The organism is Dokdonia sp. R78006 (assembly GCF_042466145.1).
Lineage (GTDB): Bacteria > Bacteroidota > Bacteroidia > Flavobacteriales > Flavobacteriaceae > Dokdonia.
Window position 1 is genome coordinate 175,515 of the sequence record NZ_JAXHBU010000001.1, and the last position, 115,343, is coordinate 290,857.

Here is a 115,343-nt window from a genome sequence, read left to right on the forward strand (position 1 = left end):
GACCAAAACCACAACCCTAGACTTCTTAGGATATGAAGGAAATATGCAACCTAGTGAAGTGACCGGGAAGGAACGTCTTAAATATGACGTTAACAAACCCTTTACCAAGAAAGTTACTTACTACGATTATTTTAAGCCTACAAAGGAGGTAACGATACCAAAAGCTTATCTAATCCCCAGAGGTTACAGAGATGTTGCGCTTATCTTAAAGGCAAATAACATTAAGTTTGATCAGCTTAAAAAGGACACGACATTTGTAGCTCAAGTATATCATATAGACACCTATGAAACTCGAAATAGCCCTTATGAAGGTCACTATTTACATTACAACACCAGTTTAAAAACTTCTGAAGAAGAAGTTACCATACCAAGAGGTGGTTACATAGTGCCTACAGACCAAAAAGGAATACGCTACATTCTAGAAACGCTAGAGCCAGAGGCGACAGATAGTTTCTTTAACTGGAACTTTTTTGATACTATATTACAACAGAAGGAAGGCTTCTCGCCATACGTATGGGAAGATAAGGCTCAACAATTTCTTGAGACCCACCCTAAAATTAGAATAGAGTTTAATCTCAAGAAGTCGTTAAATCCTGATTTTGCAAATAACTGGTACGCTCAGCTAGACTGGATTCATAAAAAATCTTCTAGTTATGAGAAGGCACACCTACGCTACCCTATCGTTAGGATGCTTAATTAAATATTCTTTAGGAAAGATAAGCTTGATATTTTCGTAAGATTTATCAAGCGCTTTCTGTGATTTTTCAAAGTTGAGCCACTTGGCTTTCTTAATACCTTCCTTTGCTTGCGGCACTAGCTCGTCTGTGCAGCTTGTGTGCATTTCAAACCAGAAGGTCTCCTTAAGACGGAACTCTCCATTACGTTTAAAAACGTGGTAAGTAATTTCCAGTGGCTTTTTAATAGTAAGACCAGTCACACCAGTCTCCTCCTCTACTTCTCTAATAGCACAGTCCTCTATATCTTCTTTTTTCTCGATTTTACCTTTAGGTAAGTCCCAGCGACCGTTACGATGTATAAAAAGAATTTCTTTTTTATCGTTATATACGAGTCCGCCGCCCGCTATTACAAGTTTGAGTTTCTTGCGCAGGTGCTTGAGTAACTTCTCTTCCTTAGGGTGGTAGAGGTTAATATATAACTGTTCTCCATCATATAACTTCTTGATCAGTTTCTTGATCTTGACCTTCTTTATGGAGATGGTTTTATAGTTCTTCCCTATTACCTTTTCTGTAGATAGAATAATAGGAATATCATTCACAAAAACTTTATACATTTGCAGTATGATTTTAGACAAAGAAACGGCAAAAAAAACTGCCGAATTGCTTTTGCAAATTAATGCAATAAAATTACAACCGCAAGAACCTTTTACATGGGCTTCTGGTTGGAAATCCCCAATTTATTGTGATAACCGCATCACACTATCGTATCCTCCTATTAGAAACTACATTCATCAAGAAATGGCAAAGCAAGTAGAAAACATCTACGGCAAGCCAGATGCTATTGTGGGTGTTGCTACAGGAGCCATAGGTATTGGTATGCTTGTTGCAGATTATCTCAACGTACCATTTGCTTATGTACGTCCAGAGCCTAAGAAGCACGGGCGTAAAAACCAGATAGAAGGTCATCTAGAACCTAACAGCACTGTTGTGGTGATAGAAGATCTTATAAGTACAGGTAAGAGTAGCCTTATGGCAGTAGAAGCTCTTAAAAATTCTAACATGACGGTAAAAGGAATGCTTGCAATCTTTACCTACGGTTTTGATACCGCTACTCAGAATTTTGAAGAAGCTGGAGTTACACTCAACACACTTAGTGATTACTCTCATTTACTACTACAAGCTAGGGACACAAATTTTATAACCGAAGCACAACAAGAAACGCTAGAAAACTGGCGTAAGAGCCCGTCAACCTGGGAAAAATAATATTAAAAAAACCTAAATGAATTTAGAAAGCCCTGTAAAGACGCTCAACAAGTCACAAGAAGAAGTTTATAATTTCTTAATGAACATTGAGAACTTTGAAAAATTGATGCCAGAGAATACTAAGTTTGAAAAGATAAGCGATACACGTTTCCTTTTTGGACTTAAAGGTATGCCAGAAATAGTATTAGACCTTAAGGAAGGAATCCCTCATAGTAAAGTAGTACTAGGAGCAGCAAGTGATAAAATACCTTTCCAACTTACTGCAGATATTAAAGAACTAGCAGCAGATAAAACTGAGGTACAACTTCACTTTGAAGGAGAATTTAACGCCATGATGGCGATGATGGTTAAAGGACCTATCACAAAATTTATAGGCACACTTTCTGATAATATGGATGTAATTGCATAACGCAGTTTAAATTCAATATTTCGCAAAAATCAAAGAAGTCCTACAATCTTGAGCAATCTCGATGGTAGGACTTTTTTATATGCTTATTTTTACATAATAAATTCAACAATATGGCAGACATAGAGAAGCTAGAAGCATTTGTAACCCAAGTGCGTAGAGATATCGTACGACAAGTACACAAAGTAAGTTCTGGACACCCAGGCGGATCATTAGGATGTGCCGAATTTATTTCGGTTCTCTATCAAGAGCTTATGGAACGTAAAGAAGGATTTGATATGGACGGCATAGGAGAAGACCTCTTCTTCCTTTCAAACGGGCATATCTCTCCAGTTTTTTATAGTGTATTAGCTCGTTCTGGATATTTTCCGGTCGAAGAGCTTAATACTTTTAGATTACTTAACTCTAGACTACAAGGACACCCTACTACACATGAAGGGCTTCCTGGAGTGCGTATCGCCTCTGGATCACTAGGTCAAGGATTAAGTGTTGCGGTAGGTGCAGCTCAAGCAAAAAAACTTAACAAAGACAACCACACTATCTATACCTTAATGGGAGACGGTGAATTGCAAGAAGGTCAAAACTGGGAAGCAATTATGTATGCTTCGGCAAAAAAGGTTGATAATATTATCGCTACCGTAGATCTTAACGGACAGCAGATAGATGGTAGCACAGACCACGTTTTAAACATGGGAAGTGTGCGTGCAAAATTTGAAGCTTTCGGGTGGATTGTTCTTGATATCGAGCAAGGAAATGATGTAGAAGCTATTGTAAAAGGAATGAATCAAGCCAAAGATCTTTCTGGAAACGGAAAACCAGTTTGTGTATTATTACACACAATCATGGGTAATGGTGTAGACTTTATGATGGGCACACACGCGTGGCATGGTAAAGCTCCTAATGATGAGCAACTCGCGAGTGCTCTAGCACAGAATCCAGAAACTTTAGGCGACTACTAAACCTTTTTCTTATTACGCTTTCGCGAAAGCGTACCAAAAATCATTACAATGAAAACATACGAAAATACAGGCAGTAAGGATACAAGATCAGGTTTTGGAGCTGGAATGACAGAATTAGGAAGGACAAATCCTAATGTTGTTTCTCTTTGTGCAGATCTTATAGGTTCTCTAAAAATACAAACGTTTATAGATGAAAATCCTGAACGTTTTTTCCAAATAGGAATTGCCGAAGCTAATATGATGGGTATCGCAGCAGGACTAACAATAGGTGGCAAAATTCCTTTTACAGGAACTTTTGCAAACTTCTCTACAGGTCGTGTTTATGACCAGATTAGACAGTCTATCGCATATTCTGATAAGAATGTAAAAATCTGTGCATCTCACGCAGGTCTTACCTTAGGTGAAGATGGCGCTACGCACCAAATTCTTGAAGACATCGGACTCATGAAGATGTTACCAGGGATGACAGTAATAAATACGTGTGATTATAACCAGACCAAAGCGGCTACTATAGCTCTTGCAGATCACGTAGGGCCAGTTTATTTACGTTTTGGACGTCCAGTAGTAGCTAACTTCACTCCAGAAGATCAAAAATTTGAAATAGGGAAAGCAGTACAATTACAAGAAGGTAATGATGTAACTATTGTTGCGACTGGCCACCTAGTATGGGAAGCGCTTGAGGCTTGCAAAGTACTTAACGAAAAAGGCATCTCAGCAGATGTAATCAATATACACACTATCAAACCTCTAGACGCAGAGGCAATCATCAAGTCTGTAAAAAAGACGGGAGGCGTGGTAACTGCAGAGGAGCATAACTTTTTAGGAGGTCTAGGAGAAAGTGTGGCAAGAGAGCTATCTCTTACTCACCCTGCGCCGCAAGAGTATGTTGCGACAGCAGATACCTTTGGAGAAAGTGGAACGCCAGCACAACTTATGGAAAAGTACGGGCTTAATGCTGATGCTATTGTAAAGGCTGTAGAAAAAGTAGTTGCTAGAAAATAATCAAACAACACAACCGTTTATATAAAAAGACATAGGCAGTATGATTGTAACATACTGCCTTTTTATTTGTCTCTTTATTAATCAATAAAACTTCAATTATGAAAAAAATCATTGTAGCAGTATTACTCTTATCAGGTATGACTGCATTTAGCCAAAGCGCTGGCTTCGGAATCAAGGGCGGACTAAATTATGGATCTGTAGGCGATCTAGAGTTTACCTCAGAATTTGCCGAAAGTACTTTTGACAAAGAAAATAAGTCTGGCTTTCATGCTGGTATTTATTACAAGGCAGTGTTTGCTGGTATTTTTATACAACCAGAACTGCTTTACACTAAAATTAATACAGAATATCAGAGCAATATTTCAGGCTCAAATAGTATTGATTATGAATTGTCAAAAATTGACATTCCAGTACTCGTAGGTTTCAATGTTATAGGTCCTTTAAATGTGAAGGCTGGACCTTCTTTTCAGTACATTATAGATGATGAATTTGACGGGATAGACATTGATTTTGAAGATCCGGAAAATTCATTTACTGTAGGCTACCAGCTAGGTGCAGGGCTTTCATTTGGTAAGCTAGGAATTGATGTGAGATATGAAGGAGCATTTACAGACAATACCATTGTAACAGAAGCTCAGGCTGAAGATAATAGTGTAGGGTTTAAAGTAGATGCAAGACCATCGCAATGGATTTTAAGTTTATCGTACTCTCTTGATGGAGGGAACTAGCTTTAAAAAAATATAGATTTTAAAATCGGGTATTCTTAATAAGAGTACCCGATTTTCTTTTTGGTATACCTCGCACCTATTTCTAAGAGGAACGACATAAAACAAGCAATTATGCTCAATCTCTAGCCTCGATGTAGAAGTTTATAATCTACATATCGAACCACTTAACATATTTAATAACCTTCTCAAATCACTTGATTGAGCATCAAAAATTAGTTCAAATAAAAAAGGCACATTGTTCAAACAATGTGCCTTTTAAGTATGTTAATTACGCTTTCGCGAAAGCGTAATTAAATTCTAACTATCTGCATCTAGATAATCAGGTATACCGTCTCCGTCTGTATCTGTATATGTAACGACTCCAGTTGTGCTATTGATTACAATTTCATCTAGGGTATCTCTACCATCACCATCATCATCGCTATCTAGGTGATTACTTATTCCGTCTCCATCTGTATCTATAAAAGAAACTAAATTTCCATCTTCATCACGTATAATCTCTAATTTAGTAAGAACACCATCATTATCATCATCTTGATCAATGTATGCAAATGACAAATCATTATCCGGGTCATCTGCATCGTCAAAAAGAAACCCATTACCATCAAGATCTTCATCTATTGAGATTATACCATCGCCATCATGATCTGTAATGACTACATTAAAAACAGAAAAAGTAAATACAAGTGGACTATATATTTCAACACTTCCTGGAGGAAGATTGAAATACGCAAGACCACTAGGTATAAAAACGGCCCCTACTCCATAATCCTCATATGCAGTCGTTCCATCTCCATTTGTAACAGGTCCAGATCCAGCTCCTTTAAAACCAGCTACACCATTTTGAAAACCATCAATAGTCCTAGCAAGATCAAACCATACAGGATTAGGAGAGGAATCAAAAACTGAACTATTTAAATTTCTACCTGTATAATTTAACAGTGTAGAATCTGCATAAGTGGCTGCAGGTTTTTCGCTAGAGCCTTGTCTTGCTGTTAAGATGTAAATAGTTTGATCTGTATCCTCACGATTATACGTAAGACTTGATAATTCTGGTCTATCTATAAGAGGAGTCTTATCACTATTTGCAAGTGCTATTGTGTCAAAACGTATTTGATAATCAAAGTCTACTGTAGGATTCTCAAACTCTTCATAATTATAAAAGTGCGTTTCTAAATACTCACGTATCTCTGCATCATCTTCAATTGCTTGCTCTCCCCTATCTCTAGGAGGAACAATCGTAATGTCTGCATCATCGTCTTCAGGACAACCAACACATAGTAGTAAAACTATCGCTAGACCTAGGTAATTTCTTAATTTCATCAATTTTAATTTAAGGACTGCAAGATACAATTTTGATGTATTTTTGCACATTACTTTACCTTTATTAACGCGGTTTTATCCCTTTTTATATGAGAGTAGACAAATATTTATGGTGCGTGCGCTACTTTAAGACTAGATCTATAGCTACAGCAGCTTGCAAGAAAGGTCAAGTCAAAATTAACAACACCTCTATTAAACCTTCTCGAGACATATATCCTTCTGACACCATTTCTGTGCGTAAAAACCAAGTCACTTACGTACTAGAGGTCCTTGACCTACCTGAAAGCAGGCTAGGTGCAAAACTAGTAGGCATGTATGTGCGCGACAAAACTCCTAAGGAAAATCTTGAGAAACTAGAATTACTTAAATACTCAAAAGATTATTATCGTAAAAAAGGAGTGGGTCGCCCTACTAAAAAAGACAGAAGAAGCATTGATGAGATTTACAACAATGACGATTTTTTTAAAAGCGATGAAGAAGAATAGTAGGTTAATTGAATATCTTTAACCCATAAGCTAGCACAGATATGAAAGTTAAACTGGAGAAAATATTAGATCATCAAGCAATAGCTCATAAAACAAAGCGCATTGCCTTTCAAATCTACGAAAGCAATGCAAATGAAGAAGAAGTGATTCTAGCAGGCATTGCAGATAACGGTTACAAATTTGCCGAACGTCTCGCTATGGTTCTTGCAGAGATATCTCCTCTCAAGACAATTCTTTGTAAAGTGACTATGGATAAGAAAAATCCGCTAGGTACTGTACAGACAAGTCTTCCAGCAAGTGAATACCAAAACAAATCTGTAATTCTTATAGACGATGTTCTCAATTCTGGAACGACGCTCGTATATGGCGTAAAACATTTTCTTGATGTGCCATTAAAGAGATTTAAGACAGCTGTACTAGTAAATAGAAATCACAAAAAATACCCCGTAAAAGCAGATTTTAAAGGCATCTCTTTGAGTACATCACTTAATGAATCTGTAAAAGTCACTTTTAGAAAAGGCAATGATACTGCTGTTTTAGAATAGTTTCTTTAAAATTTCGACAGTTAATTCTTTTGGTGATTGGGTTTCTACTTTAATCACAACATCCGCCTGGTTATAATAAAACCCTCTCTCAAATAAATGCTTCCTTATATAATCTTCTAGATCTTCTAGCGATTGCATGCTAGCAATCAGTGGGCGCTCCTCTTTTGCCTCCCATAACCTATTTGCAAGTACTTTAAAATTCCAATTAAGGTACATTGTCTTTGCATTTGCTTCTTTAATAAGCTCCAAGTTGTTTCCATAACAAGGTGTTCCACCTCCTAAAGCGACTACTATATCACCATCATTCTCATCAATTAACGCTTTTAGATGTCTTGTTTCGGCTTTTCTAAAATAAATTTCACCTTTATTTTTAAATATTTCTGAGATACTATCGCCCTCTGCCTCTTCTATATAGGTGTCAAAATCTAAAAATTTGTAAGAAAGTGCTTCAGCGAGTAGTGGTCCAATGGTTGATTTTCCTGACCCCATGTACCCCATTAAAAAATATTTCATATGCGAACTTATTGAAAAACAAAGGTATATATTAAACTAAAAAAAAGAATGAAAATTTTATTTAAAAGGTTTGGAAATAAGAATTAATTAGATGTATATTTGCACCCGCAATGAGGCAATGACCTGGTAGCTCAGTTGGTAGAGCATCTCCCTTTTAAGGAGAGGGTCCCGGGTTCGAGCCCCGGCCAGGTCACTTGATAAGTGCAAACCTCCATCTTTTGATGGAGGTTTTTTTATGCAAAAAAAATCAAAAAATAATTTCAGATTATGCTTTGAGTTTCGAAAGAAGACTTTATATTTGCACCCTCGTTAAAATGACGACCTGGTAGCTCAGTTGGTAGAGCATCTCCCTTTTAAGGAGAGGGTCCCGGGTTCGAGCCCCGGCCAGGTCACTTTATGAGTATAAACCTTCATCACTAGATGAAGGTTTTTTTATGCTTTAAATTCAACAACCCTTAAAAATAGTTTTAGATTCACTCTAGAGTCTCATAAGAACATTTTATATTTGCACCCGCATTGATAAAATGCCGCTTATCTACCCGGGTGCTGAAATTGGTAGACAGGCACGGTTGAGGGCCGTGTGCACTAGTTGCGTGTGGGTTCAAGTCCCATTCCGGGTACAAAGAGAGTTAATCACATGATTAACTCTCTTTTTTATTACAATTCTTCCATAGATATTCCACAACCCATTAAGCGATAAGGCTTCAGAAGGTTCACTAAACTAATTCTTACCTTAAATTATCACGCTTTCGCGAAAGCGTAACTACATTTTCATAAACTTTGTTTAAATTTTAATACTCATAGGTTAAACAAAATAATTTAATTCCATACTTTTACATATAAATAAGGAGTTTTATGAAAAATGCTGTAAAGACAAAATTTAGTATAAAGGACCTTGAAGGCCTAAGTGGCATTAAGGCACATACTATACGTATATGGGAAAAAAGATATGGACTCCTTGAACCACAACGTACGGATACCAATATTAGAACATATGCACTAAGCGATTTACAGAAATTACTTAATGTTGTGTTTCTTACGGAGCATAAATACAAAATCTCAAAAATTGCCCGTCACTCTACAAAGGAAATAGCAGCACTTGTTGCAAGCTTAATTTCTGAATCTAACGAGTCTAGTGAAAATCATGCTATCAATTCATTTAAAATAGCAATGATGAATTTTGATCAAAATTTATTTCATAAAACATATAATGCACTTAATGAGACGAAGCCCTTTGTAGATATATTTTATGAAGTCTTTATACCATTACTACACGAAATAGGATTGTTATGGCAAACGGATACCATAAATCCATCGCACGAGCATTTTATATTCAATCTCATCAAGCATAAAATTCTTATTAATATTGAAAAAACGCAAATCAGTGTCCCACCGTTAAAAGAGAAGACATTTGCGCTTTTCCTGCCTGAGAATGAAATACACGAGTTAGGATTATTATTTCTTAATTACGAGTTGGTTTCTCACGGATATAAAGTTATTTACTTAGGGCAAAGTATCATGCTTTCAAATTTAAAGTATCTTTCAGTTAACCATCCTAATCTATCATTTGCCTCTTACTTCACTGTTAATCCTTTAGAAAGTGAGATTCCTCAATACTTTGAAGATTTTAATGCTGTTTTTGAAAATCAGAAATTAGATTTATACGTATTAGGCGCTATGACTAGTAAAATAGATGAAACAAAAATCCCTTCAAACATTCATATTATGCTTAGCATAAGAGAGTTTGTAAATGTTATAAAACAGTCTACCCCATCATATGCATAAAAAAATTATAATCATAGGTTCTGGATTTTCCTCTCTATCTGCAGCAAGTTATCTTGCCAAAGCAGGAAATGAGGTTCACCTTTATGAAAAAAACAGTACGCTAGGAGGACGAGCAAGACAGCTCAAACGTGATGGATTTACCTTTGACATGGGACCTAGCTGGTACTGGATGCCAGACATTTTTGAAAAATTCTTTGGTGATTTTGGAAAGAAAGTATCAGATTATTACAGCTTAGAAAAACTGGATCCTGCATATCATGTTTGGTTTGCAGATGAGATTGTGACCATAGGTGACACCCTTGATAAAATTGCTATAGAATTTGAACGCATAGAACCGGGCAGCTCACCAGCATTAAAAAAATTCATCAAAGAAGCAGGGGTTAATTATGACATTGCTATTAATGATGTAGTAAATAAACCTGGCCTTTCTCCATTTGAGCTAGTAACACCGGAGACTGCTGTACGAGTTGCACAATTTTTCAAAACGATAAGTGATGATGTGCGTAAAGCATTTAAAAATGAGAAACTTGTTTCTATCTTAGAATTTCCAGTGCTTTTTCTTGGTGCAAAACCAGACAAGACGCCTGCTTTTTATCGCTTTATGAACTATGCAGATTTTGGCTTGGGCACTTGGCACCCTAAAGGTGGTATGCATTCTGTTATTCAAGGAATGATCTCACTAGCCGAAAGTCTAGGTGTAACCATGCATACAGATGCAGGCGCATCAAAAATCATTGTAGAAAACGGAGTAACTAAAGGAATTGTTGTCAATGGTGAAACAATCAATGCAGACATCGTAGTAAGTGGTGCAGACTATCACCATACTGAGACTTTATTAGAGCCTGCTCATCGCCAGTATTCAGAGAAATATTGGGATAGCCGAGTTTTTGCACCATCCTCCCTACTATTTTATGTAGGATTTGATAAGAAATTTGATAAAGTCGCTCATCATAATTTATTTTTTGACACCGATTTTAATGAACACGCAAGAACTATTTATGATGATCTTGCTTGGCCTAAAGAACCATTATTCTACGCAAATTTCCCATCTTTAAGTGATGAGACTATGGCTCCAGCTGGTAAAGAAAATGGATTTTTCTTGATACCAATAGCACCAGGAGTAGAAGATACACAAGCACTTAGAGATAAATATTTTGATATTATAATGGAACGGCTAGAGCGACTTTCTGGTCAAGATTTTAGAAGTCACATACTATTTAATGAATCTTTTTGCGTCAAGGATTTTATAAGCGAGTACAACAGTTTTAAAGGAAATGCATACGGAATGGCAAACACTTTAAAACAAACTGCATTTCTTAGACCGAATTTAAGAAGTAAAAAAGTGAAAAATTTGTACTTTACTGGGCAGTTAACGGTTCCTGGTCCTGGAGTTCCTCCAGCACTTATATCTGGTAAGCTAACTTCTCAACTTATAGCAAAAATTAAAAGTTAATATGAAATCATTATTTGACACCGTTTCCAGAAGTTGTGCAAAGGTTGTAACCCAATCTTATAGTACTTCCTTTGCCAGCGCTACAAAGATGCTTGCGCCGTCAATAAGACAGGACATTTACAATATTTATGGTTTCGTACGCTTTGCAGATGAGATTGTAGACTCTTTTCATGATTATGACAAAGCGCTTCTTTTCGAACGTTTTGATCAAGATCTTAAAAATGCGCTAGAAGACAAGATAAGCTTAAACCCTATTCTCAATGCTTTTCAAGAGACGGTACACAAGTTTGCTATAGAACAAGAGCACATAGATGCTTTTATGAAAAGTATGCGTCTCGACCTTACTAAGTCAGATTACTTAACAGATGCAGAGTACAGAGAGTACATCTATGGAAGCGCAGATGTAGTAGGCCTTATGTGTCTTACGGTTTTTGTACAAGGAGATAAGGAGCAGTATGAATCTCTTAAGGAAAGCGCCATGAGTCTAGGCTCTGCTTTTCAAAAGGTAAACTTCTTACGTGATCTCAAGGCAGATTTTGAAGGACTAAGTAGAACCTACTTTCCAGATACAAATCTACACGAACTTGACGAAGCTTCAAAGCAAAGCATCATTGCAGATATAGAAGAAGACTTTGCAAAAGGTCTTGCGGGAATCAACAGACTACCTATAGAAGCTAAGTTTGGAGTGTACACTGCCTTTAGATATTACAAAAAGCTGCTTACTAAACTCAAGAAAGTACCTTCTGCCGAAATTAAAAATACACGTGTACGAGTTCCAGACTATGTAAAAGCTAGTCTATTGGCTCGTAGCTATGTAAAATATCGTTTAAACCTCATTTAAATTTTACCCTATACTAATGCAAACATTTCTTTGGATACTCGTTTTTGTAATGACATTCGTCGTAATGGAATTTCTAGCTTGGGCAACACATAAATATGTGATGCATGGCTTTTTATGGTCACTTCATCAAGATCACCACCACAAAAAACACAATTCTTGGTGGGAAAAAAATGACCTCTTCTTTATTTTTTATGCCCTAGTTTCAATAGGCTGTTTCCTATTGTGGCAGTACGAAGGCGTATGGATAGGTCTACCTATAGGCTTAGGTATTTTTGCCTATGGTCTTGCATACTTTGGCGTACACGACATATTTATTCATCAGCGATTTAAGTTATTTCGCAATGCAAATGGATGGTACGGTAAAGCATTAAGAAGAGCACATAAAATGCACCATAAACATTTAGGTAAAGGAGATGGAGAATCTTTTGGGATGCTCTTTCCTCCAGTAAAATACTTCAAGCAAGCGAGAGCAAGCAAGAGATAAAATATAAAAGACCACTGTAAAAGGTGGTTTTTTTTATGCTTTCGCGAAAGCAAAACAACACTCCTCTCAATTCATTTTTCTAAGTTTGCAGCATGCAAATAACCTCATTAGTTACTGGTGGAGCTGGCTTTATAGGAAGTCATGTTGCTCGTCATTTACTAGATTTAAATCATCAAGTCGTTATACTTGATGATCTCTCTGGTGGTTTTGAAGACAACATTCCAGAAGGCGCAACATTTATCAATGGCTCTATCATAGATGTCTCACTTATTGACGCTATTTTTAATCAATATAATTTTGACTACGTATACCATCTAGCTGCATATGCCGCCGAAGGGTTGAGCCATTTTATCCGTAAGTTCAACTACGAGAATAACCTCATTGGGAGCATCAATCTCATTAATGCAGCGGTTAATCACAACATAAAGAAGTTCATCTTTACAAGCTCTATTGCTGTGTATGGAACTCAAGAATTACCACTTAAAGAATCGCAAAAACCACAACCCGAAGATCCCTATGGTATTGCAAAATATGCGGTAGAGATGGATCTCGATAATGCACATAAAATGTTTGGGCTTGACTATATTATCTTTCGCCCGCACAATGTGTATGGGCCTGGGCAAAACATCGGAGATAAGTATCGCAATGTAGTGGGCATTTTTATGAATCAGATATTAAAGGATGAACCGCTTACCATCTTTGGCGACGGAAATCAGACCCGTGCTTTTACCTACATAGATGATGTGGCACCTTATATTGCGGCTAGTTACGCTTTCGCGAAAGCGAACAACCAAATCTTTAACATAGGCGCAGACACCGAAAACACGGTAAATGATCTAGCTAAAGAAGTAGGAGTTGCTATGAAAAAAGAGGTAACCATCAACCATCTAGAAGAGCGCGAGGAAGTAGTACACGCCTATGCAGACCACTCAAAATTTACAGAAATCTTTAGCCCAAAACCAGCTACAACACTTGCTCAAGGATTACAAGAAACCGCAAAATGGGTGACCGAACACGGCGCGAGAGAAAGTAGTACTTTTGACCCTATAGAAATCACAAAAAACCTTCCAAAATCGTGGCAGTAAATCAACCCCTCGTATCTATCATAATGGCCGTAAAAGACACGGCTCCATATCTACACGATTGCATAAACTCGATTATAAACCAGACGTATCAAAACTGGGAACTTATTGCTGTAAATGATCACAGTACAGATGAGACTCCAGAGATTCTTACGGCATTTGCAAAGCAAGATACACGCGTTCGTGTTTTTGACAGTGACGGTTATAAACTCATCCCAACATTACAATGTGGATACAGAGAAGTGCGCGGAACCCTGCTCAACAGAATGGACTCTGATGATAAAATGCCAGATTATAAAATTCAGCTTCTCGTAGATGAGTGGCATAAGTATGGAAAAGGGCACGTGATTGCTGGAGGTACAGAGCACTTTGTAGATGAGGGCGAGGTAGGTGATGGTTTTTTACGCTATGAACGCTGGCTTAATGAGGTGGCGAGAACAAGCACACACTACCAGCAGATTTATAAAGAGTGCGTTATCCCGTCACATTGCTGGATGATTCATAAAGATGATTTTGATGCCGTAGGTGCTTTTGATCCTGTTATCTATCCAGAAGATTACGATTTATGTTTCCGTATGTACAAACACGGGCTCAAAGTTATAGGCATAGATGCCATACTTCACCACTGGCGTGATCGCTCTAACCGCATCTCACGTACTTGGGACGAGTATAAAGACAATCGCTACTTTGATATGAAAATGCGTTTCTTTTATGAGATAGATCGTGATAACACACGACCACTCGTACTCTGGGGTGCCGGCCGTAACGGTAAGGATATGGCTAAGATTTTACAATCGTATAATGACACTTTTCACTGGGTTTCAAATAATGAGAAACAGATAGGCAAAGACATTTACGATGTACGCATGCAATCCTTCACCGATGTCCCGTCTATAGAGAATGCGCAGATTATGATTGTAGTTTCTTCTCCCGATGGAAAGAAGGAAATACAAGCACTACTCGATTCTTGGGACAAAGTAGCGGTTAAAGATTACTGGTTTTTTGCTTAGTTTATTGGCACATTATTCATGAATTGGAGTGCTTTTATTTAGAAAAGAAGGGATTATTTTTTAAACAAAGTAATCTTAAGGTGTTGATTCATTAATTAACAACATGCTCTATAACCGCTAACTCTTGAAAATCGAAATTCCCTCCAGTGTTTGAACCGAAACCATATGAAAAATATTGAAGCGGTCGGTAAGTACCAACAACATCAATTTTTTGATTTCCATTTCCTTCACTTAGTAATATATGAATAGGATAGGTTATAGTCGGTATTCTTTCTAGTAATGTATAATCCTGACTATCAAAAACGTGTATCTCTTTCTTTGCTTGTACTGCCGCATAAATCTTATTGTCTGAACCTATCGAGAAATTAAAATACTTATCGTTTGTTAACAATTCAAAGTTTGATAATTGTTCAAAAGAATTTAAACTAAAAACTGACCCTGATCTCCCAGAAATAAAGATTTCCAACTCTTCATTAATAACAAATAAATTTGGATCTATATTACTTCCGTCTATTCCGAAACCTTGAAGATTGATATCACCTGTTTGATTAACGAATTCTACATTACATTCAACTTCAGAAGGACAATTATCTACTAGTCGCATTAATCCAGCTTGAGCAGCATCAAAACGGCTTATAATATAAAACACGCTTTCTTGGTTATCATAGCTCAGTAATATATCTCCCGCTCCCACTGGCGCTCTAAAATTTTCTCCCGTATTTAGGTTATAGGAATAGTAGAAGCTATCTCGACCTTTATAATAAAATTTTTCACCTACAAATGCAAATGTTTTAATAATCTCATTATCAGGAACTTCAAACTCACTAATCAGTCCGTAATCACCTGTATTTAAGATTTTAACTTCTCCTTCGGTATTTGTTACTACCAATAAATTGTTAAAACGAAACTGAAATTTATTAAAACGAGATAGTCCAGAACCAAGATTAAATATCTCAGACACTTTACCTGCGGAGGTATTGTATCTTACTAATTTAGAAGTAGAATTACGGTCATAAATATGGTATATATTTTGCTCTAACCTATCTCTTTCTACCTGAAATGGGACATTATTAAAGGTTACTAAATCTCTGTCTAGAACTCCCCTATTGCTTGTAACTTCAAGACTCTCAGTCTGTCCATCGCTCTCGAAACTAAAACGAACTTGTACAGTGTAGGAAACAGAGGTTGTGTAGGGTACATCAAAATCAATATAAGATGTAGCATTTGATGGAGTATTTGATATAAATTGATCTACGACTAACGTTGAAGCGGTAAATGTATCATTCCTATAGATGCTAATATTATTAATTATAGAATTGATAGGCTTGCTTATCTCCCAATTAATCTCTATTTCATTCTCTAGTATAGTTAAACTTTCAATTGATACTTCAAAGTCATCAGTTGTAGTAGTCGTTTCATCCTCTTTAGAACAAGACAATACTAGGACTACAAAAAGTAACTGGTATACTTTCTTAAAATAATGCATTGAATATTCCGGGTTTAAATCTAGCAGTTAGATACTCATTAGAAAAATAATTGAATTCATTAATAGAAATATAATAGAATTCACCTCCTACATATTTAATACTTTCAGGTACAGTACCATTAAAATCAATTTGATTTCCTGTCTGTAAATTCCGTAAAATATTCCCAGACTTGACTATAACATAGTTATCTATTATAAATGAAACTTGTTGATTTAATGTTTCTACAGAAAAATCCGCATTCACAATGATCGTTGGATTGAAGCTGTCAAATTGTGATAAAAACAATTTACCATCAGCATGTCTTGGATTAAATACATTGCCTCCATTTTGGGCTTCTGGCAAAGGAAACCCTTCCAACGCATTAGAAGGAAGCTCCTCCCACTCTAAAGTATTCCTATTTAATTTCAACTTAAAATTTTGAATATCAATAGTATCATCAGGTGTTAAGATAAAACCTCCTAAGACGAATAATCCGTCTTGAAAAGCAAAAACATTTGAATTATATAAAGTACTACTTACAGGTGTTTCAATAAGCGTTTCTTCAAAAGAATTAAGATCTATAAAGCTCCACTCGTAAACTGGATCACTACCTAAAGGCGTTTTTTGTAAGTAGATCCTATCAATATTATCAAATACAGTAAATTCTATAATACCTTCAAACTCCCAATCTCCTATCCTTTCCCACTTTTCTGTATCTGTTTCAAATTTAAAAAGCGCGTAAATTGGATCCAGATGATCATCAAAATCGTTTAGGTTTCCTAAACCGTAAATATCTTGATCAAAAACGTAAGAATGTTCAGTTACATTTGGATTTTGGTCTACTAGAATAGCATTTTCAACAATAGAAAGTTCTGCATCTAAAACTGTCACAAAACCCGCATACTCATATCGTAGTTCCTGAATTGTAAAATCATCGTAAATCCCCGGCGGAATATCTACTACAAGGAAATCATTTGCTACATAAAAACGTGCTTCAACATCATCTACAAAAACACTACCTAAACTTTCGGGATTCAACCCTATACCTTGAACTGCAAATTCACCATAAAAAACATTTGTTCCATCGGGGATAGTCAAAATTGGTTCTAATAAATCTAATTGATCATCAACTACAATCTGTCTTTGAGCCGTCACCTCAATATTAAGATGAGATTCAACAATAAACGATGGCAAGAGTACGGTTATAGAATTGTATGAAGATTCTAAAATTTGAGCAGATTCATTATTTATTTCAACAATAATATCATCTATATCAATATCAAAATTTTCACCAAAAATTTCAAATGGCTCTCCAAATATAGCTTGGTCAGTTGAATAACCTGAGATGGAAGGACTTAATAATGAAAAATTAGATACAGCAATAGTTTCATTTGTATTCAAATCAATTACCTCTATATTTTTTTGCGCTGTATCAAGTGATCTTGGAATCAAAATGTTTATTACACCTGATTCTTGAATAAAAAATGATGTCTGTTCATTACCAAAAAAAACTTGGATGTTACTATCAAAATTCACTTCGGCTATATCTAATGAAATTCTTTGACCTAAAAGACCTGATGTATTCGGTAAATTAGTCATTGTAATAGTTTGGCCATCGTCTGTTCCACAAGATAGAAGTAAGAGACTTAGATATAAAAAAACGTATTTCATTTAAAAAGTTTGAGTAGTAAAAATATAAATCAAAAGTCCTACTTAGGTTATGTTTCAAAGAAAAGTAGTAATTATTTTTGGGCTTAGCCTACAAATATGAATATTCCACTACTGTAATATTCGCATATGTTAGTTAAGTATTCTTCTTAAGTACAAACAATCCTATAATGACACCTTTCACTGGGTTTCTAATAATGAGAAACAGATAGGTAAAGACATTTATGATGTACGTATGCAATCTTTTACAGATGTCCCGTCTATAGAAAATGCGCAGATTATGATTGTAGTTTCTTCTCCCGATGGAAAGAAGGAAATACAAGCACTACTCGATGCTTGGGGCAAAGTAGCGGTTAAAGATTACTGGTTTTTTGCTTAAATTATTCATTTGAGATAAGAACAAGTTCTTCTTGAGGAGCAATAAGATACTCCGCTCCATTTTCTGTTACTACAGCCATCTCCTCTACAGACATTGTTTTTACACCGCCGTCTGCTAGTTTCCAAGAGTGAAAACCGTCAAAGGCAAACGTCATCCCTTCCTTGATCACTTTTTCTGAGGCTGGTCTTACGTGTGATGCTTGAGAACCTCCTAGATTAGGTCCTACATCGTGAGCGACATAGCCTACGGGGTGACCCGTGCTCCACATCACATAGTCAGACCCTGCTTTTTCCATAAGTACGCGCTGGGCTCTATCTACATCTACTCCTTTAACGCCAGGTTTCATCGCAGCGAGTGCCTCCCTATTTCCAGCTTTAGAACTTTCCCAGTAGTGCATAATCTCATCTGGAGCCTCGCTCTCGCCTTCTTTTAAAACATATGCAAATCGCTGTATATCTGTCACCCACCTGTCATATACTTTGATGCCAAAATCTATTTGTATCACATCACCAGGCATAATTACTTTATCTGTAGCGTGCGAGTGCCCGCGGTCTGGCCCAGAATTTACATTAGGATTTTGAGCAGGTGCCCATCCATCTGTCACGCCATACTCGGTCATTCTTTGTTTTAAATATTTTGCAATGTCTGCATCTGTAGATGTGCCAGGCACTACTTGCTCGTAGGCTTCAATCTGCCACTGGGCAGTGAGCTTTGCTGCTTTCTTTAAGATGGCAACTTCTTCTGGTAGCTTTATAGATAACCACTCATAGACCACCTCTTCAGAGGATACTAGTTTTGAGGTTTCGTCACCTAAGGCAGTAGCGATTTCTTCATACTGTGTATGCGTAAGTCCGTCTGCCATCACATTATTTGAAGATGTGTTTACGGCAATACTTTTAAAATCTTTTGTTTTGACAAAATCTGAGGCTTGCTCAATAGCAGAGGTTCCTCGAGCTACACTCACGACCTCCCCGTGTATATCTAGGTCATCTAGCGCAGTTGCTTCTCCAGAAGGTGAGAATACCTTAGAATGAAACCCAGTTGCATCGTTGTAAAATAAAAACACGGCGGTACCACCAGCATTTTCTCCTCCTATGTGATCTGCAATGGGGTCATTATTATTTTCTCTACAAATAGTCATCCAGCAATCTACCTCTGCAGTTTTCAGTGCTTGCGGTAATAGCTGACTAATACGCTTCTTTCTAATGTCTGGCCAAGGGTTTTCTCCCCAGTACGTTTCCGGGTTTATGGCAACTTCTGGTTCTTGTTGTTGAGCACAACTACAAACTAAAAAAATGGAAAGAAAAAAGAGTAAAGGTTTAAGCATCGTATCAGGATTATTTTCAGAGTAATATAGAAATTTTGTTCCTATCTCTAAAAATAAAATGATGCAAATTAAACTAGCTGCTCGCTATTAAAATGCCTCTGCAATCCCTAAGTAAAACTCACTAGAACCTCTACCAAAACCTACATCAAAACGAAGATTGAGACGCTCTTCCTTATCTATCATAAAACGAAGACCACCTCCATAGGTAGGTTTTAAATTCTTAAACTGAAAATCGCTTACATCATTATAGATATCACCTCCACCGGCAAATAATACAGCGCCAAAACGAGAGTTCTTAAACGTCTTTCTATATTCTACCTGGCTTGCAAGTAAATCTCTACCTATATAACGGCCTTCTCTATAACCACGCATAATCTCACTACCTCCAAGAAAAGAAAACTCAGAAAACGGTAAGTCACCGCGAGTAAATCTTCCCACCATCTGGAATGCAAGAATATCATCTTTATCTGCAAATGGCTTTGTATAATGTCTTAAATCAAAACGTGTCAAATCAAAATTATGTGTACCTCCTAGCGCCTCGAAGTATTGACCTCTCGTCGTCTCTAGGTACCATCCATTTTGAGCATTTAGTACATTATTTCTGTTATCATACAGTGCAGCAACCTCAACACCTAGCGACGTAGAGCCATCATAACCCGTAGGTCTGGTTTGATCTATAAGTCCGCCCTCTTCTATATCAACAGAGTAAATGTGATTAAATCGCACACCTGCACCTACAAAAAGGTAACGTGTAAAAGCCTGCTTTAAAAAGATAGGCTCCACTAGTAACTGGTAATAATTATACTCCTCCTCTTCACTTTCTGGTGAGTTTGTGCCAAAACCATAAAACAGTCTTGGGTAATTTTGAAAAAGGATATTACCCTCTATCACCCACTTCTCTTGGTTTGTAAAAATCTCAAATCCAGAATAAACAAAAAACTGACTATTAAGTGTGTACTGCAGCGTGATAGGCATATTAGACACACGCGTCTCCTCCCCACTACCGTTAAATTTAAATAAGTATTTTGCACCCGTCCCAAAGGCAAAATTTGTTTCCGGACTGTAACTCATTACTGGTGCCGCTATAAACTTAGATGCATATAAAGTACTATCTTTTGCAACAGCCTTGTGGTTAGGATGAAACGTAAAAAACTCTTTAATTTTTTCAAAATCCTGCGCTTGTGCATTCTGCGTATTTCCTAAAGAAATAAGAAGAATTACAACGGTATATATAATTTTCTGGGGGAAGTAGTTTACTCTCAAAATGCTATTTTTGAGTAAAGATACTGTAGACGGGAGTTATAGCCCGTGACAAGCTTTAGTTTTTGTGATAACATTAGTATCTCACACACCATTTATACACCATACATTCCATCAAGCAAGCCATTATGCTCAATATTGTACTCATCAATCCAGAAATCCCAAACAACACAGGTAACATAGGTAGGCTTGCCCTCGGTTCTGGCTGCAAGTTGCACCTTGTAAAACCCTTTGGTTTTGAGATAGACGACACCCGCCTTAAACGCGCAGGTCTTGACTACTGGCAGCATCTAGACGTACAGTATTATGATAATACAGAAGACTTTTTTAATAAGAACGCTTTCGCGAAAATGGCCTTTCTCTCAAGTCACGGCACAAAATCACATTATGACATTCCTTTTGAAGAAGACCTATTTCTCGTCTTTGGAAAAGAATCTAAAGGACTCCCAAAAGAAATCACCGAAAAACACCCAGACCAACTTTATAAAATCCCACTATTTAGCGAACACATCAGAAGCCTAAATCTCGCAAATGCCGTGGGAATTGTAGCTTATGAAGGGATAAGGCAGTTGGGTTTATGAATATTGAGAAAAAAAATCTGAATTGGTTTATTAATAATTACTTGAATACCCAATAAAACTAGAAAATAACAAAATGAAGAGAACTCAAACGACAACTGAAAGATTATTCACGGAGTTAAACGAAAAAGGGGGGATTTCACAGATAACATTAAACCACTTAAGAATCCCTAATTTCTCAATGAAAGAAAGTGCTTTAATTTTATTAAAATTTGGCTGGTACATTCCTAGAGAATTTAAACTAAAAAAAATAGCTGAATTAACAGAATTAGGAAGGTCTAAAAACTTTAATGAGATTGATGAAATTTTGACTGAGTTTTTTAATGAAAAGATTGATAATATTGAAGAAAATTTAGTCGGCACATACTCAGAAAGAAGTGAGATTATAAAGGAAGCTTTTAATTCCCACAAAATGAAATTGTACTATTCTTCAACAATTCTATTTTTATCTCAAGCAGACGGAATTACAGAATCAAAGATGTTCATCGGAAGAAAGAATTTTGAAAAAAATATAGACTCTAGAAAAAATCCTGATATTGTAAATATTTTGGGAGAAGAGAGTCCTTTAAATGTTGACACACGAAAAGATAACAATCCTAATTATTTCAGCGACTTGAATCGACACGGAGTTATGCACGGTTTATCTAATAATTATGGTTCCGAAAAAAATAGTTTGAAAGCATTATCATTATTATGCTTCGTAAGTGATTTTTACAATAGATACGAATAAATAAAAGGACAGTAGCGAACAAGAACTGAATTAAAAAAGAAGCTTCTTTTTGATATAGTTTTGGAATTGCTATTGTAATTAAAAGAAAGTATGACAATAATCCAATATTCAATTTAGACACGGTCAAGCTCTAAATTAATACTCCCTACAAAGTAACCACCGTAAACTCGCCGCCTAGCGGCTCAAGAGCATTTACAAGTTCAGGGATGAGTTGCTCGCCAAATTCTAGATAAAACTGTGAGAAGTTAGTATTTCTTTCTTGCAGGCTTTGCATTGGGAAAACTTCGTTTTGTAAATCTACTAGGCGTTGTACGTGATCACTTAACTTTCGCTTTTGTGCACGCAGCAATCTACTCTCTAAGTTTTCTAAACCTTTGAGTTGTTTTACTTCTTGAGCTTTTACGGCTCCTATAAAACTAGCGTCTGTCTCTTCGGCTAGTAAATGCATTGCTTTAAACTGCTCTTTTAAAAAGCTGCGTTGTGCAGAGAAGTCTATCTCTACATTTGAGATGGCACGCACCTTTCGGTTAATGAGTTCGTTTTGTTTTAGAAATAAATTTGGTAACGACACGCCTAGATTTTCGGCTTTTGTACGTTGCTTTTCGGTACGTATTAATGCCGAGTTACGAAGTAATAATGCTGGAAATGGAACTTCTACTTCTTCAAAATATGTTTTAAGTTGGAACCAGTATGCCAGCTCTCCGCCTCCACCTATGTAACAAAGATTTGGTAAAATCACTTCTTGAAAAAGTGGTCTCAGCAGGGCGTTAGGCGAGAACCGTTCTGGATGGTTAGCAAGCTCGTTGAGTATCTCATTTTCGCGAAAGCGGATATCTGTATCATTTACCACATACATATCATCCACCTTAATAATGCGCTCACGGATGCCTTTTGTAATGTAAAACAAGTTAATCTCACGAGGGTGCACTTGCTCTGGGTAGCCTAGCGCAGTGAGCTGCTCTGTTTGCTGTGTCACCTTTGCGTGCGACACGCCCTCTAGCAATTCTCGTTGTACATAAGGAGCAAATAATTCTTTAAGTCCCGCGTCGTTACCATCTACAATGACAAGGCCGTACTCACCAAAAAGCTCGTTGCCTAGATAGCGCGTTGCATCTGCCAGGTTATCGTGATTGAGGTAGGCATCACTAAAAAGTTTTGAGAGGTACTCCGCATTTCTTGAAGTCCCCAGCTGTGTTTTAAACAATGCTAGTACCTCAGCCAGTCCATCGGTAGAGAGTTCGCCCACGGCGCCACCGTCTTCACGATTCCACTGCACTTTTTTACCTTGAAAATTGAAATAGTTAATCTCGTCAAAATCGTGATCTTCTGTCGCCATCCAGTAAATAGGCACATAATTGCGGTCTGGATCTTTCTCTTTAAGCTCCTTGCAGAGATTAATCACAGAGATAATTTTATATAAAAAATAGAGCGGCCCCGTAAATAAATTGAGCTGGTGCCCTGTGGTGATGGTAAACGTATTTTCGCTAGCAAGATGCTCGAGGTTGAGCTGCGTCTCGGCAGAGGTGTTTGTATTTTTATATTGCGCGATGAGGGAATCATATAAACGCTTTCGCGAAAGCGGACTAAAAAATTGTCCTTTCTCTTCTGCCTGTTTGATAAGATTATCTGCTGTAGGAAATCTGTGATAAAAGGGCTTAAGTGCTTCTTCTTGATCTAGATAGTTTGTGATAAGATTAGAAAAATACCCCGTTTCTCGGTACGGCAGACAGTCGGTTGGCATAAATTATGGTTTAGATAGTAAAGATAATTCTGATAAATTGCGACTTTTCCCAAAAAAACGTTAAAACGCTGATTTGCGGCGAGCTCTTTTTATAGCTTTAGCTTTTGCTAAAACCAACCAAATGCTCAGAATCTACAGCTTTTTTGTCGCCTTATTTCTCACAACATTACTTACCGCTCAAGTACAATCTCCATCAGAATTTCTGGGTTATGAGATAGGAACACAGTTCTCACGACACTCAGACGTGGTGCGCTACTTTGAACACGTAGCCGAAAATAGTGACCTAGTCACCTATCAAGAATATGGTAAAACTAACGAGCGTAGACCCCTTACATATGCCGTTATTACCACAAGCGCAAACCATAGCAATCTAGAAAATATACGCAAGGCAAACCTGGAGCAAACAGGTATTGCAACCGGCAACTCTGGTACGGCAGACAAGGCAATAGTCTGGCTTTCTTATAACGTGCACGGTAATGAAGCTTCATCTACAGAGGCTTCTATGGTGACACTATATGAGTTAATTACGTCAAAAAAAGAATGGTTAAGAGATGCCGTGATTATTATGGATCCTTGTGTAAATCCAGACGGGCGTGATCGCTATGCAAACTGGTTTAACCAAGTAGCGTCTACACCTTACGACCCAGCACAAGTAGCTGCAGAGCACGATGAGCCGTGGCCAGGAGGAAGACCTAATCACTACCTTTTTGACCTCAACCGCGACTGGGCGTGGGCATCACAAGTAGAATCACAGCAACGATTAAAAGTGTACAATAAATGGATGCCGCACGTGCATGTAGACTTTCACGAGCAAGGCATTAATAGTCCTTATTACTTTGCTCCAGCAGCAGAGCCTTTTAATGAGATCATCACAGACTGGCAACAAGAATTTCAAGTAGAAATAGGAAAAAACCACGCTCGTTATTTTGATAAAGAAGGTTGGCTATTTTTTACCGGAGAGAGTTTTGACTTACTCTATCCATCATACGGAGATACATACCCTATGTTTATGGGTGCAATTGGGATGACCTACGAGCAAGCCGGTCACGGTCGTGCAGGATTAGGAATAGATACAGATCAAGGTTTTGAACTTACACTTGTTGACCGTGTGGCACATCACAAAACCACAGGACTTTCTACTATAGAAATATCCTCTGCAAATGCTGGTAAGCTTAACACCCAATTTAAAGACTATTTCAACACAAGCGGCCTTAAATATAAAAGCTACGTACTTTCTGGAAATCTAGACAATCTTAAAGAACTTGCGACACTGCTAGACAGGCACGAGATCAAATATGGCTTCTCATCAAACGGGAAAGCCTCAGGATTTTCTTATACCTCAAACGGTCAAGGAAGCATGAGTTATGATATGGCTATGGTCGTGAGCACTAATCAGCCAAAAGGTAAAATGGTAAAAGCGCTTCTTGAGCCAGATGCAAAACTGAGCACACCACTTACCTATGACATTACTGCCTGGAGTTTACCGCATGCTTATGGCCTCAAAGCTGTAGCAAGCACGTCACTCGTTACTGCAAATGCGGTAAATCCGTTTACCATAAACAACTCAAACCTGAATGCAAACGCAGCAGGTTATATCGCAAAGTGGAATAGCCTTGAAGATGCAAAGCTACTTGCAGCATTATTAAAGGAAGGAATTAAAGTACGTTTTACAGAAAAGCCTTTTGCAAATAATGGTATCTCTTATGAACGAGGATCGCTAGTAATTACAAAAAGTGATAACAAAGGACGTATAGATTTTAATGAGGTTGTAAATACGCTTTCGCGAAAGCATAACAGAATCCTTAACGCAACGAATACTTCATTTTCGACCTCTGGTCCTGACTTTGGATCATCATCTATGAAGCTTATCAATCCGCCGAAAATTGCATTATTAAAAGGAGAAGGAACCTCATCATTAAGTTATGGAGCCACTTGGTATTTCTTTGAGCAAACACTAGGATATCCTGCTACCTCGATTGACACTGGTAATTTAGGACGTGTTGACCTTGAAGAATTTGATGTACTTGTAATGCCTAGCGGCTGGTACGGAAGTGTGCTTAATGATAGTACACTAGATAAAGTAAAAGATTTTGTGCGCGGTGGCGGAAAAGTAATCGCGATAGCGAATGCCGTAGGAAGTTTTGCTGGAAAATCTGGATTTAACTTAAAACGCAACAGCAATTCAAGTGACGACGACGATACTTCGAGCGATGATAATCTCACTCCATATGCTGAGCGCGAGAACGCAAGCACGACAAACTTTATAACAGGTTCTATCTTTAAAACCAAAGTAGACCCTACACATCCTATGGCTTTTGGGTATAACGACACCTATTACTCTTTAAAACTAGGAAGCAACTCTTATTCATATCTGGACAAAGGTTTTAACGTGTCTTACATTCCAGAAGAAGTAACCAACGTTGCAGGATTTGCGGGTGATAATGCCAAAGCAAAACTTAGCAAGTCTCTTATTTTTGGAGAAGAACGCATGGGGCGTGGAAGTGTAATCTACATGGTAGATGATCCACTTTTTAGAGCTTTCTGGCACAATGGAAAGTTATTTTTTGCCAATGCTATTTTCTTGACCAATAACGGGAAGTACCGATTGTAAATACAACGCTTGCTAAAACAAAAAAAATGCCCTGTTTCAGGGTATTTTTTTTGTTACTCTTGCGGACATCTCCCTGACTCCCTCTTGGAAGAGGGACACTGTTGTGGGTAGGTTATATGCTTTGAAAGTTTAAATTCTAAGAAAAGTTCACCCTTTAGGGACGGGGAAAACTTTTCGGCTGGCAATTCCTTGCTCCGACCCTAAATCAGTCAGCCAATTCCGTTCCCCAGCCCTGAAGGGTGGGAATTGGAATGGTATCAAAATTTAGAAAAGTCACCCTTTAGGGACGGGGTAAAACTTTTCAACTGGCGATTTCCTTTCCCCAGCCCTTAAGGGTGGGAATTGGAAATAAAAAATTAATCTTGATTTTAATCTCTGCATTGGAAAATAGAAAATTCACTTCAAAGACTTAATAATGAGTTATATTGCTGACTAATTATGAGTAATTCAAAAGAAAATATGCACGCTGGGGCAGCTGCTTCTAAATTTGAGTTTGCAGCTGCTTTGAGAAAGCGAGAAACTATAGCTGAGAAGAAGGTTTGGGAGTATTTGAAAACAAAACCATTTGGTGTAAAATTCAGACGTCAACATCCTTTTGCTGATTATGTACTCGATTTCTATTGTCATAAACTTAAACTCTGCATAGAACTAGATGGAGAAATACATCATAACCAAAAGGAATACGACTCCGACAGAACCGATGTCATAAACTCTTATGGAATAAAAGAAGTTCGTTTCACAAATAATTTCATCCTGCTCCAATTTGAAGAATTCAAAATATTTATTGAAGAGGAAATTAAGACATATCCTTAACTCAGAAAAGTCACCCTTTAAGGACGGGGAAAACTTTTCGACTGTCAATTCTTTTCATAGCCGTGACTCAGTTCGCCAATTCCTTCCCCAGCCCTGAAGGGTGGGAATTGGAGTTAGAAATTTTTAGTTTACTCACTCTTGCGGACATCTCCCTGACTCCCTCTTGGAAGAGGGACACTGTTGTGCGTAGATTACGTTATTATGATGTTTAATTTTCTAAGAAAAGTCACCCTTTAGGGACGGGGGAAAACTTTTCGGCTGGCAATTCTTTTTCATAGCCCTGACTCAGTCGACCAATTCCTTTCCCTATTCCTGAAGGGTGGAAATTGGAAATGAAATTCTAGTTTACTCACTCTTGCGGACATCTCCCTGACTCCCTCTTGGAAGAGGGACACTGTTGTGGGTAGGTTACGTTATTGGAAAAACTAGGCTATTTCATCTCAAACCTCACCATCTTGACCTCACTCTTTTCACCATCAAGATCTGTCCACGCTACAAAAACCTTATCGCCTACAACCTCTAGTTGTGGGAAGCCGCTTTGTCGTTCGGCAGAGGTGTTGGTTACTGTCACTGGTGCGTCGTGTGTGTCATCTACATATACTCGTGCTACTTGTAGTACAACGTTTTCACCCATTGGCTCTAACCACGAGATGAGAGCGCTGCCATCACTCATAAAATCTGTATCTACTCTACCTATTGCGTTTCCGTTATCTATACGGATTGCACCTCCAAAAGAGGCTCCATTATCGTTTGAAAAAGCGGTGAGCACTCTAGGAGTTTCACCCTCTGCAGTAAACCAACTCACCACCACATTTTCTTCTTGAGTCGCGATTGCAGGTCCGTTTACGGGGCAACCATTTAGCTCCCAATTGTCATTTCCTATAACCATAGGTTTTGTCCATGATCCATCTACCCAACGTACGATTGCCATATCTCGTACCTCAGGTTTAGTTTCTGTGCGATCTCTATAAACGGTAATAGGACCATTATTTGTAATTGCGATAGCTGTATTACAGCAGTCACAAACTCGGTTATCTATCTCCGTATCTTGAGTTATATTTCCCGCCAAATCTATGTAGGCGTTGCGCAGGGTCATTTGATTCTTAGCCTTGTCTTCGTTTTTAGTATTTCTTCCGTCTAGCCAGCTAGCATAAAAACCTCCATCATACGCTTGGATTGATACAAAGCCGTGCTCCGCATCTACGCCATCTGTATTGAGCAGGAAATCATCTTTTATTATTTGATCACCTTTAGACAATTGCAATTTGATATTATAATCATACGTACCCTCTGCAGATTTTTCTAAGATATTAGTGAGCACGTAATCACCATTTACGCCCAGTGCCGGAAAATCTGCCCAGTTTACAAACCAGTTATCTCCAGATGTAATGGTTCTAGGTTGACTCCATTTGGCACTATCGTAACTAGCATATTTTAAAATTGCCATCTTGTCTTCCTGCTCCACCCAAGTCATATGTAATTTACCGCCACTCGACTTGAGTCTAGGTAAATGAGACTTTCCTGTATAAGGAAGTTCTATAGTAGTGAGTGAGGCATTGACAGTAGCCATTTCTACAGCTGACTGTTCTAAGACTGGTGCAACCTCCGTTTGATTAGACTTTTTACAAGAAGTGAAGAAGATTAAAACAAAAAATACTAAACCAGTAATACGCATAGGGAATGTGTTTATAAATGCTACAAATGTAAGCGTTGCGCAGAAACTCTTACACACAAAAAAGCCTTTCAAAACATTTGTTCTGAAAGGCTTTATATAAATCATGTTACTACTTCTTACTTTTTAGTAGCGCGCTTTGCGTGTAAAGCTTGTGGTCGCTCTAAAGCTACAAGTGGTTCTGCATAAAGGTCAAAATCTTCGGCCTCTGTGATAGTTACCATCGCGTAATCTCCTGTTTTTAAGTAGAATTTTGTTGCGTCTACAAGTACTTCATTATCCACATCTGGAGAATCAAATTCTGTACGACCTATAAAGTAGTTTCCTTCTTTACGATCTACAACAATCTTGAACTCCTTCCCTATCTTTTGCTGATTAAGCTCCCAAGAGATTTGTGATTGGATCTCCATAATCTGATTGGCACGATCCATTTTTACATCTTCAGGCACATCGTCTTCTAGGTTAAATGCGTGTGTATTTTCCTCATGAGAATATGTAAAACAACCCAAACGCTCAAAACGCTGATCTTTCACCCATTGCTTCATAAGTTGGAAATCTTCTTCTGTTTCTCCAGGGTAGCCTACAATAAGCGTAGTTCTTATGGTCATTCCTGGTACGCTTTCGCGAAAGCGTTCTAACAACGCATTTGTCTTCTCCATCGTAGTACCACGACGCATAGACTTCAAAATATGATCTGCAATATGCTGCAGTGGTATATCGATATAATTACACACCTTAGGCTCGCGGTTCATCACATCAAGTACATCTACCGGGAATCCAGAAGGGAATGCATAGTGCAAACGAATCCACTCGATTCCTTCTACTTGAACAAGGTTTTCAAGAAGCTCTGCAAGGTTACGTTTTTTGTATAAATCAAGACCGTAATATGTAAGATCTTGCGCAATAAGAATCAACTCCGTCACTCCGTTTGCAGCAAGCTTTTTTGCTTCAATCACTAAGTGCTCTATTGATTTTGATTTATGCTTTCCTCTCATTAAAGGAATCGCACAAAAAGAACAAGGACGGTCACAGCCTTCGGCTATTTTTAAATATGCATAGTTTTTAGGTGTTGTAGTAATACGCTCCCCAATAAGTTCATGCTTATAATCTGCCCCAAGTGCTTTAAGTAATCCTGGTAATTCTGTTGTTCCAAAATACTGATCTACATTTGGAATTTCCTTTTGAAGATCCGGCTTATAACGCTCAGATAAGCATCCTGTTACAAAAACTTTATCTACTTCTCCTTCTTCCTTTTGCTTTACATACTCAAGAATAGTGTTTACAGACTCCTCTTTTGCATTGTCTATAAAACCGCAAGTATTAATCACGACGATATTACCTTCTTCCTCGTGAGCAACATCCATCTCATTTGCTTTAAGCTGGCCCATTAAGACCTCACTATCATAAACGTTTTTTGAGCAACCTAGAGTTACTACGTTTATCTTATTCTTTTTTAATGATTTTGTACGCATAGCATTCCTTTTAAGGGAGTGCAAAGATAAGCCAAATAACATAGTAATAAGAAAGCTATCTAAAACGAGAAAAGTCAGCATCTTACTGCTGACTTTTTTCTCATTACAATATGTGCTTTTCTTTCTAAAAGCAGCTAGCTTCTAGTCATCTAGATTATTTTTACTCCTGATATCCTTCTGGCAGTGTTCTAGCATTAAGTGCGCTCTCTACTCCCACTGCGATATTGTAAATTACTTCTTCCTGCTTAGATGGAGTGATGATGGTAACTCCCTTAGGCTCGCCTTGTGCGGTGAAGCCCATAGGTATTGTGAGTGCTGGATAGTGTGCTGCTGCGGCATAGCCAGCATCATAATTATTTATAGAGAGTATAGCATCTAGTTGACCACCAGCTTCAGGGTGCTTGCTCAATGCGTCTTGAAAATATGCTTGAGTAACCTTCATAAGGTTTTCTTTAATTGCTTTAAGCTCTACAGCGGTTGTGCTATCTGCAACGATACCTTTAAAAAGCTGTTGCCCGTAGGGAATACGTGTTAAGCTATCTTGATTGTTAAATGTGATAAGCTCCTCTATATTTCTATTTTTTACAGATGAGGCTACCTCAGCATCATAGTAAGCAGGCAGATCATTTTTCATATCTATATTTAAGATAGACAGAAAACTTGGCATATTAACTCGCTCCATATCCACCTCAACGAGTGTAGCTTTGGTTTGCTTTAATTTATCAATGGCAGCCGCATAAGTACTGTCTTGCAAGTATCCTTTTATCACACCAAGATATTTTCCTTCAAGGCTTCCATTTTTTACAGCTTGTACATAATTACCAGAAGATGCGTAGCTATAAGAATCTGTATTATCCTTACCTGTAAGCGCTTGTAACACAATCGCATTATCCACTACATTCTTCGTCATAGGTCCTGGAGTATCTAAGTGACTAGAAATTGGCACAATCCCACTGCGGCTTAAAAGACCGATGGTAGGTTTAAGCCCAACCAGATTATTTTGGCTAGAAGGTGATAATATAGATCCACTCGTTTCTGATCCTATGGCGGCTACTGCATAATTTGCTGCTACACTCACCCCAGATCCAGAACTTGAACCTCCCGACTCAAATTGCAAACGACCGTATGGATTAATTGTTTGACCACCCACGGCACTATAACCTACAGGACAACCTGTACATAAAAAGTATGCCCACTCACTCAAGTTGGCCTTACCTAATATTATAGCACTTTCTTCCTTTAGTCTTTTTGTAATAAATGCATCTCCTGCATTATTATCTGCAAGCGCTACAGATCCTGCAGTCGTAATCATACCAGCTGCTCCTATATTATCTTTTAAAAGTATAGGCATTCCGTACACAGAATATTCATCTATGGTAGATTTATCTTTATTATCCAGTGCTCTTGCTTCTTGTACCGCTTCTTTATTGAGAGAAATGACTCCGTTAAGCGCTAAATTATTATCACTTTCAAAACGGGCAATACGGTTTAAATAAAATAGCGTCAGTTCTTCATATGAGTAATCTCCATTTTTGATGTGCTTCTGGATGGTTGGAATATCCTGCTCTAAGATAAGCGGAGAAATTTCTGAGATGCGCTTTCGCGAAAGCGTATTTATCTCCCCATTAAGATCTTTCCAAATATCATTTTTATCGATTCCCTTAGCATTTACAAGCTTGAGATGCATTCTGCTATTTTCAAGGGCTTGAGTTTTTGCAATATCTAGAGAGTCATTATAAGCTTCCCACACATATCTAGGAGTTGTATCTACGGTGGTTGTAGGAGCTTCGTTTTTACAAGAAAAAAGCGCCGTTGCGAGCGCGAGAGTATAAAGGTATTTCATAGTGAATTTTTATAGTCCACTAAAAATACAAAAAGGTTTATCCAAAAGGATTAACCCACATCAAGAAACCGTAGATAAAAAACTTAGTAGATTCAAATGTAATCACTGCAATTACTAGCACCCACCAATTTTCTGAAGCTAGTGCTCCCTTAAGGATTCTCCATATATAGAATATGATGAGACTATAAAAAACAATAAAAATATAATGAGGAAAAGCAGAGTACTGAGCTAGATACTTAGGTACAAGTTCGCTTCTTACTGTAGCATGTGCCGTATACACGCTCCACACATTAAGTAGCATAAAACCAATGACAACAACTCGTAAAGTGCGCAACATAAGTTCTGGGAGCCACCTAGGAACGAGTTTCATAAAAAGTAATGGCTTATTTAAAGAAACTATCTACAAACTCAACTTTGTTGAACACTTGCAAATCTTCGATACCTTCTCCTACTCCAATGTATTTTACAGGGATTTGAAACTGATCAGAAATGCCTATAACCACACCACCTTTGGCAGTACCATCTAGTTTTGTCACAGCAAGCGAAGTAACTTCCGTAGCTGCCGTAAATTGTTTTGCTTGTTCAAAAGCGTTTTGACCAGTAGATCCGTCAAGTACAAGAAGTACATCGTGAGGAGCATCTCCTACTACTTTTTGCATCACGCGCTTCACCTTAGTAAGCTCGTTCATTAAATTCACCTTATTATGTAATCTTCCTGCAGTATCAATAATGATCACATCTGCGTTTTGATTTACACCACTCTCTAGCGCGTCAAACGCTACTGAGGCTGGATCACTACCCATTTGTTGTTTTACAATAGGAACATCTACTCTATCTGCCCACACTTGTAATTGATCTATAGCAGCTGCTCTAAACGTATCTGCAGCTCCTAAAACTACTTTGAGTCCTTGCTTTTTAAATTGATATGCAAGTTTACCTATCGTTGTAGTTTTTCCTACTCCGTTTACACCTACCACCATAATTACGTGTGGCTTGGCACCTTTAGGGATTTCAAATTCTGTTGCGTTTCCTACGTTAGTCTCGCTTAGTAAGCCAGCGATTTCCTCACGTAATATTTGGTTAAGCTCATCTGTACCTACATACTTATCACGTGACACACGCTCCTCGATACGAGTAATTACTTTAAGCGTAGTTTTTACACCCACATCACTCGTTACAAGTACTTCCTCAAGATTATCTAGAACATCATCATCTACTTTAGATTTTCCAGCAACTGCCTTACTCATCTTATCAAAGAAGCTCGTCTTTGTTTTCTCTAAACCTTTATCTAAGGTTTCTTTTTTCTCTTTACTAAATATTTTTTTAAAGAAGCTCATAATTACTTTGGCGGTTTTCTGGTATGGTGTCGGTAAGACAAAAATAGTGCCTTTTAGGGAGAATGCCGTTATGTCACCTCGCAGACTACACTACTGATTGTCAATTTTTTAAATAATTATAGAGACTTGCTATTAAAAAAAGCGCCTTAATTACAGTCGTGGCAATGGTTATGAAGCGTTGAAGTACGCTTTCGCGAAAGCGTAAAAACCTCAAAACACCCATGACTAATTACCTGACTTCTCTTATGGTAGTTTGAGAGTATAATCTTATTTTTACTTCAAAGAATAAGATTATATGAATATCCATTTTATCGCTATAGGTGGTGCAGCAATGCACAATCTAGCACTCGCATTACATCATAAAGGAGAAACGGTTACAGGTAGTGATGACACTATCTTTGACCCGTCAAAATCCCGACTTGAAAAGTATGGATTGCTACCTGAAGCATTTGGATGGTTTCCAGAAAAAATCACAGTAGATCTTGACGCCGTCATATTAGGCATGCACGCAAAGGAAGATAACCCTGAACTTTTAAAAGCACAAGAGCTAGGACTAAGCATATATTCATATCCTGAGTACTTATATGAACGCGCCAAAAACAAAACCCGTGTTGTTATAGGCGGTTCTCACGGTAAGACCACTATTACTTCTATGATCTTGCATGTCATGCATTATTGGGATAAAGAAGTAGATTATATGGTAGGAGCGCAACTAGAAGGTTTTGACACCATGGTGCGCATGACAGATGATGCAGATTTTATGGTACTAGAAGGTGATGAATACTTAAGTAGCCCAATAGACCGCAGACCTAAATTTCATTTATACAAACCCAACATTGCCCTACTAAGCGGTATTGCATGGGATCATATTAACGTATTCCCTACGTTTGATAACTATGTTGAGCAGTTTCAGATTTTTGTAAATTCTATGACCAATGGTGGTGCAATGATTTACAACACAGAAGATGAAAATGTCGTGAAAGTGGTAGAAAATGCCACTGCACACATTAAAAAATATCCATACGAAACTCCAGCATACAGCATTGAAGATGGAGAGACTTTACTAGAAACTCCAGATGGACCGATGCCTATTGAAGTTTTTGGGAAACACAATCTTAACAACTTAGCCGGTGCTAAGTGGATTTGCCAGCACATGGGCGTGGTAGAAGAGGACTTTTATGAAGCCATCGCTACGTTCTCAGGAGCTAGCAAGCGCCTAGAAAAAATTGCAGAAACTAATGACACTGTCATCTACAAAGATTTTGCACATAGCCCATCAAAAGTAAGTGCTACAACTACGGCTGTAAAAGAGCAGTATCCAGACCGCACACTTATAGCTTGTCTAGAATTACACACCTACAGCAGTCTTAATCCAGAATTTCTAAGCGAATATAAAGGCGCGCTAGACAGCGCAGATGTTGCTGTGGTATTCTACTCTCCACACGCTGTCGAAATCAAAAAACTAGAACCTGTCACAGCGCAACAAATAGCAACTGCCTTTGAACGCGATGATCTTATTATTTACACAGATCCAGCCGACTTTAAAAAGTTTCTCTTTGACGAAGAGCTAAAAAACAAAGCGGTATTACTTATGAGTAGCGGTAATTATGGAGGTTTGGATTTTGAGGAGGTTAAGGGGTTGGTGTAACAATAACAAGTTTATCACTACCAACTTAGAACACAATCTAGCAACACACATTTGGGTTCAAAAAAATTTCTCTACAAAATAACATTACAAGAATTCTCAAAAAGGAAATTCTTGTTAAGTATCGTATTAGGACTTTTATCTGCTATAGTTTTTTATTACTTCTTACAGTACATTTTTGCACTCATTAGAAGTGTACACTTAGCATTTGCATATAACGCAGATAACACTCTAGATACAGACAAAAGGAATTATATTGCGCTATTCTTTTCTTCAATTTCTGTTACCCTAGGAAATACAATTAGCATAGCTTTTCTTTTTTCTGGAACTGATACAAGTAGTCTAAAAAGAAAAGCCAGGAGGAGAATTATAAATGACCAAAGTGCTCTTACCCCTACTGCAATATTCTGGGTTTTAAAAATCCTAGCCATCACAATAGGTAGTATCATAATATCCCATAGCTCGATACTATTTAAAGAGTTTGCCTACGCAATAGCATTATTACCTATAGTTCTATTCTTTGACCAAGCTAAAAGTCTGAGAAGGTTTTTAAAAGGATATACAGTTATAAAGATGGGCTTTCACTTTACGATTCTCAGCATATTGATGATAATTATAGCTTTCAGCAACATAGATGTTTACAACAAACAAGGTAACCTTCAAGTTGAGAATGAGTCATTTGCAAATCTTCCAGAATTTGAACTTGAAGGGCCTAATGATGAAGAGATCTTTCTTGGTTCGCATCAAAATCAAATTCGTTTCAAAGTCACTGAGAAAAATGATAGTATTAAAATTTACGGATGGGATCATTTTTTATCATATCATGATGTTCAAATGTCTGTGCTAGAATCTAATCAATCTCATTATAGATTTGATGCCATCTTCTATATTGATAAATCCATCAAGTGGAACAAATTATATACACTATTTGAAAAACTTCAATTAATCAATACAAATAATGTCTTAATTACAATTACAGACTCTGAGACACTATTAGAAACATATTACAAGCATCATATTATCACGTCTAAAGAACTTTATAACAAATGGTCGAACTCAATAGAGTATCCTCCCCCTCCAACACCACCCCGATTTTTTGAAGAGTTTGTTGTAAATAAAAATGTAGACACTTTAAATATTGCTTCATTTAAAAACACTAAGACATCCATCGAAGATTCGATATTCTCATATATCTATGAAGGCGCTCAAAGTAATACTGCGTTTGTATTTTACATTAACCAAGATATTTCAGTAGAAGAATATTTGGAATTTATGATAGGTTACAAAAAAGCTATCTATAAGTTGAGAACTGATTACAATAATCATCCTCAACTAAGAGATGATGCTTCTGCAAAATCCAAATATCCTATGATTTATAAAGATGTACTGATTAATCATTGATTTTTCAAACATATCATTTTGTAACAAAACCTCTATCTTGCTACTAATAAAGCCAGTAAGAACTCAAACAAGTCAATCCAATGAAATTTATTCCAACTCTTATCATATTACTCTGCTGCTCATTTATTGCAAAAGCTCAGCAATCTCAAGTATCAAACAGCTGGACAGCCTTTTCTCAATCTATAGATATGAGTATGGACAAGGAGCGCAAATTTATTCTTAAAGCAGCTGTAAAGGCAGAAATTGCAGACTCCACAGCTTGGGCAGGACTATGGGCCCGAGTAGATATGAAGAATAATGAGAACGGCTTTTTTGATAATATGGGTGATAGACCAATCAGAGATCCAGAGTGGAAAGAATATATCATTGAAGGAACCATAGGTAAAAATGCAGAACGATTACTTATAGGTGGTTTGATGCTATCTGATGGAACATTCTATTTTGATAACTTCTCTTTACAAATAGAAGACAGTAACGGCATAATGACAGATTTTCCACTAGGAAATGCCGACTTTGAAAAAACAGCAAAAGGAGAGAAAATAGACTCTTGGTTAGAAGGTATAGGCGGCACAAACAGCAGTTCTGTACTAGAGTACACACTAGAATCATCTAGCGATGCTTTTTCCGGAGCACACTCCCTGATGATAACAGGAGAAGGTACCGAAACTATGGACTTTGGCCCAGCCGAAATTAAGTCTGAAGATGGTTATGCTCCCCAGCTAGGTGTTTTAATCTCAATGCTAGATGATTTAAAAGAGCGAGTTGAGTATAGAGTAAAAGGAATGTCTCAGCACGAGATAGATCATCTACACGATGAGAATGCAAATCGCATAGGTGCACTCGTAATGCACCTAGCTGCAGCAGAGGTATTTTACCAAGTAAGAACATTTGAAAACAGAGGCTTTAATGAAGAGGAAGCCAAAAAGTGGGGACTAGCCTTAGACCTAGGTAAAAAGGCTCAAGAGGAGTTTAAAGGCAAGCCCGTGAGCTATTATCTAGAGGAGTTTACAAAAGTTAGAGAGCGCACTAAAGCCCTTTTTAAGTCTGCAAGTGACGAGTGGCTTCTCAAAGAAGTACCTAGTTATGGGATGAATAATTACTACGCCTGGTTTCACGTAATGGAACACCAGTCAAGTCACTTAGGTCAGGTTTTATTTCTTGCAAAACGCATTCCGCCAGAGGCAGAGATCAATGCGCCAACTGAGATGAAAAATTAAAGCTTTATAGATATTTAAAGATCATAATTCCGCTTTCGCGAAAGCGTAAAAATGCACCTCACAAATTGCGCTAAAAAGAGGCTTGTATTTTTCCACAAAATGTTAATAACTTCAAGGGTTTTCGAGGGTTTTTAAGACCTTTCTGGAGACCCTTTCTTTATATTTGTTTTTAGACAATTTAACTATTAAAATATGAGCGACGACGCTAAGAAGAAAGAGTACTCGGCAGACAGTATTCAGGCCCTTGAGGGAATGGAGCACGTACGTATGCGTCCATCGATGTACATCGGTGATGTGGGTGTAAGAGGATTACACCACTTAGTATATGAGGTTGTAGATAACTCTATTGATGAGGCTATGGGTGGCTATTGTGACGCCATAGATGTAACTATAAATGAAAATAACTCTATCACGACTAGAGATAACGGTCGTGGAATCCCAGTAGGGCTTCATAAAAAAGAAGGTGTCTCTGCCCTTCAGGTTGTAATGACCAAAATAGGTGCCGGAGGAAAATTTGACAAAGATTCATATAAAGTTTCTGGAGGTCTTCACGGTGTTGGGGTATCTTGTGTAAACGCATTATCTAACCACTTAAGAGCTACCGTTTACAAGGAAGGTAAAATCTGGGAGCAAGAATATGAGCGTGGTAAAGCTATGTACCCTGTAAAAGTTATAGGTGATACAGACTTTACTGGTACAGAAGTTACATTCTTACCAGATGACAGTATTTTCCAGCAAACTACAGAATATAGTTATGACACGCTAGCATCTCGTTTACGTGAGTTAGCATACCTTAATAAAGGAATTACGATTACGCTTACTGATAAGCGAGTTAAGAATGAGAAAGGAGAGCATGAAACAGAGACTTTCCATAGTAAAGAAGGACTTTCTGAATTTGTACGCTTTCTAGACGGTAACCGTACTCCTATTATAGGTGAGGTTATCTCAATGGAAGGTGAGAAAAATGGTATCCCTGTTGAAGTAGCCATGATTTATAATGACAGCTACGCAGAGAACTTACACTCTTATGTAAATAACATTAATACACACGAAGGAGGAACACACCTTGCTGGTTTCCGTCGTGGTCTTACAGGATCGCTTAAAAAGTTTGCTGATGCATCTGGTATGCTAGACAAACTTAAGTTTGATATTGCTGGTGATGATTTCCGTGAGGGACTTACTGCTATTATTTCTGTAAAAGTAAGTGAGCCACAATTTGAGGGGCAAACTAAAACAAAATTAGGTAACCGCGAGGTTACCTCTGCAGTATCTCAGGCCGTTGCCGAAATGATTGAGATCTACATGGAAGAAAATCCGAATGATGCCAAAATCATCGTTCAGAAAGTAATTCTAGCTGCACAAGCACGTCACGCTGCAAAGAAAGCACGTGAGATGGTACAACGTAAAACGGTAATGAGTATAGGTGGTCTCCCTGGGAAATTATCTGACTGCTCTGAAACAGATCCTACGCTTTGCGAAGTATTCCTTGTCGAGGGAGACTCTGCAGGTGGTACTGCAAAACAAGGACGTGATCGTGAGTTTCAAGCTATCTTACCATTACGTGGTAAAATCTTGAACGTAGAGAAAGCTATGGTTCACAAAGTTTTTGAAAACGAAGAAATCAAAAACATTTTTACTGCATTAGGTGTAACCATAGGTACTGAAGAAGATAGCAAAGCGCTTAACTTATCTAAACTACGTTATCACAAAGTAGTCATCATGTGTGATGCCGATGTAGATGGTAGTCACATTTCTACCCTGATACTTACTTTCTTCTTCCGCTATATGAAGGAGCTTGTAGAAAATGGTTATGTATACATTGCCACTCCTCCACTATACTTAGTAAAGAAAGGTCAGAAAAAGCAATACGCTTGGAATGATAAAGAGCGTGACGCCATTGCAGATTCTATGGGAACTCAAGGAGTATCTATACAACGTTACAAAGGTCTTGGAGAGATGAATGCAGAACAATTATGGGATACAACAATGAATCCTGAGTTCCGCACATTACGTCAAGTTGCCATAGATAATGGTACAGAAGCAGATAGAATATTCTCTATGCTTATGGGTGACGAGGTACCACCTCGCCGTGAGTTTATAGAAAAGAACGCTATTTATGCAAACATAGACGTTTAATAAAACTCTTATATTTTATTACAATGGTCCTGAGATAATTTCTCAGGACCATTTTTTTTTGAAGTAACTAACACCTCTCTAAATCTAAAGACCTGTGCATCGTATTACTCTCGATTTTACAACCAACTATCCTAGTACTCAACAATACTCAAGATTTTCAAACTCAGCAATTAAATAGACAAAAAACACTTAATTATCGACAAAGTACACATATTACTATTCGCATTATATTCGTTTTTGAGTTTCCTAGTGAATTAAAAGCTATGTCTATATTTACTCTCGAAAGGGATATTTTTAGATTATTTATAACATATTTCTGCTAATTTCTTAAGATTAGATGTAGGGGTTTAATTGGATAGAGATTAGCAACCTATAAATCCTTGCTATTTTATAGCAAGGATTTTTTTTGTCTTATCATAAACGAACTCTACCTAACAGCATAGTCCTCAAATCTATTACTTGGATAACATAAAATCCTATTTAAAAGCCGTTAACAAGCACTTATCTTCGATGAATTGCTTAAAACTTAAAATTATCAGGCAATGCTAGTGATCATTTATTCAATACAATCCAGCTCCTTATTTTTGTAATGCAGCATAACAACTGTCACACTTACACTATTATAAGTTGGGTATTTAAAATAGTTTAAGAGTGAAAAACGAGCGATTATTATTTGATTCATTTGGATTGTGAATTTCCCCGCTTGTTCATCCCCGTTTCTCAATGAGAAGCGGGGATTTTTTTTGTTGGTTAACATACATTTAGCGTCAGAGCGTACGATAAACGAGAGAGTTATTGTATTTTCGCAAAAGCGTAAAAAGCTATTAAAATCATACTATAAATCCTTAAAATTACATCCATATGAAAGTTACTGTAGTCGGTGCTGGAGCCGTAGGAGCCAGTTGTGCAGAATACATTGCAATCAAAGATTTTGCAAGTGAAGTTGTCTTAGTAGATATTAAAGAAGGTTTTGCCGAAGGTAAAGCAATGGACTTAATGCAAACTGCTTCGTTAAACGGGTTTGATACAAAAATCACAGGTACTACTGGTGATTATTCAAAAACTGCTGGTAGTGATATCGCAGTAATTACTTCTGGAATTCCTCGTAAGCCAGGAATGACTCGTGAAGAACTTATCGGGATCAATGCAGGTATTGTAAAAACAGTTGCCGCTAGCCTTGTAAAAGAATCACCTAATGTTATTCTTATCGTTGTTTCTAACCCTATGGATACAATGACTTACCTAGCACATAAAGTAACTGGACTTCCTAAAAACCGTATTATTGGTATGGGTGGAGCACTAGACAGCGCTCGTTTTAAGTACCGTCTTGCCGAAGCTCTTGAAGCTCCTATCTCAGATGTAGATGGAATGGTAATAGGTGGACACTCAGATAAAGGAATGGTACCTCTTACACGTCTTGCAACTCGCAACAGTGTACCTGTATCAGAATTTATTTCTGAAGACAGACTTACACAAGTAAAAGAAGATACTAAAGTAGGTGGAGCAACGCTTACTAAACTTCTAGGAACTTCTGCTTGGTATGCACCAGGAGCTGCAGTATCTGGACTTGTACAAGCAATTGCTTGTGACCAAAAGAAAATTTTCCCTTGTTCTGTACTTCTTGATGGAGAATACGGTCTTTCTGATCTTTGTATCGGAGTACCTGTAGTATTAGGAAGAAACGGAATTGAAAAAATAGTTGAAATCAACCTTAGTGATGCAGAAAAAGAGCATCTAGCAGAAAGTGCTGAAGGTGTTAAAGCAACAAACAGTTTACTTGACGCTTAAGAAGTCAGTAAATTGATCATATCAAAGGCTACCTATTTTTAGGTGGCCTTTTTTGTTATATATAATAAGGAGTCATTTTCTTTTTTAGTTACGCTTTCGCGAAAGCGTAAATACACACATCAAACCTTCCTCCTTATACGTTTATCATGCAGCTTAACATATCATTATAATGACACAAAAATTATTGGGTACTACCTCTGAGAATCCTATATTTGCGTGTTTGATGAAAACAGAAATCTATATGCAAAACTGCAATAGATGATGTTTTATAATTAAGTGTGTGAGAAATAAGTGGTTCATAAGTGCTTTTATAATTGCCCTTGCTATCGTAAGTATAAGCATGGAGCAACGCACTGCGCCTAATCAGGAAATAATTATTACATTTTCTGATACTGAGGCAAATCTTTCTCAATCTGAACATGCCATCGCATTAGTAAAAAACAAGCTGAGCTCGCTTGAAGTTGATAATATTAAAGTAGAGCAACTTGATAATGGATCTTTAAAAGTATCATACTACAGTACTATTGATGTTACGGATATAAAGAACAAATTATCACCTACCTCATCACATACTGTTTATAACCTTGAGAATGATAACTCAGATATACCAGGAGAAAACGAGCTCGGTCATTATGAGCTTGACGTTTATAAAATACAGGACAGCACAGACATGGAAGGTGCTGCTGGGGTTATTGTTGAGTCAAAATCTGAGTCTACACGTTCTTCTACCGTAAAAGTATATGCTAGCCTTCACAAACTAAGTGAGCACGTAGCTACAAATCAAACACAAACTGCTTACAACAATCACAAGAGAAGTGATGTTGCTTTCATTAACTCTTTCTACAACATACCTGAGACAAGGGCCGGCCCCTTAAGGCATAACAACATTAGCTAAGGCAAGACTTGCTCTAGCTAATTGCTTTTATCACAAAAGCAATCCCACAGATTATAATACCAATCACTTTACATTAATTTCAACGTAATAATCACACACTGATGTGCTATTTATTATGTTGATACAAACACACTAAAATGCAAAACAAAGGACTCATTAGATTTTTTGCGATAATTTTTGGTTTGGTATGTTTATACCAACTATCATTTACGTATTTCACAAACAAAACAGAAGACGAAGCTAAGGCTTACGCGATCTCTCAAGCACCAGAAGATGCAGACATGCAGGATGTGGTAGAGCGCGCATACTTAGATAGTATAGGAGCAAATCCTATTTTTGCTGGTATCACTTATAATGATGCTAAGGAAAAAGAACTTAACAAAGGACTGGATCTTAAAGGAGGTATTAACGTAATCCTTCAGATCTCTATCCGTGATATCTTAGGTGGTCTTTCTAATAATAGTACAGATCCAGCTTTTATAGCTGCATTAGATGCTACAGATGAGGCACAAAAAGATAGTCAGAACACATACTTCGAAGATTTCGTATCTGCATTTGAAGCTCAAGGAGGACAACTAGCTTCTCCAGATATCTTTGCAAACGTAATTCTTAACGAAAAAGTAGATACAGGAATGAGCAACGCAGAAGTTGCTAGTGTTCTTGAAACAGAAATCAAAGAAACAATAGGTTCTGCTTTTGAAACGTTACGTAATCGTATTGACAAATTTGGAGTAACACAACCTAACATCCAGTCTCTAGGAGATAATGGGCGTATTCTTGTTGAGCTTCCAGGAGCAAAAGATATTGATCGTGTAAGAGGTCTTCTTGAAAAGACAGCACAATTGGAGTTTTACCAAACTCACTATGCTGGAGATGCACTTAACTACTTAATAGGAGCAAATGAGACACTTCGTGGACTTGTTGCTAGTAGTGAAGAGAAGCAAGAAGCTGCAGTAGCTCAAGACAGTACTCTTGATGATAATGTATCTGATCTACTTAAAGATGCAGATGAGGAAGAGGCAGAACAAGATTTTGGACCACTTTTCAAAATATTTAGCCCTAACCAACTAGCGGTTCAAAATAGCGCAACTCCAACTATAGGATTTGCTGCTGTAAAAGATACAGCAACTATCAACTCTTACTTAAGAAACCCATCGGTTATCAAGCAGCGTCCAGCGACTTTACGTTATGCAAAGTTTGCTTGGGGTGTACCAGAAGAAGGAGCAGATATCGTAGCACTTTATGCACTTGAGTCTAACAGACAAGGTGCTCCATACATGGACGGTGATGTTGTAAACGATTCACGCCAGCAATTTACACAAACTCAACAACCTGCTGTAGGTCTTGATTTTGAAGGACAAGGTGTAAACCAGTGGGCAAAAATGACTCGCGAAGTTGCACAAAAAGGAAACGCTATTGCAATTGCACTAGATGGAAATGTATACTCTGCAGCAAATGCTCGTCAAGAGATTAAAGGTGGTGCGACAGAAATCTCTGGAAACTTTACAGTAGCAGGAGCACAGGATCTTGCAACAGTATTAAACGCAGGTAGACTTCCTGCATCTGCAAAGATTATTCAAGCAGAAGAAATTGGACCATCATTAGGTAAAGAAGCTATTGATTCTGGAATCTTATCATTCCTTATCGCACTAGCACTAGTATTAGTATGGATGGTATTTTACTACGGTAAAGCTGGTGGATTTGCAGATATTGCTCTTGTAGTAAACATCCTTTTCATCTTTGGAGTGCTTGCAGGTCTTGGAGCTGTACTTACACTTCCTGGTATTGCAGGTATCGTACTTACTATAGGTATGTCTGTGGATGCAAACGTACTTATCTTTGAGCGTATTAAAGAAGAGCTACGTAAAGGAAAATCTCAAAAAGATGCGATTAAAGATGGTTTCAACAACGCACTTTCATCTATTCTTGATGCAAACATCACTACATTCTTAACGGCACTTATCCTTTTCTTATTTGGAACAGGACCAGTACAAGGATTTGCAACTACACTTATGATAGGTATTGCAACTTCATTATTCTGTGCAATTTTCATTACTCGTTTATTCATTGATGGATATGGTAAGAATGGAAAATCACTTGAGTTTGCTACTTCTATGACTAAAGGTCTTTTTGTAAATAACAATATCGACTTCTTAGGAAAACGTAAAATTGCTTATGCTATCTCTGGTGTACTTATCGTAGGTGGCCTTGCTGCTTTACTTACTGGCGGCCTTGATACTGGTATTGACTTTGTAGGAGGTCGTACATATACTGTACGTTTTGATCAACCTATGAATGCACAAGAAGTAGAAGATGCACTAGTTGCAGATTTTGGAAGTGCAGATGTAAAAACTTTTGGAGCAGATAATCAATTAAAGATTACTACAAAGTACCGTATCGATGAGACAGGTACAGATATTGACGCTCAGGTTGAGCAACAATTATTTACTTCACTTACTCCTTACTTACCTACTGGAATGACGTATGCTGCATTTGCAAAGTCTACAGATGATAAGCAGGTAGGAAAAATGGAGTATTACATGGTAGGACCTACGATTGCAGATGATATTAAGAAAGGTGCACTATTTGCAGTTATCGGATCATTAATCGTAGTATTCTTATACATCTTATTACGTTTCCGTAGATGGCAATTCTCTCTTGGAGCTGTAGCTGCAGTTTTCCATGATGTATTATTAGTGTTAGGAGTATTTGCAGTCTTGAAAAACATCATGCCATTTGACATGGAGGTAGATCAGAACTTTATTGCGGCAATTCTTACCGTAATTGGTTACTCTCTGAATGATACCGTGGTAGTTTTTGACCGTATACGTGAGTATATTAAAGAACACGGATCTACTAGAGGATTTGGTAAATTAATTAACCAAGCACTTAACAGTACATTAAGCCGTACGCTTAATACCTCTGTAACTACGTTAATCGTACTTCTAGCGATCTTCTTCTTAGGAGCTCCATCTATTAGAGGATTAATGTTTGCACTTATTGTAGGTGTAATCGTAGGTACATATTCTTCACTATTTATCGCAACTCCTGTAATGTTTGACACAGTACAGAAGAAAGGATTAAAGGAAGAAAAAGAAGAGGAAGAGCTTGAAGCTTAAACCTAATATTTTTACAAAAAAACCCGTTACTTTTAAGTAGCGGGTTTTTTTTATATCTAATATGTCCGAGGTTCTTAGAAAATTTTATAATTACGCTTTCGCGAAAACGGACATAGCTATTTACAATTCATTTATCATAATAATAAAAACCTAAGAAGCTTATAATGGAGAATTAAAAAAAACAAGTCAAACCTTAATGTAATAAATTAAAATTTTTATCGTCATTATAATGTAATCAGATCTATAATTATGAAAAACACGCTTCTACTCCTTATTATAATATTTACTTCAGTAGCTTATTCTCAACAATTACCCGAGAAGCCTATTCATATACCATTTACACAAACAGCTGGCGGTCATATTATCATCACTGCAACAATAAACGGAATTAATGGGAATTTTATTTTTGATACTGGAGCAGGAATGAATTTACTCACAAAAAAATTTGCAGATAAAATCACTGATCTTAAAAAAAACTCAACACTTCCATACTGGTCATCGTGCAACAGGCGAAGAAATAGTTTCTGATATTCACATAGGAGAATCTCTTAATCTGGGTGGTTTAGTACTTGATAATGAAAAGTTTGCAATTTATGATTTTGAGTTTCCTCTAGATGGACTTATATCCCTCACTCCCTTTTTACTTAATCAGATCACTATAGACTTTAAAAACAAAAGATTAACTATAGAATCTTCAACATCATTACAGGTACGAGTAGATAATCAAGATTTTGAAATGCCTTTACTCATTCATAATGATAAAGATATTACTATAGGTATCGCAACACATGTCTTAATAAATGATAAACTTTCATTACTAGTAAATATTGACAGTGGTGCTGGTTTTAATGTATATCGATTTAACTCTAGATATATAGATACACTCGGGCTAGTAGCGGACAATTTAAAAAGTGAGTACAAAAATAGCTCATTTAAACCCGAAAGCGGAAATACTTTTTACTATGCCACATTAGATTCATTGAGCAACATTGCCAAAAATACTTCTGTAAACGATATTAAGGTATCATTTGTAGAAGGTCTTATTTATGAGGGTATTATGGGAGTTAATTGGCTAGGTGAGATCATCACTATAGATATGAAAAATAAGAAGTTTATCGTCCAGAAATAAGGCATTAAAACAAGTAACTAAGTACTTCTTACTAAAAATCAGCGATCTCGTGTAGTTTCTTAAGGAATATTTAAATACTTATGTGTTTGTAAGCTCACCTTCCACTTCGGGTTTTTCATCACGTAATCTACAATGAGCGGCACTATTTTATCACGCACAGACCATTCTGGTTGCAAGTATAGAATACAGTCCTCCCCTACTTGCTCTGCGTGTTTCTCTGCAAAGTCAAAGTCAGATTTATTAAAGATAATCACCTTTAGCTCATTTGCTTTTTCTAAAACAGATGTTTTAGGTAGCATTAGCTTTTTAGGAGAAAGACAGATCCAATCCCAATCACCAGAAAGCTCGTAAGCACCAGAAGTCTCAATATGAGTCGTAAGACCTAGTGACTTTAACTTTTGAGTAAGCGGGTTCATATCCCACATAAGCGGCTCACCACCTGTTACAACTATAGTATCAGAATACTTTGCTGCATTTTCGGCAATGGTATTTGCGTTTGTAGGAGGATGAATCGCAGCATCCCAGCTTTCCTTAACATCACACCAGTGGCAACCCACGTCACATCCACCCACTCGTATAAAGTAGGCAGCCGTTCCTTTATGGAATCCTTCTCCTTGTATAGTGTAAAATTCTTCCATAAGCGGGAGCATCTCACCAAGGTCTATTTGTGCTTGTAATGAATCTAAGGCCTGTTTTGTCATAGCGTGCAAAGATAAAGAATACAACTAGATTTAAAACCATCCATTACGAGAGTCTGTTTAAGGTTAACATATGTTACGCATAGGTTGGATTAATTACGCTTTCGCGAAAGCGTAATCCCAATAATCATCGCTAGTAATGCTCCACCACCTAGCACAGTAAAGCTCAGTTTTGAGACTTTAAAAATCTACCAAAAACCCCACCAGTTCAGGGCTCGAAAGAAATAGCACGAAACAAAAAAGCCGAACAATCATATGATTGTTCAGCTTTAAAAAATAAATTTAATCCTTTAATAATCAGTAAAGGTTATTATGAGACTAGACAGAATGATATTTATTCTTGGACTGTTACATTTTTCCACTTTCCACCACCAAAATAAAACCCTAAAGAGATACCAAAGTATCCATTCTTTACAGCACCAAATTCATTATTATTAAGATCACGTAATTGACCCTCTGGGGCAAAGTTATACTCCGCAGCAAGTCTAAACTTAAAGTAGTCAAAACCTACTCGCAACATCCCACCTAGGCCATTATCAGTCTCGATATTATTTGCATCATCATATTCATCAAAATCTGCAATAACGTTTGCACTAGAAACATATCCTATCCCAGCACCACCAAAGACTGCAAAAGGTGACCCATCTTTATGGTAAAAGTAATAATCTATTGTACCTAAGTATGAACCGTACACAGTGACAATATCCGTTTCAAAAGCATCAATGCCATCAGTAGGATTCGTTAACTCTGCAAGCGCCGCACCACCTATTCTAAAACCTACATTTATCTTTTCATCTATTGACCATTTAGGTTCCAGATTAAATAAAACGCCATCGCCATATTCATTACCGGCAGCATAACCTAGGCGTATATCAAATCTAAATTTTTCTTTTTCTTGTGCAGTAACCTGTGTGTAGCAACCTGCAATTAGTAAAAGTAGTACAACTAGTTTTTTCATAAAATTTATTATTTAAATGGTCCACAAATATAAATAACCTTCTCTCTCTACGTAAGAAAAACTCAGTTACATATTACAATTTAAATGTGCTGAACATTTACGCTGCTTCATAAGCCTGTAAAGACATTTTCTCCCTTAAAATCATTATTTTTAGACAAGCAACAGTTCTTCAAGAAAACAGCATATATGGTGTATGAAAATAATCTCGCTTTCGCGAAAGCGCAAGACGAAAAAGATCCCCTTAAAGAGTACCGAAATCACTTCTACATACCAGTAGACAAAGAGGATAACGAACTTATTTACCTCTGCGGAAACAGCCTAGGCTGCCAGCCAAAATCTGTCGCACAATACATCGAGCAAGAACTCAATGACTGGGCAGATCTGGGTGTCGAAGGGCATTTTAAAGAAGAAACTCCGTGGATGTCTTATCACGAGGAACTCGCAAAACCTATGGCACACATCGTAGGTGCAAAACCTAGTGAGGTAGTGATAATGAACACCCTCACGACAAACCTTCACTTGATGATGGTCTCGTTTTACAATCCTACGACATCACGTCATAAAATCATTATAGAAAGTGACGCTTTCCCATCAGATAAGTATGCGGTAGAAAGTCAGATACGCCAGCGTGGATACAATCCAGAGACGAGCCTTATATTATGGCAACCTCGAGAAGGAGAAGAATTATGCCGTTATGAAGACCTAGAAGCACTTGTAAAAGAACACGGCGACAACGTTGCGCTATTACTCATAGGTAATACTAACTATTATTCTGGACAATTCTATCCCATAAAGAAAATTACTGACTTAGGTCATAGCAACGGCAGCAAAGTAGGCTTTGACCTTGCACACGGAGTGGGTAATATTATGCCAGACTTACACGAGAGCGGTGCAGATTTTGCCGTGTGGTGTACCTATAAATACCTCAACAGTGGCCCAGGAAGTCTAGGGGGATGCTTTGTACACGAGCGCCACCATACAGATAAAAACATACAGCGATTTACGGGCTGGTGGGGACAAAACAAAGACACACGCTTTAATATGCGCAAAGGCTTTGACCCAATCCCAACTGCCGAAGGCTGGCAATTATCAAATCCTCCTATCCTCAGTATGGCAGCTGTAAAAGCGAGCTTAGATATTTTTGAGGAAGCTGGTATGAGCAACATACGTGCAAAATCTGAAAAACTCACTGGTTACCTAGAGTTCTTAGTAAACGAACTCAACAATGAGCACATTGCTATCATTACACCAAGCGATCCAGTGCAACGCGGGTGTCAATTAAGTATTCAAGTAAAAAATACCGATAAGAGTTTACACAAAAAACTCACCGAAGCAGGAGTCATCTCAGACTGGCGTGAGCCAGACGTAATACGCGTCGCTCCAGCACCGCTTTACAATAGTTATCAAGACGTATTTGAAATGGTAGAACGACTCAAAAAGATACTGTAATGTATATCCCTGAGATTTATAAAAATGAAAACCCTGAGGAGATACGCAGTTTCTTAAAAGAGAATGCTTTTGGGATTCTTGTCACAAATCTTGACGGAAAATCGTGTGCGACACACATCCCTTTAGAATTATCAAAACGCCCAGACGGCACCGAAATCATACACGCACACATCTCAAAAATGAATGAGCAAGTTGCTCATCTCCACAATGGCGCAGAGGCGCTCTGTATTTTTAATGGACCTCACAGTTATATTTCGGCTAGTTGGTACGATTTTGAAGAAGTCTCCACCTGGAACTATACAGCCGTACAAGTGAGAGGTAATGTGCGTTTACTTGATAAGGAAGGCACTTATAGATCCATCAAAGCGTTGATGGATAAGTATGAAGCTCCGCAAAAAAATCCAATAGATATGGATGCGCTTTCTGAAAAAACATTGCGGCAAATAAACGGCGTCGTGGCATTTGAGATTGAAATTACGAGCATTGAAGCTGTAAAAAAGATGTCACAAAACAGAAACGATAAAAATCACGCTGCTGTAGTTTCCAGCTTACGCGAAAATGGAACTCCAAACGACAAAGCCGTCGCAGATGAAATGGAGTGCTTGAGAAATAAATAAAATTCAAAAAGTACTAACTGAGAGATCACACTAGTACTCACAATATAATATGGCAAAACAAGAACACATACTCATTATAGGCGCAGGCCTTTGCGGTTCGCTTCTAGCATTACGTATGGCGCAACGTGGTTATAAAATCACCTTGATGGAAAAGCGTCCAGACCTAAGAGCCGTACATCAAGATGCTGGTAGAAGTATCAACCTCGCTTTATCAGATAGAGGTTTAAAGGGTATACGCCTTGTAGGCCTTGAAGATCGAGTAAAAGATTTGTGCATCCCTATGAATGGAAGGATGTTGCACGACAAAGAAAGTAACACCCTTTTTAGTCCGTACTCTGGACGTACAGATGAATACATAAATTCTATCTCACGTACAGACCTCAACATTATGCTACTCAATGCGGCAGATGAGTATGATACCTTACAGGTTCACTTTAACCAAGCTTGCACAAACGTAGATCTTAAAAATGCTACGGCAACCTTTACAGATTATCACACAAAAGAAGAGCAAACCATCACTGCAGATATTATTCTAGGTGCAGATGGTGCAGGATCTGCAGTGCGTAAGAGTATGTATATGAGTCGCGACTTTTTATTCAGCTTCTCGCAAGATTACTTAGGTCACGGTTATAAGGAACTCACCTTCCCTCCTGCCGAAAATGGCGGATACCGCACTGAAAAAAATGCCTTACACATCTGGCCACGTGGTCGTGATATGATCATTGCTTTACCTAACCTAGATAGGAGTTTTACTGTAACGCTATTTATAGATTATGAAGATGCTCCAGATAGTTTTGCATCACTAGATAGTCCAGCTGCAATTACAGAATACTTTACAAGACAGTTCCCAGACGCTATCCCTATGATGCCAGAACTGGTAAAAGAGTATGAAGAAAATCCTGTAGGGCCGCTAGGTACTATAAAATGCCACCCGTGGAGCGCCTTTGGAAAAACGTGTATACTAGGAGATGCGGCACACGCCATTGTTCCATTTTATGGACAAGGGATGAATGCTAGTTTTGAAGATGTGGTAGTTTTTGACGAGACGCTAGATGCATTTGGCGATCAAGGATGGGAGAAGGTATTTAAAGAATTTGAAAAAACTAGAAAACCAGATACAGATGCCATTGCAGACCTTGCGGTAGATAACTTTCACGAGATGAAAGAACACACGGCGCACCCTATGTTTCAAGAAAAGAGAAAGCTAGAGACACAATTTGAGAAAGAATTTCCTACGGAGTATCACTCAAAATATAGTTTAGTAACTTTCAACGAAGCGATAGGATACAAAGAGGCAATGACGCGCGGTAGAGCACAAAACAAGGCTATTTTAAACCTACTGGATGACGGATTGCTACCTGATTCTCTTTCGCTTAAAGCGAAATTAAAAAAAGTACAACAGGCTACAGAAGACATCTTGCACGACGATGCCATAGCCGGAAACATATAACAAAATCATATACTTATGAGTGATAAAGATTTAGACCTACGTTTACAAGGCGATCCTTTTAATGAAAAGAAAGTGACACCTAGAGGAGCTTATCCTCATATTAAAAGAGCTGGAGACTTTCTATTTGTATCAGGTACTAGCAGCCGAAAAGCAGATAATACTTTTGCTGGCGTGCACGTAATAGACGAGATGGACACAATGCACCTTGATATCAAAGAGCAAACCAGAGCCGTACTAGAAAACATAAAGAAAACACTCGCAACCGCAAATGCCACGATGGAAGATGTGGTCGATGTCACTTCGTTTCTTGTAAATATGAATGATTTTGGCGGTTACAACGAAGCCTACGGAGAGTTTTTTAATAAAGAAACTGGCCCTGCAAGAACCACCGTAGCCGTACACCAGCTTCCACATCCACATCTGGTGGTTGAGATTAAGGTGATGGCTTATAAGCCGATAGAAAAATAGAAGCAATGTCTCTTCGAGCGCAGTCGAGAAGATGTCCATTGGCTAGAAATTCTGAAAGTGTCTCTTAGAGCGCAGTCGAGAAGATATCTTTTTAAATAAAGTAGAAATGATGTAATTTCAAAAGCAGTCGAGTTTCCCTGTCAGTTCGAGCGCAGTCGAGAACTCAATGAACCTAACCTAATGAAAACCTATTACGTCTATATGCTCAAATGCAATGACAACCTGATTTATACAGGTGTTACAAATGATATAGCAAGACGTTATGAAGAACATCAACAAGGACGAAATAAGAGTAGCTTCACATACAAGCGTCGCCCAGTTGCATTGATTTGGCACGAAGTGTTTAATGATATAGAGCAAGCTATTACCTTCGAAAAGAAACTCAAGAAATGGAGTTCAAAAAAGAAATTGGCTCTCGCATCTGAAGATTATGATATGATTCAGGCGTTAGCGGAATGTAGGAATGCGAGTCATTTTAAATATAACCCTGACAGTTAGTTCTCGACTGCGCTCGAACTGACAAAAAAATGTAGAGCTGGACTTGCAATTAGTTCTCGACTGCGCTCGAACTGACAAAGAAAACTCGACTGTGCTCGAACTGACATGAGAAAAATGTAGAGATCGAACTGATAAAAGAAGACAATGAATATCAAAAACTACATAAACGGCGACTATAAAAACCCAGCATCAAATGATTGGTTAGAGAATTATGAGCCAGCTTCTGGTGAGGTATATGGGCAGATTCCTAATAGTAGTGCGGAAGATATTGAGGAGGCAACCGCTTTCGCGAAAGCGGCATTCCCGCAGTGGTCCAGCACCACACTTGATGAGCGCAGTCGCATCTTGATGAACATTGCAAGTGGTATTGAAGCTAGACTTGAAGAACTCGCTCAAGCCGAAAGTCGGGATAATGGGAAACCGGTTTCACTAGCAATGGCTGTAGATATCCCGAGGGCGGCGAGTAACTTTCGGTTTTTTGCAAATGCAATCACCCAGTTTTCGGCAGAGAGTCACGAGAGTGTGGGAATGAACGCAATGAATTTTACCCTGCGTAAACCCATAGGCGTGGTGGGATGCATAAGCCCGTGGAATTTACCGCTGTATCTTTTTACCTGGAAAATCGCTCCCGCAATAGCCGCTGGTAATTGTGTGATTGCAAAACCTAGTGAAGTCACTCCTATGACGGCTTATCTGCTAGGTGAGATTTGTACAGAGGCTGGACTTCCTCCCGGTGTTCTCAATATTGTGCACGGGCTGGGACACACAACGGGACAAGCTATTTTAGAACATAAAGACATCAAGGCGATAAGTTTTACGGGAGGTACAAAAACGGGAGCTCATCTTGCAAAAACGTGTGCACCTATGTTTAAAAAATTATCACTAGAACTAGGTGGTAAAAACCCAAACCTCATTTTTGCCGATTGTAATTATGAGGATATGCTTGCCACAACCGTGAGAAGCTCCTTTGCAAATCAAGGGCAAATCTGTCTCTGTGGGAGTCGCATTTTTGTAGAGCGATCTATTTATGACCGATTTAAAAATGATTTTATTTCAAAGGTAAAGGAGTTAGTCGTGGGACATCCATCACAAGAGAAAACAAACCTTGGAGCGCTCGTTTCAAAATCACACCTTGAGAAAGTAGAAGACTACATTCACAATGCACAAGCATACGGAGGTACTGTTCTTTGTGGTGGTAAGAGAGTTACTGTTGCAGGGTATGAGAATGGCTATTACTTAGAACCTACGGTTATTGAAGTAAACAGTAATGACTGCAAACTGAATCAAGAAGAGATTTTTGGACCTGTGGTGACTATAATGCCTTTTGACACCGAAGACGAAGCCCTTGCACTAGCAAACGGAACAAAATACGGACTCTCTGCAACAGTTTGGACTCAGCAACTTGACAGAACAATGCGTTTAAGCAACGCACTTGAAGTTGGTATTGTCTGGGTGAATACGTGGATGAATCGAGATTTGCGCACACCCTTTGGCGGAGTGAAAGCTAGCGGCGTGGGGCGTGAAGGCGGCTTTGAAGCGCTCCGATTTTTTACTGAGGCAAAGAATGTTTGTATAAAATATAATTAGAAAATAAAATCAGAGTTCGCTCGGACAGATTAGTTCGCTACGCTCGCAATCACATACTATGAAACTAAACCTAACTAATAAAAACGCCCTCGTCTGCGGCTCTACAGCAGGGATCGGACTAGCAACCGCAATGGGTCTAGCAGAAGAAGGTGCAAACGTAACCCTTGCTGCTCGTACAGAAGAAAAGCTCAAAAACGTTATCGCACAGTTACCTAATAACGGTTCGCAAAAGCACAGCTACGTGGTGGCAGATTTTACAAATCCGCAGGAGGTGGCAGCTGCTGTTTCGGCAATGGGTAATGTATATCACATATTAATCAATAACACAGGTGGCCCTCCAGGTGGACCAATAGTGGATGCAGATGTTACTGCTTTCGCGAAAGCGTTTACACAACACCTACAAACCAATCACCTATTAACACAAACAGTACTCCCAGGAATGAAAGCCGAAGGATATGGACGCATTATTAACGTGATCTCTACCTCGGTAAAGCAACCGCTAGATGGGCTAGGTGTGAGTAACACGATACGTGGTGCCGTGGCAAACTGGAGTAAGACGATGGCGAATGAGCTAGGGCTATACGGCATTACCGTAAACAACGTACTTCCTGGCGCAACCGCTACGGGCAGACTCTCTGAGATTATAGAAAACAAGGCAAAAAAGACTGGAAAATCTATAGAAGAGGTATCACAAACTATGGCAAACGCTTCACCAGCAAAACGTTTTGCAAAGCCAGAAGAGGTTGCAAATGCGATTGTTTTTCTAGCTAGTGAAGCCGCTTCATTTATTAATGGAATAAATGTCCCAGTAGATGGAGGACGCACAAAAAGCTTGTAGATGGATATTAAAAAGATTTTCTGGATACTAAGTTGGCTCGTGGCGGGAGTTACCTTTGCGATGATTCTGATACATTATGGGGATATTCCAGACGAGGTACCTATGCACTTTGATGCGACTGGGGTGGTAGATAGATATGGGTCAAAAAATGAACTTTTTATCTTACCCGCACTTAGCGTCTTACTTATCTTACTATTCCAGTTTATGACAGGCAAGTCTATAAAGATTAACAAGCATAAACAAGGGGTTAAAAATGAGGCACAGGTTACCGTTACAAAAACCTTTATGTCACAAATGGCGCTATATTGCACCCTACTTTTTGGGTGGCTGGTATATCAATCTATGGCAGTTGCCGTGGGTAAACAGACTGGATTAAGCAGTTATTTTTTGGTTGCAACCTTTGGCGGTTTTATTATACTACTCGTCTTATATTATATACAACTCAAGAAGGTAAAAGAGTAAGGCGGTACTCATATAATAATTGTATTTTTAAAAACACAACAGCGATTGCGCAGTACGCTTTCGCGAAAGCATACTCAATATGTCACATAAAAAACTTCGCATAAACGGTCACTCTCACCTACTTCCATACCCTGAGGAAATTCCTCAGTTTATGAAAGACAAAGGGATTTTTTGGGTAGACAAAGACCGAAAGTTTATGCTCCAAAAAGACTGGAGCAGACCTGTGACAGATTCTAGTTTTTTCTTGCACGAAAAACTGGAGTGGATGGAACGCAACAAGGTAGACCACGCGGTGGTACTTAACCTCTCGCAACTTTATGGAAACGGACTGCGTCTAGAGGAAATGAAGCAAGCACTTAAGTTTCAAAACGACTTTAATGCGCGAGTACAACAAGATCATCCAGATAAGTTTACAACTGGTTTTGTGGTACACCCTGGGTTTGTGCGTGGAGCATTATGGGAGATAGAGCGATGTGTAGAGGTGCTAGGTATGGATTTACTATGCTTGCCTACACACTATATGGATACTATTGGGACGTGGCGATGTATTTTTGATGAAGAAAATGAACCTATTTTTGAACTTGCAAGCAAGTATAATCTCGCAGTAGAGATTCACCCGTATGATGGTGAGAAATTTATAAAACTGCAGAATACAAACTGGCGTTTTCACCTCATCTGGATGCTTGCACAATGTGCAGATGCCTACCACTTTCTTACGCTTAATGGCTATGCAGATAAGTATCCAGGTATGCGTGTGTGCTTTGCACACGGTGGCCAACTAGCACAAATAAATCTAGGGAGACGTATACAAGGTTTTGACGGAAGGCCAGATCTTTTTGAAGGAAAAACACACCCACGTAAATCTGTGGGGCATCCTAATATCTTTTTTGACACCCTAGTACACGATACAAATTCGCTTAAAATGGTTATAGAAAACCAAGGAAGCAAGCAGGTAGTAATGGGACTTGATGATCCATACCCGCTAGGTGAGATGGAAAGCGACAACCAGAGTAGTTATCCTGGTAAGATATTAGATCTTGCTTTAGAACGCGAGATTATTAATGCTACCGAGTATGACCAGATATGGGATGATAATGTTGTGCGCTGGCTATATGGAGATGATGAGAAGCGCAAGGAAGCTTTCAGGAAAAGAATATTAGGCGAAAAATAAATTGTTGTATTACCTAGACCTATCTCAACAGCGATAGGTAATTTTGCCCTTTCAAACTTATTTATAATGCATTTTTTACCAGAGGAACTTGATGATTATGTGGTTGCCCACTCGGCGCAAGAACCAGCTCATCTCAAAGCGCTTACAAAGGAAACTTACCAAAAGATACTACAACCACGTATGCTTTCTGGTGCCTACCAAGGTAGAGTACTTAGTATGATAAGCAAGCTAGTAAACCCAAAAAGCATTCTTGAGATAGGGACTTTTACCGGCTACTCCGGCTTATGCCTCGCCGAAGGTTTACAACAAGAAGGGTCTCTACACACCATAGATATTAAGGAAGAACTTGTAGACTTCCAGCGCAAGCATTTTGACGCTTCGCCTTACAGATCACAAATTACACAGCACCTCGGTCAAGCGTTAGATATCATTCCAACCATTGACACTACTTTTGACCTCGTTTTTATAGATGCAGATAAACGCAACTACATTAATTACTATAATGTGATTATTGATAAGATGAGTAAGGGTGGTATTATCCTTTCTGATAATGTGCTCTGGAGCGGCAAAGTGGTTGAGCCACTTAATGAGAAAGATATAGACACTAAAGTGTTACTGGAATATAACAAGCTACTCAATGAAGATAAACGTCTTGAGACCGTTCTATTACCTATAAGAGATGGGCTTACGGTGAGTCGTGTTTTATAAATTTTGCTTCTTAAGCTATTAAGGAATATACATTAAGATCTCAATACTGAGATTGGTCTAGCATTATAGAGATCTCTTGATAGGACCAGTAATATCATTAATATCCTCCTTAGCCTTATCAATCTCCTTTTTAATATCCTTAGTAAGGTCTAAGTCGATATCATTTCTTTCGGCAGTTTTTGTGATTTCTGACTTGATATCATTTGTAGCGTCTTTAAGTTGGCGCATGCCCTTCCCTAAACCGCGAGCGATTTCTGGAACTTTGTCTGCACCAAAAACCATAATCACTATAAAAATAATGAAGGCAATTTCGGCACCAGAAATAAATAGAGGTAAGCTTATCATAGATAACAAAGGTATTTAATAGCGCAGTAGTTTAAAAACTTTCAAATGGAATAATAACAAACTATATGCGATTGTTTTAAGGGTATTAAATACGCTTTCGCGAAAGCGTAACTATTCACATATAACGCTTAATAACAACACATTCTCATAAAATAATAGCTAGCACCTCATAAATCACGCTATGTAAGGATTACTAAAAAATCGCAAATGATTAATTCATAGATAATTATGCCAATTTAACAAGTTGCATAAGCTATAACTTAAAAATCATTTAAAAAAAACTTTAAGTTTTTTGTAACATTTTGCAACTTTGCTGCGTATAACAGTTATAATAGACAAACCCTAGTTCATTACAACCCTATGAGACAGCTTAAAATTACTAAGCAGGTCACCAATCGTGAGACCGCATCCTTAGACAAGTACTTACAAGAAATCGGTAAAGTTGACCTTATCACGGCAGATGAAGAGGTGGAACTAGCACAGCGTATAAAAGCTGGTGATCATCGTGCTCTAGAGAAGCTTACTAAAGCAAATTTACGTTTTGTAGTTTCTGTGTCAAAACAATACCAAAACCAAGGACTTACCCTTCCAGATCTTATTAATGAAGGTAACTTAGGGCTTATAAAAGCTGCACAGCGCTTTGATGAAACTCGTGGTTTTAAATTTATATCATATGCAGTATGGTGGATACGCCAGTCTATCTTACAAGCACTAGCAGAGCAATCTCGTATTGTACGTTTACCTCTCAATAAGATTGGGTCTATTAATAAAATTAATAAAACCTTTGCTTTTCTAGAACAGGCAAACGAACGCCCACCTAGCCCTGAGGAAATTGCCAAAGAGCTAGACATGTCTATTAATGATGTAAAGGAATCTCTAAAGAACTCTGGACGTCACATAAGTATGGATGCGCCTCTAGTAGAAGGAGAAGACTCAAACTTGTATGATGTCTTAAACTCTGGTGAATCACCAAACCCTGATCGCGAACTACTACATGAATCCCTTAAGACAGAAATAGAACGCGCTCTTGAAACACTTACTCCACGTGAGGCAGATGTGGTTAGACTTTATTTTGGCTTAGGAGATCAACAGCCTATGACGCTTGAGGAAATAGGAGAAACTTTTGATCTTACTCGTGAGCGAGTGAGACAGATTAAGGAAAAAGCGATCCGTAGATTAAAACATACTTCACGTAGCAAGATTCTTAAGACTTATTTAGGATAAGCTTATCATTTTCACCGATAATGTGTTAAAACCAATAGCCAATGCTCTTGGTTTTTTTTACAGTGAAAAGATTTGGTATCTTTGTAATACAAAAATGTAATTAACGCCACTGGCGACTTAATAATGACAACAACAGTTTATCATAACTGTTCGTTTTTTGATTGATGAATGAATCCCCGGCTGATTACCGGGGATTTTTCATTTTATATATTCTGGGTTACAAAACTTAATACACCACTCTTCATACTTTAGAGGAGAATCATATCTTTACATAAAACATCTATTATATGTCAACTACGCTCATTGCCCCTTCCATACTTGCTGCAGATTTTGCAAACCTTCAACGTGATATTGAGATGATAAATGCTAGTGAAGCAGACTGGTTTCATATTGATATTATGGATGGTGTTTTTGTACCTAACATTTCTTTTGGAATGCCAGTGCTACGTGATATTGCAAAACATGCTAAAAAAACAATCGATGTACACTTGATGATTGTAGATCCAGATCGTTACGTACAAACGTTTGCAGATCTAGGAGCAAACATACTCACCGTGCACTACGAAGCATGTGCTCACCTGCACAGAACGCTACAAGTAATTAAAGCTGCTGGGATGAAAGCTGGTGTAGCTCTTAACCCACATACACCTGTAAGCCATCTTGAAGATGTTATACAAGACATAGACTTAGTTTGTATGATGAGTGTAAATCCAGGATTTGGAGGACAACAGTTTATAGAAAACACTTATGATAAGGTTGCTGCTCTTAAGGCTCTAATCACAAAGAAAAATGCTCCTACGCTCATAGAAATTGACGGCGGTGTAAGTGATAAAAATGCTGCGCAGTTGGTTCAAGCTGGAGCAGATGTACTTGTAGCTGGAAGCTTTATTTTTAAATCATCCAATCCTACGGAAACAATCAAAGAACTTAAAGATATTGCAGCTCGCTAATTAACAATAGGATCAACTACTTGAACCTTTGCTGTATCTTGAATGACAGGAAGCACCTCATCAATAATAAGCGTATCTTTTCTTCTAAGATTATATAAGTACGTCGTATCTAATTGTGCAAATGTTTTTGCTTCTGTCGCATCCATTTCTAAAAACGAAGGACATGGAAAATAGTCAAAATCGTATTCAAAATTTGTGAGCATGGGTGATTTCCAAGAGCTCAGTCCTTTAAATACAGATGCTACCATAGGCATTGCCGTATTCGCACCAGAGCCGTGATAGGTTTTTCCAAAGTGCACTCTCTTATCTCTTGTTCCTACCCACGCTCCTACTACAATTTCTGGTGAAGCACCTATAAACCAGCCGTCCCCATTATTTTGGGTAGTACCGGTTTTACCTATGAGATTATAACCTATTTCATAATTTTTCATTCCTGAGGCGCTTCCTTCTGTAATTACCTCTTCCATCATTTTCTGTAATTCCTTTACATGCTGAACAGTGGCTACACGCTTTCCGCCAGTAGGAGTATGTTTGTATATTTCATTACCATCCTCATCTTCTATGCGCTGTATTGCATAAGGTTGTATACGTGTCCCGCCGTTTGCTATACTTCCATAAGCAGTAACCATTTCAAATAAGGTGAGCTCTGCAGTACCAAGCACGATACTTGGTACTTCTGGAAGAGTGGTAGTGATACCCATCTTCTTTGCCTGTTCTATCACTTTCTCTACACCTACATTAAGCTGTAATTGTACAGATACCGTATTTACAGAATTTGCAAGCGCTCCGTGCATACTATAACTTCCCCCATAACGACCACTAGCATTTTTAGGCCTCCAGTCTTCATATTGCTTATAAGTCATTAAGGTGTTATTGTAATAATTACATGGATATTGTCCTCTCTCTAAAGCAGCTAGATACGTGATAGGTTTAAAAGTCGAACCCACTTGTTTTTTAGTCACCACGTTATCTGTCTGACTAAAACCATAATCTATCCCTCCCACATATCCTAAAATAGCACCAGATCTACTATTTACAGTAAACACTGCTGCGTGTAATCTATTAAGACTTGTAGCTATAGAATCTCGTAAAGACTGAAGCCTTGGTTCATATCCTTTTCCAATATTCCAGAAGTCACGCTCCTTAACTTTCATAGAAAACTCAGTGATAGAGCCTGCTGTAGCATTCTTTGCTTTCATTCTTTTTACAGCTGTTTGCTCCTGGACTATTTTATCTAAAAGAGCTTCCTTCCCTCCTTCTGTAGTGGTAGCTGCCCAGTATTTATCCATTAATACTTGTAATCGTTCTACTTGTTTTTGTAGCGCCTTTTCTGAGCTTTTCTGTATCGAACTATTGAGCGTCGTAGTAATCTTTAATCCATCCGTGTGTAGATTATAAATATGACCATCTGGAGCTGGGTGCTGTTGCGCCCACGTATTAAACTCGGCTTCTACAAAGTTTTTATAATAGGTGGAAAATGAGGACTGCTTTTTACTTGCTTGATAATTAATAACAAGAGGTACTTGAGCTTCTATTTTCTCCTCATCGCTAAGGAAACCATACTTTACCATTTGATTTAAAACCGTATTGCGCCTGCGTTCTGCACGTTCTGGATGATTGCGCGGACTATAATAACTAGGTGCTTTGAGTAATCCTACGAGTGTAGCACTCTCTGTAATGGATAATTGTTCTGGAGGTTTATTAAAAAAACGTAAAGATGCTTTTTCTATCCCGTATACATTTTCCCCAAAAGACACTGTATTAAAATACAGCAATAAAATTTCATCTTTACTATACACAGACTCTAGCCTTCTAGCAATAAAGAGTTCTCTTAACTTATTTATAGGAGTACTGAGAAAAAACTGCTTTTTGCGACCAAAGATATTTTTTGCAACTTGCTGTGTTACCGTACTACCACCGCCTGCATTCTGACCTAAAATAATAGATTTTATAAATACACGCCCATAGCTTTTATAATCTATACCTCCATGCTCATAAAAACGAGCATCTTCGGTTGCTACGAGGGCATTTTTAAGCGCTTCTGGAAGTTGTTCTAAATCTACATTTGACCTGTTTTGTAAAAAGTAAAGGCCTATAGACTCACCTCTAGCATCGTATAATGTAGAAGTAACTGGGTTTTTAAGCTTCTTGAGATAGTCGGCTGTTGGTATTTTTCCAAATACACCTATGTAAATACTCAATAAGAATACTGCAAACAATCCGATCATGCCGACCAGTACATATCTTATTGCTCTAAAAGGTTTGGCTTTAACTTTTAACCAAATTGCCTTAACCTTACTTTTATAACTATACAAATGACCTCAGTTTATTAGATTGAATTGTAAATTCCCACATGACTGCATAAAAAAATGCGCACCTCCTATTATCTAGGAAAGTACGCATTAATATTTAGTAATTGAGAGACCTTAATCTCTTGACATAAAAATTCTCAAAATATACCAGAATAATAACATCAGAGATGCAAATAAACCTAAAGCCGCAGCAACATATTGCTCCTCATCATATTTATGCACCATATTTGAAGTAGTATATAATATAGATCCAGCCGCAAGTGCCACCATAGCAACACTAAACCATAAGCCGAGGTCAAATCCAAAGAGAAGTCCCGCAACCATAAGGCCTATTGCTAGAAAAAATCCTATAGCAAGTATAGATCGTAAAAAAGAAAAGTCTTTTTTAGTAAGGATCACAACTGCAGATAATCCAGCAAATAAAGCAATAGTCATCACGGCAGCTTTTTGTAAAATCTCTACTCCATCTATCATAGAGAATGCCTTAAGAAGTAATGGGATAAAAATAAAAGCCTCTGCTACTACGTAAATTCCCAAAGCCAAATAGTGCTGGTTTTTATCTCTGGACTTAAGTGCTAGTCCTTCTGCATGGTTTGTAATAAACATAAATGCCCCAAGTAGCAATAACCAGCTCCAGCCACCTGTAAGTGAATATGCAAAGTTTACAATAACTGGCGATTGAAAAAACAGATATTCGGTGATGATGAATAATAATACTGCAAGTGCTACATAGGTGTATGTCTTGCGATAAAATGCCACTCGGCGCTCATCAGATAATGCACTTACTGGTACTATTTGTGGTTGATATGATTCCATTGATGTTATTATTTTAGTTTTGAAAGTGATGTATAAATGTAAACAAACTAGAAATACGCTGTTCCTAAAAATTAAATATTGCAAAAATCTTAGAGACGTATATTATATAATTATCGGGATGTATTTATTTTTTGCTTTCGCGAAAGCGTACTCATATTATAAATAGTCTGCTGTATCAAATTACCTCAGCAGTTACTTCTTAGAAGACGCACCCTTAAAGTTTTGAGATGAATTCTTGAACAATACATTAAAGGTAGTAAGGCTACCATAAATACGAGTAATGTACTGCTGGAGATCAACCTTATCTTGATCATCAAGTGTTTTACTAGCATTAATCTTTTGCTCCATCACGCGCACACGGTCGCGCACCATCACAATCTTATGGAAAAAGCTTTCTATCGAAATATCCTTTGATGACAAGTTACTATCCTCTGGAGATAATGTCATTGTTCCTCCTCTCCACTTATCTGCTATAGGCACCACCTCAGATATGTCGCTATATCTCTTGAGTAAATCTCTAAAGGTTTTTTCTACCTCGTACATACTCACACTATCTACCTCACCTTCTATTGCTTCTATAACTTCAAAATTATCATCTAATGTTATAGTCTCGAGTCCTCCGTCAATAAAAGTCACCCAATACAGCTCTGAGGTGACATTTGTAATTACTCCTTTACCTAGCTTGTTATGGTCTATCCTACTTCCTATTCCTAATATGGTATTCATAATCTTATATATAGTTTCTTTTATATTATTACTTATTTACGGACGCTAATATATGTAATAACAACCTTGTGTTTTGGTTTTAGATATTTTTCTCTTAACAAGAATTTAACGTCTTAATAGAAACCTTGCGATTCTTAACTGCGTAAGTGTTCGCAAATAAACAATATACAACAATGAAAAAATTACCAAAAATTCTAATCGCAGGTGCTGTCTTACTTGGAGTAGGTGCACTTATCGCAGCCGATCACTTAGATGCTCCTGCTGTAGGCGGAACAACCGCAGACATTACTGATTACTTCGCATTTGAAAGTGCTGAGAATTCAAGCAACACCGTATTTGCAGCAAACGTACAAAGTTCACTAGCTGGAGAGGCTGAGTTTGACGAGAACGTTCTTGTTGAGTTCAACATAGACAACGACGGTGATCTAGTAGAGGATAGAGTAATACAAGCAATTCCAAGAGACGGAAAAATGTATTTCTTTGGACCTTATGAAATTTCTTCAACTGGACTTAACAGTACAATTGACGAAAGTGCTCTTATTGGATCTGTAGATATCTCTACTGGAGCTGATGCAATCACAATGACTACAACTGATGGAATTAAAATATTTGCTGGATTAAGAGCAGATCCTTTTTTCTTTGATTTTACAACTTTTAATGCTGTTGTAGGAAATCCTGCAGGAGACTTTACAGGAACAACAGGACCAAACGGTGGTTTTCAAACTGCTGAAAATGCTTCTGATCCTTTTGAAGGTACAAATGTACTTTCTGTAGTAATTGAAGTTCCAAACACTTTATTAGGTGGTACTTCTGCGCATCCAGCTGGAACAGGCGTTCAAGTTTGGAATACTTGGGTTGAAGCAAAAACAAAACAATAATAGTTAAAAGACATATATCATGAAATTACAAAATATAAAATATCTATTTGCAGCAGTTCTTCTAGCAGGAGTTGTATCATGTAGCGACGACGACGATAACACACCTATCACAATTGATCCAGTACCAACGCCTACAGAAGTTGACTTTTCTGGAACATTTGCTCAACAAGATCAAATGGGACGTGCAGCAATTAATACTGTATTAGGAGGAGATAGTGCTGCTAAAAATAGTTTCAACACAACAATCCCTTCTGAGATGGTTGCAGGATTTCAACAAGCCTTCCTTGACAAAGCTGTAGCATTACACGGTGCATTCGGAGTTGAATATGAAACAAACATTTTAGGTCTAGACGCTCCAACGCTTACAACGATATTAGCTCAAGATGTATTACAAGTAGCACCAGACGCACCTACTACGTATTTTGACGGAACAAATGTTCTTACAGGTCGTACGCTTAGTGATGATGTTGTAGATGTATCTTTAATTTTACTTTTCGGAGGAAATAATGGAGATAAATACAATGGACAAGACCTTGACAATGATGGAACACCTGATTTACCAATTTTAGTTACAGATAACGTAAGCGCTGGAACAGGTGCGACAGGATCTACTTCATTCCCTTACTTAGTAGGGCCACAATAAAAATTTGATTATTTTTAATTAGCTTAAAAAAGGGTCTGAATTTTTCAGACCCTTTTTACATAAAACCAATTGATCTTATGAAATATATAACCTTATTATTACTCACAACCGCCCTTTTTATCTCTTGCTCAAATGAGGATAAGAACATTCTCAATAAAGCAGATTATGAGAACTACCTACAAACCAACAACTCCCAAGAGATTGCAAAAGCAGAAAAAGAATTAAGCTTCTGGAATGAACGAATAAAAAAAGATAGCATCCAACTCATTGAACTATCTAAAAGTGCAGGAATGCAGACGAAAATCTTTCAACTCAATGCATCTATAGAGCAACTCAAAGATGCAGAAAAAAACCTCACAAGATCTGCGCTAGTAACAAACATAGGCAAGGACGGTAAACTGCTAGCATTAGCACAAAACTACATCACTCAGCACCGTTTTAAAGAGGCAAAAGCACTCGTTGATAGTGCTCGCGTTATTGCTGGTGGAGAAATTAAAGCAATTAATCTAGTTGCCTTTGATGTAGCTATGGAACTAGGTAATTATGAAAATGCCGAAAAAATCTTAACAAAAGAAACAGACTTCTCAGACTACAACTATTTGATTAGACTTGGGAAACTAGAAGATTACAAAGGAAATCTTGACAAAACAATCCAACAAATGGAAGCTGCAAAAGCTATTGCAGAGAGTAGCAAGCAAAAAGGATTACAAGTGTGGGTTTACACAAATCTCGCAGACTATTATGGTCATGCTGGAAGAATTAATGATGCTTACAATCATTATCTCAAAGCACTAGCAATTGATCCTAGTAATGCTTACGCAAAAAAAGGAATTGCCTGGATTGCATACTCCTATGAAAACAATCCTACAGAAGCTTTGCGCATAATTGAAGCTATAGAAAAAGATAGTAAAAGCCCAGATTATGAATTATTTAAGTCAGAGATTTATGAAAGCACTGGCGATGAAGATAGCGCCAGAGAAGCGTTAAACAATTTTTTATACCGAGTTTCAAATCCAAGTTATGGAGATATGTATGGAGCATACCTAGTTGAAATATATGCAAGCAAGCCTGAGACATCACAGCAGGCTATAACCCTAGCTCAAAAGGAAGTAAACAATAGACCCACTCCTATGTCTTATGACCTACTAGCACATGCTTATTATGGAAATGGAGATTATGAAAAAGCCTTAAGCATAACTCAAGAACATGTAATTGGTAAAACGCATGAGCCTATGGCACAGTTTCACACAGCACAAATATATAAAGCTCTTGATATGAAAAATGAGCTAGCGCCTATCAAAGAAGAATTACTAGAAACAAGCTTCGAACTAGGACCTGTTACCTATAAAGAAATACAAAATTTATAATTTTATAAATCTATGAAACCGCTTCACAATGTTTTACGTAGATATAGTAAGGTTATTAGAAAACTATTAATGGTTGGATAGTTTTTGATTTTGTTTGTATGAGCGTCTTACTCTTTTGAGTAAGACGCTTTTTTATGACCTATAAGTCAAGTTACCTTTATCACCTCTCCTTAAGCGCAAGTCACACATAATAGTATATGACTTACACACAAAAGCAGTCGTCATCCTGCTTGTTTAAAGCATGCTCATTTAGTACCTTTTTGACGTTAATTAAGAAGCAACATACCCCACTAGATAATTGATGTAATCTGCATAGAATGTAAGCAGATTATATAAATAGATATTTATTAGTGAGCTTATGTATTTGCAAATGAATTGGTGGATCATAAAAAACTCCTTGCTATAGAACTAGCAAGGAGTTTTTAAATTGATATTATACTTATGTATATTAAATATAATTAGAAGTCTCTTAAGCATCTTAAGATGATGCAACCACTCCTAATGTATATAGTTGCTCTAGTGTAGGTGAGGCACTTCCTCCTTCTGGTTCTAATGTAATACCAAAGGCTTCAGACTCATTAGGGTTACTTAGCTCAAAGATTTGATTTCCACTAGCGTCATATTGATCAAGAACTCCAATACTCGTAGGCGTAAGAGGTTCTAAGGTAAGAGACCACACTTGGTAAACCTTCCCTTTAGGAGGTTCTGGTAATCCTTTTACATCTATATATGCTTTACCACTTTTCTTATCCCAATACACAGATGCATAAGCTTCTGGTGCAATAGCTTGCGCTCCTAGTGGCACTGCTATTAAATCTTGTTTACGTATTACATTAAGTAATCCTCTGGTTTGATCGAGATTTGTTTCTGCAACTTGTGTTTTACCTTCTTGAAGTAACAATTCTCTCTCCGTATCAACGATACGATCTTCAAGCTTGTTATTTTCAGTATATAAGTAACCTATACCCGCAAGCAGTAATATTGCAGCGGCCCATCCCATAAATGCAACGATAGGAGTTTGCTTTCGCGAAAGCGGGATTACTTTCGTTTCATTATCGTCTATATACTTTCTTAGAACACTTACATCCTTAGGCTCACCAGGAGCGGCTGCCTTAGCAAGATGCATTAAATGGTTTTCGATCTCTTCTACTTCTTGAAGTAATGACGCATCTTGAGATACCTCACGAGCAATCTCCACCATTTCCTCTTCAGGAAGTGTTCCATATACAAAGAGCTCGAGAACCCCTGAATCTATATATGTTTGTGAATTTTTCATACTACGCCTACTATATCTCTTAGTTTTTTAATACAAATTCTATTTCGCGTTTTTACGGTACCCAAAGGAATGTCTAGCTCTTCGGCTGTTTCCTTTTGAGTGTATCCTTGAAAAAACAAGAAGTGAATTATTTTTTTACAAAGCGGTTCTAGAACGTCTACATACTTCTTGATACCTATAGCGTCTACCGAAGTATTAAAGCTTCCTTTCGCCTCGAGAATATCTACGAAATATTCGGCAGTATGGTTTTTCTTTTGATTTTTGAAATCTTTAGAACGTGTTTTGTCTATAGCCCCATTACGAGCTATATTTAGCATCCACGTAAAAAATCTTCCTTTAGAAGGGTTGTACTTATCTGAATTATTCCAGATTTTAACAAAGGTGTCTTGTAATAACTCTTCTGCCACCTCTTGGTTATGTACAACACTATTTATGACTCCAAATAAGCTCTCGCTATAGAGTTCATAAATTTTCTCAAAAGATGCAGGATCTTTCTGGAGAAACTTATTAATTAATGCGTCTGGTTGTGTCATCATAGATTAGACTACCAATGTAGGATTATGATTTACCATATGCAACTATTGAACTGTTAAAGCCTATAATAATTTACTTGTGGTTGTAATTAATCTCAGACTCCTACTAGTTTATGGAATATACATCTGTAATGAAACTTTCACAAAAGGATTACCTCTGCTTTGAAAATAGAAAAGCCCAATTGCAAATTCAAGCACACTTAATTTGCTATGGGAATTTTGTACTCCTTAGTGAGCTGGAAGGGACAGAGATCAAACTTTTTAAAGGAAGATGTATTTGTAATTGAAACTTTCACGAGAGGATTACCTCCGCTGCGCTTCGGTGATCCCACAAAGCTCCGCTTTGAAAATAGAAAAGCCCCAATTGCAAATTCAAGCGCACTTAATTTGCTATGAGAACTTTGTACTCATTCGTGAGCTGGAAAGGACAGAGATCAAACTTTTTAAAGAAAGATATATTTGTAATGGAAACTTTCACGAAAGGATTACCTCCGCTTCGGTGATCCTACAAAGCTCCGCTTTGAAAATAGAAAAGGAGAAAAATAATTTCTGAGCAAGCTCAAATTATCTCCTCCTTTTCTATTTATTCGTGACCGCGAGAGGATTCGAACCTCCAACCCTCAGAGCCGAAATCTGATATTCTATCCAGTTGAACTACGCAGCCTTTTTACGCTTTCGCGAAAGCGCAAATGTAAATCTTTACTGAGTAATCACAATAAATTCTGAACGACGATTTAATTGATGTTGCTCCTCTGTACAGTCTGAGTTGTTATCACAGTTATTTACGAGCTCTGTCTCACCATAACCTTGACCAGAAATTCTACTAGCATCGATACCTCTAGAGATAATATATGCTACTGTAGACTTTGCTCTTCTATCTGAAAGTGACAGGTTATAGTCATCCTTACCTCTACTATCTGTATGTGATCTTACGCTTATTACCATATCTGGCACTTGCTTCATTGCCGATATCACTTTTGTAAGCTCTAATGCCGCATCTGGTCTTATGTCAGATTTATTATAATCAAAATAAATAGGATTAAGATTAAGAAGCTTTGCAAGGTCATCACCCACTCCTACTTCTGTAAGTCTCAACTCAAGCTCTATATCCTTCTGCAATGTTTCTGGCTCTGCTGGTGTGATCACAATCACCTCCTTTGCATAATATAATTTTGAAGTCGCACGGATCACATAATTCTCTGAGCATACGAGACTAAATCTATACAGGCCGCGTGCATTTACGTCTACCTCTTTTACCACTTCATTATCAGCATTCATGAGCTGTACTTTTGCATCCGTTATAGGTTGCTTTGTAACTGCATCCGTGATAAATCCTAAGACATCTACGTCACAACGTGGCTCTGGCTTTTCCTTTTGCTTGAATCTATAAATGTCATCACTTCCCATTCCTTGGTTACGACTTGAAGAGAAGAAACCAGTTTTTAAAGTATCATTCACTATGTACGCAAAATCATCTGCAGAGCTATTAATAGGCTCACCCAAACTTGCAACCGTAATCTCTTCTGAAGATGGGTTAGTCACAAAAATATCAAGTCCTCCCAGCCCTGGGTATCCATCTGAGGCATAGTAAAGATTTCCTGTACTACTCATAAATGGAAAGGCATCTCTTCCTTCTGTATTTATAGGCTTGCCAAGATTTTCAGGCTCACCAAAGCTTCCATCGCCGTTAATAGCTACTTTCCAAATATCTGACAACCCCACACTTCCAGGCCTATCTGATGAGAAGTATAAAGTTTTTCCATCTGCACTTAACGCAGGATGTGCAGTAGCATATTCCTCCTCATTAAATGAAACTTCAACCGCTTCAGACCAACTTCCCTTTTCCTTATCCACTAGCGTAGATTTATAGATCTTCAATTTATTAATCCCATCTGACGATTTTGCAAAATCTCCATCTGTAAAATTATTTCTTGTAAAATACATTGTCTTTCCATCCTTTGTAAATGTGGGAGTACTCTCATGGAAGATGGTATTTACCTTGCGGTGAAAACGTGAAGGCGGAGACATGCTCCCGTCTTCTTTCATAGTAGATTTATATAAATCTAGAAATGGCTGATTGTTCCACTTATGTATACGTCTTGTAATGGAACCCGTATCTCTTGCCGAAGCAAAAATCACTTGGTTCTTATAATATGACGGGCCAAAATCTGAGTATCGAGAGTTCATCTCTCGTATCATATTAACCGTATAATAGCTTTCTCGATAGCCTTCTACCTTTGTGTAATCTGGATTTTCTTTGAATAATTTTGCTCTAAAGTCATTACCGCTTCGATCTGCAAAGATTTGCATCATCTCATCAGACTTATCATATTCTTTAATAGCACGTAGTGTTTGTGCATATCTAAAGTAGTGCTCATCACTTACAGAGTCTGCATAGCTTTCTGTGAGTTTTCCATACCATTCCTGAGCTTGAGAATACTTACCATTATAATAGTAAGCCTCTGCTATCTTATTAAAAACTTGATATGATTTAAAACCCTCTGCTACGAGGTCTTTATAAATCTCGATAGCATCTATATATGCTAACTGATTAAACTTTTTATTTGCTCTCGCAAGCTTCCCTTGCTGAGCATTAGCACTATGGATTGTACTAAAAATAATCACTAAAACAAAGGCGCACCTCATAAATCCCTTCATAACCTGTTGGTATAAAAGTTAAACGTTAAAAACTATTTAGGGGGTTTATTTAAAGACTGCTTGAGTCTCGCTGGGGAACACAATATTAGTAAACCTTTTTTTTAAATGACACAACTACGTTGTCAATTCGACAAAAAGACTGCTTTCACGTATTAAAGGCTATTATATGAGAATTTTAAAGAAAATTAACTGACTACAAGACTATTATGAAAGACGAGCCTTCACAATTGTACTGATGGTTTTACCATCTGCTTTTCCAGTAAGTCTAGCATTTACCTGCCCCATTACCTTACCCATATCTTTCATTCCTTGGGCTCCAGTTGAGGCAATTATCTCATCTACTACTTTAGTAACATCTGCCTCACTCATTTGTTCTGGTAAGAATTGAGAGATTACTTCTGCCTGTGCTATTTCTGGATCTGCAAGATCATTACGTCCCTGCTCTGCAAAGATAGCTGCACTATCCTTACGCTGCTTTACAAGTTTCTGTAATAACTTAAGCTCTTGCTCTTCGGTAATCTCTTCTTTTGCTCCTGTCTCTGTCTGCGCAAGTAAGATTGCAGATTTTATGGCACGTAGCGATGTTAATGCATTTTGATCTTTAGCTTTCATAGCTTCTTTCATTGCAGTCATCACTTGTGTAGATAGGCTCATAATAGTATATATTTTGTACTCAACACTCCTAATAACGTTATGGAGTTTAAGAGATAATTTTATTGATTGTAAATATTTTATTGAAGTCACGAAGATACGAGAAATGGTGAAATTAAATACACACCTATGTAGCTTATAAAAAAGAAACCCGTCTATCTTGGGGAAGATAACCGGGTCGCTAAAAACTCTAAACAGTACCTGCTTAATCTACATTATCATGTAAAAATGAGTTATTACTTCTCAATTGAATTTCATCATTATCATCTGTAGAAAGTGATGTCCTAGATAAACTTCCATCCTTTGCTGGTGTTTCTTCTAGATCAATCCCCATACGCTTGTACGCAGGTTGCTTTTCTATCTCCTCAATACGAGACTGGTTTGTGCGAAATTTATAATTGAATTCTTTCATCTTGCGCTTACGCTCAGAAGCTCTATCTATAAGAATCTGTGAGATAGGACTATTCATAGGGTCTATCTCTGCATTTTCATCTTCACGCTTTTGTTGAGGAGCAACAGTTTTTGTTTCAAAAACAATTGTTTCTTCTTCAATGTCGCTTTCATCATCATCATCACTAGATGCATTAGAAAGTGTCTCTTCAAGCTCCATGTAATCCTCAAGACTATATCTAGTCTCTCCGTCATTAGTATGCTCAGTTACAGGTACAATTTCTATAGGTTCCTTCACCTCTATAGATGCTGTAGTGTCATCAAGATCAAACATGATAGGCTTCTCATCTTCCTCCACAGGAGCTTCTGTCGTTAATGGCATATCAAAAAACAACATTCCATTATTTTCTGGCTCTTTATGCTCTACTCTAGTCGCTTCATGACGCACTGTAGTATCTATGATTTCAAAATCTGCTTCATTCTCTAGAAGTATCTCATCATACACAACAGTAATATTCTTAATTACATCTGTAGTAGGAACTATATCCATACTATATTGCTGCGCAGGAGGCTGTACTGGCTCAGCTTTAGGAGCCTGCTCTGGAACAGCTTGTTGCCTTGTAATTTCTTTTGCGGGCGCTTTCGCGAAAGCGGTAGGCTTCTTTTCCTCTATTTCATCAAGATCAAGTGTATGCACTATTTTCTTAGGAGCAACCGGTGCTTGTGGAGCTACTGGTGCCGAAGGTGGAATCTCTACAGTAGCATCTGGCATTAAATCTTGCTGTGCTCTCTGCTCCTCTTCTAGTGTATGAATGATCTTCTTAGTCTCTACGTTTACAATCTCATTCTGCTGCTCTGCATTAAATCCCGTTGCTATAATAGTTACAGAAATAGCATCACCTAGAGAGTCATCTTCACCTACACCCATAATGATGTTTGCGCTGTGACCTGCCTCTGCTTGAATGTGATCGTTAATCTCTCCTATCTCGTCTATCGTGATTTCATCACCACCAGAAACTATAAGTAACAATACATTCTTAGCTCCAGTAATTTTATTATCATTAAGTAATGGAGAGTCAAGTGCTTTTGATATCGCCTCGTTTGCACGACTTGTACCACTAGCTGTAGCACTACCCATGATAGCTGTACCAGATTTACTTAACACTGTCTTTGCATCACGTAAATCAATGTTTTGTGTATAGTGATGTGTAATTACCTCTGCGATACCACGTGAAGCGGTTGCAAGAACCTCATCTGCCTTACTAAATCCTGCTTTAAAACCAAGATTACCGTAAACCTCACGGAGCTTGTTATTATTAATAACAATAAGTGAATCTACCTGGGCACGAAGTCTATCTACTCCTTTTTGAGCTTGCTCGTTACGCATTTTACCTTCAAACTGGAATGGTATCGTGACAATCCCTACGACTAGGATATCAAGCTCACGAGCCATTTTGGCAATAACTGGTGCAGCACCAGTTCCTGTACCTCCACCCATTCCGGCAGTAATAAATATCATCTTTGTATTGGTACCAAGCATTTGCTTAATATCCATCTCACTCTCTATAGCTGCCTGCTCACCCACATCTGGATTTGCTCCAGCCCCAAGACCTTCTGTAAGACCTACTCCGAGTTGTATTTTATTAGGTACTGTGCTATTCTCAAGTGCTTGCGCATCTGTATTGCAGATTATAAAATCTACTCCATTTATTCCCTGCTGGAACATATGGTTAATAGCGTTACTACCTCCACCACCTACACCTATCACTTTAATTACGTGACTTTGGTTTTTAGGTAGATCAAATGTGATATTATCAAATTGTGTCGTACTCATATGATTTGTTTTTGCCCCTTATTCTTATACAATCAATTACTACTTGCGTAGCTATCTTATTATTTCCTACTTACTCTTTACTGATTTAATAGACTACTCTGCGTTGTCTAGAAAATCCTTAAACTTATCTGCCCATCTATCAAATATGCTTCTTTTAGGCGCTTGTGGTTTTTTAGGCCTTGCCTCGATATCTGTTTCTGGTATTTCATTAATGGTGTCTGTAAAGACCTCTTCTTCCTTTGCAATGATTTCCTCTTCTGGTTCTAACTGACTGTTATATAAACCGTGCTCAAGGCTATTCATTACTAATCCCACAGCAGTAGCATACAACGGACTCGTAGTCTCTGCATCACTATCTCCTGCAAGATGCTCGTTAGGATATCCTATACGAGTATCCATACCTGTAATATATTCTACTAGCTGTTTTAAGTGCTTGAGTTGGCTACCCCCTCCAGTTAGTACAATACCTGCGATGAGCTTTTTCTTTTGCTCCTCGTGTCCGTAATTTTTAATTTCTAGATACACTTGCTCAACAATCTCCACAACTCTCGCGTGAATGATTTTAGATAAATTCTTTAGCGTTATCTCCTTAGGCTCACGACCACGCAATCCAGGGATAGAAACAATCTCATTGTCTTTATTTTCTCCTGGCCATGCAGAACCAAATTTAATTTTAAGAAGCTCTGCCTGCTTCTCAATAATTGAACAACCTTCTTTTATATCTTCTGTAATAATATTACCTCCAAAAGGGATTACAGCTGTATGTCTAATAATACCATCTTTAAAAATGGCAAGATCTGTTGTACCACCCCCTATATCGATAAGTGCTACTCCAGCTTCTTTCTCTTCTTGGCTCAACACAGCGTTTGCAGATGCTAGTGGCTCTAGTGTGATGCGATCTAGGTTTAACCCTGCACTTTTCACACAACGACCTATATTTCTTATGGATGCAACTTGACCTACGACCACGTGAAAATTTGCTTCTACGCGACCACCATACATCCCAATAGGTTCTTTAATCTCGCTTTGCCCGTCTACTTTATACTCTTGTGGTAATACATGAATAATTTCTTCACCTGGAAGCATTACCAGTTTATGTACTTGATTACATAATGCATCAATATCTGCTGCATCAATTACCTCTTCAGAGTTGTTACGAGTTATATAATCACTATGCTGTAAAGAGCGTATGTGTTGTCCAGCAATACCTACGACTACATCTTGAATTTTAATTCCTGATACATCTTCTGCTTCCTGCACAGCTTGCTGCACAGATTGTATGGTCTGGGTGATATTATTTACCACACCACGGTGTACACCAAGACTTTTAGACTTCCCTATACCGAGAATCTCCACCTTATTGTACTCATTGTACCGCCCTATCATCGCCACGATCTTCGTGGTCCCTATGTCCAGCCCTACTGCGATATTTTGATTTTCCATACCTTTAATTTTGAGAGTTTACTCCCTCCCGATAGCTATCGGAATAAGCGAAAGCTTACTCAATCCCCGTTTTATTTTTTCTCACAAACTACTTGCCCGTCATACTTGAGCTCTATAGTTTTATACTTATCTAAACTTTTATCTTTAAGCGCTTTTTGATAAAAAGCCTTATAGTTACTAAATCTCTCTTCTAACGCTTCTACCTTGCCTAGTGATATAGTGAACCCTAGTTTTCTGGCCTTTAACGTATACTCTGCATTCTTACTTCGAGATATACCTATGATGTGCTTTGCAAGAAACTCATCCTTCCTTATAAAATTTACAAGCTTGTATACTTCGTTTAATTCTTTCTCGGTTGCTCCGGTCACAAGGGGTACGTGCGCGGAGTGATTTTGTGACAATGGCATCACCTCACCACTCTCATCTATATAAAAAGAAATAGCACCGCTAAGTCGTGCTATAGGCTTACGTTGCTCTATTGCAACACCTATATCACCACCCATCGTTACGTAAACATCTGCATTCTTGATAATTGGATGCGCCTTCACGCGCTTTTCCATCTCACTCAAAGCTATATTTTCTTTTACCTTTCCTGCAAGCTTTTCGTTACTTACTATCAACAATTTATTAACGGTCTCACGCGTCACAAAAGGAGCACTTTCATCCTTAAATGAAACACTAACTTCAGCAACTGTGCGCGCCTCATTTCTTTGAATGGCAAACGCAAACAAAAACACCGTCAACAGCAGTAAAATCGACATCTTTATGTAAAACCAGTTAACTTTCACCACACAGTTCTTTCGTTACTTTTAAAATCTCTACACCTATATCTCCAGCCCCCATCATCACAACAATTTTGTGATTTGTATCTTTCACTAAATCAGTAAGCTCATTTTTCTGTATGATTTGCTTTCGCGAAAGCGTCATTTCACTAAGCAATACCTCGCTAGTAATACCAGCAATAGGCTCTTCTCTTGCTGGGTAAATATCCAGCAGTGCTACTTCATCAAAATGAGAAAGCGCTACTGCAAAATCGTTCATAAAATCTTTTGTTCTACTAAATAAGTGTGGCTGAAAAATAGCTAGCACACTCTCCTCTGGATACATCTCTCTTACACTTTGATGTACCGCAGCAATTTCTGTAGGGTGATGCGCATAATCATCTATCAACACCATATCTTCTTTTTGAATACGGTATGTAAATCGGCGATTAACACCTGAATAACTCGCTAGTGCTTCTACCAATTTTTCTTTAGGACTGCCATACGATAACGCCATCCCTAATGCAGCTACAGCGTTAAAAAGATTATGTCTTCCTGGCAGGCTAAATTGTAAATTCTCTAAAACGCCACCTGGGTAATGCAAGTCAAAGACATAAGCGCCATTCTCTACGCGTACTCGCTGCGCAGTATAATCTGCATCCTCCTCAATACCAACCGTATTTCCAGCAAGTGGAAGTCCGTTTTTTACAAAACGCTTATCCTCTGGAGCTAGTGCCCCAAATTCTTGAAACGTAGCGATAAGGTCTGCCTCATCTTCATAAATATCAAGATGATCTGCATCCATAGAAGTCACACAGAGAATATCTGGTCTAAGCTGTAGGAACGAGCGATCAAACTCATCTGCCTCCACTACCACAACGTCACTTCCTTTTTGGATTAAATTACCATTATAATTATTTGTGATACCACCTATAAATGCAGTTACCGGAGCTCCGGATGCCGCAAGTAGATGACCCAAAATACTAGAAGTAGTCGTTTTACCATGCGTTCCTGCAACAGCAAGCGAGAACGTTTGATTTGCAATCATACCAAGCACTTCTGCACGTTTTTTAAGCATAAATCCGCTTTCGCGAAAATATACTAGCTCTCCCATCATTTTAGGAATGGCAGGAGTAAACACTACTAGGGTATCTTCCTTACTACTAAAAGAATTATCAATCCCCTCATTTTTATCTTCAAAATGAACCTTAATACCAGAGTCTTGCAAAGCTGCAGTAACATCTGAAGGTGTTTTATCATAACCCGCCACATTCTTGCCCTCCCTATGGAAGTACAAAGCTAGTGCGCTCATACCTATCCCACCGATGCCGATGAAGTAAATGTTCTGTATGTCTTTTAAAGGTTTCATTTATCTATGCTACACACCATAGTTTAAAACTACGGTTGTTATGTTTTCAAATTATTATTTCAATAATTGCTCTACCTCATCCACAATGTCTGCTGTGGCATTTGGTAATGCAAGTGTTTTAATTTTTCTTCCTAGCTCAAAGCAAACTTTCTCATCGTTGAGTAGCCCCTTAAAAACAAGCTTAAATTTTTTATCGAGGTCTTTTTCTGCTATTAAAATTGCAGCACCCGTCTTCTCGATAGCTTGCGCATTTTTAGTCTGGTGATCCTCGGCAACGTTTGGAGAAGGGATAAAAATGGTCGCCTTTCCTACAATACATAATTCTGATACAGATCCTGCTCCTGCTCTAGAGATAATAATATCTGCTGCTGCATAAGCCATATCCATCTGGTCGATGTACGCCATTACTTGAACACCATCTGCTTGATAATGTTTGTACTTGTCATAATACAGTTTACCCGTTTGCCATAAAACCTGCACTCCTTTGCGTTTAAAAAATGGAAGTTGCTTCTCTATCAATTCATTTATAGCTCTTGCACCTAGACTTCCTCCTATGATTAATACCACCTTTGAACTGTGAGACAAATCATATTTCGCGAAAGCAGTACTACGTTTACTTTCTATATCTAATAAATCTGCACGAACAGGATTTCCTGTCTTCACAATATGCTCTGATGGGAAAAAGCGCTGCATATCATCATATGCCACACATACTTTCTTCACAGACTTACCTAACAGTTTATTTGTAATACCTGCATAGCTGTTTTGCTCTTGAATTACTGCCGGTATCCCTGCAATGGTAGCCATCTTAAGCAATGGCCCACTTGCAAAGCCGCCAGTACCTATTACGACGTCTGGCTTAAATTTCTTTATAATCTTGCGAGATTTCATCAAGCTACTAATGAGCTTAAACGGAAACATAAGATTATCTACTGTTAGCTTACGCTGTATTCCAGCTATCCACAGCCCTTCTATTTCAAAACCTGCTTGTGGCACTTTTTCCATTTCCATGCGATCACTCGCTCCTACAAATAGAAATTGCGCGTCAGGATGACGGCGCTGGATTTCCTTTGCAATAGCAATAGCAGGATAGATATGACCTCCTGTACCTCCTCCAGATAATATGACTCTATATGGCTTCACTAAGTATGTCTAATGGGTTTAACTCACTCTCATCTTTTGACACAACTGGCGCTCGTTTTGCACTTACACTAAGTACAATACCTACAGCCAAACAGGTCATCCATATAGAAGTACCACCACTACTCACCAGCGGTAATGTTTGACCAGTAACAGGAAATAACTCTACAGCAACTGCCATATTAATTAAAGCCTGAAAAACAATAGGTAATCCTACACCTACCACAACTAGCTTTGCAAAGACAGTCTCTGCTTTATGAGCAACTACAGTAATTCTAAATAAAAGCAACATGTATAAAAACAGTAAGAATCCTGCTCCCGCAAGACCAAACTCCTCTACGATTATTGCATATATAAAATCTGAGGATGATTGTGGCAAGAAGTTTTTCTGAACACTTTTACCTGGACCTAGACCAATTACTCCGCCTGAGGCTATGGCAATTTTTGCTTTTTCGATTTGGTAATCTGCATCTGCATCTACTTCGTTATTTGCAAAATTCTCTACACGGCTTATCCACGTATCTACACGATTAGGGAATACACCTGGAAAAGCTTTAGCTAATAGCACAAAGAACAAAAGCGCAACGACACCAGTTGCAATAATAATACCCAAATATTTTAATGGATAGCCTCCCAGAAATACTAGAGCAACCACCATTGCTGCAATAATCGCAGTAGTAGAAAAGTTTGCTGGTAGTATTAGTGCAAGAACAGCAGCCACTGGCAACCATAACGGCACAATAGTTTCTTTAAAAGTAACCACCGTATCTTTAATTTTTGCTAGGTACCTCGCTACATAAACCATCAACACAACACCTGCAAATGTGGAAGTCTGAAAACCAACACCCAGAATAGGAATTTTAATCCATCTACTTGCATTTGCTCCACCCATGGTAGTTCCTTGAGCCAGCGTCACGATAAGTAAAATAATTACTACAGGAAGCGCTATAAAGGAAAGCCCCTTAAAGTAATGATGCGGTATTTTATGAACCCCATATAACATTGCAAATCCTAATACTAAGTGCATGCCATGCTTGATAAGAAACCTCACCGTATTTCCGTCACCTTTAATATATGCTAGGTTACTTGCAGCGCTGTACACAGGTAAAAATGAAAACAACGCAAGAAGGGCAACAATAGCCCATATAGTCTTGTCACCTTGTAATCCTGCAAATATGTTTTTAAATGTGGTACTCAACGCTTAGTAATTATTTATTATTCGGTTTCTTTAACTAATAAATTCTGATAAACTGATTGCCTTACACGGGGGAACGAAGTACAATCAGCTTTCAAATCAGAATTAAAGGTTACGTACAGCCTCCTTAAACTGGCGGCCACGATCTTCATAATTTTCAAACAAGTCAAAACTTGCACAAGCAGGAGAAAGCAATACGTTATCTCCGCGCTCAGATACTTTGTAAGCTATTTTCACAGCCTCTGTCATGGATGGTGTCTCTACAATAATATCAACCATATTACCAAAGTGACTCATCAATTTTGCATTATCAACACCTAAACAGATAATGGCTTTTACCTTCTCGTTCACAAGTGGATATAAATCACGGTAATCATTACCCTTATCTACGCCACCTACAATCCAAACAGTAGGCTCGCTCATACTATCCAAAGCATAAAATGTTGCGTTTACATTAGTAGCTTTACTGTCATTAATGTATTGTACATTATTAATCTTAAGCACCTGCTCTAATCTATGCTCAACTCCTTGAAAACCTTCTAGACTCTCACGTATAGTAGCCTTACGGATATTTAATAGATTTGCTACAGTTGAGGCAGCCATTGCATTTTTCTTATTGTGTTGCCCTTTTAAAGCGAGGTTATTTGTAGCCATGGTAAAGGTGTTATTATCGAGTTGTACTGTTAGGTTATTATCTTTTATAAATGCGCCATTTTCAAATTCTTTATCAAGTGAAAAAGGCAATAATTTTGATTTGACTGGATGTTTTTTGAGCCAGTCTACACTCACAGGGTCATCTGCATCGTAGATGAGATAATCTGTTTCTTTTTGGTTCATTGCTATTCTAAATTTTGAAGCAATGTAATTTTCAAACTTATAATCGTATCGGTCTAGATGATCTGGCGTCACATTTAATACCACTGCAATATGTGGTGCAAAATCTGCGATTCCATCTAGCTGAAAACTGCTTATTTCTAGCACATACGTATCAATCTCCTTCTGCGCCACCATTTTTGCATAGCTGTCACCTATATTACCGGCAACACCTAGATTGATTCCCGCTTGTTCTAGAATAAACCCAGTGAGCATCGTTGTCGTGGTTTTTCCGTTACTTCCAGTAATACCCACAATTGTAGCGTCTGTATATTGAGAAGCAAATTCTATTTCAGAGATGACAGAAACGCCTTTATCTAGTAGCCTTTGCACGATAGGTGCTTTATCTGGTATTCCAGGACTCTTCATCACTACATCTGCATTGAGAATAAGTGCTTCTGTATGCTCTTCTTCTTCCCAAGCAAAATCTTCGGCAATGAGTATCTCTTTATAGTTATCCTTAATTTTTCCAAAATCAGATAAGAATACATCATACCCTTTGGCCTTGCCTAAAATGGCAGTTCCTACGCCAGACTCACCGGCTCCTAATATGACTAATCGTTTCTTCATTTTTTTATGCTTTCGCGAAAGCGTATTATCTAATTTTTAATGTTATAATAGAAAGCACTGCCAATAAAATCCCTACAATCCAAAAGCGGGAAACTATCTTACTCTCATGTATGCCTTTCTTTTGATAATGGTGATGTAATGGAGACATCAAAAAGATGCGTCTACCTTCACCAAATTTCTTCTTTGTGTATTTAAAATATCCCACTTGCAACACCACCGAAAGATTCTCCATTAAGAAAATTCCGCATAGTATTGGGATGAGCCATTCTTTTCTAGTTGCAATAGCAAGCACAGCAATAATTCCTCCTATAGTAAGACTACCTGTGTCTCCCATAAAAACTTGCGCTGGATAAGCATTGTACCATAAGAATCCAATAAGCGCTCCTACAAATGCAGCAATAAATATGAGCATCTCACCAGTACCTGGGATGTACATCACATTGAGGTAATCACTAAAAATGATGTTACCAGATATAAATGCAAAAATTCCGAGAGTGAGTACAATAATCGCACTTGTTCCTGCTGCCAGGCCGTCAATACCATCAGTGAGGTTTGCACCATTAGAAACCGCCGTTATTATAAAAATCACAATAGGTATAAATATGATCCACGCATATCCTTTCCAATCTTCGTTTATACTTGTGAGGATTGTTTCGTAATTGAGCTCGTTATCCTTGACAAATGGTATGGTAGTTTTTAAACTTTTATGCGCTTCATCAAATTTCGCATCTCCTCTTACAGTAGTAATTTCTACTTTTTCTGTACCAGCAGTTTGCTTGATTTCTTCACGGATAGTGATATCACTATGAAAAAACATTGTTGCTCCCACGATAATTCCTAACCCTACTTGACCTATTACCTTATACTTCCCAGCAAGTCCGTCCTTATTTTTTTGCATTTTCTTCTTATAATCATCTAAGAAGCCTATGATGCCCATCCATACTGTTGTAACGATAAGAAGGAGGATATATATGTTTTGCAAGTCACCCAATAGCAATACAGGGATCAACGTAGCACCTATAATAATAAGACCTCCCATAGTAGGAGTACCTGCTTTCTCTGCCTGACCTTCCAAACCTAAATCGCGTATTTGCTCTCCCATTTGCTTGCGCTGCAAGAGCTTAATAATGCGCTCTCCATAAATAGTAGAAAGTCCTAACGATATTAATACAGCAAGCGCAGCACGAAACGTACTGAACTGAAACAACCCTGCTCCAGGCAAGTTATAAGCGTCGTCTAACCATTGAAAAAGATGATACAGCATTACTTGTTAAGTTGTTTAAGGGTTTCTTGTACTATTTTATAATCGTCAAAATCAAATCGCTCTCCCATTATCTCTTGGTAAGTCTCATGACCTTTACCCGCGATTAGAATTATATCTCCAGGATTTGCAAGTTGGCAAGCTGTTTTTATAGCTTGCTTTCTATCTGTGATAGATAAAATCTTTTTGTAATTGATAGGCTCAACACCTGCTTCTACTTGCTCAATAATTGTTTCTGGCTTTTCTGAGCGCGGATTATCACTTGTGATAATCGTCTTTGTACTCAGCGCACTTGCAATATGCCCCATTTTAGGACGCTTTGTAGTATCTCTATCTCCACCAGCTCCTACCACCGTAATGAGCTGCTCATTTTTAGTACGGATATCATTTATAGTCTCTAGCACATTTTTAAGTGCATCTGGGGTGTGTGCATAATCTACAATTGCCGTCACATTACCTTCAGAAATAAAATACTGAAATCGACCTGACACGCTTTCTAACTCACTTAGGAGCTTAAGCGCCTCTATTTGATCAAGCCCCAAAAGCTCTGCAGTTGCAAAAATTGCTAGTAAATTATAAGCATTAAATGACCCTATAAGCTTTACCCAAACTTCTTGATCTTGAATTTTAAGTAATAATCCAGACAATTGGTTTTCTAAAATCTGCGCTTTATAATCCGCATATGACTTTAAGGCGTAGGTTACTTTCTTTGCCTTAGTATTTTGCACCATCACAGCTCCGTTCTTGTCATCTGTGTTTACAAGTGCAAAAGCAGCTTTAGGTAACTCGTCAAAAAATTTCTTTTTTACGTCCCTATATTCTGCAAAGGTGTCATGGTAATCAAGGTGATCGTGAGATAGGTTTGTAAAAATTCCTCCCTCAAAACGCAAGCCTTCTGTACGCTTTTGATGAATCCCATGTGAACTCACCTCCATAAAACAATACTCCACACCTGCCTCAGACATCTCTGCCAGATATTTGTTTATTGTTAAACTATCTGGAGTAGTATGCGTCGCTTTATACTCAGTCTTATCTACTAAAATCTTCACCGTAGAAAGCAATCCTGTTTTATAACCTGCTTTTTGAAACAGTTGGTATAACAAACTAGCGATAGTCGTCTTACCATTAGTTCCCGTAATACCTATAAGCTTTAAGTTAGCCGAAGGATTTCCATAGAAATTAGAAGCTATTGTAGCCAGCGCACTAGAAGTATCTGCAACCTTAACGTATGTTATTCCGTTTACGATTTGCTCTGGAAGTTCCTCACAAATAATCGCTAGTGCACCTTGATTTACAGCTTTTGCTATGTAATCATGACCATCACTTTGCGTACCACGCACTGCAACAAACACGTCATTAAGTGACACTTTGCGCGAGTCAAAATGAACATTAGTAATTGCCACGGCAGTGTTACCCACCACAGTTTCTAGCGTTACTTTATATAATATGTCTTTAAGTAGTATCAAGATAATTGTAGCGTGATCGTTTTATTCTTCTCTAATTTATCACCAGCTTTTATAGACTGACTTTTTACTTTTCCGCTTCCGCGAAAATTTACTTTTAACCCCAGGTTTTCTAACAATGCAATTGCATCCATCCCTGGCATTCCTTTTACATTAGGCATCTTGCTATGTGCTTTATTCACATTTGCATAGTACTTCTGATAATCTCCCTCAATAACCTTTGAATTACCTGTAGGCAACTTCACCTCATCAATTACTGGAGTGTCTGTATAAATCTTTTGGGCAATCTCTTTAAATACAGGTGCTGCAACAATATTCCCATAAAATCCGAGAGACTTTTTAGGTTTGTTTACCACTACAATACAAGAATACTTAGGCTCATCTGCTGGAAAATAACCTGCAAATGAAGAGATATATCTCCCTGCTTCTATCCAATATTCTGTCTGGCAAGTACCCGTCTTTCCAGCCATTGAAAACTCTTCGCTATAAATATTTCTCGCTGTCCCACGCTCTACAGTTTTTTTCATCATCTCCTTTACTACGTTAATAGTAGCCTGAGAAGCGATACGAGAATTGATTACTTCTTTATCAAAAGTCTCAATGGTTTGATCCCATTCCTTTACCTCTTTAATAAAGCGAGGTTTTACCATCTCCCCATTATTTGCTATCGCATTATAAAAGGTAAGCGTCTGTAATGGCGTTAACTCTATTCCGTAACCAAAAGCCATCCATGGAAGTGTGGTTCCGTACCAGTTTTTATCGCCTGGATAAGGAAAGTTCGGCTTTCCTTCTCCTTTAATTTCAAGTCCTAATTGATCGTTAAGCCCCATATTAAAAAGTCGTTTTACAAACTTTTCTGGTTCTGACGCGTAGTTATCGTTTATCATTTTGGCGAAAGCCGTATTACTACTCAGCTCAAAAGCCTTTGCTGCTGTTATCTTACCATAACCTCCACGCTTAGAATCTATCGCGGTGCGATCATAAAATTTTACACGTCCATTTTCTGTGTCAAAAACTGTACTTGAGTCTATTACTTTATCCTCAAGTGCCGCTACCATAGACATCAACTTAAATGTAGAACCTGGCTCGTGCGCCTCGCCTACTGCATAGTTAAGACGCTCATAATATTTACCTTCAGGAGTTCTACCTAGATTTGAGATTGCTTTAATCTCTCCAGTTTTTGTCTCCATAACGACCACGCATCCGTGGTCTGCTTGATATTTTTGCAAACTCGCTAGTAATGCATTGTGCGCTACATCTTGAATGTTTACATCTATGGTTGAGATTACATCATAACCATCTCGTGGCTCAATCACATTACCTACACCAAGAGGCTTCCATTCTCCTTTTGCAATCTTTTGCTTAAGACGACGTCCTTCCTTACCGCGTAAGTAATATCCATATGCTCCCTCAAGACCTACGCGTGTGTAGTAGCCACTATCATCTTGACGTTCATACCCTACGGTACGCTCTGCCATTTTCTCTAGTGGATGCTCACGCTCTGTATGCTCCTCGATAATTATTCCACCTCTGAATTGGCCTTTATTAAATAATGGTAGAGACTTAATCTTCACATACTCTGCGTAGCCCAGTTTTCTAGCAATAAACAGGTAGCGATTTTTTGTATTACGCGCTTTACGCAGTCTATTCTCATAATAAGATTGAGGCTTACCTAAAACACCAGAAAGACCCTTAGAAAGACCAACTATATTCTCGTTGAAATTTTCCTTAGATGGCGCTACTGCGTCCCATCGTATATCGTACTTGATTTGTGAAGTAGCAAGAAGACTCCCATCTTCTGCATAAAGATTACCACGAGTAGCTGGGATGGTCACCATCTTCTCTGTGCTAGTAGTTGCAAGCTCACGATACTTAGCACCCTGAAACACCTGAATCGCGATAAGCTTGTATGCAATTATGATCGCTAGGAGGAACATACATCCAGCGACGAAATAAAGGCGGTTTAATATGTGCTTCTCTGTGGTTGCCACGTTATTAATCTGTTTCTTTTGTTGTTACTTTTATCTTTTTTGGCGGCACATTAGAAGGTTTAATTCCTCTTGCTTCTAGCGCTCTTGCCACACTACTATTTGTTTTTAACTTCCAGAGATTTACTCGGCTGTCTACCGCTTCACTTCTCAGCTCGGCTACTTCTTCTTTTAACCTTGCAATCTCATAGACCTTCTCATCTGCTCTGTGCGAACTAGCAATCATGATTAATGCTAGTACAGAAATAAAGATGATCATCCTCCAGTTTTTAAAGGCATCCTCGTCTACTAGAAATTTACCCTTGAGTATATTATTAAACTTGCTCACTGTGTCCCTTAAAGTTTTTCAGCGATTCTCAACTTTGCACTACGTGCTCTGTTGTTTAATTTTATCTCTTTATTGTCTGGAATAATGAGCTTCCCTACTTTCTTAAAAGGAACTTCAAAATTTCCATACATATCTTTCTCCGGCTCACCTTCAAACATCCCACTTCTTATGTACCTCTTCACGAGACGATCTTCAAGCGAGTGATAGCTTATCAAGCTTATTCTCCCACCTGTATCAAGTAATTGCTCTGTTTGCATTAAAAACTCCTTAAGCACTTCAATCTCTTGATTTACTTCAATGCGAATCGCTTGATAAATCTGAGCGAGTATTTTATGCTCTCTATGCTTAGGCAAAAATGGAGCTAACACTTTTTTAAGATGCTCGCTTGTTTTTATAAACTGACTATTGCGCTCTTGCACAATAGTGCTAGCAAGCTTAGGCGCATTACGAAGTTCTCCGTACTGCCAGAACACCTGCCTTAAATCTTCCTCCTCATAATCATTGATCACGTTATAAGCAGATAAAGTATCTTTTTGATTCATTCTCATATCGAGATCACTCTCAAAACGAGTAGAAAAACCACGCTCTGCAACGTCAAATTGATGCGAACTCACCCCAAAATCACCAAGAATTCCATCTACTTTTTTCACACCATGAAAGCGCATAAATCGCTTGATGTATCTAAAGTTTTCTGGAATAAGCGTGAATCGCTCATCCTCAATAATATTCTCTTGAGCATCTACATCTTGATCAAAACCATAAAGTTTCCCCTCAGGACCTAGTCTACTCAAAATCTCACGAGAATGACCACCACCACCAAAGGTGACATCTACATAGACGCCATCTGGCTTGATATTGAGACCATCTACGGTCTCTTTTAATAATACTGGGTTATGATAATCCATCTGGTATATCGCTATCTCCCATCACTTCCTCAGCAAGATCTGCAAAATCTACTGCTGCCTCATCAATGGCTTTTTCGTATAAATCCTTATCCCAAATCTCCAGAATATTGAAAGCAGCATTTACCACAATCGACTTCTCAAGTTTTGCAAAATTTCCTAAATCTTTCGACACTAAAACTCTTCCCGTCCCATCAACTTCTACTGGCTTAACACCTGCATTGAAACGACGTATAAACTCATCATTTTTCTTATTAAAACGATTAAGCTTATTCACCTTTGCACTTAGCGTGTTCCACTCTGCAATAGGATATAACTCAAGACATTTTTGAAACACAGCGCGCTTAAGCACAAAACCATCCTGAAGGATAGGAGCCAGCTGCTTTTTAAACGCTTGAGGCAACATGAGTCGGCCCTTAGCGTCTATTTTACATTCGTATGTTCCAATGAGGTTAATCACTCGAGATAGGTTAGTTTTTATGTATTAACTCAAATATAGCGCAAATATTACCACTTTTTACCACATTCTACCACTTTGTTGATAAGTTATACCACCTTCCTCCACTTGTTAACAATATGTTGATGAGTAGAATTTTTTATTTTTTTCTATTTTGAGCTTAATTTTCTTTTTTTTGCTTTCGCGAAAGCGCACCAAAACAACTTGTTATAACCTTAAAAATGCTCAGTATCATGCATTAAGACCATTGTAAAAAAAGAGCAACTAATCAAAACCGAAATAACTATATTTGCTTGTACCGATTACTAACCACTTTTATGAAACACGACTTAATTACCGAAGGGAAATTTACTTATCTAGAAAAAGGCGAAGGGACACCAATTATCATTCTACATGGTTTAATGGGAGGCTTGAGTAATTTTGATGCAGTGACTTCTCATTTCTCGGAAAATGGGTATAAAGTGGTAATTCCTGAACTTCCAGTATACACGATGCCTCTTATCAAAACAGGGGTGAAATCGTTTGCAAAATATCTTGACGAATTCATTGAAATGAAAGGCTATGAAGAAGTAATTCTTCTAGGTAATTCTATGGGTGGTCATGTGGGACTGTATCACACAAAAATGTCTCCAGAAAAAGTAAAGGCTCTTGTAATTACAGGCAGCTCTGGACTTTATGAAAGCGCAATGGGAGAAAGCTACCCTAAGCGTGGAGATTATGAGTACATCAAAAAGAAGGCACAAGGAGTATTTTATAATCCAGAGTGTGCTACTAAGGAAATAGTAGACGAAGTATATGATACAGTAAACGATCGCAACAAATTACTTAAGACGCTTGCTATAGCAAAAAGCGCAATACGTCATAATATGGCACAAGACCTTCCAGACATGAATACTCCTACTTGTATTATCTGGGGACGTCAAGATGGTGTTACACCACCGGAGGTTGCAGAAGATTTTAATAAACTACTTCCAGACTCAGATCTGTTTTGGATAGAGGAATGTGGTCATGCAGCTATGATGGAAAAACCAACAGAGTTTAACGATATTCTATTAAAGTGGCTTAAGGAGAGAGCATTTTAATAACCCTCAGCGACGACAAGCACACATAAGAACTCACACTCATTCTTGAGTCTTTGAGCATATAATGTGCTCCATATTCTTTATTAAACGATTACATTACTATTTTTGCGATATGAAAATCAAGTCTGCCTCTTTTGTAGTAAGTAACTCCGAAGTCACAAAGTGTCCAAATACTCGCATCCCAGAATACGCCTTTATAGGTCGCTCTAATGTAGGAAAGTCTTCGCTTATTAATATGCTTACTAACCGTAAGAGTCTGGCAAAAACATCTGGGAGACCTGGTAAGACACAGCTTATTAATCACTTCTTGATTAACGAAAACTGGCACCTCGTAGATTTACCTGGTTACGGATATGCTCGTGTATCTAAGAAAGATAAAAAATACTTCCAAAAATTCATCACAGATTACTTTGAGCAACGCGAGCAAATGATCTCTGCCTTTGTGCTTGTAGATTGTCGTCACGAGCCTCAAAAAATAGACATGGAGTTTATGGAATATTTAGGCGAAAAAGAGATTCCATTTTCTATCATTTTTACCAAAGCAGATAAGCTACGTCCACAAGCACTAGAACGTAATATAGAAGTCTACAAAAAGATTATGCTTGATGGCGTATGGTGGGAATTTCCTAAATACTTTGTGAGCAGCGCATCTCATGGTGATGGTCAAGATGAAATTTTAGGCTACATAGAAGACCTCAATGAAAACCTAAAGCCGGGCTACTAATAACTAGGTCAACTAATAGGATTCTATAATTTTTTTGACTTGCTCAATAAGTTCTTGAGAAGATGCAATACCAGCAAATGTATCTGCACTTATTACAACCTCCAGACCAGCTTCTGTAACCGCTAGCACCAAGGGAAATTCATACTTAGGCAACCACTTAGATTTATAAGCTTTTAAAAACTCATCCTTGTGAAGAAATTCTAATGGAGTATGTACGCTTTCGCGAAAGCGTAACCATTCCTCCTTTTCCTTAAACACTCCATGAGTAATCTCACAGAGTGCACATTGATAGGTTTGCGGACGCACCACTTTATGAGCTGCGTCTAAAAGGGCGTTTATTGCGCCAGAGTTTGCGTTGTACACAAACAATAGTTTGTGAAGCTTACTTTTTATCTTCAAGGTCAAGGTGTTCTGCAAAATAATCTGCAAAATCTTTCATAGTATCTGCCATTTTCTCATCATTTGTAGCACGACGAAAAGACTCTGTCATACCCACAAGTACTTGATGGAAAAATTGCTGCATCTCATCTACAGGCATATCTTTTGTCCATAAATCAATACGCACAGTCTCCTTTTGATTAGGATCCCACAAAGAAAGAAGCATTGCTTTTGCTTCCTCGTTTGCTACTCCACCATCACGTGCGGTCCAAGCCATACTTTCTGGAACACGATTCTCATCAAGTTCGATTGCTATTTTAATTTCAGATTTTTCTTTCTTAGCCATTCCTTAGGGTTTGTATTTTGCGTTTGCAAAGATAATAGTTGCATCTTGATTCAATAAGACTTTAAGCGACACATCGTTGTTATCCATATATGATTTTACAATCTCATGACCTATATATCTCCCCACTCGACCAGGCGTCTCATTATCAAAGGAAAGATAGAATTTTGAGAAAGGTGCTGGATTTATAAAACGACTTAAAAGCTTTCTATCTGTACTATACAACAGTTCGTTTTTTATAAAGAACTCCCACATATTTTTTTCATTCTCTTGTGCAAACAATAACTCCTCAGGTGTATAACCTAATATTTCATGTGCAGGTGTCTCACTAAGCAATAGCTGCATGAGGTATAACTTTTTACCTTCATGTATGATCTCAGAAAGGAAATCCTTTTGACGTAATCTATTAGCTTTAGTTTTTGCAAATGCAGCTGCTATATCTACTGGCATCTGCTCTTTTCTAAAATTCTTGCTTTGAAATTTTGGAATACCTACATAAAAATGATGGTCTGCACCTAAGTACGTATCTAATCCTATTAACAAGAGGCTATCTGCTAGTACCACTTTATTTCTATAATCTACCTCTGTAGTTAAGGTTACAATCTTAGGAACTGTAGTTTCTGGGAAGTAGTACTTAATATGACGAAAAAGATCTTCTATAGAAGCTTTTTCACTCTCAAAATCCGGAAAGACTTTTGCAATCTCCTCGTTAATTTCTAGCTGTATAGTATCTGTAAAACGTTGTGCCCAGTACTCATCAGGAAATTTTTTTGAAAACAAATACGGAAACTCTGCTTTTAGTGGCGCTAGATCTTCCTTTGAAGCAGCTGCAAACAGTTGATCAAATCTTCTCACCTTCATATCTACAGACATTGCTTTGATTTCTGGTGGAGTCTTTGTGTCTTCTGTACAACTAGTAAGGCATACCAGCAATGACAGAATTATAAGTATTTTATTCATAGAGTTTGTATCTTTATATTCAAGAAAAACGAGTCCTTTTCTTAAAGTGTATATTTCATACATTTAAGGATACAAAAGTACCAATTTAAAGCACTTCAAAACAGAGCAACCTATGCAAACCGATAAAGTAGTAGACCACATTGTAAACTGGCTTAAAGAATATGCAACAAACGCCCGAATGACTGGCTTTGTAATAGGTATAAGTGGCGGTATTGATAGTGCACTTACCTCAACACTTTGTGCAAAAACTGGACTACGTGTTCTCTGTGTAGAAATGCCTATACATCAAGATGAGCGCCAGGTAACTCGTGCTAAGGAGCATATCAACCAGCTCAAAAAGCGTTTTGCAAATGTCTCGAGCTTAGAGGTGAACCTTACAGAAACCTTTGAACAATTGAAAAGCGCAGTCCCAACTGCAGAAGACAGCGAGCAGCTCAACCTAAGCCTAGCAAACACAAGAGCTAGACTTCGCATGAGTACCTTATATTATTTTGCGGGTCTTCATAAATACCTCGTTGCTGGTACAGGTAATAAAGTAGAAGACTTTGGCGTAGGATTCTACACTAAGTATGGTGATGGCGGCGTTGACCTCAGCCCTATTGCAGACCTTATGAAATCTGAAGTTTTTGAACTTGCAGCAGCAGTTGGCGTTCCAGAAAGTATACAGAACGCAGCTCCAACCGATGGCTTATGGGGAGATGATCGTACGGATGAAGATCAAATAGGCGCAACTTATGACCAACTTGAATGGGCAATGCATCAAGATGAGTTACTTAAGAGTGGTGATAATAACAAAACTGTTGAAGCTTTCACTACAGAACAACGACGAGTTTTTGATCTTTATAAGAAATTAAACACTGCCAATTTGCACAAAATGAACCCTATACCGGTCTGCAATATCCCCGTTAACCTAAAAAAGTAGGTATTTGAACGAATAAATCATCAAAAAGGTTAAAACTATAAACAATTGAGCGTACTTTGCAGTGCAAACAAACAAGTACTACCCCTCAATCACTTGTTTCATTACTTGTTAAACAAAATAACTAATGAACAAAGTTTTAATAGCAGACCACCACCCAATAACGCGTAAAGGAATTACTTCCATACTTCTCGCGGAAGGGAACTATGAAGTTATAGGACATGTTAACGATGGTAATGACCTACTTAACACCCTGACTACAACAGAGATTGACATCCTCATTCTCGAGATAGACATCCCCAACCTCAATAGCATTACTGCACTAAAGGCTATAAAAAGAGAATTTCCTCACATTAAGATACTAGTATTAAGTTGTCATCCAGAAGAGATGTATGCTTTAAGCGCTATAAAATATGGTGCTTCTGGTTATGTAGCAAAGACCGCTTCTATACAGCGCGTGCTTAATGCCATAAACCAAGTACAGCGAGGAGGAATCTACCTTAATGAAGCGCTTAGCCAGAGACTCGTAAGTGATGGTAACGCAACACAAGGACTAGCATTTAAGTATAAAAAACTATCTAGTAGAGAGATAGAAGTATTAAACTTATTATCTAATGGAAAGCGCAATAAGGAAATTGCAGCAGAGCTAGACATTAACGAGAAGACAGTAAGTACTTATAAAATGAGACTCCTTAAAAAACTAGAAGCACAAAACGTTGCAGAGCTTATAAAGCATGCAAGATTATTACAGAGCAGTCACGTTTAGACTGAGAGTACTCGTCCTAGTTTATTACCTAGCAATGTATTGAGAGATTGATAATCAAGAATATCTTTTATGATTTCTTTATTGTCTGTACTATCCTTGGTTTGATTCATCAACTCTTTTATCTTTTCTGTAATAAGATATTTTCTAAGACTCAATACTGTTTCCGTAACAAACTGCCCGACAGAAGTATCTTTCTTACGCACATAAACCTCTCGTGTATCCCAGCGGTGAAGCTCATACTTCTCATCATTGAGAATAATATTAGATATCTCACTAGCTTCCTCTGGAGCTAGCTCGTTGATAAAGTTCTGAACCTGGAAATTATTATCCAAATTCATTTGTGCCACTATTTTACCATAGAGCACCTTGAAGAGGTCATTTGTAAATTCCACCTCATCATCTTGAAGATCAAGATAAATCTTCTCAAAAACTCTCGCCTTATGAATGATAGGCTCTAGCTCAAGACTACCATCCTCATTTTCTTTAAGAACAAGATCTTCAAAATCCTCCTCTACCTGGCCATATAAAAGTAAAGACTCTATAAGCTTACGCTCAAGTTCATATAGCACATTAACCTTCTCAACAGCATTAGGCATCTCATCTGGCACCACAGACATGTATTCTGGTGGTGGTGATTGATTACCTCGATCTTGTTTTACAGTTTCCTTTTTATCTTTTTTGAGTATTTGAGCAAGCGTATTATAAAGAACTGTTTCAGAAACCTCCATGATACGTGCACACTCTTGCACATATATTTCTTGCTTTATAGCATCAGGTATTTTTGAAATACTCTCCACCATATCGCGTACAGTATCTGCCTTTTTAATAGGATCACCAGCTGCCTCTTTTACAAGCAGATTTGCTTTGTACTGTATAAAGTCTTTTGCATTTTCATCAAAGAACGCGACGATTTCTTCTTTACTATGCTTTCGCGAAAAAGAATCTGGGTCCTCACCCTCTGGAAAAGAACACACCTTTACGTTCATTCCCTGCTCAAGAATCAAATCGATTCCTCTTAGTGCAGCTCGCTGTCCTGCGGCATCACCGTCAAAGAGAACCGTAATATTTTTTGTCAAACGATTTACTAATCGTATTTGCTCTGGAGTAAGCGCTGTTCCAGAAGAAGAAACCACATTCTCTATACCAGACTGTACCATCTGGATTACATCCGTATAGCCTTCTACTAGGTAACAGTTATCTTCCTTTGCTATAGATTGCTTTGCATAATAGATACCATAAAGCACTTTACTCTTGTGATATATATCACTTTCTGGAGAGTTAAGATACTTTGCAGCTTTCTTACTACTATCTAGTATTCTACCTCCAAAACCAAGCACACGACCACTCATAGAGTGTATAGGAAACATTACTCGACCTTTAAATCGGTCAAATTGTTTCTCCTCCTTTACAATGGATAGTCCGGTTTTTTCTAAGTAATCTAGTTTGTATCCTTGACGTATGGCCTCACTTGTAAAAGCATCCCATTGATCAGGATTATAACCTAACTCAAATTTTTCAATAGTCGCCGCAGTAAACCCACGCTCTTTAAAATATGAAAGACCTATGGCTTTACCCTGCTCAGAGTTGAGCATCGTTTTATGGAAGTAATCACGAGCATACTCACTCACGAGATACATACTCTCACGCTCATTTGCAGCCTCCTTTTGCTCGTCTGTGCGCTCTGTTTCCTCTATCTCAATATTGTACTTTTTGGCAAGGTACTTTATGGCTTCTGGATAGCTAAAATGCTCATGCTCCATTAAAAATGAAACAGCAGAGCCTCCTTTTCCTGTTGAGAAATCTTTCCAAATTTGCTTCACAGGACTCACCATAAAACTAGGCGTACGCTCGTCAGAAAATGGAGAGAGCCCTTTAAAGTTTGACCCCGACTTTTTAAGAACTACAAAATCGCCTATCACCTCCTCTACACGAGCAGTTTCAAAAACTTTATCTATGGTTTCTTTGGATATCAAGGCAGTACAGCGTGTTAATTAAGAAGTGCCAATGGCAGCTTGCAAAAGTACTTTAAATTACAACAGTTTTCAATATAACATACCTCATCGTTGATAAAAAATTGAATCACTCTCAAATAGAAATAGCCCAGACATTTAAATATCTGAGCTATTCTCTTTTTAATCACGCTTTCGCGAAAGCGTAACAACTAACCTATAAGTCTAATCGCAATCCAAGAGAAATATTATTTACCTCTCCTAGCTCTACCGTTTTAAACGCCGAACTCAAATCGTACTTAGCATACAAGCTAAGGTCTCCAGTTACTCTTATGTAACTTGACAGTCCGTAAACTAGGTTATCACCGTCGTAGTCTTGACGTGACTTCGTCTTTATACGGTCTCCGTTTTCTTTGTATTTTAATTTTTGCTGAGTTCCTAAGCGCACCCCTGCATATCCACCTATTCCCATTCTAAATTTGCCACCCGTTCTGTAACGCACATAATCTTCCTTCTGTTCTTTCTTCCATCCTCCAAATTCAAAATGCAACGGCACCACAAGGTTTGTCACTCTGATTTTTGCCTTTTTAAGATCAAATGGAAATTCTTGAAAAGTATTTCCTCCTTCTAGGCTTTCTAAAGTTCTGTTGTCTTTAATAGATAAGAAATTGCTTTGTAAAGAGAGTCCGTACTTAAACTGTAGTGCTCCAGAATTTTTAAAAACTCTCGTTTTCCAAGCGTAACCCAACTCCACAAACGTAGATTTACCTATAGAAAAGTCATCACCTATATCTGCATCATCACTTATCGCATTATTAAGACCCATTGCAAAAACGGTTTCCCCATAGGTGCGTCTGTCATAATTTGTTACTCCAGGTTTATTTCTATTTACAGCAACTCCTAATACTCTATTACCATCTCGATCAACACCTCCTAATCCTATCTCAACCGAAGTTCCATAATAGGGATTCATGTGTCCAGTACGCTTCACTAATTCTATTTGATTATCAATAATTGCTAACTCATTTTCTATATTAAGTGCTATTTCTTCTGCTGCTTCTTTTTTTCTCTCCTCTACTTCAGCAGCGCTTAGATCTAGCTTCTCTTGTTGCGCATTTATATATTCAATACGTCTTTTAAGTGTTTGTTTCCAGTTTTCTGTTAATTGCTCTTTTCTTTTTTCTAGAGCCGACACTTGGCTCACGATATCCTCAGAGACTTCTTTCTTGACCTCCTCAACCTCTTGTGCTTGTACATTTTGGGCAATGATGGCCACTGTTGCCACAAGGGCAATTTTAATAATTGACTTCATAATTGTTTGTGTTTTATGCGCTCGATGATGGCGCGTTATTGATGAATTTTCTTAATTATCTTTATTTGCAACTGCTTCTACAGCTCTATTAAATTCTTTTTTGAGCGTGCGGAACATTCTATCTTTAAAAGAGTCTGGATCAACCTCTGCCTCTACATCTAGCAGTAATTCGTTTGCATTTACCACTGGAGTTTGTGCTTCATAGATTTTCTGTCGCTTTATTTCAGTTTGTGCATTTTTAAGTAGCATATCCACCTCATCATCCGTTACAGAATGGTCACTTGCATCAAAGAATGTTACGCCATTATTTTCTTGAGACACATAAGCCTTATTAAGTGACTTATCACTTACGATTCCGTCATTATCCTTATCTACCTTAGCTACGGCATTATTTTTAGTTGGAGCAACTGTGGCTGTTGGCTTATAATTATTGCGATAGGTTTTGGTAGCTTCAGTATTAGTTTTTTGCTTCGCATCACGCTTTCGCGAAAGCGTAACTTCATCCTTCTCCACCTCTGCTGCAGCATCTTTTTTTACAACCTCCACCACCTGTATGTTCTCAGTGTTCCTTAAATTAATATTACTTGCATCTTCTTTATCGATGGTATTATTAATAGTTTCTGGCGTTTGTACTATTTGATTTTCTATTCCATCAGTATCACCTCCAAAAATGATAGCTGTAAGAAAAACACCTGCAATAAAACTAGCTGCAATAGCAAGCCAGAACACCATGCCATTTTTCTTTTTACCCTGCTCCGTCTCAAGTTTACCCTCTATACGATCCCAAGCAGATGCGGTAGGTGCTATACGGCGACCTTCCAACTTTTCTTTAAAATTATCTTCTAACTTCATTGGTCCCATTATTAATTAATTCTTCTTCAAGTTTTGCTTGCAATTGCTTCCTTGCCTTGAACAACTGACTTTTTGAGGTGCTCTCACTTATTCCTAGTGTAGTCGCTATCTCCTTGTGTTTGTATCCCTCTATAGCATACATTATAAAAACTACACGGTATCCCTCTGGCAGATCATCTATTAAACTCTGGATGTGTGCCACCTCGAGATCTGTCTGGATATTACTTATAGCATCGTTGCTTTCAATCTCACCATCTTCTGTGAAGTACAACTTCTTTATCGCACGTAAGTAAGAAATGCTTTCCCTTACCATAATCCTGCGTATCCATCCCTCAAAGCTCCCTGCATTTTTAAAACTATCCAGCTTTGTAAATACTTTAAGAAAACCATTACACATGGCCTCCTCTGCCTGATGTACATCCTTTATATAATAACGACACACACTTAGCATCTTAGGCGCGTGCTGCTCATAGAGCGCTCGTTGAGCATCTCTATTGCCTTTTATAGCTTTTTTAATAAGCTGTTTCTCGTTATTAAACTGTATGACTTTCATACTTGATTGATGGATTTCTATCTATAAAGACGCAAGCTCTTTATAAAAGGTTGCCTCGTGTATTTAAAAAAGTTTTTAAATAAAAAATTCCAAAGTCTATAATAAGTATTCTTACTATAAACTTTGGAATTAAATATATGACTATAAAAGTTTTACCCCTTAAACTTCACAGGTAAGTGTACTACCTTTTTAGTTTCAAAAAACTCTTCTTCAAAAAATGAAGGAAGTTCATAGATGGTGGTAGTCGTATACTTTTGAAGCTCTTCTGTAAGATCGCCACCTTTTAAGTAAAGAATTCCATTCTTGAGTTCGTGAGTAGACTTTTTGGCAACTCTACCTTTTACCCAGTGTACAAATGTTTCCATTTGGGCTACTGCGCGAGAAACTACAAAGTCATATTGATCCTTTACGGTCTCAACGCGATCGTTTGTTGTCTTTACATTTGTAATACCAAGGCCCTCTACAACCTCATTTACTACTTTGATTTTTTTACCAATGCTATCTACTAGGTGAAAATTCACCTCTGGGTGTAGTATCGCTAGTGGTACTCCTGGAAATCCTCCTCCAGTACCCACGTCAAGAATTTTACTTCCAGGGTTAAATCGCTGTACCTTTGCAATGCCCAGTGAGTGTAGTACATGACGTAAGTATATTTCATCAATATCCTTACGGCTCACAACATTGATTTTAAGATTCCAGTCGTGGTATAGATCCTTCAATTTTGAGAATTGCTCGATTTGAGTTTCGGTGAGATCAGGAAAGTATTTTAATATGATATCCATTAGTAGTATATTAGGACTGTAAAAGTACCATTTTACTCCCTATTATTTTAACGCAGGTTCATAGCTGTGAGCGGGATTAAGTATTACTTTTACAAGGCTATTATAAAAGAAATACTTTTTCGCGAAAGCGAGAGAAAAACGCTACACACAGTGCAATATCTTGAATTAAAGTGCGCTATGTTAGAGTAATTACAACATTATGGAAAATACAATTAAATTTTCGCGCACGGACTCAGCAAAATTCTTCAGAACGCTGAATAAACGTGTAAATTCTTATTTTAAAGAAAACGACATCAAACGCACAGGTAACTGGAAATTGTACCTCAAGGCGATTATCATGTTTGCTATATACTTAGTACCTTATTTCTTATTCTTAACTCTTGATATGCCTACGTGGCTGCAATTACTTCTTACTGTTGTAATGGGTGTAGGAATGGCTGGAATAGGTATGAATGTTATGCATGATGGAAATCACGGTTCATTTTCTAGTAAAAAATGGGTTAATAAATTAATGGGTAGTAGCATCTATATACTAGCTGGTAATGTGTACAACTGGCAAGTACAGCACAATGTACTTCACCACACTTATACTAATATACACGGCCACGATGAAGATATGGAAGCTGGACGCGTATTACGTTTTTCAAAACATGGAAAATGGCACTGGGCTCATAAATTCCAGCAGTACTACTCTGTGTTTTTATATGGACTTCTTACTTTTAACTGGGCACTTACTACAGATTTTTTCCAAATGAAACGCTACATGAAGCGCAAACTATCTTATGGAAAACTACAAAGTCCTGCGAGACAATGGAGCACACTTCTTATCACTAAATCGATTTATCTAGGTATGTGGATTGTGATCCCGATGATTGTGATGGATCTTGCATGGTGGAAAATTCTAATAGGATTCTTTATTATGCACTACGTAGCTGGAGTAATTTTAAGTGTGATTTTCCAACTTGCACACATGGTTGAAGATGCTCACATGCCATTACCTGATGAAACAGGAACCATGAAAAATACTTGGGCGATACACCAATTATTTACTACAGTAAATTTTTCTACTAAAAATAAAATCATGAACTGGTTTTCTGGAGGTTTAAACCACCAGGTAGAACACCACATCTTCCCTCACATTAGTCACGTACATTATACAAAGATTAGTAAGATTGTAAGAGAAACAGCAAATGAGTTCAACCTTCCTTATCATGAGTATGAAACAACAAGAAAGGCGCTTGTTGCTCACTTCAACCACCTAAAAAACATGGGAATGAAACCTGCGATTACTGCATAAAACAAGCGTAATTTTTCAGAAAATATCAAGTGCCAAATCTCTTAAGGATTTGGCACTTTTTGTTAACTTGCAGTACAAAACTTATATCAACATAATATATAATCTCCTAGTATGAATAAACTATCTACCCGTGTAACAGAAATGGCTACCTCTGCAACACTAGCAATGGCTGCCAAAGCAAGAGAATTAAGAGCAGAAGGAAAAGATATCATAGGTTTAAGCCTAGGAGAACCAGATTTCAATACTCCAGACTTTATAAAGGATGCCGCAATACAGGCAATAAATGACAACTATAACTCATACACTCCTGTAGATGGTTATGTAGAGTTAAAAGAGGCAATCATCACAAAATTTAAAAGAGACAACAAGCTCGATTATAAACTACCGCAAATTGTAGTTTCTACTGGAGCAAAACAATCACTTGCTAATATTGCATTAGTATGTCTTGATCCAGGTGACGAGGTAATACTACCATGCCCTTACTGGGTAAGCTACTCAGATATTGTGAAAATAGCAGAAGGTGTGCCTGTTGAAGTACCAACTTCTATAGATACTAATTTCAAAATGACTCCTGAGCAGCTTGAGGCAGCTATTACTCCTAAGACTAAGATGCTTTGGTATAGCTCTCCTTGCAACCCTTCTGGATCTATTTACAGTAAAGAAGAATTACGTGCACTAGCAGACGTTCTTGTTAAGTATCCAAACATCATCGTTGTAAGCGATGAGATATATGAGCACATCAACTATGTAGGTGAGCACGCTAGTATGGCTCAGTTTCCAGACATGTACGATCGTACAGTTACTGTAAACGGTGTGTCAAAAGCTTTTGCAATGACGGGATGGCGTGTAGGTTACATAGGCGGACCAGAATATATAGCTCGCGCTTGTAATAAAATGCAAGGACAGATTACTAGTGGTACAAACTGTATCGCTCAACGTGCGGTGATAACAGCTCTAGAAGCTCCAGTAAGCAAAGTACAATACATGATAGACGAGTTTAAAAGTCGTCGAACTTTGATATTAGACTTACTAAATAATATTGAAGGTTTTAAATGTAACGAACCAGAAGGTGCATTTTATGTATTCCCAAATATCTCTTACTACTTTGGAAAAACGCTAGGTGGAACAAAAATAGAAAACGCTTCAGATTTTTCACTCTACTTACTTGAAGCGGCAAATGTTGCGACGGTTACTGGTGAAGCATTTGGAAATCCAGACTGCATACGTATATCTTATGCAGCTAGTGTAGACAACATAAAGGATGCAATTAAACAGATTAAAGCTGCTGTTTCATAGTTCTTATTAATTACGCTTTCGCGAAAGCATAACAAAACAAAACCCGCTAATCTATTAGCGGGTTTTTTAATATCTGTAATTCCACAATAAGTCTTAATATTCTTCTGTGTAATAAGGCACCCAAGCGACCATATAATTTACTTGTGAATAAGTATCTTAGTAACGTAATAGTGAGTGTGAGAATACCGCTTTCGCGAAAGCGCAACAAACACCTTAAAACAACGTAAACTGCAGAAAACTATAGCTGCAACATCTATAACCTTCCTTATGAAAAAAACACTACTCGCAGGAATAATGGCCTTAAGCCTAATAGCCTGTAAAAACGACGCCCCAACAGAAACAGCTAGTACAGCAGACACATCACTAGCTTTTAACAATGTGCTAGACAACTATTATGAAGACGGACTAAAGCTTAACCCGCTCAATGCGACAATGTCTGGTGACAATAGATATAATGACAAATTTCCAGATGCATTATCTCAATCTCATAAGGATGCAGTAAAGACTTATTATAGCTCGTACCGCGACTCTATCCAGCAGTTTAACGACAGTGACCTTACAGACACAGAGAAGATGAGCAAAGAGGTGTTACTTTGGGATATTGCCATCAATCTAGAAGGTATGGAGTTTAAAAAAGACCTTACCCCTATAGACCAGATGTGGTCTCCACATCTTATGTTTGGCCAGCTTGCGAGTGGAGCGAGTGCGCAACCATTTAACACTGTAGAAGATTACCACAACTGGCAAACACGTGTAGACGAATACCTAGTATGGCTCAACAGCTCAGAGCAAAATATGCGTCAAGGAATGAAAGAAGGCTACGTACTTCCTAAGTCTCTTATTAAAAAAATTATCCCTCAAATGGATGCTATGACAGAGGCAACTGTAGAAAATCACTTGTTTTACAAGCCCGTAGCAAACTTTCCAGAAGGAATAACAGACGAAGATAAAAACACTTTACGCACAGATTACGTTGCGATGATAGAAGGTAAAGTAATCCCTGCTTATGCAAAGATGCGCGACTTTTTACAAAATGAGTATCTAGCTGCTGGTCGTGATAGCTCTGGCTATAGTGACCTACCTGCAGGTAGCGATTATTATGACTATGCTATCAAGCTCTACACTACTACTACAATGAGTGCAGACGAGATACACCAACTCGGACTGAGCGAGGTTACTCGCATACGTACTGAGATGGAAAAAGTAAAAGAGCAAGTTGGCTTTAAAGGAGATTTAAAAGCATTTTTTGATGATGTACGTACTAACAAAAAACTAATGCCGTACAGTACTCCAGAAGAAATTATTGCAAATTTTAATGCAATGCATGAGACTATAAAGCCTCAAGTAGATTTACTTTTTAGCGTGCAACCTAAGACGGCTTTTGAAGTGAGACAGACAGAGGCATTTAGAGAGAACTCTGCAAGTGCAGAGTATAATCCTGGATCGCTAGATGGAACTCGACCAGGTATTTTTTACACACCTATACCAGATGCTAGCAAGTATAATGTATACTCAGATGAGTCATTATTTTTACATGAGGCTGTCCCTGGACACCACTTCCAAGTTTCTCTAACACAAGAAAGCGAGACACTACCACAGTTTAGAAAAACATTATGGTATAGCGCATATGGTGAAGGCTGGGCATTATATACAGAGTCGCTTGGTAAGGAGTTGGGACTCTATACAGATCCTTATCAATACTTTGGAACACTAGGAGCTGAGATGCACCGCGCAGTTAGACTTGTAGTAGATACTGGAATCCACACTAAAGGATGGAGCCGTGAAAAGGCGATTGCTTACTGTTTAGATAATGAAGCAGAAAGTGAAGCAGGTATCACATCAGAAATTGAGCGCTATATGGCAAATCCGGGACAAGCGCTTTCTTATAAAATTGGCCAACTTAAAATTAGAGAGTTGCGCACAAAAGCAACCCAAGAGTTAGGTGATAAATTTGATATCAGAGAGTTTCACAAAGAAGTACTTGAGACGGGATGTATCCCACTTGCACTACTTGAAGAAAAAATTAATGCTTGGATTGAAGAAAGTAAATAATACCGCTTTCATGCAAGTGAAGTTTACACAGAGCTTGCCGAAGTGCGAAAGCAAAACATTATGAATAAAAAGATAGTATTACTAGGCTCAGGAGAACTGGGAAAGGAATTTGTAATTGCAGCACAACGTCTTGGTCAAACTGTAATTGCGGTAGATAGTTATGATAACGCTCCTGCAATGCAAGTAGCAGATGGTCGTGAGGTGATAAATATGCTTGATGGCGACGCTCTAGATAGACTAGTCGAAAAGCACAAACCTGATTTTATTGTTCCAGAAATTGAGGCAATTCGCACAGAGCGCTTTTATGATTATGAAAAACAAGGATATACCGTAATCCCAAGCGCAAAGGCTGCCAACTTCACAATGAATCGCAAATCTATACGTGACCTAGCAGCTAAAGATCTTGGCTTAAAAACTGCAAGCTATCGCTATGCAACATCTGCAGAAACATTACAAAAAGCAGTTAAGGAAGTAGGAATCCCTTGCGTGGTAAAACCCTTAATGTCTTCGAGCGGAAAAGGGCAATCCACTATCAAAACACCAGATGATATTCAACGAGCTTGGGACTACTCTCAAGCTGGATCAAGAGGAGATGTCGCCGAGGTGATTGTGGAGTCTTTTGTAAATTTTAATTATGAGATTACACTTCTCACTGTTACACAAAGAGATGGTGAGACGCTGTTTTGCCCTCCTGTAGGTCACCGTCAAGAACGAGGAGACTACCAAGAAAGCTGGCAACCAGCAACTATGGAAGATGCTCATCTTAAAACCGCTCAAGAAATGGCAGCTAAGGTTACTGCTGCTTTGGGAGGAGCTGGTTTATGGGGCGTAGAATTCTTTGTAGGTGATGATGGTGTTTACTTTTCTGAACTCTCACCTAGACCACATGATACGGGTATGGTAACTCTGGCAAACACTCAAAACTATAATGAGTTTGAGCTTCACTTAAGAGCAGTTTTAGGACTACCCATAAAAGAAATTACTCAAGAACGTATAGGTGCAAGTGCCGTGATTCTTGCAACTAAGGAATCTGATAATCCATCTTTTACGGGTATAGAAAATATTGCCGCAGCTTCTAAATGTGACTTCAGGCTTTTTGGAAAACCTACCTCCCGCCCATATAGACGTATGGGAGTTGTAGTAACGTATGACGAACTAAGTGGCGATATTAAAAACGTTACCAAAAGAGCAAAAGAACTTGCTGCGAAAGTCACTGTGAATTAACAAATAATGACCTCTAACCTGAAACAAATTAAAGCGAGCATTTATGACAAATGCTCGCTTTATATTTCGGATTATCATGACGAGCTCGAAAGCAAATCCTACGGTGCCTGTACATTTACGCTAGCAGGCTTTAATATTACATGTAGAGATGCGAAAGTAACACCTAAAAAAGTAGGCCAATTTGTAACGTTCTGGAAACGATTAGAAAGTGGAGAGATTTCACCTTTTCACGAAAGTGATCTTATTGATTTTTATGTAGTAAATGTAAAGACAGAAAATAAGCTAGGGCAATTTATCTTCCCGAGATCAATACTTATGAAAAAAGGAATCATATCAACCCAAACTAAAGAAGGCAAGAGAGCTTTTAGAGTTTATTCAGCATGGGATACTCCAAATAATAAACAAGCTCTAAAAACCAAAAAATGGCAATTAGACTTCTTTTATGAAGTAAGTAAAGACGTAGATATGGATTTTATTACATCCCTATTTACATCCTGTGAAAAATAATAAAATGCGTTAATGTAATAACTACTCTCTTATAAGCGGCAGTGTACTACATCTGAGTAATCCTTCTTGCTTTGCAATCTCTGCATAAGCAACTTCTTCAACAGTAATATTTTGATCTCTTAACCAAGTATTTAGACGAGTAAAATTACGTTCAGAAATTACTACTTCTGGCGATATACTGAATATATTAGAATTCATATTAAACATCTCTTGAGACGAGATTTCAAATACATTTTCTTTTCCGTAATGGTTTAACAACCAGTTATACTCATTTTCTTGAAGGAACCCATTTTTATGCAATATCGCTTTTCCATCTCCTACTGGCTGGAAACAGCAATCTAAGTGAAGTGCGTTACTGTATGGATCTGTGTTTGATTTTCTAAGATCAAATGACATTACTTTTTTATTTGGAAACAACTCCTGTATCATCCCTACGGCAAACATGTTTGTACGTGCAATGATATAATCTGGATAGTCCGCCCCTCTATATGTCCCAATGAAGACATGATCATCTGCAAGCATCACATCCCCACCTTCAATGTGTGCTTCTTCTGGTAATCTAAACACATGTGTTGGCGCCACTTGCTTTATAACATGTTCAATAGCATCTATTTCTTCTTCCCTATCAGGGAGAATATTAGCCTTAAAAAACTTATCGTCAATCACAAATCCTATATCCCTCGTAAAGATCTGATTCATATCTTTTATAAGTTTAGGTCTATATACCTCTACATCATACTTCTTGAATATAGTCGCTACTGCTTCCATCTCTGGAACCATGTCTTTTTCAAGAGGATATGTACCTTCTTTAATATGAAGCGCCGACTTAGGATCATAAGCATCTTCAAGTGATGGCGTAGGTCCATTACTTTCTGCAGTTCCTAAAACCACGGCTTTAAGACGTGACGTTTCGTTTTTTACATTGAGTTTAAGCATAGCGTGAAATTACAAATTCCACTCTTGAAATCCCAACAACAACGATTAAGTAACATAAAAAATATAGTAATTGAATGTGAGTAAAACTATACGATTGGAATCCAGACATCTTCTTGCGCATCTGGGTGATTAGGTCCTAAATAATCCGAACCCATGTACTCATAATGTGGTCTATGATCTAATTGATACCCAGACTGCGGAAGCCATTCTTGATACACATGGTGAGCAAATTTTCCAAAATCACGTGTGGTCCCTTTATATGAAAAAACAGCCCATTTACCCTTTGGGATTTTCAACACTTCTAACTCCTTTGGAATATCATCTTCGTTAAATACCGCTACTGCCGCCCATTTCACAAACTTGGTTTCTGGTGTAAAAGGAATAGACATAAAATTATCTGCATAGCACTGCACGCTATAACTCCCATCATTAGACTTGTTATGGATTGACTTTTTTAATGGTCCAAAAGTTTGCCATAATTGCATTGTAGTATTATGAGATAAAGACATTGTAGTCTTTAAACCTGCAAGTATAAGTTCTGCTTGCTCTACAATAACTGGTAATGGATGGTTGGTATCTTTCACGAAAGTGAATTTACAAATTATTAAACAGTCACATTCTGACTTTTTGAGCATAAAAAAAGAGCAAACGAAATGTTTGCTCTTTTATATTTTATTACTGAGTTCTTATCTCTCCGAAACTTCTTTAAAAGATCTTAAGTTTTCACCAGTATATACCTGACGTGGACGTCCGATAGGCTCTTTACCCAATCTCATCTCTCTCCATTGAGCAATCCATCCTGGAAGACGACCTACTGCAAACATTACAGTAAACATCTCTACTGGGATATCAAGTGCACGATATATAATTCCTGAGTAGAAATCTACGTTTGGATATAATTTACGGTCTACAAAATATGAATCTTCAAGAGCTTCTTTTTCAAGTCCCTTAGCTATATCTAATACAGGATCTTCTATTCCTAATTGAGTAAGAACATCATCTGCAGCTACTTTAATAATCTTTGCTCTAGGGTCAAAGTTTTTATAAACTCTATGCCCAAAGCCCATTAAACGGAAAGGATCTTCCTTATCCTTAGCCTTAGCCATATATTTCTTAGTATCACCACCATCTTCTTTGATAGCTTCTAGCATTTCAATTACAGCTTGGTTTGCTCCACCGTGCAGTGGTCCCCATAATGCAGAAATTCCTGCAGAAATAGATGCAAATAAACCAGCATGTGATGATCCCACTATACGTACTGTAGATGTAGAACAGTTTTGCTCATGATCTGCATGTAAGATTAGTAACTTATCTATAGCCTCAATAACAGCTTTGTCCACCTTATACTCCTCATTAGGCTTTGCAAACATCATCTTATGGAAGTTCTCTACATAACCAAGAGAATTATCTCCGTAATCAAGAGGTTGACTCTTTTTCTTGCGCATTGCCCATGCAGCTAGTACTGGAAACTTCGCTAGAAGTTTTACAATAGCAGCATACATATCTTCTTCAGAATCTACATTTACAGTAGAAGGATTAAATGCTATAAGTGCAGAGGTAAGCGCACTTAACACACCCATAGGGTGTGCAGACTTAGGAAAACCATCTAAGATTTTCTTCATATCCTCATCTACGTGAGATTCAGATTTGATATCTGCGTGAAATTTATCTAGTTGTTGTTTTGTAGGAAGCTCTCCAAAAATCAATAAATAAGCTGTTTCAAGAAAATCTGCTTTCTCTGCAAGCTCTTCTATTGAATAACCGCGGTATCTAAGAATTCCTTTCTCCCCATCTAGAAAAGTAATAGCGCTCTCACAAGACCCTGTATTTTTATAACCTGGATCTATCGTCGTGATTCCTCCAGTAGCTCCTCTGAGCGTCTTTATATCAATTGCCTGCTCCTTCTCAGTTCCTGTAATTATTGGGAACTCGTAACTTTTTCCATCTATCGTTAGGGTTGCTTTATCTGCCATCTATCGTTATATTTTTCTTTTTTTATTCTATTGTTTGAAGTTAGGCTAAATTACAAAAAAGAAGTCTCATTTTTTAACATATGGACCTCATAGAAGGTTAAAAATTAATTAAATTCTTACTAGATAAGATATGAGAGAATTTTCCAAATATAGAAGAAACTTATATACAGGCTTTTTACACAAAGGCAGATATGCTGTTTGTAGAATAATAAAAAAGGACATGTACCGTAGCACATGTCCTTTACCCAACTTAAATCTAGATTTTGAATCTCTTCAAAATCCATTTAAAAAAAGAGCGAGTGTACAACATCGAAGCGTAACTGCCCGCTCTTACCCAACTTAAAGTCATACTTGCTTGTTTATTCACTAACGATGCAACGAATGAGCCAGGTAAAAATTTAAAGAACTATATAGATTTAAAATTCGCTTTCGCGAAAGTAAAACCTACACAACTTCTAAAGATCATAATTTGGAAATATAAAATTAATGCATTTGAACGTGTTCACAACAGTATATGTGTAAGATTTTACCTACTTTTCTATTTTTACATTAAACACTGAATTATAGTAGTAATAACCAATAATTTAAACAAGAAAGAATGCTACTATTTTTAATTTTAAAAGAAAAATTACATTTCACTAAGCACATAAACCTCAAAATCCTTTATTAGTCGAATAATGTAGAAATAAAAATGCCCTCTCATTGAGAAGGCATTTTTCAAATAATATAATTCTTATAGTTATTACTTTATCTTAAAAGCATTCATAGCCGGGAAGTATGCTGTATCAGCAAGCATCTCTTCTATACGAATAAGTTGATTGTACTTTGCCATACGATCAGAACGTGAGGCAGAACCTGTTTTAATCTGTCCACAGTTAAGTGCTACAGCTAGATCTGCAATCGTATTATCTTCAGTTTCTCCAGATCGGTGAGACATTACAGAAGTATAGCCAGCATTATGTGCCATATTTACAGCTGCAATTGTTTCTGTAAGAGTACCTATTTGATTCACCTTAATAAGGATAGAGTTTGCAATTCCTTCATTTATCCCTCTTGATAAACGCTCTACATTAGTTACAAATAAATCATCGCCAACAAGTTGTAATTTATCACCAATCTTATCAGTAAGATATTTCCAACCTTCCCAGTCATTCTCATCCATTCCATCCTCTATAGATATAATTGGATATTTATCTGCTAGCTCAGCCAAGTAATCGGCTTGTTCTTCACTAGTACGTATTTTTCCGGTTTCACCCTCAAATTTTGCATAGTTGTATTTCCCATCTACATAAAATTCTGCTGCGGCACAATCTAGAGCTATCATAATCTCGTCACCCCAAGAGTAACCAGCTTTTTCTACAGCTATTTTCACACTATCAAGCGCATCTTCTGTGCCGTCTAATGCTGGAGCAAATCCTCCTTCATCGCCTACCGCTGTACTCAGGTTACGGTCATGTAATACCTTTTTAAGGTTATGAAAAATCTCAGTTCCCATTTGTAATGCATGACTAAAGCTCTTAGCTTTAACTGGCATTACCATAAATTCTTGGAATGCTATAGGCGCATCACTATGTGACCCCCCATTAATAATGTTCATCATAGGTACTGGCAGTGTATTTGCACTTACTCCACCTATATATCTATATAACGGCATATTCAATTCGGCAGCTGCTGCTTTTGCACAAGCAAGAGAAACACCTAGGATTGCATTTGCTCCAAGCTTTGATTTGTTTGGAGTGCCATCAAGATCTATCATAAGCTGATCAATAGCGTTTTGCTCAAAAACAGATACTCCAAGTAATTCTGGAGCAATTAGCGTATTTACATTTTCAACTGCTTTCGATACACCTTTTCCCATAAAAGCATTACCACCATCACGCAACTCTACTGCCTCGTGCTCACCTGTAGAGGCTCCAGAAGGAACAGCTGCCCTTCCCATTACACCTAATTCAGTAAATACATCTACTTCAACAGTTGGGTTTCCTCGTGAATCAAAAATTTGTCTAGCGTGAACTTCTATGATTATACTCATGTTATAGTTGTTTTATTAGTTACGTAAAAATACGATTTTGATGATGATTTTGTGAAGTCAATGTTCTTTTGTAGCGATAACGTTTTCGCGAAAGCATAAATTTTAAAATAAAAAAATCCCCATCTTAATAATTAAGATGGGGATTAAATTTTTAAGCTGTGACACTTTTAATATTATCTATAAATTGATCGAACAAATATGTTGCGTCGTTAGGTCCAGGGCTAGCTTCTGGGTGATATTGAACTGAAAAACAATTCTTATCCTTAAGCTTAATTCCTGCAACAGTGTTATCATTAAGGTGAACGTGCGTTATCTCCACATCGTTATTAGATTCTGTTTCTTCTCTATTTATAGCAAAGCCATGGTTTTGAGAAGTAATTTCTCCTTTACCAGTAACCAAGTTCATTATAGGATGATTGATCCCACGGTGTCCATTGTGCATTTTATAAGTAGAAATACCATTTGCGAGTGCTATCACTTGATGCCCTAAACATATTCCAAATAATGGATCGTTTGCACTAATGATATCTTTAGCAACTTGTATTGCGTTTTCAAGTGGCTCAGGATCTCCAGGTCCATTAGATAAAAAATATCCGTCTGGATTCCATTCTTTCATCTCCTTATAAGTAGTATTATACGGGAAGACTTTTACGTACGCTCCTCTTTTTGCAAGGTTTCGTAAAATGTTACGTTTGATACCAATATCTAATGCTGCAACCTTAACCTCGGCATTTTCTTCGCCAAAATAGTAAGCATCAGTGGTTGATACTTTTGAGGCTAATTCTAGTCCGTTCATATCAGGAACATCAGATAACTGCTTTTTCAAACCTTCAATATCATCTACAGAAGTTGAAATAACAGCATTCATAGCACCATTATCACGTATGTGTGCAACAAGTGCTCGAGTATCGACATCTGAAATGGCGAAAAGCTTACTGTCATTTAAAAAAGATTCCAGAGACTCTTCTGCATCTTTTCTTGAGTATGTGTAGCTAAAATTTCTACAAATTAATCCAGAAATCTTTACAGTGTCAGACTCAGTCTCAACATCTGTTGCTCCATAATTACCTATATGAGCATTTGTAGTTACCATTAACTGACCAAAATAGGATGGATCAGTAAAAATTTCTTGATAGCCTGTCATTCCTGTATTAAAACAAACTTCACCAAAAGAAGTTGCTTCTTTATCTCCTACAGATTTACCGTGAAAGATTGTTCCGTCTGCAAGTAATATTATGGCTGGTCTTCTAGATTGATATTTCATTTTTTGTTTTTTCCTTACAGAAGGCAAAAGTAGTGAATATACTCTTTTTAAAAAAGAATAGTTTTACCACTGACGTTAATTAGAAGAAGATCTAAGCGTGCTTAATTTTGAAAACATTTTCTTCAAATCATGATCTTCTTTATAGGACAACTTATTTTCTTTAATATATTGAACCATTACATCCTCATAATCATTGAAAATAGAGAGTACAGAGGACTTCTTTGGCTTAAATTTCTTAAACTCTCCTTCACTTATAAGATAATAGTTCGTATTACTTACATATTCATCAGGCTCTTGTCCTACTTGTATATCAAATTTTCCTTCTCTTATTCTGACGTTATGGTCTTTCAACAAAGAGAGGTCATCAGATTCGTATATAACTTCCATTAATCTAGATATATTATCTTGAGGATTTAAAGTTCTTTTGAAAATTAAATCATTTATACTAACAGAACTGACAACAAATTGATTTACATCTAATAGATACTCTCCCTCTTTAAAAGAAAATGTCCCTCGTTCCATATCAAAGTTTACATTACGTACGTCTATAACTTGCTTATTCTGCGTTACTACTCTAGCAGAGCTAAACCAATTGTCGAATAAAAACTTATCACCCTCTATCTTAGTTGCAGACTTAAATGTTCTGCCCGAATAATTACCTCCATCAAAATTGACCAATGACCCATCGATAGCTTGATTAGAATTCAAGCTAGACATAAACGTAACATCTTCAGATTGACAGAATGCTGTTAGGGAATTAATAAGTAAAACGGAGATCAAGAAATATTTCATAACTATACAGTTGTTTTGTTTACCAATATAATGCGCTAGCAACGGAATTCAATAGGGATTCGAAATCTTAACAAGATATTATGACTCTTTTGAAATCAAAAAAGGCCCTGCTTAATAGCAAGGCCTTTTTAAAACTGTTTAGATAAAAAATTATCTATTCTTCTTCGTTAGAAACTTTTTCTTCCGTTGCAGCAGGTGCTACAGCTTCAGCTTTTTTACTTCCACGACGAGTATTCTTCTTTTTTGCTGGTTTACCTGGGCTATAAATCTCGTTGTAATCAACAAGTTCTATCATTGCCATATCAGCATTATCCCCAAGACGGTTACCCATCTTGATAATACGAGTATAACCTCCTGGGCGATCACCAATCTTTGCCGCTACATCTCTGAATAATTCAGTTACTGCATCTTTTTGGCGAAGCTTTGCAAAAACGATACGACGATTATGAGTAGTATCTTCTTTTGACTTTGTGATCATTGGCTCAACAAACTGCTTTAAAGCTTTTGCCTTTGCCACTGTCGTGTTTATTCTTTTATGTTCAATTAAAGAACAAGCCATGTTTGCAAGCATAGACTTTCTATGTGCAGTCTTTCTCCCTAAGTGATTAAATTTCTTTCCGTGTCTCATTGTAATATGTATTTTCCCGCTTTCGCGAAAGCGCTAATGCATTTCTGCTATAGCTAACTAGTCTTTATCTAATTTATACTTAGCTAGATCCATTCCAAAACTAAGGCCTTTTACATTTACAAGCTCTTCAAGCTCAGTAAGTGACTTTTTACCAAAGTTTCTAAATTTCATCAAGTCATTTTTGTTATAAGAAACAAGATCTCCTAATGTTTCTACTTCTGCAGCTTTTAAACAGTTAAGCGCACGAACGGAAAGATCCATATCGATAAGCTTTGTTTTAAGCAACTGACGCATGTGTAGAGATTCTTCATCATAAGTTTCAGTCTGAGCTATCTCATCTGCCTCTAAAGTGATACGCTCATCTGAGAATAACATAAAGTGGTGGATAAGTGTCTTAGCAGCTTCAGTAAGAGCTTCTTTAGGATGAATAGATCCATCAGTGATGATTTCAAAAACTAATTTTTCATAATCAGTTTTCTGCTCAACACGATAGTTCTCTATACTATATTTTACATTACGGATAGGAGTATAAATAGAGTCTGTAAAGATAGTTCCAAGAGGTGCATTAGACTTCTTGTTCTCTTCAGCAGGTACATATCCACGTCCCTTTTCGATAGTAATTTCCATATTAAGATTTACTTTCTTGTCCATGTTTGCTATCACCATATCAGGATTAAGCACTTGGAAACCAGAAATAAATTTTTGGAAATCACCAGCTGTTAATTGATCTACACCAGATAATGAAATTGTTACAGTTTCGTTATCTATCTCTTCTATTTGTCTTTTAAAACGTACTTGCTTAAGATTAAGGATGATTTCTGTAACATCCTCAACTACTCCAGCCAATGTAGAAAACTCGTGATCTACACCTTCTATACGTACAGATGTAATTGCAAAACCTTCTAATGAAGATAACAATACACGACGTAAAGCGTTTCCTACGGTTAAACCGTAACCTGGTTCTAAAGGTCTAAACTCAAATTTACCTTCAAAATCAGTAGAGTCAATCATAATGACTTTATCGGGCTTCTGGAAATTTAATATTGCCATATCGGTTTTCTAGCTTTAGTGGTTATTACTTAGAGTACAGCTCGACGATGAACTGGGTATTGATGTTTTCAGGAATCTGAAGACGTTGTGGTATTGCCACAAAAGTACCTTCCTTCTTATCGTTGTTCCAAGAAATCCACTCGTAGACGTTACTTGAATTTTGAAGAGAGTTAGAGATTACTTCTAAAGATTTAGACTTCTCACGTACCGCAACAACATCACCAGGCTTAACCTGAAATGAAGGAATGTTTACGATGCTTCCGTTTACAGTAATGTGACGGTGCCCTACTAATTGACGTGCACCACTTCTAGAAGGAGACATTCCCATTCTGTGTACAACATTATCAAGACGACACTCACAAAGTTGAAGTAAAACTTCACCTGTAATTCCTGGAGCACGATTTGCTCTGTCGTACATGTTTCTAAACTGACGCTCAAGGATACCGTAAGTATACTTTGCCTTTTGCTTTTCAGCTAATTGTACAGCGTATTCAGATTTCTTTCCTCTACGTCTGTTGTTTCCGTGTTGCCCTGGAGGGTAATTTCTTTTTTCAAAAGATTTGTCTTCTCCGAAGATTGCTTCGCCAAATTTACGAGCGATCTTTGTTTTGGGACCAGTATATCTTGCCATTTTAAATGTATTTGTTGAGGGTGATTAGAAATTAAGGTCAATCCTTTGCTAATCGTTCTCCCTCGAGATATTAATTATAATTTATTATTAAACGCGACGTCTCTTAGGAGGACGACAACCGTTGTGCGGCATTGGAGTGATATCAATAATCTCAGTCACTTCAATTCCACTGTTATGTACAGCACGTATAGCAGACTCACGTCCGTTACCTGGGCCTTTAACATACACTTTTACTTTACGAAGGCCAGCTTCGTGAGCAACCTTAGAACAATCTTCTGCAGCAGTTTGAGCAGCATACGGAGTATTCTTTTTAGAACCTCTGAAACCCATTTTACCGGCAGATGACCAAGAGATAACATCTCCTTTCTTGTTTGTTAACGAAACTATGATGTTATTAAAAGAAGCAGTAATATGAGCTTCCCCAACTGATTCTATAACAACCTTACGTTTTTTTGCAGTTTGCTTTGCCATTATGCCTTATTATTTAGTTGCTTTCTTCTTGTTTGCAACTGTTTTACGCTTTCCTTTTCTAGTACGAGAATTATTCTTTGTACGTTGTCCTCTTAAAGGAAGACCCACACGATGACGAATACCACGGTAACAACCGATGTCCATCAAACGTTTAATGTTCAAAGAAACTTCTGAACGAAGTTCTCCTTCTATTGTAAATGTACCAACAGCATCACGTATGCGACCTATTTCGTCGTCATCCCAATCAGATACTTTTTTATCTTCTGATACATTAGCAGCTGCAAGAATTTCTTCTGCTCTGCTCTTTCCGATTCCAAAGATGTACGTTAATGCAATTACACCTCTCTTTTGTTTTGGGATATCTATCCCTGCAATTCTAGCCATAACTATTAACCTTGTCTTTGTTTAAACCTAGGATTCTTTTTGTTGATTACGTATAATCTTCCTTTGCGACGAACGATCTTGCAATCGGCGCTTCTTTTTTTAATGGATGCTCTTACTTTCATATCCAGCTTTTTTCCGCTTAATAG

General features: G+C 37.8%; 109 protein-coding genes and 4 tRNA genes (2 of these 113 cut by a window edge). 55 read left to right on the forward strand and 58 right to left on the reverse strand.

The genetic code is table 11. The features are described from left to right. Positions 1 to 700, forward strand: the final stretch of a protein-coding gene (locus SJY37_RS00815; RefSeq protein ID WP_379952692.1) for a M14 family metallopeptidase. It extends 1,049 nt beyond the left edge of the window; the window shows 700 of its 1,749 coding nt (coding positions 1,050-1,749); its start codon lies beyond the left edge, outside the window; the stop codon is at positions 698 to 700. Here the strand turns inward: SJY37_RS00815 and SJY37_RS00820 are convergent. Continuing rightward, positions 668 to 1,291, reverse strand: coding sequence for an NUDIX hydrolase (locus SJY37_RS00820; RefSeq protein WP_298328571.1), 624 nt, complete (start codon positions 1,289 to 1,291; stop codon positions 668 to 670). The genes SJY37_RS00815 and SJY37_RS00820 overlap by 33 nt on opposite strands. Before the next feature lie 7 nt (positions 1,292 to 1,298). On the opposite strand from SJY37_RS00820, the gene pyrE reads away from it, so the two are divergent. From pyrE to SJY37_RS00845, 5 genes are all read left to right on the forward strand, one after another. Further along, positions 1,299 to 1,940, forward strand: a complete 642-nt coding sequence (gene pyrE, locus SJY37_RS00825; protein ID WP_379952693.1) for an orotate phosphoribosyltransferase — start codon at positions 1,299 to 1,301, stop codon at positions 1,938 to 1,940. Between the two features lie 16 nt (positions 1,941 to 1,956). Continuing rightward, the gene (locus SJY37_RS00830; RefSeq protein WP_013751446.1) at positions 1,957 to 2,349 is read left to right on the forward strand and encodes an orotate phosphoribosyltransferase; all 393 of its coding nucleotides are present in this window, start codon (positions 1,957 to 1,959) and stop codon (positions 2,347 to 2,349) included. A gap of 110 nt (positions 2,350 to 2,459) precedes the next feature. Beyond that, entirely contained in the window at positions 2,460 to 3,305 is an 846-nt protein-coding gene (locus SJY37_RS00835; protein ID WP_013751445.1) for a transketolase, read from the forward strand. A 48-nt stretch (positions 3,306 to 3,353) separates the two neighbouring features. Beyond that, complete coding sequence (locus SJY37_RS00840; protein WP_379952694.1) at positions 3,354 to 4,307, forward strand: transketolase family protein; 954 nt, start codon at positions 3,354 to 3,356, stop codon at positions 4,305 to 4,307. A 98-nt stretch (positions 4,308 to 4,405) separates the two neighbouring features. Further along, a complete protein-coding gene (locus SJY37_RS00845; RefSeq protein ID WP_298328578.1) occupies positions 4,406 to 5,035 on the forward strand; it encodes an outer membrane beta-barrel protein in 630 nt (209 codons plus the stop codon). Between the two features lie 297 nt (positions 5,036 to 5,332). Here SJY37_RS00845 and SJY37_RS00850 read toward each other — a convergent pair whose 3' ends face one another. Further along, entirely contained in the window at positions 5,333 to 6,358 is a 1,026-nt protein-coding gene (locus SJY37_RS00850; RefSeq protein WP_298328580.1) for a hypothetical protein, read from the reverse strand. A gap of 89 nt (positions 6,359 to 6,447) precedes the next feature. Here SJY37_RS00850 and SJY37_RS00855 point away from each other — a divergent pair, with 89 nt between their 5' ends. Then, complete coding sequence (locus tag SJY37_RS00855; RefSeq protein ID WP_298328582.1) at positions 6,448 to 6,843, forward strand: RNA-binding S4 domain-containing protein; 396 nt, start codon at positions 6,448 to 6,450, stop codon at positions 6,841 to 6,843. 41 nt (positions 6,844 to 6,884) lie between these two features. Next, the gene (locus SJY37_RS00860) at positions 6,885 to 7,388 is read left to right on the forward strand and encodes a phosphoribosyltransferase family protein (protein ID WP_298328584.1); all 504 of its coding nucleotides are present in this window, start codon (positions 6,885 to 6,887) and stop codon (positions 7,386 to 7,388) included. Here SJY37_RS00860 and SJY37_RS00865 read toward each other — a convergent pair. Continuing rightward, positions 7,380 to 7,901, reverse strand: a complete 522-nt coding sequence (locus tag SJY37_RS00865; protein WP_298328586.1) for a shikimate kinase — start codon at positions 7,899 to 7,901, stop codon at positions 7,380 to 7,382. The genes SJY37_RS00860 and SJY37_RS00865 overlap by 9 nt on opposite strands. 120 nt (positions 7,902 to 8,021) lie before the next feature. Here SJY37_RS00865 and SJY37_RS00870 point away from each other — a divergent pair. From SJY37_RS00870 to SJY37_RS00910, 9 genes are all read left to right on the forward strand, one after another. Continuing rightward, positions 8,022 to 8,094: transfer RNA gene (locus tag SJY37_RS00870), tRNA-Lys, on the forward strand. Positions 8,095 to 8,220: 126 nt separating this feature from the next. After that, positions 8,221 to 8,293 (forward strand) — tRNA-Lys (locus SJY37_RS00875). 145 nt (positions 8,294 to 8,438) lie between these two features. Then, positions 8,439 to 8,521 (forward strand) — tRNA-Leu (locus SJY37_RS00880). A 235-nt stretch (positions 8,522 to 8,756) separates the two neighbouring features. After that, entirely contained in the window at positions 8,757 to 9,686 is a 930-nt protein-coding gene (locus tag SJY37_RS00885) for a MerR family transcriptional regulator (RefSeq protein ID WP_298328588.1), read from the forward strand. Continuing rightward, positions 9,679 to 11,139, forward strand: a complete 1,461-nt coding sequence (locus SJY37_RS00890; protein WP_298328590.1) for an NAD(P)/FAD-dependent oxidoreductase — start codon at positions 9,679 to 9,681, stop codon at positions 11,137 to 11,139. Before SJY37_RS00885 ends, SJY37_RS00890 begins: the two co-directional genes overlap by 8 nt. 1 nt (position 11,140) lies before the next feature. Beyond that, entirely contained in the window at positions 11,141 to 11,980 is an 840-nt protein-coding gene (locus SJY37_RS00895; protein WP_298328592.1) for a phytoene/squalene synthase family protein, read from the forward strand. A 16-nt stretch (positions 11,981 to 11,996) separates the two neighbouring features. Continuing rightward, complete coding sequence (locus SJY37_RS00900; RefSeq protein ID WP_013751435.1) at positions 11,997 to 12,464, forward strand: sterol desaturase family protein; 468 nt, start codon at positions 11,997 to 11,999, stop codon at positions 12,462 to 12,464. A gap of 92 nt (positions 12,465 to 12,556) precedes the next feature. Further along, positions 12,557 to 13,549 carry an NAD(P)-dependent oxidoreductase gene (locus tag SJY37_RS00905; RefSeq protein WP_298328595.1) on the forward strand — a complete coding sequence of 331 codons (993 nt, stop codon included), beginning with the start codon at positions 12,557 to 12,559 and terminating at the stop codon, positions 13,547 to 13,549. Then, positions 13,540 to 14,556 carry a glycosyltransferase family 2 protein gene (locus SJY37_RS00910; RefSeq protein WP_298328597.1) on the forward strand — a complete coding sequence of 339 codons (1,017 nt, stop codon included), beginning with the start codon at positions 13,540 to 13,542 and terminating at the stop codon, positions 14,554 to 14,556. The genes SJY37_RS00905 and SJY37_RS00910 overlap by 10 nt, the downstream gene beginning before the upstream one ends. Before the next feature lie 91 nt (positions 14,557 to 14,647). On the opposite strand, the gene SJY37_RS00915 is transcribed toward SJY37_RS00910, so the two are convergent. Both SJY37_RS00915 and SJY37_RS00920 read right to left on the reverse strand, forming a co-directional pair. Beyond that, positions 14,648 to 16,042: a hypothetical protein gene (locus tag SJY37_RS00915; RefSeq protein ID WP_298328599.1), complete on the reverse strand. Its 1,395-nt coding sequence runs from the start codon at positions 16,040 to 16,042 to the stop codon at positions 14,648 to 14,650. Continuing rightward, positions 16,029 to 17,693, reverse strand: a complete 1,665-nt coding sequence (locus SJY37_RS00920; RefSeq protein ID WP_298328601.1) for an IPT/TIG domain-containing protein — start codon at positions 17,691 to 17,693, stop codon at positions 16,029 to 16,031. The genes SJY37_RS00915 and SJY37_RS00920 overlap by 14 nt, the downstream gene beginning before the upstream one ends. A 232-nt stretch (positions 17,694 to 17,925) precedes the next feature. On the opposite strand from SJY37_RS00920, the gene SJY37_RS00925 reads away from it, so the two are divergent. Further along, positions 17,926 to 18,069, forward strand: coding sequence for a hypothetical protein (locus tag SJY37_RS00925; RefSeq protein WP_379952695.1), 144 nt, complete (start codon positions 17,926 to 17,928; stop codon positions 18,067 to 18,069). Between the two features lies 1 nt (position 18,070). Here SJY37_RS00925 and SJY37_RS00930 read toward each other — a convergent pair whose 3' ends face one another. Both SJY37_RS00930 and SJY37_RS00935 read right to left on the reverse strand, forming a co-directional pair. Further along, complete coding sequence (locus tag SJY37_RS00930) at positions 18,071 to 19,396, reverse strand: M24 family metallopeptidase (protein WP_379952696.1); 1,326 nt, start codon at positions 19,394 to 19,396, stop codon at positions 18,071 to 18,073. A gap of 87 nt (positions 19,397 to 19,483) precedes the next feature. Further along, complete coding sequence (locus tag SJY37_RS00935; RefSeq protein ID WP_379952697.1) at positions 19,484 to 20,659, reverse strand: BamA/TamA family outer membrane protein; 1,176 nt, start codon at positions 20,657 to 20,659, stop codon at positions 19,484 to 19,486. Positions 20,660 to 20,781: 122 nt separating this feature from the next. On the opposite strand from SJY37_RS00935, the gene SJY37_RS00940 reads away from it, so the two are divergent. Together SJY37_RS00940 and SJY37_RS00945 are read left to right on the forward strand one after the other, a co-directional pair. Next, positions 20,782 to 21,237, forward strand: coding sequence for a tRNA (cytidine(34)-2'-O)-methyltransferase (locus SJY37_RS00940; protein ID WP_379953351.1), 456 nt, complete (start codon positions 20,782 to 20,784; stop codon positions 21,235 to 21,237). Between the two features lie 73 nt (positions 21,238 to 21,310). Continuing rightward, positions 21,311 to 21,964 carry a hypothetical protein gene (locus SJY37_RS00945; protein ID WP_298328610.1) on the forward strand — a complete coding sequence of 218 codons (654 nt, stop codon included), beginning with the start codon at positions 21,311 to 21,313 and terminating at the stop codon, positions 21,962 to 21,964. 145 nt (positions 21,965 to 22,109) lie between these two features. Here SJY37_RS00945 and bshC read toward each other — a convergent pair whose 3' ends face one another. Continuing rightward, positions 22,110 to 23,705: a bacillithiol biosynthesis cysteine-adding enzyme BshC gene (gene bshC, locus SJY37_RS00950; protein WP_298328612.1), complete on the reverse strand. Its 1,596-nt coding sequence runs from the start codon at positions 23,703 to 23,705 to the stop codon at positions 22,110 to 22,112. A gap of 121 nt (positions 23,706 to 23,826) precedes the next feature. On the opposite strand from bshC, the gene SJY37_RS00955 reads away from it, so the two are divergent. After that, positions 23,827 to 26,316, forward strand: coding sequence for a M14 family metallopeptidase (locus tag SJY37_RS00955; protein WP_298328614.1), 2,490 nt, complete (start codon positions 23,827 to 23,829; stop codon positions 26,314 to 26,316). A 438-nt stretch (positions 26,317 to 26,754) separates the two neighbouring features. Continuing rightward, positions 26,755 to 27,129 (forward strand): endonuclease domain-containing protein, encoded by a 375-nt coding sequence (locus SJY37_RS00960; RefSeq protein ID WP_298328617.1) that lies wholly within the window; start codon positions 26,755 to 26,757, stop codon positions 27,127 to 27,129. A 430-nt stretch (positions 27,130 to 27,559) separates the two neighbouring features. On the opposite strand, the gene SJY37_RS00965 is transcribed toward SJY37_RS00960, so the two are convergent. The 5 genes from SJY37_RS00965 to ftsY form a co-directional block, all read right to left on the reverse strand. Continuing rightward, positions 27,560 to 28,804 carry a sialidase gene (locus tag SJY37_RS00965; RefSeq protein WP_298328620.1) on the reverse strand — a complete coding sequence of 415 codons (1,245 nt, stop codon included), beginning with the start codon at positions 28,802 to 28,804 and terminating at the stop codon, positions 27,560 to 27,562. 116 nt (positions 28,805 to 28,920) lie between these two features. After that, positions 28,921 to 30,273 carry a 30S ribosomal protein S12 methylthiotransferase RimO gene (gene rimO, locus SJY37_RS00970; RefSeq protein WP_298328623.1) on the reverse strand — a complete coding sequence of 451 codons (1,353 nt, stop codon included), beginning with the start codon at positions 30,271 to 30,273 and terminating at the stop codon, positions 28,921 to 28,923. Positions 30,274 to 30,433: 160 nt separating this feature from the next. Continuing rightward, positions 30,434 to 32,116, reverse strand: coding sequence for an amidase family protein (locus SJY37_RS00975; protein WP_379952698.1), 1,683 nt, complete (start codon positions 32,114 to 32,116; stop codon positions 30,434 to 30,436). Between the two features lie 37 nt (positions 32,117 to 32,153). Continuing rightward, the gene (locus SJY37_RS00980) at positions 32,154 to 32,486 is read right to left on the reverse strand and encodes a hypothetical protein (protein ID WP_298328630.1); all 333 of its coding nucleotides are present in this window, start codon (positions 32,484 to 32,486) and stop codon (positions 32,154 to 32,156) included. Positions 32,487 to 32,499: 13 nt separating this feature from the next. Then, a complete protein-coding gene (ftsY, locus tag SJY37_RS00985; RefSeq protein ID WP_298328633.1) occupies positions 32,500 to 33,453 on the reverse strand; it encodes a signal recognition particle-docking protein FtsY in 954 nt (317 codons plus the stop codon). 295 nt (positions 33,454 to 33,748) lie between these two features. Between ftsY and murC (SJY37_RS00990) the strand changes: the two genes are divergently transcribed. From murC (SJY37_RS00990) to SJY37_RS01030, 9 genes are all read left to right on the forward strand, one after another. Beyond that, positions 33,749 to 35,101, forward strand: coding sequence for a UDP-N-acetylmuramate--L-alanine ligase (gene murC / locus SJY37_RS00990; RefSeq protein ID WP_298328636.1), 1,353 nt, complete (start codon positions 33,749 to 33,751; stop codon positions 35,099 to 35,101). A 51-nt stretch (positions 35,102 to 35,152) separates the two neighbouring features. Then, the gene (locus SJY37_RS00995; protein WP_298328639.1) at positions 35,153 to 36,499 is read left to right on the forward strand and encodes a hypothetical protein; all 1,347 of its coding nucleotides are present in this window, start codon (positions 35,153 to 35,155) and stop codon (positions 36,497 to 36,499) included. 80 nt (positions 36,500 to 36,579) lie between these two features. After that, the gene (locus SJY37_RS01000) at positions 36,580 to 37,716 is read left to right on the forward strand and encodes a DinB family protein (protein WP_298328641.1); all 1,137 of its coding nucleotides are present in this window, start codon (positions 36,580 to 36,582) and stop codon (positions 37,714 to 37,716) included. Positions 37,717 to 37,908: 192 nt separating this feature from the next. After that, positions 37,909 to 39,852 carry a DNA topoisomerase (ATP-hydrolyzing) subunit B gene (gene gyrB / locus SJY37_RS01005; protein ID WP_298328644.1) on the forward strand — a complete coding sequence of 648 codons (1,944 nt, stop codon included), beginning with the start codon at positions 37,909 to 37,911 and terminating at the stop codon, positions 39,850 to 39,852. 861 nt (positions 39,853 to 40,713) lie between these two features. Next, positions 40,714 to 41,640, forward strand: a complete 927-nt coding sequence (mdh, locus tag SJY37_RS01010; protein WP_298328647.1) for a malate dehydrogenase — start codon at positions 40,714 to 40,716, stop codon at positions 41,638 to 41,640. Positions 41,641 to 41,920: 280 nt separating this feature from the next. Beyond that, entirely contained in the window at positions 41,921 to 42,535 is a 615-nt protein-coding gene (locus SJY37_RS01015) for a hypothetical protein (protein WP_379952699.1), read from the forward strand. A 137-nt stretch (positions 42,536 to 42,672) separates the two neighbouring features. Then, positions 42,673 to 45,654 carry a protein translocase subunit SecDF gene (gene secDF / locus SJY37_RS01020; protein ID WP_379952700.1) on the forward strand — a complete coding sequence of 994 codons (2,982 nt, stop codon included), beginning with the start codon at positions 42,673 to 42,675 and terminating at the stop codon, positions 45,652 to 45,654. Positions 45,655 to 45,903: 249 nt separating this feature from the next. After that, a complete protein-coding gene (locus SJY37_RS01025; RefSeq protein WP_298328655.1) occupies positions 45,904 to 46,182 on the forward strand; it encodes an aspartyl protease family protein in 279 nt (92 codons plus the stop codon). Then, a complete protein-coding gene (locus SJY37_RS01030; protein WP_298328658.1) occupies positions 46,100 to 46,783 on the forward strand; it encodes a hypothetical protein in 684 nt (227 codons plus the stop codon). The genes SJY37_RS01025 and SJY37_RS01030 overlap by 83 nt, the downstream gene beginning before the upstream one ends. A gap of 59 nt (positions 46,784 to 46,842) precedes the next feature. Here SJY37_RS01030 and SJY37_RS01035 read toward each other — a convergent pair whose 3' ends face one another. Further along, entirely contained in the window at positions 46,843 to 47,484 is a 642-nt protein-coding gene (locus SJY37_RS01035) for a 7-carboxy-7-deazaguanine synthase QueE (RefSeq protein ID WP_298328661.1), read from the reverse strand. 331 nt (positions 47,485 to 47,815) lie between these two features. Further along, the gene (locus tag SJY37_RS01040) at positions 47,816 to 48,439 is read right to left on the reverse strand and encodes a hypothetical protein (protein ID WP_298328663.1); all 624 of its coding nucleotides are present in this window, start codon (positions 48,437 to 48,439) and stop codon (positions 47,816 to 47,818) included. A gap of 186 nt (positions 48,440 to 48,625) precedes the next feature. Here SJY37_RS01040 and kynU point away from each other — a divergent pair, with 186 nt between their 5' ends. The 10 genes from kynU (at position 48,626) to SJY37_RS01090 (ending at position 57,687) form a co-directional block, all read left to right on the forward strand. Beyond that, on the forward strand, positions 48,626 to 49,888 hold the full coding sequence (gene kynU, locus SJY37_RS01045) for a kynureninase (protein ID WP_298328666.1): 1,263 nt from the start codon (positions 48,626 to 48,628) through the stop codon (positions 49,886 to 49,888). Beyond that, on the forward strand, positions 49,888 to 50,505 hold the full coding sequence (locus tag SJY37_RS01050) for an FMN-binding negative transcriptional regulator (RefSeq protein WP_298328669.1): 618 nt from the start codon (positions 49,888 to 49,890) through the stop codon (positions 50,503 to 50,505). The genes kynU and SJY37_RS01050 overlap by 1 nt, the downstream gene beginning before the upstream one ends. Positions 50,506 to 50,554: 49 nt before the next feature. Further along, on the forward strand, positions 50,555 to 51,955 hold the full coding sequence (locus tag SJY37_RS01055) for an NAD(P)/FAD-dependent oxidoreductase (RefSeq protein WP_298328672.1): 1,401 nt from the start codon (positions 50,555 to 50,557) through the stop codon (positions 51,953 to 51,955). A 15-nt stretch (positions 51,956 to 51,970) separates the two neighbouring features. Continuing rightward, positions 51,971 to 52,423: a RidA family protein gene (locus SJY37_RS01060; RefSeq protein ID WP_298328675.1), complete on the forward strand. Its 453-nt coding sequence runs from the start codon at positions 51,971 to 51,973 to the stop codon at positions 52,421 to 52,423. Between the two features lie 201 nt (positions 52,424 to 52,624). After that, positions 52,625 to 52,921 (forward strand): GIY-YIG nuclease family protein, encoded by a 297-nt coding sequence (locus SJY37_RS01065; protein ID WP_366519238.1) that lies wholly within the window; start codon positions 52,625 to 52,627, stop codon positions 52,919 to 52,921. Positions 52,922 to 53,065: 144 nt separating this feature from the next. Next, complete coding sequence (locus SJY37_RS01070) at positions 53,066 to 54,508, forward strand: aldehyde dehydrogenase (protein WP_298328681.1); 1,443 nt, start codon at positions 53,066 to 53,068, stop codon at positions 54,506 to 54,508. Positions 54,509 to 54,566: 58 nt separating this feature from the next. Further along, a complete protein-coding gene (locus SJY37_RS01075; RefSeq protein ID WP_298328683.1) occupies positions 54,567 to 55,346 on the forward strand; it encodes an SDR family oxidoreductase in 780 nt (259 codons plus the stop codon). Next, positions 55,347 to 55,808 (forward strand): DUF1648 domain-containing protein, encoded by a 462-nt coding sequence (locus SJY37_RS01080; RefSeq protein ID WP_298328686.1) that lies wholly within the window; start codon positions 55,347 to 55,349, stop codon positions 55,806 to 55,808. It abuts the gene before it with no gap. Between the two features lie 79 nt (positions 55,809 to 55,887). Then, positions 55,888 to 56,979: an amidohydrolase family protein gene (locus SJY37_RS01085; protein ID WP_035327734.1), complete on the forward strand. Its 1,092-nt coding sequence runs from the start codon at positions 55,888 to 55,890 to the stop codon at positions 56,977 to 56,979. A 66-nt stretch (positions 56,980 to 57,045) separates the two neighbouring features. Continuing rightward, a complete protein-coding gene (locus tag SJY37_RS01090) occupies positions 57,046 to 57,687 on the forward strand; it encodes an O-methyltransferase (protein WP_298328695.1) in 642 nt (213 codons plus the stop codon). 63 nt (positions 57,688 to 57,750) lie between these two features. On the opposite strand, the gene SJY37_RS01095 is transcribed toward SJY37_RS01090, so the two are convergent. Then, on the reverse strand, positions 57,751 to 58,032 hold the full coding sequence (locus SJY37_RS01095; protein ID WP_013751401.1) for a twin-arginine translocase TatA/TatE family subunit: 282 nt from the start codon (positions 58,030 to 58,032) through the stop codon (positions 57,751 to 57,753). Positions 58,033 to 58,392: 360 nt separating this feature from the next. Here SJY37_RS01095 and SJY37_RS01100 point away from each other — a divergent pair, with 360 nt between their 5' ends. Together SJY37_RS01100 and rpe are read left to right on the forward strand one after the other, a co-directional pair. Next, on the forward strand, positions 58,393 to 59,256 hold the full coding sequence (locus SJY37_RS01100) for an RNA polymerase sigma factor RpoD/SigA (RefSeq protein WP_013751400.1): 864 nt from the start codon (positions 58,393 to 58,395) through the stop codon (positions 59,254 to 59,256). A gap of 287 nt (positions 59,257 to 59,543) precedes the next feature. Next, positions 59,544 to 60,206 (forward strand): ribulose-phosphate 3-epimerase, encoded by a 663-nt coding sequence (rpe, locus tag SJY37_RS01105; protein WP_298328698.1) that lies wholly within the window; start codon positions 59,544 to 59,546, stop codon positions 60,204 to 60,206. Here the strand turns inward: rpe and SJY37_RS01110 are convergent. The 3 genes from SJY37_RS01110 to SJY37_RS01120 form a co-directional block, all read right to left on the reverse strand. Further along, complete coding sequence (locus SJY37_RS01110; protein WP_298328701.1) at positions 60,203 to 62,434, reverse strand: transglycosylase domain-containing protein; 2,232 nt, start codon at positions 62,432 to 62,434, stop codon at positions 60,203 to 60,205. The genes rpe and SJY37_RS01110 overlap by 4 nt on opposite strands. Positions 62,435 to 62,632: 198 nt before the next feature. After that, a complete protein-coding gene (locus tag SJY37_RS01115) occupies positions 62,633 to 63,334 on the reverse strand; it encodes a Bax inhibitor-1 family protein (protein WP_298328704.1) in 702 nt (233 codons plus the stop codon). 192 nt (positions 63,335 to 63,526) lie between these two features. Continuing rightward, positions 63,527 to 64,060, reverse strand: a complete 534-nt coding sequence (locus tag SJY37_RS01120) for a hypothetical protein (protein ID WP_298328707.1) — start codon at positions 64,058 to 64,060, stop codon at positions 63,527 to 63,529. Positions 64,061 to 64,233: 173 nt separating this feature from the next. Between SJY37_RS01120 and SJY37_RS01125 the strand changes: the two genes are divergently transcribed. The 3 genes from SJY37_RS01125 (at position 64,234) to SJY37_RS01135 (ending at position 66,948) form a co-directional block, all read left to right on the forward strand. Further along, on the forward strand, positions 64,234 to 64,938 hold the full coding sequence (locus SJY37_RS01125; protein WP_298328710.1) for a DUF4331 family protein: 705 nt from the start codon (positions 64,234 to 64,236) through the stop codon (positions 64,936 to 64,938). 19 nt (positions 64,939 to 64,957) lie between these two features. Then, complete coding sequence (locus tag SJY37_RS01130) at positions 64,958 to 65,581, forward strand: hypothetical protein (protein WP_298328713.1); 624 nt, start codon at positions 64,958 to 64,960, stop codon at positions 65,579 to 65,581. A 77-nt stretch (positions 65,582 to 65,658) separates the two neighbouring features. Continuing rightward, entirely contained in the window at positions 65,659 to 66,948 is a 1,290-nt protein-coding gene (locus SJY37_RS01135) for a tetratricopeptide repeat protein (RefSeq protein WP_379952701.1), read from the forward strand. A 478-nt stretch (positions 66,949 to 67,426) separates the two neighbouring features. Here the strand turns inward: SJY37_RS01135 and SJY37_RS01140 are convergent, their stop codons facing one another. The 18 genes from SJY37_RS01140 to mraZ all read right to left on the reverse strand — a co-directional run bounded on the left by SJY37_RS01140 (position 67,427) and on the right by mraZ (position 88,043). Further along, entirely contained in the window at positions 67,427 to 68,224 is a 798-nt protein-coding gene (locus tag SJY37_RS01140; RefSeq protein WP_298328719.1) for an anti-sigma factor, read from the reverse strand. After that, positions 68,221 to 68,760, reverse strand: a complete 540-nt coding sequence (locus SJY37_RS01145; RefSeq protein WP_108876829.1) for an RNA polymerase sigma factor — start codon at positions 68,758 to 68,760, stop codon at positions 68,221 to 68,223. The genes SJY37_RS01140 and SJY37_RS01145 overlap by 4 nt, the downstream gene beginning before the upstream one ends. A 587-nt stretch (positions 68,761 to 69,347) precedes the next feature. Continuing rightward, positions 69,348 to 69,421, reverse strand: a tRNA-Arg gene (locus SJY37_RS01150). A gap of 35 nt (positions 69,422 to 69,456) precedes the next feature. Next, positions 69,457 to 71,415, reverse strand: a complete 1,959-nt coding sequence (locus SJY37_RS01155) for an OmpA family protein (protein WP_298328724.1) — start codon at positions 71,413 to 71,415, stop codon at positions 69,457 to 69,459. A 204-nt stretch (positions 71,416 to 71,619) separates the two neighbouring features. After that, entirely contained in the window at positions 71,620 to 72,069 is a 450-nt protein-coding gene (locus SJY37_RS01160; RefSeq protein WP_298328727.1) for a GatB/YqeY domain-containing protein, read from the reverse strand. Positions 72,070 to 72,271: 202 nt separating this feature from the next. Continuing rightward, positions 72,272 to 74,290, reverse strand: coding sequence for a cell division protein FtsZ (gene ftsZ, locus SJY37_RS01165; RefSeq protein WP_379952702.1), 2,019 nt, complete (start codon positions 74,288 to 74,290; stop codon positions 72,272 to 72,274). Positions 74,291 to 74,383: 93 nt separating this feature from the next. Continuing rightward, positions 74,384 to 75,733 (reverse strand): cell division protein FtsA, encoded by a 1,350-nt coding sequence (gene ftsA, locus SJY37_RS01170; RefSeq protein ID WP_013751384.1) that lies wholly within the window; start codon positions 75,731 to 75,733, stop codon positions 74,384 to 74,386. Positions 75,734 to 75,804: 71 nt separating this feature from the next. After that, complete coding sequence (locus tag SJY37_RS01175; RefSeq protein ID WP_298328733.1) at positions 75,805 to 76,494, reverse strand: cell division protein FtsQ/DivIB; 690 nt, start codon at positions 76,492 to 76,494, stop codon at positions 75,805 to 75,807. A gap of 16 nt (positions 76,495 to 76,510) precedes the next feature. After that, positions 76,511 to 77,863: a UDP-N-acetylmuramate--L-alanine ligase gene (gene murC / locus SJY37_RS01180; protein ID WP_298328736.1), complete on the reverse strand. Its 1,353-nt coding sequence runs from the start codon at positions 77,861 to 77,863 to the stop codon at positions 76,511 to 76,513. A gap of 54 nt (positions 77,864 to 77,917) precedes the next feature. Then, positions 77,918 to 79,006 carry an undecaprenyldiphospho-muramoylpentapeptide beta-N-acetylglucosaminyltransferase gene (gene murG, locus SJY37_RS01185; RefSeq protein WP_298328739.1) on the reverse strand — a complete coding sequence of 363 codons (1,089 nt, stop codon included), beginning with the start codon at positions 79,004 to 79,006 and terminating at the stop codon, positions 77,918 to 77,920. Further along, complete coding sequence (locus tag SJY37_RS01190; protein WP_298328742.1) at positions 78,993 to 80,201, reverse strand: FtsW/RodA/SpoVE family cell cycle protein; 1,209 nt, start codon at positions 80,199 to 80,201, stop codon at positions 78,993 to 78,995. The genes murG and SJY37_RS01190 overlap by 14 nt, the downstream gene beginning before the upstream one ends. 102 nt (positions 80,202 to 80,303) lie before the next feature. Beyond that, positions 80,304 to 81,641: a UDP-N-acetylmuramoyl-L-alanine--D-glutamate ligase gene (gene murD / locus SJY37_RS01195; protein WP_298328745.1), complete on the reverse strand. Its 1,338-nt coding sequence runs from the start codon at positions 81,639 to 81,641 to the stop codon at positions 80,304 to 80,306. 25 nt (positions 81,642 to 81,666) lie between these two features. Continuing rightward, entirely contained in the window at positions 81,667 to 82,905 is a 1,239-nt protein-coding gene (gene mraY / locus SJY37_RS01200) for a phospho-N-acetylmuramoyl-pentapeptide-transferase (protein WP_298328748.1), read from the reverse strand. After that, complete coding sequence (locus tag SJY37_RS01205) at positions 82,905 to 84,368, reverse strand: UDP-N-acetylmuramoyl-L-alanyl-D-glutamate--2,6-diaminopimelate ligase (RefSeq protein ID WP_298328752.1); 1,464 nt, start codon at positions 84,366 to 84,368, stop codon at positions 82,905 to 82,907. The genes mraY and SJY37_RS01205 overlap by 1 nt, the downstream gene beginning before the upstream one ends. Then, positions 84,365 to 86,302: a penicillin-binding protein gene (locus tag SJY37_RS01210; RefSeq protein WP_379952703.1), complete on the reverse strand. Its 1,938-nt coding sequence runs from the start codon at positions 86,300 to 86,302 to the stop codon at positions 84,365 to 84,367. Before SJY37_RS01210 ends, SJY37_RS01205 begins: the two co-directional genes overlap by 4 nt. 58 nt (positions 86,303 to 86,360) lie before the next feature. Beyond that, entirely contained in the window at positions 86,361 to 86,681 is a 321-nt protein-coding gene (locus SJY37_RS01215) for an FtsL-like putative cell division protein (protein WP_013751375.1), read from the reverse strand. 8 nt (positions 86,682 to 86,689) lie between these two features. Beyond that, a complete protein-coding gene (rsmH, locus tag SJY37_RS01220; protein ID WP_379952704.1) occupies positions 86,690 to 87,586 on the reverse strand; it encodes a 16S rRNA (cytosine(1402)-N(4))-methyltransferase RsmH in 897 nt (298 codons plus the stop codon). Continuing rightward, a complete protein-coding gene (mraZ, locus tag SJY37_RS01225; protein WP_298328768.1) occupies positions 87,573 to 88,043 on the reverse strand; it encodes a division/cell wall cluster transcriptional repressor MraZ in 471 nt (156 codons plus the stop codon). Before mraZ ends, rsmH begins: the two co-directional genes overlap by 14 nt. 314 nt (positions 88,044 to 88,357) lie before the next feature. On the opposite strand from mraZ, the gene SJY37_RS01230 reads away from it, so the two are divergent. Both SJY37_RS01230 and yihA read left to right on the forward strand, forming a co-directional pair. Continuing rightward, a complete protein-coding gene (locus SJY37_RS01230; protein WP_298328773.1) occupies positions 88,358 to 89,122 on the forward strand; it encodes an alpha/beta fold hydrolase in 765 nt (254 codons plus the stop codon). Between the two features lie 112 nt (positions 89,123 to 89,234). After that, complete coding sequence (gene yihA / locus SJY37_RS01235; protein ID WP_013751371.1) at positions 89,235 to 89,846, forward strand: ribosome biogenesis GTP-binding protein YihA/YsxC; 612 nt, start codon at positions 89,235 to 89,237, stop codon at positions 89,844 to 89,846. A gap of 12 nt (positions 89,847 to 89,858) precedes the next feature. On the opposite strand, the gene SJY37_RS01240 is transcribed toward yihA, so the two are convergent. The 3 genes from SJY37_RS01240 to gldB are packed head-to-tail and all read right to left on the reverse strand — an operon-like array spanning position 89,859 to position 91,527. After that, positions 89,859 to 90,209 carry a GTPase gene (locus SJY37_RS01240; RefSeq protein ID WP_379952705.1) on the reverse strand — a complete coding sequence of 117 codons (351 nt, stop codon included), beginning with the start codon at positions 90,207 to 90,209 and terminating at the stop codon, positions 89,859 to 89,861. Between the two features lie 19 nt (positions 90,210 to 90,228). Beyond that, positions 90,229 to 90,570, reverse strand: coding sequence for a gliding motility protein GldC (gldC, locus tag SJY37_RS01245; protein WP_013751369.1), 342 nt, complete (start codon positions 90,568 to 90,570; stop codon positions 90,229 to 90,231). Positions 90,571 to 90,573: 3 nt separating this feature from the next. After that, on the reverse strand, positions 90,574 to 91,527 hold the full coding sequence (gene gldB, locus SJY37_RS01250; protein WP_379952706.1) for a gliding motility lipoprotein GldB: 954 nt from the start codon (positions 91,525 to 91,527) through the stop codon (positions 90,574 to 90,576). A 112-nt stretch (positions 91,528 to 91,639) separates the two neighbouring features. On the opposite strand from gldB, the gene nadE reads away from it, so the two are divergent. Continuing rightward, positions 91,640 to 92,449, forward strand: coding sequence for an NAD(+) synthase (nadE, locus tag SJY37_RS01255; protein WP_013751367.1), 810 nt, complete (start codon positions 91,640 to 91,642; stop codon positions 92,447 to 92,449). A gap of 124 nt (positions 92,450 to 92,573) precedes the next feature. Then, positions 92,574 to 93,212: a response regulator transcription factor gene (locus SJY37_RS01260; protein ID WP_013751366.1), complete on the forward strand. Its 639-nt coding sequence runs from the start codon at positions 92,574 to 92,576 to the stop codon at positions 93,210 to 93,212. On the opposite strand, the gene dnaG is transcribed toward SJY37_RS01260, so the two are convergent. The 5 genes from dnaG to rsmG form a co-directional block, all read right to left on the reverse strand. Next, positions 93,209 to 95,185 carry a DNA primase gene (gene dnaG / locus SJY37_RS01265; protein WP_298328792.1) on the reverse strand — a complete coding sequence of 659 codons (1,977 nt, stop codon included), beginning with the start codon at positions 95,183 to 95,185 and terminating at the stop codon, positions 93,209 to 93,211. The genes SJY37_RS01260 and dnaG overlap by 4 nt on opposite strands. Before the next feature lie 193 nt (positions 95,186 to 95,378). Next, positions 95,379 to 96,473 (reverse strand): hypothetical protein, encoded by a 1,095-nt coding sequence (locus SJY37_RS01270; RefSeq protein WP_298328795.1) that lies wholly within the window; start codon positions 96,471 to 96,473, stop codon positions 95,379 to 95,381. A gap of 51 nt (positions 96,474 to 96,524) precedes the next feature. After that, the gene (locus SJY37_RS01275; RefSeq protein WP_298328798.1) at positions 96,525 to 97,325 is read right to left on the reverse strand and encodes a hypothetical protein; all 801 of its coding nucleotides are present in this window, start codon (positions 97,323 to 97,325) and stop codon (positions 96,525 to 96,527) included. Beyond that, positions 97,309 to 97,878: an RNA polymerase sigma factor gene (locus tag SJY37_RS01280; RefSeq protein ID WP_298328801.1), complete on the reverse strand. Its 570-nt coding sequence runs from the start codon at positions 97,876 to 97,878 to the stop codon at positions 97,309 to 97,311. Before SJY37_RS01280 ends, SJY37_RS01275 begins: the two co-directional genes overlap by 17 nt. Positions 97,879 to 98,030: 152 nt before the next feature. Next, positions 98,031 to 98,660 (reverse strand): 16S rRNA (guanine(527)-N(7))-methyltransferase RsmG, encoded by a 630-nt coding sequence (gene rsmG, locus SJY37_RS01285; RefSeq protein WP_298328804.1) that lies wholly within the window; start codon positions 98,658 to 98,660, stop codon positions 98,031 to 98,033. A gap of 199 nt (positions 98,661 to 98,859) precedes the next feature. On the opposite strand from rsmG, the gene SJY37_RS01290 reads away from it, so the two are divergent. From SJY37_RS01290 to SJY37_RS01310, 5 genes are all read left to right on the forward strand, one after another. Continuing rightward, entirely contained in the window at positions 98,860 to 99,957 is a 1,098-nt protein-coding gene (locus SJY37_RS01290; protein ID WP_108876857.1) for an acyl-CoA desaturase, read from the forward strand. Between the two features lie 111 nt (positions 99,958 to 100,068). Continuing rightward, positions 100,069 to 101,253 carry a pyridoxal phosphate-dependent aminotransferase gene (locus SJY37_RS01295; RefSeq protein ID WP_298328808.1) on the forward strand — a complete coding sequence of 395 codons (1,185 nt, stop codon included), beginning with the start codon at positions 100,069 to 100,071 and terminating at the stop codon, positions 101,251 to 101,253. Positions 101,254 to 101,520: 267 nt separating this feature from the next. Next, positions 101,521 to 103,305 (forward strand): DUF885 family protein, encoded by a 1,785-nt coding sequence (locus SJY37_RS01300; RefSeq protein WP_298328811.1) that lies wholly within the window; start codon positions 101,521 to 101,523, stop codon positions 103,303 to 103,305. A gap of 60 nt (positions 103,306 to 103,365) precedes the next feature. After that, positions 103,366 to 104,529 carry a formate-dependent phosphoribosylglycinamide formyltransferase gene (gene purT / locus SJY37_RS01305; protein WP_298328813.1) on the forward strand — a complete coding sequence of 388 codons (1,164 nt, stop codon included), beginning with the start codon at positions 103,366 to 103,368 and terminating at the stop codon, positions 104,527 to 104,529. 6 nt (positions 104,530 to 104,535) lie between these two features. Continuing rightward, positions 104,536 to 105,036, forward strand: coding sequence for a MepB family protein (locus SJY37_RS01310; protein WP_298328816.1), 501 nt, complete (start codon positions 104,536 to 104,538; stop codon positions 105,034 to 105,036). A 21-nt stretch (positions 105,037 to 105,057) separates the two neighbouring features. Here the strand turns inward: SJY37_RS01310 and SJY37_RS01315 are convergent, their stop codons facing one another. The 13 genes from SJY37_RS01315 to infA all read right to left on the reverse strand — a co-directional run. Further along, entirely contained in the window at positions 105,058 to 105,972 is a 915-nt protein-coding gene (locus SJY37_RS01315) for a dimethylarginine dimethylaminohydrolase family protein (protein ID WP_379952707.1), read from the reverse strand. Between the two features lie 86 nt (positions 105,973 to 106,058). Continuing rightward, a complete protein-coding gene (locus SJY37_RS01320) occupies positions 106,059 to 106,556 on the reverse strand; it encodes a GyrI-like domain-containing protein (protein ID WP_298328822.1) in 498 nt (165 codons plus the stop codon). Between the two features lie 102 nt (positions 106,557 to 106,658). Further along, the gene (locus SJY37_RS01325; RefSeq protein ID WP_298328824.1) at positions 106,659 to 107,945 is read right to left on the reverse strand and encodes a citrate synthase; all 1,287 of its coding nucleotides are present in this window, start codon (positions 107,943 to 107,945) and stop codon (positions 106,659 to 106,661) included. Positions 107,946 to 108,687: 742 nt separating this feature from the next. Further along, the gene (gene eno / locus SJY37_RS01330; RefSeq protein WP_298328826.1) at positions 108,688 to 109,977 is read right to left on the reverse strand and encodes a phosphopyruvate hydratase; all 1,290 of its coding nucleotides are present in this window, start codon (positions 109,975 to 109,977) and stop codon (positions 108,688 to 108,690) included. Between the two features lie 151 nt (positions 109,978 to 110,128). Beyond that, positions 110,129 to 111,241, reverse strand: a complete 1,113-nt coding sequence (gene carA / locus SJY37_RS01335) for a glutamine-hydrolyzing carbamoyl-phosphate synthase small subunit (protein ID WP_298328829.1) — start codon at positions 111,239 to 111,241, stop codon at positions 110,129 to 110,131. 75 nt (positions 111,242 to 111,316) lie between these two features. After that, entirely contained in the window at positions 111,317 to 112,033 is a 717-nt protein-coding gene (locus SJY37_RS01340) for a hypothetical protein (protein WP_298328831.1), read from the reverse strand. Between the two features lie 154 nt (positions 112,034 to 112,187). Beyond that, positions 112,188 to 112,661 (reverse strand): 50S ribosomal protein L17, encoded by a 474-nt coding sequence (gene rplQ / locus SJY37_RS01345; RefSeq protein WP_298328834.1) that lies wholly within the window; start codon positions 112,659 to 112,661, stop codon positions 112,188 to 112,190. Positions 112,662 to 112,718: 57 nt separating this feature from the next. Further along, positions 112,719 to 113,711, reverse strand: coding sequence for a DNA-directed RNA polymerase subunit alpha (locus SJY37_RS01350; protein WP_013751347.1), 993 nt, complete (start codon positions 113,709 to 113,711; stop codon positions 112,719 to 112,721). 25 nt (positions 113,712 to 113,736) lie between these two features. Next, a complete protein-coding gene (rpsD, locus tag SJY37_RS01355; protein WP_013751346.1) occupies positions 113,737 to 114,342 on the reverse strand; it encodes a 30S ribosomal protein S4 in 606 nt (201 codons plus the stop codon). 87 nt (positions 114,343 to 114,429) lie between these two features. Next, on the reverse strand, positions 114,430 to 114,813 hold the full coding sequence (rpsK, locus tag SJY37_RS01360) for a 30S ribosomal protein S11 (protein WP_013751345.1): 384 nt from the start codon (positions 114,811 to 114,813) through the stop codon (positions 114,430 to 114,432). A 9-nt stretch (positions 114,814 to 114,822) separates the two neighbouring features. Continuing rightward, positions 114,823 to 115,197 (reverse strand): 30S ribosomal protein S13, encoded by a 375-nt coding sequence (rpsM, locus tag SJY37_RS01365; protein ID WP_013751344.1) that lies wholly within the window; start codon positions 115,195 to 115,197, stop codon positions 114,823 to 114,825. Positions 115,198 to 115,202: 5 nt separating this feature from the next. Beyond that, positions 115,203 to 115,319 carry a type B 50S ribosomal protein L36 gene (ykgO, locus tag SJY37_RS01370; protein WP_010519235.1) on the reverse strand — a complete coding sequence of 39 codons (117 nt, stop codon included), beginning with the start codon at positions 115,317 to 115,319 and terminating at the stop codon, positions 115,203 to 115,205. Positions 115,320 to 115,336: 17 nt separating this feature from the next. Next, on the reverse strand, positions 115,337 to 115,343 hold the final stretch of the coding sequence (gene infA, locus SJY37_RS01375) for a translation initiation factor IF-1 (RefSeq protein WP_013751343.1). The gene runs 209 nt beyond the window's last position; 7 of the gene's 216 nt are visible here — the last part of the coding sequence; its start codon lies off the right edge, out of view — the gene reads right to left on this strand; its stop codon occupies positions 115,337 to 115,339.

Bases quoted from the DNA above. Each gene is read 5' to 3' on its own strand.
- SJY37_RS00820 (WP_298328571.1), bottom strand. From the start codon at position 1,291: ATGTATAAAGTTTTTGTGAATGATATTCCTATTATTCTATCTACAGAA.
- pyrE (WP_379952693.1), top strand. From the start codon at position 1,299: ATGATTTTAGACAAAGAAACGGCAAAAAAAACTGCCGAATTGCTTTTG.
- SJY37_RS00830 (WP_013751446.1), top strand. From the start codon at position 1,957: ATGAATTTAGAAAGCCCTGTAAAGACGCTCAACAAGTCACAAGAAGAA.
- SJY37_RS00835 (WP_013751445.1), top strand. From the start codon at position 2,460: ATGGCAGACATAGAGAAGCTAGAAGCATTTGTAACCCAAGTGCGTAGA.
- SJY37_RS00840 (WP_379952694.1), top strand. From the start codon at position 3,354: ATGAAAACATACGAAAATACAGGCAGTAAGGATACAAGATCAGGTTTT.
- SJY37_RS00845 (WP_298328578.1), top strand. From the start codon at position 4,406: ATGAAAAAAATCATTGTAGCAGTATTACTCTTATCAGGTATGACTGCA.
- SJY37_RS00850 (WP_298328580.1), bottom strand. From the start codon at position 6,358: ATGAAATTAAGAAATTACCTAGGTCTAGCGATAGTTTTACTACTATGT.
- SJY37_RS00855 (WP_298328582.1), top strand. From the start codon at position 6,448: ATGAGAGTAGACAAATATTTATGGTGCGTGCGCTACTTTAAGACTAGA.
- SJY37_RS00860 (WP_298328584.1), top strand. From the start codon at position 6,885: ATGAAAGTTAAACTGGAGAAAATATTAGATCATCAAGCAATAGCTCAT.
- SJY37_RS00865 (WP_298328586.1), bottom strand. From the start codon at position 7,901: ATGAAATATTTTTTAATGGGGTACATGGGGTCAGGAAAATCAACCATT.
- SJY37_RS00885 (WP_298328588.1), top strand. From the start codon at position 8,757: ATGAAAAATGCTGTAAAGACAAAATTTAGTATAAAGGACCTTGAAGGC.
- SJY37_RS00890 (WP_298328590.1), top strand. From the start codon at position 9,679: ATGCATAAAAAAATTATAATCATAGGTTCTGGATTTTCCTCTCTATCT.
- SJY37_RS00895 (WP_298328592.1), top strand. From the start codon at position 11,141: ATGAAATCATTATTTGACACCGTTTCCAGAAGTTGTGCAAAGGTTGTA.
- SJY37_RS00900 (WP_013751435.1), top strand. From the start codon at position 11,997: ATGCAAACATTTCTTTGGATACTCGTTTTTGTAATGACATTCGTCGTA.
- SJY37_RS00905 (WP_298328595.1), top strand. From the start codon at position 12,557: ATGCAAATAACCTCATTAGTTACTGGTGGAGCTGGCTTTATAGGAAGT.
- SJY37_RS00915 (WP_298328599.1), bottom strand. From the start codon at position 16,042: ATGCATTATTTTAAGAAAGTATACCAGTTACTTTTTGTAGTCCTAGTA.
- SJY37_RS00920 (WP_298328601.1), bottom strand. From the start codon at position 17,693: ATGAAATACGTTTTTTTATATCTAAGTCTCTTACTTCTATCTTGTGGA.
- SJY37_RS00925 (WP_379952695.1), top strand. From the start codon at position 17,926: ATGCAATCTTTTACAGATGTCCCGTCTATAGAAAATGCGCAGATTATG.
- SJY37_RS00930 (WP_379952696.1), bottom strand. From the start codon at position 19,396: ATGCTTAAACCTTTACTCTTTTTTCTTTCCATTTTTTTAGTTTGTAGT.
- SJY37_RS00945 (WP_298328610.1), top strand. From the start codon at position 21,311: ATGAAGAGAACTCAAACGACAACTGAAAGATTATTCACGGAGTTAAAC.
- bshC (WP_298328612.1), bottom strand. From the start codon at position 23,705: ATGCCAACCGACTGTCTGCCGTACCGAGAAACGGGGTATTTTTCTAAT.
- SJY37_RS00955 (WP_298328614.1), top strand. From the start codon at position 23,827: ATGCTCAGAATCTACAGCTTTTTTGTCGCCTTATTTCTCACAACATTA.
- SJY37_RS00960 (WP_298328617.1), top strand. From the start codon at position 26,755: ATGAGTAATTCAAAAGAAAATATGCACGCTGGGGCAGCTGCTTCTAAA.
- SJY37_RS00965 (WP_298328620.1), bottom strand. From the start codon at position 28,804: ATGCGTATTACTGGTTTAGTATTTTTTGTTTTAATCTTCTTCACTTCT.
- rimO (WP_298328623.1), bottom strand. From the start codon at position 30,273: ATGCGTACAAAATCATTAAAAAAGAATAAGATAAACGTAGTAACTCTA.
- SJY37_RS00975 (WP_379952698.1), bottom strand. From the start codon at position 32,116: ATGAAATACCTTTATACTCTCGCGCTCGCAACGGCGCTTTTTTCTTGT.
- SJY37_RS00980 (WP_298328630.1), bottom strand. From the start codon at position 32,486: ATGAAACTCGTTCCTAGGTGGCTCCCAGAACTTATGTTGCGCACTTTA.
- ftsY (WP_298328633.1), bottom strand. From the start codon at position 33,453: ATGAGCTTCTTTAAAAAAATATTTAGTAAAGAGAAAAAAGAAACCTTA.
- murC (WP_298328636.1), top strand. From the start codon at position 33,749: ATGAATATCCATTTTATCGCTATAGGTGGTGCAGCAATGCACAATCTA.
- SJY37_RS01000 (WP_298328641.1), top strand. From the start codon at position 36,580: ATGAAATTTATTCCAACTCTTATCATATTACTCTGCTGCTCATTTATT.
- gyrB (WP_298328644.1), top strand. From the start codon at position 37,909: ATGAGCGACGACGCTAAGAAGAAAGAGTACTCGGCAGACAGTATTCAG.
- mdh (WP_298328647.1), top strand. From the start codon at position 40,714: ATGAAAGTTACTGTAGTCGGTGCTGGAGCCGTAGGAGCCAGTTGTGCA.
- secDF (WP_379952700.1), top strand. From the start codon at position 42,673: ATGCAAAACAAAGGACTCATTAGATTTTTTGCGATAATTTTTGGTTTG.
- SJY37_RS01025 (WP_298328655.1), top strand. From the start codon at position 45,904: ATGAAAAACACGCTTCTACTCCTTATTATAATATTTACTTCAGTAGCT.
- SJY37_RS01035 (WP_298328661.1), bottom strand. From the start codon at position 47,484: ATGACAAAACAGGCCTTAGATTCATTACAAGCACAAATAGACCTTGGT.
- SJY37_RS01040 (WP_298328663.1), bottom strand. From the start codon at position 48,439: ATGAAAAAACTAGTTGTACTACTTTTACTAATTGCAGGTTGCTACACA.
- kynU (WP_298328666.1), top strand. From the start codon at position 48,626: ATGGTGTATGAAAATAATCTCGCTTTCGCGAAAGCGCAAGACGAAAAA.
- SJY37_RS01050 (WP_298328669.1), top strand. From the start codon at position 49,888: ATGTATATCCCTGAGATTTATAAAAATGAAAACCCTGAGGAGATACGC.
- SJY37_RS01055 (WP_298328672.1), top strand. From the start codon at position 50,555: ATGGCAAAACAAGAACACATACTCATTATAGGCGCAGGCCTTTGCGGT.
- SJY37_RS01060 (WP_298328675.1), top strand. From the start codon at position 51,971: ATGAGTGATAAAGATTTAGACCTACGTTTACAAGGCGATCCTTTTAAT.
- SJY37_RS01065 (WP_366519238.1), top strand. From the start codon at position 52,625: ATGCTCAAATGCAATGACAACCTGATTTATACAGGTGTTACAAATGAT.
- SJY37_RS01070 (WP_298328681.1), top strand. From the start codon at position 53,066: ATGAATATCAAAAACTACATAAACGGCGACTATAAAAACCCAGCATCA.
- SJY37_RS01075 (WP_298328683.1), top strand. From the start codon at position 54,567: ATGAAACTAAACCTAACTAATAAAAACGCCCTCGTCTGCGGCTCTACA.
- SJY37_RS01080 (WP_298328686.1), top strand. From the start codon at position 55,347: ATGGATATTAAAAAGATTTTCTGGATACTAAGTTGGCTCGTGGCGGGA.
- SJY37_RS01085 (WP_035327734.1), top strand. From the start codon at position 55,888: ATGTCACATAAAAAACTTCGCATAAACGGTCACTCTCACCTACTTCCA.
- SJY37_RS01090 (WP_298328695.1), top strand. From the start codon at position 57,046: ATGCATTTTTTACCAGAGGAACTTGATGATTATGTGGTTGCCCACTCG.
- SJY37_RS01095 (WP_013751401.1), bottom strand. From the start codon at position 58,032: ATGATAAGCTTACCTCTATTTATTTCTGGTGCCGAAATTGCCTTCATT.
- SJY37_RS01100 (WP_013751400.1), top strand. From the start codon at position 58,393: ATGAGACAGCTTAAAATTACTAAGCAGGTCACCAATCGTGAGACCGCA.
- rpe (WP_298328698.1), top strand. From the start codon at position 59,544: ATGTCAACTACGCTCATTGCCCCTTCCATACTTGCTGCAGATTTTGCA.
- SJY37_RS01110 (WP_298328701.1), bottom strand. From the start codon at position 62,434: ATGATCGGATTGTTTGCAGTATTCTTATTGAGTATTTACATAGGTGTA.
- SJY37_RS01115 (WP_298328704.1), bottom strand. From the start codon at position 63,334: ATGGAATCATATCAACCACAAATAGTACCAGTAAGTGCATTATCTGAT.
- SJY37_RS01120 (WP_298328707.1), bottom strand. From the start codon at position 64,060: ATGAATACCATATTAGGAATAGGAAGTAGGATAGACCATAACAAGCTA.
- SJY37_RS01125 (WP_298328710.1), top strand. From the start codon at position 64,234: ATGAAAAAATTACCAAAAATTCTAATCGCAGGTGCTGTCTTACTTGGA.
- SJY37_RS01130 (WP_298328713.1), top strand. From the start codon at position 64,958: ATGAAATTACAAAATATAAAATATCTATTTGCAGCAGTTCTTCTAGCA.
- SJY37_RS01135 (WP_379952701.1), top strand. From the start codon at position 65,659: ATGAAATATATAACCTTATTATTACTCACAACCGCCCTTTTTATCTCT.
- SJY37_RS01140 (WP_298328719.1), bottom strand. From the start codon at position 68,224: ATGAAAAATTCACAAACATATATAGATTCAGGGGTTCTCGAGCTCTTT.
- SJY37_RS01145 (WP_108876829.1), bottom strand. From the start codon at position 68,760: ATGATGACACAACCAGACGCATTAATTAATAAGTTTCTCCAGAAAGAT.
- SJY37_RS01155 (WP_298328724.1), bottom strand. From the start codon at position 71,415: ATGAAGGGATTTATGAGGTGCGCCTTTGTTTTAGTGATTATTTTTAGT.
- SJY37_RS01160 (WP_298328727.1), bottom strand. From the start codon at position 72,069: ATGAGCCTATCTACACAAGTGATGACTGCAATGAAAGAAGCTATGAAA.
- ftsZ (WP_379952702.1), bottom strand. From the start codon at position 74,290: ATGAGTACGACACAATTTGATAATATCACATTTGATCTACCTAAAAAC.
- ftsA (WP_013751384.1), bottom strand. From the start codon at position 75,733: ATGGAAAATCAAAATATCGCAGTAGGGCTGGACATAGGGACCACGAAG.
- SJY37_RS01175 (WP_298328733.1), bottom strand. From the start codon at position 76,494: ATGTCGATTTTACTGCTGTTGACGGTGTTTTTGTTTGCGTTTGCCATT.
- murC (WP_298328736.1), bottom strand. From the start codon at position 77,863: ATGAAACCTTTAAAAGACATACAGAACATTTACTTCATCGGCATCGGT.
- murD (WP_298328745.1), bottom strand. From the start codon at position 81,641: ATGAAGAAACGATTAGTCATATTAGGAGCCGGTGAGTCTGGCGTAGGA.
- mraY (WP_298328748.1), bottom strand. From the start codon at position 82,905: ATGCTGTATCATCTTTTTCAATGGTTAGACGACGCTTATAACTTGCCT.
- SJY37_RS01210 (WP_379952703.1), bottom strand. From the start codon at position 86,302: ATGTTCCTCCTAGCGATCATAATTGCATACAAGCTTATCGCGATTCAG.
- rsmH (WP_379952704.1), bottom strand. From the start codon at position 87,586: ATGGATTATCATAACCCAGTATTATTAAAAGAGACCGTAGATGGTCTC.
- SJY37_RS01230 (WP_298328773.1), top strand. From the start codon at position 88,358: ATGAAACACGACTTAATTACCGAAGGGAAATTTACTTATCTAGAAAAA.
- yihA (WP_013751371.1), top strand. From the start codon at position 89,235: ATGAAAATCAAGTCTGCCTCTTTTGTAGTAAGTAACTCCGAAGTCACA.
- gldC (WP_013751369.1), bottom strand. From the start codon at position 90,570: ATGGCTAAGAAAGAAAAATCTGAAATTAAAATAGCAATCGAACTTGAT.
- gldB (WP_379952706.1), bottom strand. From the start codon at position 91,527: ATGAATAAAATACTTATAATTCTGTCATTGCTGGTATGCCTTACTAGT.
- nadE (WP_013751367.1), top strand. From the start codon at position 91,640: ATGCAAACCGATAAAGTAGTAGACCACATTGTAAACTGGCTTAAAGAA.
- SJY37_RS01260 (WP_013751366.1), top strand. From the start codon at position 92,574: ATGAACAAAGTTTTAATAGCAGACCACCACCCAATAACGCGTAAAGGA.
- SJY37_RS01270 (WP_298328795.1), bottom strand. From the start codon at position 96,473: ATGAAGTCAATTATTAAAATTGCCCTTGTGGCAACAGTGGCCATCATT.
- SJY37_RS01275 (WP_298328798.1), bottom strand. From the start codon at position 97,325: ATGAAGTTAGAAGATAATTTTAAAGAAAAGTTGGAAGGTCGCCGTATA.
- SJY37_RS01280 (WP_298328801.1), bottom strand. From the start codon at position 97,878: ATGAAAGTCATACAGTTTAATAACGAGAAACAGCTTATTAAAAAAGCT.
- rsmG (WP_298328804.1), bottom strand. From the start codon at position 98,660: ATGGATATCATATTAAAATACTTTCCTGATCTCACCGAAACTCAAATC.
- SJY37_RS01290 (WP_108876857.1), top strand. From the start codon at position 98,860: ATGGAAAATACAATTAAATTTTCGCGCACGGACTCAGCAAAATTCTTC.
- SJY37_RS01295 (WP_298328808.1), top strand. From the start codon at position 100,069: ATGAATAAACTATCTACCCGTGTAACAGAAATGGCTACCTCTGCAACA.
- SJY37_RS01300 (WP_298328811.1), top strand. From the start codon at position 101,521: ATGAAAAAAACACTACTCGCAGGAATAATGGCCTTAAGCCTAATAGCC.
- purT (WP_298328813.1), top strand. From the start codon at position 103,366: ATGAATAAAAAGATAGTATTACTAGGCTCAGGAGAACTGGGAAAGGAA.
- SJY37_RS01310 (WP_298328816.1), top strand. From the start codon at position 104,536: ATGACCTCTAACCTGAAACAAATTAAAGCGAGCATTTATGACAAATGC.
- SJY37_RS01315 (WP_379952707.1), bottom strand. From the start codon at position 105,972: ATGCTTAAACTCAATGTAAAAAACGAAACGTCACGTCTTAAAGCCGTG.
- SJY37_RS01325 (WP_298328824.1), bottom strand. From the start codon at position 107,945: ATGGCAGATAAAGCAACCCTAACGATAGATGGAAAAAGTTACGAGTTC.
- eno (WP_298328826.1), bottom strand. From the start codon at position 109,977: ATGAGTATAATCATAGAAGTTCACGCTAGACAAATTTTTGATTCACGA.
- carA (WP_298328829.1), bottom strand. From the start codon at position 111,241: ATGAAATATCAATCTAGAAGACCAGCCATAATATTACTTGCAGACGGA.
- SJY37_RS01340 (WP_298328831.1), bottom strand. From the start codon at position 112,033: ATGAAATATTTCTTGATCTCCGTTTTACTTATTAATTCCCTAACAGCA.
- rplQ (WP_298328834.1), bottom strand. From the start codon at position 112,661: ATGAGACACGGAAAGAAATTTAATCACTTAGGGAGAAAGACTGCACAT.
- SJY37_RS01350 (WP_013751347.1), bottom strand. From the start codon at position 113,711: ATGGCAATATTAAATTTCCAGAAGCCCGATAAAGTCATTATGATTGAC.
- rpsD (WP_013751346.1), bottom strand. From the start codon at position 114,342: ATGGCAAGATATACTGGTCCCAAAACAAAGATCGCTCGTAAATTTGGC.
- rpsK (WP_013751345.1), bottom strand. From the start codon at position 114,813: ATGGCAAAGCAAACTGCAAAAAAACGTAAGGTTGTTATAGAATCAGTT.
- rpsM (WP_013751344.1), bottom strand. From the start codon at position 115,197: ATGGCTAGAATTGCAGGGATAGATATCCCAAAACAAAAGAGAGGTGTA.
- ykgO (WP_010519235.1), bottom strand. From the start codon at position 115,319: ATGAAAGTAAGAGCATCCATTAAAAAAAGAAGCGCCGATTGCAAGATC.